This window comes from Paenibacillus sp. NPDC101420, assembly GCF_050277435.1.
Classification (GTDB): domain Bacteria; phylum Bacillota; class Bacilli; order Paenibacillales; family Paenibacillaceae; genus Paenibacillus_AQ.
The window spans coordinates 1-115,343 of sequence record NZ_JBNNSE010000002.1 but is presented as its reverse complement, the minus strand read 5'-3'; the positions used below and the strand labels follow the sequence as shown (position 1 = coordinate 115,343).

General features: G+C 44.7%; 104 protein-coding genes, 4 tRNA genes and 1 other annotated feature (1 of these 109 running past the window's edge). Of the genes, 21 read left to right on the top strand and 87 right to left on the bottom strand.

Annotation, left to right across the window (positions count from 1 at the left end):
* From ACQKMP_RS09335 to ACQKMP_RS09305, 7 genes are all read right to left on the bottom strand, one after another.
* Positions 1 to 1,256: the 5' portion of an alpha-galactosidase gene (locus tag ACQKMP_RS09335; RefSeq protein ID WP_427469269.1), read on the bottom strand. The gene continues 811 nt to the left of window position 1, outside the view; the window shows 1,256 of its 2,067 coding nt (coding positions 1-1,256); it begins with the start codon at positions 1,254 to 1,256; its stop codon lies off the left edge, out of view.
* A gap of 551 nt (positions 1,257 to 1,807) precedes the next feature.
* Positions 1,808 to 4,189 carry a glycoside hydrolase family 95 protein gene (locus tag ACQKMP_RS09330; RefSeq protein ID WP_427469268.1) on the bottom strand — a complete coding sequence of 794 codons (2,382 nt, stop codon included), beginning with the start codon at positions 4,187 to 4,189 and terminating at the stop codon, positions 1,808 to 1,810.
* Between the two features lie 146 nt (positions 4,190 to 4,335).
* Positions 4,336 to 6,039: an alpha-1,3-galactosidase-related protein gene (locus tag ACQKMP_RS09325; protein ID WP_427469267.1), complete on the bottom strand. Its 1,704-nt coding sequence runs from the start codon at positions 6,037 to 6,039 to the stop codon at positions 4,336 to 4,338.
* A gap of 64 nt (positions 6,040 to 6,103) precedes the next feature.
* Positions 6,104 to 7,237, bottom strand: coding sequence for an SGNH/GDSL hydrolase family protein (locus ACQKMP_RS09320; protein WP_427469266.1), 1,134 nt, complete (start codon positions 7,235 to 7,237; stop codon positions 6,104 to 6,106).
* A gap of 98 nt (positions 7,238 to 7,335) precedes the next feature.
* Complete coding sequence (locus ACQKMP_RS09315; protein ID WP_042194338.1) at positions 7,336 to 8,991, bottom strand: extracellular solute-binding protein; 1,656 nt, start codon at positions 8,989 to 8,991, stop codon at positions 7,336 to 7,338.
* Positions 8,992 to 9,098: 107 nt separating this feature from the next.
* Positions 9,099 to 9,995, bottom strand: coding sequence for a carbohydrate ABC transporter permease (locus ACQKMP_RS09310; protein ID WP_042190759.1), 897 nt, complete (start codon positions 9,993 to 9,995; stop codon positions 9,099 to 9,101).
* A gap of 15 nt (positions 9,996 to 10,010) precedes the next feature.
* Positions 10,011 to 10,895, bottom strand: coding sequence for an ABC transporter permease (locus ACQKMP_RS09305; RefSeq protein WP_143759569.1), 885 nt, complete (start codon positions 10,893 to 10,895; stop codon positions 10,011 to 10,013).
* A 407-nt stretch (positions 10,896 to 11,302) separates the two neighbouring features.
* On the opposite strand from ACQKMP_RS09305, the gene ACQKMP_RS09300 reads away from it, so the two are divergent.
* The gene (locus tag ACQKMP_RS09300; RefSeq protein ID WP_427469265.1) at positions 11,303 to 12,226 is read left to right on the top strand and encodes a helix-turn-helix transcriptional regulator; all 924 of its coding nucleotides are present in this window, start codon (positions 11,303 to 11,305) and stop codon (positions 12,224 to 12,226) included.
* 179 nt (positions 12,227 to 12,405) lie between these two features.
* Here the strand turns inward: ACQKMP_RS09300 and ACQKMP_RS09295 are convergent, their stop codons facing one another.
* The 3 genes from ACQKMP_RS09295 to ACQKMP_RS09285 all read right to left on the bottom strand — a co-directional run bounded on the left by ACQKMP_RS09295 (position 12,406) and on the right by ACQKMP_RS09285 (position 19,730).
* Entirely contained in the window at positions 12,406 to 14,616 is a 2,211-nt protein-coding gene (locus ACQKMP_RS09295) for a helix-turn-helix domain-containing protein (RefSeq protein ID WP_339243056.1), read from the bottom strand.
* A gap of 281 nt (positions 14,617 to 14,897) precedes the next feature.
* Positions 14,898 to 15,743 (bottom strand): NAD-dependent epimerase/dehydratase family protein, encoded by an 846-nt coding sequence (locus tag ACQKMP_RS09290; RefSeq protein WP_427469264.1) that lies wholly within the window; start codon positions 15,741 to 15,743, stop codon positions 14,898 to 14,900.
* Positions 15,744 to 15,827: 84 nt separating this feature from the next.
* A complete protein-coding gene (locus ACQKMP_RS09285) occupies positions 15,828 to 19,730 on the bottom strand; it encodes a X2-like carbohydrate binding domain-containing protein (protein ID WP_427469726.1) in 3,903 nt (1,300 codons plus the stop codon).
* A 566-nt stretch (positions 19,731 to 20,296) separates the two neighbouring features.
* On the opposite strand from ACQKMP_RS09285, the gene ACQKMP_RS09280 reads away from it, so the two are divergent.
* Together ACQKMP_RS09280 and ACQKMP_RS09275 are read left to right on the top strand one after the other, a co-directional pair.
* Positions 20,297 to 20,935 carry a hypothetical protein gene (locus ACQKMP_RS09280; RefSeq protein ID WP_427469263.1) on the top strand — a complete coding sequence of 213 codons (639 nt, stop codon included), beginning with the start codon at positions 20,297 to 20,299 and terminating at the stop codon, positions 20,933 to 20,935.
* A gap of 324 nt (positions 20,936 to 21,259) precedes the next feature.
* Positions 21,260 to 22,333: a Gfo/Idh/MocA family protein gene (locus ACQKMP_RS09275; protein ID WP_339797840.1), complete on the top strand. Its 1,074-nt coding sequence runs from the start codon at positions 21,260 to 21,262 to the stop codon at positions 22,331 to 22,333.
* 166 nt (positions 22,334 to 22,499) lie between these two features.
* On the opposite strand, the gene ACQKMP_RS09270 is transcribed toward ACQKMP_RS09275, so the two are convergent.
* The 5 genes from ACQKMP_RS09270 to ACQKMP_RS09250 form a co-directional block, all read right to left on the bottom strand.
* Entirely contained in the window at positions 22,500 to 22,811 is a 312-nt protein-coding gene (locus ACQKMP_RS09270; RefSeq protein ID WP_427469262.1) for a hypothetical protein, read from the bottom strand.
* Positions 22,804 to 24,396 (bottom strand): sensor domain-containing diguanylate cyclase, encoded by a 1,593-nt coding sequence (locus tag ACQKMP_RS09265; protein ID WP_427469261.1) that lies wholly within the window; start codon positions 24,394 to 24,396, stop codon positions 22,804 to 22,806. Before ACQKMP_RS09265 ends, ACQKMP_RS09270 begins: the two co-directional genes overlap by 8 nt.
* A gap of 322 nt (positions 24,397 to 24,718) precedes the next feature.
* A tRNA-Leu gene (locus ACQKMP_RS09260) sits at positions 24,719 to 24,804 on the bottom strand.
* A 161-nt stretch (positions 24,805 to 24,965) separates the two neighbouring features.
* Positions 24,966 to 25,436: a hypothetical protein gene (locus ACQKMP_RS09255; RefSeq protein WP_427469260.1), complete on the bottom strand. Its 471-nt coding sequence runs from the start codon at positions 25,434 to 25,436 to the stop codon at positions 24,966 to 24,968.
* 76 nt (positions 25,437 to 25,512) lie between these two features.
* Positions 25,513 to 26,199, bottom strand: a complete 687-nt coding sequence (locus ACQKMP_RS09250; RefSeq protein WP_427469259.1) for a M15 family metallopeptidase — start codon at positions 26,197 to 26,199, stop codon at positions 25,513 to 25,515.
* Between the two features lie 298 nt (positions 26,200 to 26,497).
* On the opposite strand from ACQKMP_RS09250, the gene ACQKMP_RS09245 reads away from it, so the two are divergent.
* Positions 26,498 to 26,662: a hypothetical protein gene (locus tag ACQKMP_RS09245; RefSeq protein WP_179085776.1), complete on the top strand. Its 165-nt coding sequence runs from the start codon at positions 26,498 to 26,500 to the stop codon at positions 26,660 to 26,662.
* On the opposite strand, the gene ACQKMP_RS09240 is transcribed toward ACQKMP_RS09245, so the two are convergent.
* Entirely contained in the window at positions 26,659 to 26,994 is a 336-nt protein-coding gene (locus ACQKMP_RS09240; protein ID WP_042130171.1) for a YolD-like family protein, read from the bottom strand. The two genes, ACQKMP_RS09245 and ACQKMP_RS09240, sit on opposite strands and share 4 nt — an antisense overlap.
* 382 nt (positions 26,995 to 27,376) lie before the next feature.
* Positions 27,377 to 27,937, bottom strand: a complete 561-nt coding sequence (locus tag ACQKMP_RS09235) for a hypothetical protein (protein WP_339243088.1) — start codon at positions 27,935 to 27,937, stop codon at positions 27,377 to 27,379.
* 117 nt (positions 27,938 to 28,054) lie between these two features.
* On the opposite strand from ACQKMP_RS09235, the gene ACQKMP_RS09230 reads away from it, so the two are divergent.
* A complete protein-coding gene (locus ACQKMP_RS09230) occupies positions 28,055 to 28,543 on the top strand; it encodes a PH domain-containing protein (protein ID WP_427469258.1) in 489 nt (162 codons plus the stop codon).
* An 81-nt stretch (positions 28,544 to 28,624) separates the two neighbouring features.
* On the opposite strand, the gene ACQKMP_RS09225 is transcribed toward ACQKMP_RS09230, so the two are convergent.
* The gene (locus ACQKMP_RS09225; protein ID WP_427469257.1) at positions 28,625 to 30,100 is read right to left on the bottom strand and encodes a glycosyl hydrolase; all 1,476 of its coding nucleotides are present in this window, start codon (positions 30,098 to 30,100) and stop codon (positions 28,625 to 28,627) included.
* Between the two features lie 174 nt (positions 30,101 to 30,274).
* The gene (locus ACQKMP_RS09220; RefSeq protein WP_042194350.1) at positions 30,275 to 30,691 is read right to left on the bottom strand and encodes a cytidine deaminase; all 417 of its coding nucleotides are present in this window, start codon (positions 30,689 to 30,691) and stop codon (positions 30,275 to 30,277) included.
* A 107-nt stretch (positions 30,692 to 30,798) separates the two neighbouring features.
* Between ACQKMP_RS09220 and ACQKMP_RS09215 the strand changes: the two genes are divergently transcribed.
* Positions 30,799 to 31,230 carry a NucA/NucB deoxyribonuclease domain-containing protein gene (locus tag ACQKMP_RS09215; protein WP_042194351.1) on the top strand — a complete coding sequence of 144 codons (432 nt, stop codon included), beginning with the start codon at positions 30,799 to 30,801 and terminating at the stop codon, positions 31,228 to 31,230.
* 78 nt (positions 31,231 to 31,308) lie between these two features.
* On the opposite strand, the gene ACQKMP_RS09210 is transcribed toward ACQKMP_RS09215, so the two are convergent.
* Positions 31,309 to 31,458, bottom strand: coding sequence for a hypothetical protein (locus tag ACQKMP_RS09210; RefSeq protein WP_179281775.1), 150 nt, complete (start codon positions 31,456 to 31,458; stop codon positions 31,309 to 31,311).
* A gap of 149 nt (positions 31,459 to 31,607) precedes the next feature.
* Between ACQKMP_RS09210 and ACQKMP_RS09205 the strand changes: the two genes are divergently transcribed.
* The 3 genes from ACQKMP_RS09205 to ACQKMP_RS09195 all read left to right on the top strand — a co-directional run bounded on the left by ACQKMP_RS09205 (position 31,608) and on the right by ACQKMP_RS09195 (position 32,705).
* Positions 31,608 to 31,784 carry a YjfB family protein gene (locus ACQKMP_RS09205; protein WP_283908573.1) on the top strand — a complete coding sequence of 59 codons (177 nt, stop codon included), beginning with the start codon at positions 31,608 to 31,610 and terminating at the stop codon, positions 31,782 to 31,784.
* Between the two features lie 149 nt (positions 31,785 to 31,933).
* Positions 31,934 to 32,467 (top strand): ImmA/IrrE family metallo-endopeptidase, encoded by a 534-nt coding sequence (locus ACQKMP_RS09200; RefSeq protein ID WP_379424604.1) that lies wholly within the window; start codon positions 31,934 to 31,936, stop codon positions 32,465 to 32,467.
* A 46-nt stretch (positions 32,468 to 32,513) separates the two neighbouring features.
* Positions 32,514 to 32,705, top strand: coding sequence for a hypothetical protein (locus ACQKMP_RS09195; protein WP_341114452.1), 192 nt, complete (start codon positions 32,514 to 32,516; stop codon positions 32,703 to 32,705).
* Positions 32,706 to 32,828: 123 nt separating this feature from the next.
* On the opposite strand, the gene ACQKMP_RS09190 is transcribed toward ACQKMP_RS09195, so the two are convergent.
* Positions 32,829 to 32,999 carry a hypothetical protein gene (locus ACQKMP_RS09190; protein ID WP_427469256.1) on the bottom strand — a complete coding sequence of 57 codons (171 nt, stop codon included), beginning with the start codon at positions 32,997 to 32,999 and terminating at the stop codon, positions 32,829 to 32,831.
* A gap of 108 nt (positions 33,000 to 33,107) precedes the next feature.
* Between ACQKMP_RS09190 and ACQKMP_RS09185 the strand changes: the two genes are divergently transcribed.
* The 3 genes from ACQKMP_RS09185 to ACQKMP_RS09175 all read left to right on the top strand — a co-directional run bounded on the left by ACQKMP_RS09185 (position 33,108) and on the right by ACQKMP_RS09175 (position 35,097).
* Positions 33,108 to 33,440: a DUF3139 domain-containing protein gene (locus ACQKMP_RS09185; RefSeq protein ID WP_427469255.1), complete on the top strand. Its 333-nt coding sequence runs from the start codon at positions 33,108 to 33,110 to the stop codon at positions 33,438 to 33,440.
* Between the two features lie 176 nt (positions 33,441 to 33,616).
* Positions 33,617 to 34,111: an RNA polymerase sigma factor gene (locus ACQKMP_RS09180; protein ID WP_042190786.1), complete on the top strand. Its 495-nt coding sequence runs from the start codon at positions 33,617 to 33,619 to the stop codon at positions 34,109 to 34,111.
* Positions 34,108 to 35,097, top strand: coding sequence for a hypothetical protein (locus ACQKMP_RS09175; RefSeq protein WP_427469253.1), 990 nt, complete (start codon positions 34,108 to 34,110; stop codon positions 35,095 to 35,097). The genes ACQKMP_RS09180 and ACQKMP_RS09175 overlap by 4 nt, the downstream gene beginning before the upstream one ends.
* 336 nt (positions 35,098 to 35,433) lie before the next feature.
* Here ACQKMP_RS09175 and ACQKMP_RS09170 read toward each other — a convergent pair whose 3' ends face one another.
* The 3 genes from ACQKMP_RS09170 to ACQKMP_RS09160 form a co-directional block, all read right to left on the bottom strand.
* Positions 35,434 to 35,937, bottom strand: a complete 504-nt coding sequence (locus tag ACQKMP_RS09170; protein ID WP_427469252.1) for a hypothetical protein — start codon at positions 35,935 to 35,937, stop codon at positions 35,434 to 35,436.
* A 336-nt stretch (positions 35,938 to 36,273) separates the two neighbouring features.
* Positions 36,274 to 36,344, bottom strand: a tRNA-Ser gene (locus ACQKMP_RS09165).
* A 151-nt stretch (positions 36,345 to 36,495) separates the two neighbouring features.
* Positions 36,496 to 36,771 (bottom strand): helix-turn-helix domain-containing protein, encoded by a 276-nt coding sequence (locus ACQKMP_RS09160; protein ID WP_427469251.1) that lies wholly within the window; start codon positions 36,769 to 36,771, stop codon positions 36,496 to 36,498.
* 424 nt (positions 36,772 to 37,195) lie between these two features.
* On the opposite strand from ACQKMP_RS09160, the gene ACQKMP_RS09155 reads away from it, so the two are divergent.
* Genes ACQKMP_RS09155 through ACQKMP_RS09145 form a run of 3 tightly spaced genes read left to right on the top strand, consistent with a single transcriptional unit; the run spans position 37,196 to position 39,550 of the window.
* Complete coding sequence (locus ACQKMP_RS09155) at positions 37,196 to 38,140, top strand: S8 family peptidase (RefSeq protein WP_427469250.1); 945 nt, start codon at positions 37,196 to 37,198, stop codon at positions 38,138 to 38,140.
* Between the two features lie 21 nt (positions 38,141 to 38,161).
* Positions 38,162 to 39,022 carry an SAR2788 family putative toxin gene (locus ACQKMP_RS09150; protein WP_427469249.1) on the top strand — a complete coding sequence of 287 codons (861 nt, stop codon included), beginning with the start codon at positions 38,162 to 38,164 and terminating at the stop codon, positions 39,020 to 39,022.
* Positions 39,023 to 39,031: 9 nt separating this feature from the next.
* On the top strand, positions 39,032 to 39,550 hold the full coding sequence (locus ACQKMP_RS09145) for a hypothetical protein (RefSeq protein WP_339797904.1): 519 nt from the start codon (positions 39,032 to 39,034) through the stop codon (positions 39,548 to 39,550).
* 317 nt (positions 39,551 to 39,867) lie between these two features.
* Here the strand turns inward: ACQKMP_RS09145 and ACQKMP_RS09140 are convergent, their stop codons facing one another.
* The 3 genes from ACQKMP_RS09140 to ACQKMP_RS09130 form a co-directional block, all read right to left on the bottom strand.
* The gene (locus ACQKMP_RS09140) at positions 39,868 to 40,113 is read right to left on the bottom strand and encodes a hypothetical protein (RefSeq protein ID WP_339797906.1); all 246 of its coding nucleotides are present in this window, start codon (positions 40,111 to 40,113) and stop codon (positions 39,868 to 39,870) included.
* Between the two features lie 207 nt (positions 40,114 to 40,320).
* Positions 40,321 to 40,923 (bottom strand): restriction endonuclease, encoded by a 603-nt coding sequence (locus ACQKMP_RS09135; RefSeq protein ID WP_427469723.1) that lies wholly within the window; start codon positions 40,921 to 40,923, stop codon positions 40,321 to 40,323.
* 217 nt (positions 40,924 to 41,140) lie between these two features.
* Positions 41,141 to 41,617 carry a GNAT family N-acetyltransferase gene (locus ACQKMP_RS09130; protein ID WP_427469248.1) on the bottom strand — a complete coding sequence of 159 codons (477 nt, stop codon included), beginning with the start codon at positions 41,615 to 41,617 and terminating at the stop codon, positions 41,141 to 41,143.
* Positions 41,618 to 41,847: 230 nt separating this feature from the next.
* Between ACQKMP_RS09130 and ACQKMP_RS09125 the strand changes: the two genes are divergently transcribed.
* Entirely contained in the window at positions 41,848 to 42,129 is a 282-nt protein-coding gene (locus tag ACQKMP_RS09125; RefSeq protein ID WP_427469247.1) for a site-specific integrase, read from the top strand.
* A gap of 291 nt (positions 42,130 to 42,420) precedes the next feature.
* On the opposite strand, the gene ACQKMP_RS09120 is transcribed toward ACQKMP_RS09125, so the two are convergent.
* The 14 genes from ACQKMP_RS09120 to lspA all read right to left on the bottom strand — a co-directional run bounded on the left by ACQKMP_RS09120 (position 42,421) and on the right by lspA (position 57,308).
* Positions 42,421 to 42,494: transfer RNA gene (locus tag ACQKMP_RS09120), tRNA-Ile, on the bottom strand.
* Between the two features lie 44 nt (positions 42,495 to 42,538).
* A tRNA-Met gene (locus ACQKMP_RS09115) sits at positions 42,539 to 42,615 on the bottom strand.
* An 81-nt stretch (positions 42,616 to 42,696) separates the two neighbouring features.
* A complete protein-coding gene (locus ACQKMP_RS09110) occupies positions 42,697 to 42,861 on the bottom strand; it encodes a hypothetical protein (protein WP_019909365.1) in 165 nt (54 codons plus the stop codon).
* A 112-nt stretch (positions 42,862 to 42,973) separates the two neighbouring features.
* Positions 42,974 to 44,461 (bottom strand): ABC transporter substrate-binding protein, encoded by a 1,488-nt coding sequence (locus ACQKMP_RS09105; RefSeq protein WP_339797913.1) that lies wholly within the window; start codon positions 44,459 to 44,461, stop codon positions 42,974 to 42,976.
* A 396-nt stretch (positions 44,462 to 44,857) separates the two neighbouring features.
* A complete protein-coding gene (gene pyrE / locus ACQKMP_RS09100) occupies positions 44,858 to 45,496 on the bottom strand; it encodes an orotate phosphoribosyltransferase (RefSeq protein WP_042190802.1) in 639 nt (212 codons plus the stop codon).
* Positions 45,493 to 46,239 (bottom strand): orotidine-5'-phosphate decarboxylase, encoded by a 747-nt coding sequence (gene pyrF / locus ACQKMP_RS09095; protein ID WP_427469245.1) that lies wholly within the window; start codon positions 46,237 to 46,239, stop codon positions 45,493 to 45,495. The genes pyrE and pyrF overlap by 4 nt, the downstream gene beginning before the upstream one ends.
* Positions 46,240 to 46,349: 110 nt before the next feature.
* The gene (carB, locus tag ACQKMP_RS09090) at positions 46,350 to 49,577 is read right to left on the bottom strand and encodes a carbamoyl-phosphate synthase large subunit (protein ID WP_339243103.1); all 3,228 of its coding nucleotides are present in this window, start codon (positions 49,575 to 49,577) and stop codon (positions 46,350 to 46,352) included.
* A 1-nt stretch (position 49,578) separates the two neighbouring features.
* Positions 49,579 to 50,757, bottom strand: a complete 1,179-nt coding sequence (gene carA / locus ACQKMP_RS09085) for a glutamine-hydrolyzing carbamoyl-phosphate synthase small subunit (RefSeq protein ID WP_042190808.1) — start codon at positions 50,755 to 50,757, stop codon at positions 49,579 to 49,581.
* 118 nt (positions 50,758 to 50,875) lie between these two features.
* Positions 50,876 to 52,159, bottom strand: coding sequence for a dihydroorotase (locus ACQKMP_RS09080; RefSeq protein WP_427469244.1), 1,284 nt, complete (start codon positions 52,157 to 52,159; stop codon positions 50,876 to 50,878).
* A gap of 110 nt (positions 52,160 to 52,269) precedes the next feature.
* On the bottom strand, positions 52,270 to 53,175 hold the full coding sequence (locus ACQKMP_RS09075; protein ID WP_427469243.1) for an aspartate carbamoyltransferase catalytic subunit: 906 nt from the start codon (positions 53,173 to 53,175) through the stop codon (positions 52,270 to 52,272).
* A 4-nt stretch (positions 53,176 to 53,179) separates the two neighbouring features.
* Positions 53,180 to 53,743: a bifunctional pyr operon transcriptional regulator/uracil phosphoribosyltransferase PyrR gene (pyrR, locus tag ACQKMP_RS09070; protein ID WP_149647673.1), complete on the bottom strand. Its 564-nt coding sequence runs from the start codon at positions 53,741 to 53,743 to the stop codon at positions 53,180 to 53,182.
* 627 nt (positions 53,744 to 54,370) lie between these two features.
* On the bottom strand, positions 54,371 to 55,624 hold the full coding sequence (locus ACQKMP_RS09065) for an LL-diaminopimelate aminotransferase (RefSeq protein WP_427469241.1): 1,254 nt from the start codon (positions 55,622 to 55,624) through the stop codon (positions 54,371 to 54,373).
* 207 nt (positions 55,625 to 55,831) lie between these two features.
* Positions 55,832 to 56,803, bottom strand: coding sequence for an RluA family pseudouridine synthase (locus ACQKMP_RS09060; RefSeq protein ID WP_042190820.1), 972 nt, complete (start codon positions 56,801 to 56,803; stop codon positions 55,832 to 55,834).
* Positions 56,796 to 57,308: a signal peptidase II gene (lspA, locus tag ACQKMP_RS09055; RefSeq protein ID WP_042190823.1), complete on the bottom strand. Its 513-nt coding sequence runs from the start codon at positions 57,306 to 57,308 to the stop codon at positions 56,796 to 56,798. Before lspA ends, ACQKMP_RS09060 begins: the two co-directional genes overlap by 8 nt.
* A 246-nt stretch (positions 57,309 to 57,554) precedes the next feature.
* Here lspA and ACQKMP_RS09050 point away from each other — a divergent pair, with 246 nt between their 5' ends.
* Positions 57,555 to 58,280 (top strand): TraR/DksA C4-type zinc finger protein, encoded by a 726-nt coding sequence (locus ACQKMP_RS09050; RefSeq protein ID WP_042190825.1) that lies wholly within the window; start codon positions 57,555 to 57,557, stop codon positions 58,278 to 58,280.
* Positions 58,281 to 58,709: 429 nt separating this feature from the next.
* Here the strand turns inward: ACQKMP_RS09050 and ACQKMP_RS09045 are convergent, their stop codons facing one another.
* From ACQKMP_RS09045 to ACQKMP_RS08865, 37 genes are all read right to left on the bottom strand, one after another.
* Positions 58,710 to 59,000: a DUF5665 domain-containing protein gene (locus tag ACQKMP_RS09045; protein WP_371915735.1), complete on the bottom strand. Its 291-nt coding sequence runs from the start codon at positions 58,998 to 59,000 to the stop codon at positions 58,710 to 58,712.
* Between the two features lie 335 nt (positions 59,001 to 59,335).
* Positions 59,336 to 62,428 carry an isoleucine--tRNA ligase gene (ileS, locus tag ACQKMP_RS09040; RefSeq protein ID WP_427469240.1) on the bottom strand — a complete coding sequence of 1,031 codons (3,093 nt, stop codon included), beginning with the start codon at positions 62,426 to 62,428 and terminating at the stop codon, positions 59,336 to 59,338.
* A gap of 372 nt (positions 62,429 to 62,800) precedes the next feature.
* Positions 62,801 to 63,075, bottom strand: a binding site (T-box leader).
* A gap of 240 nt (positions 63,076 to 63,315) precedes the next feature.
* Positions 63,316 to 63,828, bottom strand: a complete 513-nt coding sequence (locus ACQKMP_RS09035) for a DivIVA domain-containing protein (protein ID WP_042130215.1) — start codon at positions 63,826 to 63,828, stop codon at positions 63,316 to 63,318.
* A 227-nt stretch (positions 63,829 to 64,055) separates the two neighbouring features.
* Positions 64,056 to 64,838: an RNA-binding protein gene (locus ACQKMP_RS09030; RefSeq protein WP_042190831.1), complete on the bottom strand. Its 783-nt coding sequence runs from the start codon at positions 64,836 to 64,838 to the stop codon at positions 64,056 to 64,058.
* A gap of 9 nt (positions 64,839 to 64,847) precedes the next feature.
* Positions 64,848 to 65,087 carry a YggT family protein gene (locus ACQKMP_RS09025; protein ID WP_042194359.1) on the bottom strand — a complete coding sequence of 80 codons (240 nt, stop codon included), beginning with the start codon at positions 65,085 to 65,087 and terminating at the stop codon, positions 64,848 to 64,850.
* A gap of 34 nt (positions 65,088 to 65,121) precedes the next feature.
* Positions 65,122 to 65,562 (bottom strand): cell division protein SepF, encoded by a 441-nt coding sequence (locus ACQKMP_RS09020; protein WP_042190833.1) that lies wholly within the window; start codon positions 65,560 to 65,562, stop codon positions 65,122 to 65,124.
* A gap of 11 nt (positions 65,563 to 65,573) precedes the next feature.
* Complete coding sequence (locus tag ACQKMP_RS09015; protein ID WP_042190837.1) at positions 65,574 to 66,260, bottom strand: YggS family pyridoxal phosphate-dependent enzyme; 687 nt, start codon at positions 66,258 to 66,260, stop codon at positions 65,574 to 65,576.
* Positions 66,261 to 66,263: 3 nt separating this feature from the next.
* Complete coding sequence (gene pgeF / locus ACQKMP_RS09010) at positions 66,264 to 67,121, bottom strand: peptidoglycan editing factor PgeF (RefSeq protein WP_427469239.1); 858 nt, start codon at positions 67,119 to 67,121, stop codon at positions 66,264 to 66,266.
* Positions 67,122 to 67,254: 133 nt separating this feature from the next.
* Entirely contained in the window at positions 67,255 to 67,608 is a 354-nt protein-coding gene (locus tag ACQKMP_RS09005; RefSeq protein WP_427469238.1) for a YlmC/YmxH family sporulation protein, read from the bottom strand.
* 211 nt (positions 67,609 to 67,819) lie between these two features.
* Positions 67,820 to 68,602, bottom strand: coding sequence for an RNA polymerase sporulation sigma factor SigG (gene sigG, locus ACQKMP_RS09000; RefSeq protein ID WP_036683631.1), 783 nt, complete (start codon positions 68,600 to 68,602; stop codon positions 67,820 to 67,822).
* A gap of 78 nt (positions 68,603 to 68,680) precedes the next feature.
* Positions 68,681 to 69,403 carry an RNA polymerase sporulation sigma factor SigE gene (gene sigE, locus ACQKMP_RS08995; RefSeq protein ID WP_028530613.1) on the bottom strand — a complete coding sequence of 241 codons (723 nt, stop codon included), beginning with the start codon at positions 69,401 to 69,403 and terminating at the stop codon, positions 68,681 to 68,683.
* Between the two features lie 91 nt (positions 69,404 to 69,494).
* A complete protein-coding gene (gene spoIIGA, locus ACQKMP_RS08990; RefSeq protein ID WP_042194361.1) occupies positions 69,495 to 70,442 on the bottom strand; it encodes a sigma-E processing peptidase SpoIIGA in 948 nt (315 codons plus the stop codon).
* A gap of 640 nt (positions 70,443 to 71,082) precedes the next feature.
* Complete coding sequence (gene ftsZ / locus ACQKMP_RS08985) at positions 71,083 to 72,204, bottom strand: cell division protein FtsZ (RefSeq protein WP_042130228.1); 1,122 nt, start codon at positions 72,202 to 72,204, stop codon at positions 71,083 to 71,085.
* 61 nt (positions 72,205 to 72,265) lie between these two features.
* Positions 72,266 to 73,528, bottom strand: a complete 1,263-nt coding sequence (gene ftsA / locus ACQKMP_RS08980) for a cell division protein FtsA (protein WP_042190844.1) — start codon at positions 73,526 to 73,528, stop codon at positions 72,266 to 72,268.
* Positions 73,529 to 73,872: 344 nt separating this feature from the next.
* Entirely contained in the window at positions 73,873 to 74,643 is a 771-nt protein-coding gene (locus ACQKMP_RS08975) for a cell division protein FtsQ/DivIB (RefSeq protein ID WP_427469236.1), read from the bottom strand.
* 63 nt (positions 74,644 to 74,706) lie between these two features.
* A complete protein-coding gene (gene murA, locus ACQKMP_RS08970) occupies positions 74,707 to 75,990 on the bottom strand; it encodes a UDP-N-acetylglucosamine 1-carboxyvinyltransferase (protein ID WP_042190848.1) in 1,284 nt (427 codons plus the stop codon).
* A gap of 308 nt (positions 75,991 to 76,298) precedes the next feature.
* Positions 76,299 to 77,411 (bottom strand): undecaprenyldiphospho-muramoylpentapeptide beta-N-acetylglucosaminyltransferase, encoded by a 1,113-nt coding sequence (gene murG, locus ACQKMP_RS08965; RefSeq protein WP_042190850.1) that lies wholly within the window; start codon positions 77,409 to 77,411, stop codon positions 76,299 to 76,301.
* A gap of 5 nt (positions 77,412 to 77,416) precedes the next feature.
* Complete coding sequence (gene spoVE, locus ACQKMP_RS08960; RefSeq protein ID WP_042130238.1) at positions 77,417 to 78,514, bottom strand: stage V sporulation protein E; 1,098 nt, start codon at positions 78,512 to 78,514, stop codon at positions 77,417 to 77,419.
* Positions 78,515 to 78,568: 54 nt separating this feature from the next.
* Complete coding sequence (murD, locus tag ACQKMP_RS08955) at positions 78,569 to 79,990, bottom strand: UDP-N-acetylmuramoyl-L-alanine--D-glutamate ligase (protein WP_339243126.1); 1,422 nt, start codon at positions 79,988 to 79,990, stop codon at positions 78,569 to 78,571.
* A 3-nt stretch (positions 79,991 to 79,993) separates the two neighbouring features.
* Positions 79,994 to 80,959, bottom strand: a complete 966-nt coding sequence (mraY, locus tag ACQKMP_RS08950; protein WP_042190854.1) for a phospho-N-acetylmuramoyl-pentapeptide-transferase — start codon at positions 80,957 to 80,959, stop codon at positions 79,994 to 79,996.
* A 21-nt stretch (positions 80,960 to 80,980) separates the two neighbouring features.
* On the bottom strand, positions 80,981 to 82,387 hold the full coding sequence (locus ACQKMP_RS08945) for a UDP-N-acetylmuramoyl-tripeptide--D-alanyl-D-alanine ligase (RefSeq protein WP_427469235.1): 1,407 nt from the start codon (positions 82,385 to 82,387) through the stop codon (positions 80,981 to 80,983).
* On the bottom strand, positions 82,384 to 83,871 hold the full coding sequence (locus tag ACQKMP_RS08940; RefSeq protein WP_339243128.1) for a UDP-N-acetylmuramoyl-L-alanyl-D-glutamate--2,6-diaminopimelate ligase: 1,488 nt from the start codon (positions 83,869 to 83,871) through the stop codon (positions 82,384 to 82,386). Before ACQKMP_RS08940 ends, ACQKMP_RS08945 begins: the two co-directional genes overlap by 4 nt.
* 55 nt (positions 83,872 to 83,926) lie before the next feature.
* On the bottom strand, positions 83,927 to 85,852 hold the full coding sequence (locus ACQKMP_RS08935; protein ID WP_042190860.1) for a stage V sporulation protein D: 1,926 nt from the start codon (positions 85,850 to 85,852) through the stop codon (positions 83,927 to 83,929).
* An 80-nt stretch (positions 85,853 to 85,932) separates the two neighbouring features.
* A complete protein-coding gene (locus ACQKMP_RS08930; RefSeq protein ID WP_427469234.1) occupies positions 85,933 to 88,164 on the bottom strand; it encodes a penicillin-binding transpeptidase domain-containing protein in 2,232 nt (743 codons plus the stop codon).
* Between the two features lie 45 nt (positions 88,165 to 88,209).
* Positions 88,210 to 88,602, bottom strand: coding sequence for a septum formation initiator family protein (locus ACQKMP_RS08925; protein WP_076284765.1), 393 nt, complete (start codon positions 88,600 to 88,602; stop codon positions 88,210 to 88,212).
* A 23-nt stretch (positions 88,603 to 88,625) separates the two neighbouring features.
* A complete protein-coding gene (gene rsmH, locus ACQKMP_RS08920; RefSeq protein ID WP_042190866.1) occupies positions 88,626 to 89,579 on the bottom strand; it encodes a 16S rRNA (cytosine(1402)-N(4))-methyltransferase RsmH in 954 nt (317 codons plus the stop codon).
* Between the two features lie 36 nt (positions 89,580 to 89,615).
* Positions 89,616 to 90,053: a division/cell wall cluster transcriptional repressor MraZ gene (gene mraZ / locus ACQKMP_RS08915; RefSeq protein WP_036683674.1), complete on the bottom strand. Its 438-nt coding sequence runs from the start codon at positions 90,051 to 90,053 to the stop codon at positions 89,616 to 89,618.
* Positions 90,054 to 90,417: 364 nt separating this feature from the next.
* On the bottom strand, positions 90,418 to 91,689 hold the full coding sequence (locus tag ACQKMP_RS08910) for an adenosylhomocysteinase (protein WP_188114736.1): 1,272 nt from the start codon (positions 91,687 to 91,689) through the stop codon (positions 90,418 to 90,420).
* A gap of 99 nt (positions 91,690 to 91,788) precedes the next feature.
* The gene (gene bshC, locus ACQKMP_RS08905; protein WP_427469233.1) at positions 91,789 to 93,420 is read right to left on the bottom strand and encodes a bacillithiol biosynthesis cysteine-adding enzyme BshC; all 1,632 of its coding nucleotides are present in this window, start codon (positions 93,418 to 93,420) and stop codon (positions 91,789 to 91,791) included.
* 231 nt (positions 93,421 to 93,651) lie between these two features.
* The gene (locus ACQKMP_RS08900; protein ID WP_042190873.1) at positions 93,652 to 94,572 is read right to left on the bottom strand and encodes an ABC transporter ATP-binding protein; all 921 of its coding nucleotides are present in this window, start codon (positions 94,570 to 94,572) and stop codon (positions 93,652 to 93,654) included.
* Positions 94,569 to 95,564, bottom strand: coding sequence for an ABC transporter ATP-binding protein (locus ACQKMP_RS08895; protein WP_042190876.1), 996 nt, complete (start codon positions 95,562 to 95,564; stop codon positions 94,569 to 94,571). The genes ACQKMP_RS08900 and ACQKMP_RS08895 overlap by 4 nt, the downstream gene beginning before the upstream one ends.
* An 11-nt stretch (positions 95,565 to 95,575) precedes the next feature.
* Positions 95,576 to 96,490, bottom strand: a complete 915-nt coding sequence (locus ACQKMP_RS08890; protein ID WP_042194363.1) for an ABC transporter permease — start codon at positions 96,488 to 96,490, stop codon at positions 95,576 to 95,578.
* A gap of 33 nt (positions 96,491 to 96,523) precedes the next feature.
* A complete protein-coding gene (locus ACQKMP_RS08885; RefSeq protein WP_042190878.1) occupies positions 96,524 to 97,456 on the bottom strand; it encodes an ABC transporter permease in 933 nt (310 codons plus the stop codon).
* Positions 97,457 to 97,678: 222 nt separating this feature from the next.
* Positions 97,679 to 99,388 carry a peptide ABC transporter substrate-binding protein gene (locus ACQKMP_RS08880; RefSeq protein WP_042190881.1) on the bottom strand — a complete coding sequence of 570 codons (1,710 nt, stop codon included), beginning with the start codon at positions 99,386 to 99,388 and terminating at the stop codon, positions 97,679 to 97,681.
* Positions 99,389 to 99,539: 151 nt separating this feature from the next.
* Entirely contained in the window at positions 99,540 to 99,926 is a 387-nt protein-coding gene (locus ACQKMP_RS08875; protein ID WP_042190883.1) for a DUF3397 domain-containing protein, read from the bottom strand.
* A gap of 27 nt (positions 99,927 to 99,953) precedes the next feature.
* Positions 99,954 to 100,910, bottom strand: coding sequence for a ketopantoate reductase family protein (locus ACQKMP_RS08870; RefSeq protein ID WP_427469232.1), 957 nt, complete (start codon positions 100,908 to 100,910; stop codon positions 99,954 to 99,956).
* Positions 100,911 to 101,074: 164 nt separating this feature from the next.
* Positions 101,075 to 101,725 carry an RsfA family transcriptional regulator gene (locus ACQKMP_RS08865; protein WP_042130271.1) on the bottom strand — a complete coding sequence of 217 codons (651 nt, stop codon included), beginning with the start codon at positions 101,723 to 101,725 and terminating at the stop codon, positions 101,075 to 101,077.
* A 345-nt stretch (positions 101,726 to 102,070) separates the two neighbouring features.
* On the opposite strand from ACQKMP_RS08865, the gene ACQKMP_RS08860 reads away from it, so the two are divergent.
* Complete coding sequence (locus ACQKMP_RS08860; RefSeq protein WP_042130273.1) at positions 102,071 to 102,307, top strand: DUF2626 family protein; 237 nt, start codon at positions 102,071 to 102,073, stop codon at positions 102,305 to 102,307.
* Between the two features lie 327 nt (positions 102,308 to 102,634).
* Positions 102,635 to 103,762, top strand: coding sequence for a coiled-coil domain-containing protein (locus ACQKMP_RS08855; protein WP_427469231.1), 1,128 nt, complete (start codon positions 102,635 to 102,637; stop codon positions 103,760 to 103,762).
* On the opposite strand, the gene ACQKMP_RS08850 is transcribed toward ACQKMP_RS08855, so the two are convergent.
* Together ACQKMP_RS08850 and ACQKMP_RS08845 are read right to left on the bottom strand one after the other, a co-directional pair.
* Complete coding sequence (locus ACQKMP_RS08850; protein WP_427469230.1) at positions 103,754 to 104,980, bottom strand: extracellular solute-binding protein; 1,227 nt, start codon at positions 104,978 to 104,980, stop codon at positions 103,754 to 103,756. The two genes, ACQKMP_RS08855 and ACQKMP_RS08850, sit on opposite strands and share 9 nt — an antisense overlap.
* Positions 104,981 to 105,365: 385 nt before the next feature.
* Positions 105,366 to 106,697, bottom strand: coding sequence for a PhoH family protein (locus ACQKMP_RS08845; protein WP_042190890.1), 1,332 nt, complete (start codon positions 106,695 to 106,697; stop codon positions 105,366 to 105,368).
* Between the two features lie 105 nt (positions 106,698 to 106,802).
* On the opposite strand from ACQKMP_RS08845, the gene ACQKMP_RS08840 reads away from it, so the two are divergent.
* On the top strand, positions 106,803 to 107,378 hold the full coding sequence (locus ACQKMP_RS08840; RefSeq protein WP_042190892.1) for a YhcN/YlaJ family sporulation lipoprotein: 576 nt from the start codon (positions 106,803 to 106,805) through the stop codon (positions 107,376 to 107,378).
* 29 nt (positions 107,379 to 107,407) lie between these two features.
* Here ACQKMP_RS08840 and ACQKMP_RS08835 read toward each other — a convergent pair whose 3' ends face one another.
* The 6 genes from ACQKMP_RS08835 to ACQKMP_RS08810 all read right to left on the bottom strand — a co-directional run bounded on the left by ACQKMP_RS08835 (position 107,408) and on the right by ACQKMP_RS08810 (position 113,051).
* Positions 107,408 to 107,860: a pyridoxamine 5'-phosphate oxidase family protein gene (locus ACQKMP_RS08835; RefSeq protein WP_042190894.1), complete on the bottom strand. Its 453-nt coding sequence runs from the start codon at positions 107,858 to 107,860 to the stop codon at positions 107,408 to 107,410.
* Positions 107,861 to 107,961: 101 nt separating this feature from the next.
* Positions 107,962 to 109,059: an LCP family protein gene (locus ACQKMP_RS08830; RefSeq protein ID WP_042190896.1), complete on the bottom strand. Its 1,098-nt coding sequence runs from the start codon at positions 109,057 to 109,059 to the stop codon at positions 107,962 to 107,964.
* An 83-nt stretch (positions 109,060 to 109,142) separates the two neighbouring features.
* A complete protein-coding gene (locus ACQKMP_RS08825; RefSeq protein WP_042190898.1) occupies positions 109,143 to 109,439 on the bottom strand; it encodes a YlaH-like family protein in 297 nt (98 codons plus the stop codon).
* A 125-nt stretch (positions 109,440 to 109,564) separates the two neighbouring features.
* A complete protein-coding gene (gene typA / locus ACQKMP_RS08820; RefSeq protein WP_042190900.1) occupies positions 109,565 to 111,406 on the bottom strand; it encodes a translational GTPase TypA in 1,842 nt (613 codons plus the stop codon).
* Positions 111,407 to 111,612: 206 nt separating this feature from the next.
* Positions 111,613 to 112,122: a hypothetical protein gene (locus tag ACQKMP_RS08815; RefSeq protein WP_042190902.1), complete on the bottom strand. Its 510-nt coding sequence runs from the start codon at positions 112,120 to 112,122 to the stop codon at positions 111,613 to 111,615.
* Positions 112,123 to 112,391: 269 nt separating this feature from the next.
* Complete coding sequence (locus tag ACQKMP_RS08810; protein ID WP_427469228.1) at positions 112,392 to 113,051, bottom strand: TerC family protein; 660 nt, start codon at positions 113,049 to 113,051, stop codon at positions 112,392 to 112,394.
* 173 nt (positions 113,052 to 113,224) lie between these two features.
* On the opposite strand from ACQKMP_RS08810, the gene ACQKMP_RS08805 reads away from it, so the two are divergent.
* Positions 113,225 to 113,917 (top strand): TerC family protein, encoded by a 693-nt coding sequence (locus tag ACQKMP_RS08805; RefSeq protein WP_427469227.1) that lies wholly within the window; start codon positions 113,225 to 113,227, stop codon positions 113,915 to 113,917.
* 37 nt (positions 113,918 to 113,954) lie between these two features.
* Here the strand turns inward: ACQKMP_RS08805 and thiI are convergent, their stop codons facing one another.
* Positions 113,955 to 115,241, bottom strand: coding sequence for a tRNA uracil 4-sulfurtransferase ThiI (gene thiI, locus ACQKMP_RS08800; protein ID WP_231573334.1), 1,287 nt, complete (start codon positions 115,239 to 115,241; stop codon positions 113,955 to 113,957).
* Between the last annotated feature and the right edge of the window lie 102 nt (positions 115,242 to 115,343).

Sequence of the window (115,343 nt, the reverse complement as noted above, 5' to 3'; positions counted from 1 at the left end):
GTATACCAATCTATTCTTTGCAGGTTGCCTGGATGTGTCGGGTCAATGGCCAGCCCTCCATCAACATCCGGCAAAATTTCTCCTTCGCTGTCTCGCAGCAAGATATCACCATAAGTGTACTTGCCGTTTGTACCTTCCACGAGATCTCCAAACTGAGCCGGACTTCCCCAGAAGGCAAAAGGCGTCCAGTAAGTTCCCGGTCTATGACCGTTCTCCCGAACCAGGTCCAGTGCATTCTTCATTTCTTCTGGTGTGAAATTGTCCCAGAAAGCGTCAAAGTTGATGTACAGTGTGTCCTCATTCTGGAATCCTAGCGGCTGCACTTCATTTTTCAGAAAATTACTCGTGGATGTATACAGATCGTAATCAAGCTCAGCCATTGCCGCAGACCAGCTATTCCAGCCGATAGGAACGCCGCCATCCCATGACAGAGGAGCCTCTATCCAGGTATTAGCCTGACCGTACGCTTCAAGCCCTATTCTATAATCATCATAGAACCCTACGAAAACGAGCGGTGACTCTACTCTTGTTCCTTTCACATAACCATGTGGCTGGAAATCGCGGGTCATTTCACTTACAGCACCGCCGTAAAGATCCAGCTCCTCGATCCCTCCGCTCCGCTCGCTTTTGATACGAATCCCAGTCTTCCACACCTTGTGCGTAATGGAACCCATAATAATTCCCTGCCGGCTTTCCGGCGCGAACAATGCAGTTACTTCATAGCTTTCCATATCCATCGGCGGCTTCACTACTGTATATCTGACCCACTTGTCGTTGTCGTACGGCACACGCAGAATGCTTGGTTCTTCGGGTTGCCCTGACTCCCCGCCAAGTGACACCGATTTGGTCTGAAGGACTGCCATCCGGTTTGCCTTGATCTCTTCATCGCTTGCGCTTGCGATTACGATTTGCATCAATACAAATGATGAAGATTCATAAATATAGAAATGCTGCTCCAACTGTGGCAGCAGGGACGTTTCGTGCAAAATGACTACGTGAACACCTTTTCCAAAGCCCTCACGAACTACCACTTCCTGAGACTTGATTGTGTGGCTCTGATAATGTTCAGTGTTATATTCCCGGCCCTGCCAGCGGAATGCACTGCGAATCCCTTTTACATGAGAAGTGTTTCCGCGGGCAACGGATGCTTCACCCGTCCCGAGATCAATCTCTAGATTCACCTCATCATTGGTTACACGGATAAGAGATGCTGTGTCCGTATTCACTTTTACCGTTGTAGCACTATCAGTTAGCATGATTTGCCTCCTTGTTACTGCGTTTTGGACCTTGAAGGCGGCAGGCTCTGTACCTGTGTCCCCCAAGTATGCCCTCATTATAAAGATCAGATAAAGCGTTTTCTATACAACGATCTTCCGATCCATACCGCGATCTAACACATCTAGCACAAACCTTAATCCCCCTAATATTCATGTCGATGACAAGAAGAAGAGGCTGTACATAAAATATTGCTCATGCTCAACAATTTCGTATCCACACTCCGTTTTCACCTTCGGGCAGCTAGAAGAGATAGATTAGGGAAAACCTCCCTAAAAAAAGCCAGAAAACACTATATTTCAATGTAATGAGGGAATTCCTCCCTAAAAAACAGAGTGAATTCCAAATTCACCACCAGATCGGATGAATTTCAGGGAGAAATTCCCTGATTGTTAGTCTTGCGAGCAAAAATCTCCGAATTTCAGGGAGTTTTTCCCTAATTGTTGATCAGCATTATATTCGTACAAAAAAACAGCAGCAGGACCTGTAATTCAGGTCTCTGCTGCTGTCCATATTCGTATGAAACTGACTATTATTGCTTACCAACTATAAGCTTGTAGGTCTGACCTGCGGTCGTTGGAAAGCTCACCGTTCCATCTACGGAGCGGTCAAATTCCATCTCGTTGCCGCCATTACTCACCATGAGCGAAGCATCTGTGCGGATCACACATTCATTGCCTAGAAGGGAGGTAATCTGTGCTTCCACGAGATGGCCTCTATCCCACTGAATGCTAACTTCAAAGCCACCGCGGGCACGTAGCCCCGCCACGCTTCCCTCCTGCCATTCATCTGGCAGTGCAGGCAGCAGATCGAGATACCCGAGGTGAGATTGCAGTAGCATCTCAGCAATTCCGGCAGAAGCGGCGAAGTTACCATCAATTTGGAACGGCGGATGTGCGCCAAGCAGATTGGCATAAACCCCGCCGTGACTATACTGTTCGGACTCCCCATCCTTCACCAGCCGCAGCATGTTTGAGAGCAGGCGCAGTGAGCGGTTGCCATCCCGGAAGCGGCTCCAGAGCGCAACTCTCCAGCCCAGACTCCAGCCCGTGCTCTCGTCCCCACGCCGTTCAAGCGAAGTTTTGGCGGCAGCGAACAGCTCAGGGGTCTCTTCTTCTGACAACTGCCGGCCCGGATAGATACCGACCAAATGCGAGGTATGTCTGTGATACATATCTTCATCCTCAAAGTCTAAGGACCATTCCTGCAACTGTCCGTACTTACCAACCTGCAGTGGCAATAAACGTTCACGAGCACCTACCAATTCTGCACGCAAATCCTCATCCGTTCCAAGCGTTTCCGAAGCCTCGATACAATTCGTAAACAGCTCCCAGATGAGCGAAATATCCATAGTAGCACCTGCGCTGACTGCAGCCAAGCCCTCCGCTGTCTGGAATTTATGCTCTGGTGAAGTGGATGGGGAGGTCATAAGCCTTCCGTTACCATCGTCAATAAGCCAATCCAGTGCAAACAGAGCCGCCTCCTTCATCACAGGATAAGCGGAAGTCCGTAAATATTCCTCGTCCCCGCCAAAAGCATAATGCTCCCAGAGATGTTGTGTCAGCCAAACGCCACTCATCGTCCAGTAAGCCCAGCTTGGATCTCCGTCACCATAATCCCCCACCGGTGCTGTCTGTGCCCAAAGATCCGTATTATGATGAGCCACCCAGCCTCGGGCACCATAATTGACTTGAGCAGTCTCCGCACCCATCTTCGCCAAATTTCCGATCATATCCAGCAGCGGCTCATGACATTCCGCCAGATTACAAATTTCAGCTGGCCAATAATTCATCTCTGTATTGATGTTCAGTGTATAGTTGCTACTCCACGGCGGACGGGTAACCGCATTCCATATTCCCTGCAGATTAGTAGCCTGTGTTCCGGGGCGCGAGCTTGCGATCATCAAATAGCGCCCGTAATGAAACAGCAACTCGACAAGACCAGGGTCTTGTGCCGCGTATGTCGTAATCCGTTGCTCCGTGGACATCGACTCCGGGGCTAGCGTCTTACCTAATTGAAGATTCACTCGGTCAAAAAGTGATCGGTAATCCTCGACATGCGCTTGAAGCAAGCTGTCGTAAGACTTTCCATTCACATCTGCCAAGTAAGAAGCTGCAATAGCAGAAGCATCTTTCCCCTCAGCTCCCGGGATTTTGTCAAAGCCATTAAAGCCTGTAGCCGCGCTGAAATAGAAGGTTGCAGCCGTTCCTCCCAACAGATGAATACCACTACCGTCAACGGTAACTTTCCCATCCTCTGCCACTACGGAGAGTTGTCCTTCAAAGGCCATGCCCTTGCTCTTGCCAGCATCTCCGTATTGGATCGGATTGTCACTCCAAAAATAGCTTGGATCAACATGCTCCGGTGCAGTTCCCGAGAGTACAAAGTTATCACCCTGCGCGTGAAGGCTATGCCGAAGTGAACTATCTAGCGTAGCATGTACATTCAGCGCTCCCGGTGCACTTGCAGTCAGACGCAGCACGAGCAACTGATCAGGATGTGAAGCGAACATCTCACGGGTATAAGTAACATTACCAATCTTGTATTCAATGCGGTGAACCGCATGTTCAATATCTAATGTCCGCCGATAGGATTGATAAACACCACCATGCTCAAAACGAAGTAGTAAATCTCCAAAAGGCAGATACGATTGGGTGTACGGACCTAGCATCTCTCTAGTCAGGGTGTCCGCTTCTGTGTACCGGCCCTCCTGAATCAGCTTTCGAACCTTTGGCAAAGCTTCCTTAGCACCTGGATTGTTCCCATCCTTCGGGAATCCCGACCATAATGTATCCTCGTTTAGACTGACTTTCTCCTGTTCCACACCGCCGAAGATCATACCACCCAGACGGCCATTCCCAATCGGAAGCCCTTCGGTCCATACATTTGCTGGCTTGTCATATTGAAGTTTCATTGGTTCTCTCCCTCACGATCTGTCATGAATTAAATAATGTATTCCCCCAAGTCTGCCCTCATTATAAAGATCAGATAAAGCGTTTTCTATACATCGATCTACCGATCCATATCGCGATCTAACACAACCTGCCCTAGCTCATTGAATTAATTATCCTGAATATCGACCTCGCTACAGGCGGTTAAACGTATCGCATCCTCAACACTGGAAAGACAGTTCGTACTTTCCCCACCCATGACAACTTCGTTAGCACTGAAGACCAGTCCGCGGGTACTCTTGGCACTAAGGACTAACGTTTCACCAGTCTCGAACCTGTTGTTCTTAATAACTATACCCTCATGAACAGGAGTGCTCTCATCAACCTCTGTGTTCTCTGGCGAAATGAAAATAACCGGATGCTCGATGCCCCCGCATTCAATAAAATGATTCTCAGCGATGGTTACCTCCTCCACCTTGCCAGACTCATACCAAGACTCCGCATCCAGGGCAACCAGAATCGCACTCATTTGCATCCGATCAAAAACATTCCCCTTAATCTCTACTTTACGCCGGGTTGTCACAAGGATACCGCGGGTCGGTACCCGAGCGAGGTGATTATTTACGACTTCAACCTCCGGTGTCCAGGTTACATTTTCGATCACATCATGACTGCCAATCCCTTCAGGAATAGGCTGTGCTAAAGTCAGTACTAGCTCGCGTGGATTGAGACGCGTAACCTCTATCACTTCATTAGCAGCATAGGTAGTCAGAGAGCCAGAACGAACAAATTCAATTTCGTCTCCCGGATGGAAGGCCATAAAACCGTAAGTCTGCGGATGCATGAACCGAACCTTCAGCCTATTCGCAGACAGCTGCTCCATGATTCGTAGATAGGTACCATGGACATTGACGACATCATCATGAGAACCGGCAAAACGGCTGTCCACAACAGTTATTTTACCTCGGCAGCTGGACATGTGGATGAAATCCGCAAAGCCAGTAACCGTTCGGCCTGTCTCCAGGCGCGGCGAAATATCCATGCGTTGAAAGGTCAGATTGTCGCTGAACTGCCCTACAACACCAAGTCCGTGTAAAAAATGCAGACCCACATCGCTGAAGGTGATGTTAGCGCTCTCCACAATGAAGACACCTACCTGATCGCGAATACCATCACGGCTTTGCAGAACCTGCCCGGGGACAACCTCAGGCCCATGATCAAAATGCAAGCGGAGCTTCATCGGCTCCAGCTCTTCAACCGAATCAGCCAGCCCCGACCAGTTGTCCACCCGCCAAGTCGTATTGCTAAGTGGATCATAGGTCTGCATTGGTCCTTCCGAGAAGCTCCAGCCCTCACCGATCCAGACCAGCTTGCCATCCCTGATCTCATACCGTGAATCGGAGTGAACCTGGACATCGAAATAATGAGTACCGCTTTCAGTAATCGTCATCTCTGTCACAGTCGGCCGAGCATAGTCGGTATGTAAATTACGAATCTCTATATTTTTGCAGCCATCCAGCAAGAACATAGTCTGCTTGCCATGGAAGATAAATAGAGAGCCATTGCCCTCAAATGTTAAATTGTGCAGCCCCTTTAAGAGAATTCCTATAGTCTTGGTGACATCCGGATTCTCTTCTTCACTGGTAGTGTTGGAAATGTAGTAGGGTGCTCGGATGGCCGCTTCCGGATAGAAATGATAGCAGCCTTTTGGACAATCCAGCAGGACCGGCCCAGTTATTTCGGCGGCTGCCTCAATAGCTCTTGTCATGGCTGGCTGAGCATCCAAGCCGGAATCCGGCAGAACACCAAAATCAGTCAGGCGGATTACGATAGGAGAAGAATCGACGCTGTGTTCTGTAAAAGAAATGATCAACACCCACTTTCTTAGAATTGTAAACGCTTAATAAGAGGCAGTATAATCCTCTAGGTTAGAATAATCAATTGTACATTAGCTGCAAAATGCGCAGACTGGTGCCTTTACTCTGTTCATCCTTTTCCCCTGTAATTCGCACGGTTACTTGCAATTCCTGACGTTGTTCCTCGATTCCGAACATAGCAATAATAGGCCGAAACGCAAGCGGACACCATTCATCGAATAAGTTAACCGCATGAAAGGGACCGCCATTGAGCGAATATTCGAATATCCCACTGTCCGGGCCGTAGAGCAGCAGCAGACCCACACTCTGTCCGGTTACTGTGTAAGAAAAAGATGCCTCTTTGCTGTCTGTATATAAATGCTCCGTTCCAAATCGCCAGTTCATCAGTGGATCATCAGGGGTAAGCTCGCGTAGCTCGAACCCATCTGCATGATCAGCGCCTCTGAAATCCAGTAAATTACCGTATTCATAATTTCGCTCCTCCAAAGGAGCAATACTTAACGCGCTTCCGGTATTTGAATGTGTGTTGTCAGGAACAAGAGCTGCATCCAAATATTCCTGTAAAAAAGAAGCATACAGCGCATGTCCGTCATCATTGGGATGATATCCATCCGGAGCCAGCTCAGTCCATTCCATTTGTCCGGCCTGGGTCTGTGCATAAACTCTAGCTGCAAAATTAACAGATGGAAGATCGTAATGCTCAGCTACTTCTTCGTGGACGGCAATGTTAAAGGGATTGCTCCCTGACAGATTCTTCTCTGCTGCCGTATACAAGAAGCAAATGTCAGTGCCGGGCGACAACCGTCTGCACTGGCGCACAATTCCTTCCAGACCTCTAATGGATTCTTCCCGGTCGTTGCCGTCATTGACGCTAAATTCAACGAATAGTAGATCAATCTTGCCGTATTGCAGAACATGCGACTGTAATCGGTGAGCGCCCAGCGTGGAATTCGTTCCACCCACTCCTGCATTGATGAAGCGGAATTCATGATTCGCAAATCGCACCTGCAGATACTTACCAGTCAGCGCTCTCCAGCTAAATGTGTCCGCGTCGGAAGCACCTGCCCCCTCTGTAATGGAACCACCCAAAAAGGCGACAGTCATCGGCTCCTTTCCCGCAAGTCTTACGCTTGTATTCGGTAGTCCCCGTCTTGGAACTACAAATTGATGATTGCAATGTTTCTCTTCTGTCATGACTAATCCTCCGTAAATAAAAATGTATATTTTTCCTTGAAATCAAGAAATCAGGTGCTGGGGTATATCTTACAGCACCTGATTCTGATTTCAATATTTTATTTTTTAGAAGTTTCGTAAGCCTTTTGCAAGATTTCGAGATAACGATCTAGCTTCAAGTCTTTCAGACCTTTTATATATGCATCCCAATCTTTATTAAGATCCTTGTTGCCCGTGATGAATTGAAGCTGATTTTGCTCAATGTAATTCTTGATGTTGGTTTGCAGTAAACTCGCTTCATCGATTTCACTTGGATCAATCCAAATCGACCAGATCGGGAATAATTCTTTAGGCTCATGTCCTTCATACAGCAGAGTCGCATCATACAATCTGCGTTCATAACCGCTGGAAGCGTAGATGTCAGTAGCTTGAACGAAGGTATCACGGTACTCTTTTGGCATATAGAAGTGCCCCATACCGCTCCAGCCCGCATTGCGCGGCGCTTCGCCCTCCGCCATAGGAATGGTCTTGATCACTGGTTTAACATCTTTGTCCAGCGCTACATCGCCTTCTTCTGGATCAGTCCAATCAATGCCCTTCATACCGCTGCCACCATTGGTCTGTCCTTCAGAAGTAAACATGTAGTCTACCATTTTAATTAAAGCGATCTGTGCTTCCTCGCTAGCTTTGTTGGTGATGACAAATTTCGCTCCTGGGGATACGCCACCTGCATCATGAGTCGCATAGGAGATACCTTCCGGTCCGCTAATCGGTGGTACAGGATTGTAGTGTGCCGAGCTTCTATTGCCCGGATCAATATTGACGAAAATCGCAGGGTGCATGCCCGCACCAGCGCCCAGAATTTCCGCATCGGCATTTTCACCGATTTTCTTAAAGGCTTCCGCATTCTGTGTGAATGCCCCTGGATCAATCAAACCTGCATCAAACAGAGATTTGATATAAGTCAGGCCTTCCTTCCACTCCGGTGTGACAGCCGCCGATTGAACTTTTCCATCCATCATGTTCAGATAATTGCGGTCATCATCGTATACAAAGGCATTCATGAGGAATGGTACAATGCGTACACCAAACTCCTCAATGGAGCCACTCAGCGGCACTTCATCTGCTTTTCCATTCCCGTTCGGATCTTGTGTTTTGAAAGCTTCCAGCACTTTTTTGAATTCTTCGGTTGTCTTCGGCATTTCCAGATTCAGCTTCTTCAGCCACTCGGTATTGAGCCACATTTTGCTCGGATAGGAGCAGTGAAAGCATTCTGTGTAAGCGACAAGCCCGTAGATGTTACCATCAGGCGCTGTGTTAAGCGTTCTTAAATTATCGTTCTTTTCCATAGCCGCTTTAATATTCGGAGCATATTTATCAATTAGATCGTTCAGAGGAATCAGCACGCCCTGTTTGCCATACTTCAGAAGATCTGCCTGTGAGAACTGATCGATATAGTGAGTGAGCAGGTAAGCATCAGGGTAATCGCCACTAGCAAGTGAGATTTGGCGCTTTTCCTTGGCTCCGTCTGAAGGGTTGATTTCCCATTTGAATTTAATATTGAATTTGTCTTCCACAAATTTCGAAAATTTATTGGTAGGAACATCGATCCCGGATTCCTGAACCGAGAACACGCTGATTTCCACCGGTTTGCTTGCTGATTCCGAGTTACCTGAGTCAGCAGGTGCGGAGGATGTGTTATCTGTATTTTTATTAGCACATCCGCTTAACACCACCGTAAGAATTAATACCAGCACCAATGACAAGGTCATCATACTTTTCTTCAAATCCGATCACTCCCTTTTATAATTTAGCAGGTACGATATCTTTCTGTCATTTTACTGCGTGCCTCTCCCCCTCTCCAGATTTTGAAAGCTGTGAATTAGCCTTTAACTGAACCAACCAGCATTCCTTGGACAAAATAACGCTGAACAAACGGATAGATAACAAGTACAGGCAGAGTAGCGATAACTATAAGTGCATATTTGAGTAGCTCAGCAAGCTGCTGCCGCTCCACCATTTTCATCGCATCCATTGTACCTGCACTGTTGTTCTGGATGATGATGCTTCGTAAGACAAGCTGAAGCGGGAACAAATTCGCTGATTTCAAATAAATCAAAGCGTCAAAGTATGCATTCCACTGTCCTACCGCATACATAAGGACTAACACCGCGATAATGGGCTTCGATAACGGAATGACAACGCTCCAGACAAACCGCATATCACTGCAACCGTCGATTTCGCTGGCTTCCAGCAGCTCCTCCGGAATGGAGGATTGAAAGAATGACCGGGCAATAATGACCTGCCATACCCAAATCGCGTTTGGTATCAGCAGTGCCCAGCGGGTATCAATCAAATGGAGTTCCTTCACGACCATATAGGTCGGAATCAGCCCGCCGCTGAAAATCATCGTAAAGGTGATGATCATCATCAAAGTGTTGCGTCCGAAGAAACCTCTGCGTGATAAAGGGTACGCGATCATGATCGTAAGCACAACACTAATGAACGTCCCTGCGGCTGTATAAAAAATGGAGTTGCCGTAGCCTGTAATGATCTCGGGTGTATTTAGCAGAACCTTGAAACCTTTGAAGGAAATATCTACAGGCCATAACCAGACTCGACCGGAGGTAACGGCTGCTGGACTGCTAATCGAGCTGCTGATGATAAAAATTAGCGGATAAATCACCGCGATGACCACGAGGCTGAGTAGGATATAAATAGTGGTCAGAAATAGCTTATCGCCAGTTGATTCTTTAATTTTTTGTTGAACTGCTGCCATGTGGTTGCTCCTTTCCTACCAGATGCTGTTGTTTGTGATGCGTTTAGCCAAGCCATTCACCGTAAGCAACAAAATAAGGTTGATTACCGAGTTGAATAGACCAACCGCAGTTGCAAAGCTATAATTGGCGTTCAGCAAACCGACCCGGTAGACATAAGTGGCAATGATCTCGGAATTCGCCAGATTGAGCGGGTTCTGCAGAAGATAGACCTTCTCAAAGCCAATAGCCATGACATTCCCAACATTCAAAATCAGGATGATGACGATGGTAGGCACAATACCTGGCAAATCAATATAACGAATTTTTTGAAAGCGTGAAGCGCCATCGACTTTGGCTGCCTCATAAAGCGTAGGATCTATACCGGCAAGCGCTGCTAAATAGATAACGGCACTGTAGCCCGCAGTCTGCCAAATATCAGACCAGACATAAATCGAACGAAACATTCCCGGTTCTCCAAGGAAATTGATCGACTCCAAACCGAAGAAGTTGAGAGCGATGTTCGCAAATCCAAGACGAGGTGCCATAAATAGCATAATAATGGACACCATGACAACCGTCGAGATGAAATAAGGCGCAAAAGAGACCAGCTGGACGAACTTTTTGAACCTTCCCCCGCGCAATTCATTAATCATGAGCGCAAGGATAATCGGAATTGGAAATCCCGCCAGCAGCAGGTAACCACTAAGCATGATGGTGTTCTTGAGCAGGGTCCAAAACTGCGGATTATCAAAAAATAATCGAAAATTATGAAATCCAACCCATGGACTTCCCCATATTCCTTTAATCACGTTGTAGTCCTTGAAGGCTAGAACCGCGTTCAGCATTGGATAATACTTAAAAATGAGGAAGAATAACAGAGGTGGAATCACGAGCAAATGTAGCTGCCAGTGCTTTTTCATACTTCTACGAGCATTTTGTAAAAATACAGAGCCCTTACGCTTCGGTAACGACTTGTGGTGTAATACTATTTCTTTCTCCAGAACAATCCCCCCTAAGCAACCGCCAGTAGTTTATGATAGCGCTTTCTACGAGTTGATCATAATTGACTTTTATCCCCAAAGAAAAGGTACACTTGGGCATTTCAGCGTACAAATAACCCTATTCAGGGAGAACAAAATAGCTGTAGAACGGCCATTTTTCCGGAATCAGGCCCCACTCTGGAGATTTTCAATCTGGACAATTCTACCGGCAGTTGAATAAAGCGCATGAGACAATTCAACCAACGCTTGATAGGATTGCGTTTGCAGAAATGCTATGCTGTTTTTGACAGTGCGCACTGTACATTTTGTTTTATTGGAGGTATACAATGCTCGACTTGCGTAAAATTGGAGCTTATATTTCGAAGCTTCGCAAAGACCAGGATTTGACCCAATTGGAACTTGCCGATCAACTGAATGTAAGTCATCAAGCGGTATCGAAATGGGAACGGGGCGACTCGCTACCGGATATCGGAACGCTTCCGAAGTTTGCGAGATTATTCGGCAAAACGGTAGACGACATTTTAAATGCAGGAGACAATACAGAAATTCGGGAGCACCCGCACTTAGGAACGATCGTTGAGGAGATCGCAGAGAACAGGCCGGAACAAGTTGCAGAGATGGTCAATACCGGAGAGGCCGAGCTGGAGGAGCTTGTAGAAGTAGCGCCGTTTGTAAAAGCAAGCGCTCTGCATAAGGTTACAGAACGATTAGACAGCAGCGTCCTTAAGTTAGACGTGATCATGAAGCTGGCTCCGTTCCTTGGAACAGGTACATTGGATGAACTGGTTCGTCAGGCAGAAGAGGGCGAAATTGTGTGGAATACCATTACTGGACTCGCTCCGTTCGTCAGCAGCGACACATTAAGTCGACTGGTAGATAAATCGATTGACGGTTCCTTAGAAGTGCACAATCTTGTTGGGATTGCCCCATTTCTTGATAGAGAACATGTAGATCGCTTGGTACAACAAGCAGAAGAGAGCGGCTTGAGCTGGCATTCCGTTCAAGGGCTGGCACCCTTTATTAGCAGAGAAACATTAAACCGCTTGGTAGACCGGGTTGCAGACGGCACTATCGATGCGGACCAGATCATAAGCCTCGCACCTTTTCTGGACAGGGAAAATCTCGAGAAGTTGATTGGTGGAGTCGAAGCTGAACATCTTAGCCCAGATCTGCTGGCAAGTCTTGCTCCTTTCGTCGATCAAGGGACATTGAGTAGAATGGTGACAAACTTATTAAATAAAGTAAAGTAGACACGGATATCGGAGATCAGAGATCGGTAATCCATAGACCGTCGGCGATCCCCAAAGCTACCTGGAAACGTTAGTTGAACGACAACAGCGGCAGTCTAAGACTTTATTTATCAAGTCTTGGTCCGCCGCTGCTTCTTTTAATGGATCAGTCTAATACTTAATTTTCACCAAACAACTATTTATTCATCAATAGACTGTCTATAAGCGCTCGGTGAAACGCCGATTAACCGCTTGAAGGCCCGTCTGAAAGAATGTGAACTGTTATAGCCCACCCGCATGGCAATCTCATCGACCGTATACCGACTATCTTTGAGCAAAATCACAGCCTGATCCATTCTCACTTTTATCAGATGATCGGAGAAATTGACACCGGTAACCTCTTTAAACAATTGAGAAATGTATTTTTCAGGCCGTTCCACCTGTTCAGCTACCCGGTACAGACTCAGCTCTGTATCCGAATAATTCTCTACGGTATATTCCTTGATCTGCTTAATAATCTGAATATGAACATCCTTCTTTTTATTTGCAATAAGTCCGCACAGTTCTTCCATAATGACAAAAAATTCGGTCTGAATCATTTCGAGTCGTTCCGATGAACCAATGTCTATGACCCTCCGCTTCACACTCTCGATGTCCGGGTATTCTGTAAAAGCCTTTTGATCCAGAAGCTTAAGAAACGTCCCTTTTATTTCACCAACAAGCTGTTGCTTCATTTCCATGGATAATTCACGCTGTTCCATGTTCTGGGCAACAATCGCACGGACAATCCGTTTAGCCTCTTCTAGCTCTCCAGCCCGAATGGTACTGATCAGACGTTGCTCTGTATCCAGTGGATAATAGTAGGTCGTATTCTCATTTTGGGCTTCGCTACTCCATACAATTCCTTTTTTATTCATGTAGACGGCATATTCCAGAGCTTGTTTGGCTTGGTCAAAGGAAAGGCTAACCTCCGTTATTTCTGTAAAAAGATCACCGAAGCCCGCCTGAGTAGTAATACGGTATTCATTAAAAACGTACTGCGCCAAATTCTCCAGAATGTTAGTGATATTCTCTGCCTCATACGCTTTGTCGGTCTCTTCTTCCTTGGAGAAAAACAAAGTTACCACTTTGTCGGAGCCCATATCCGTCATTAGTACATCCACTCCGAGATCCGATAGGGACTGCTTCAGCAGCAAACGGGAAGCATTCAGCTCATTGAGGATTTCAACGCTGTCCATACCGGCATAGCCGTTAATCTGAACAATTCCAACATATCCAGTGTTCTGTTTCAAGTTAATCCCCACCTGCTCAGCGGCAGTGAGAATCTCATCATGCGTTTTGAATTCACCCGCTAATAACCGCTTCAGAAATGCATCCCTGACCAACGGCAGCTGACGATTAAGTTCGGTTTCCAGCAGCTTGTTCTTGGTGATCATATTGGCAATATTTCCGCTTAAAAAGTCAAATTCATTCTTGGCGGAGGCCTCTTCCTTGCCAAATTGCTCCTTCATGACGCTAAGCATATGGTTGATTGGAGCGCTGTTACGGTAAGCTAATATTAGTCCAACTATCAAGCCGATGAGTAATGTTCCTCCCGTAATTTGTATGGACATTTGCTTGATCTTGTTAGCATTCTCCATCAAAATATGCCGGGGAATTCCTGTCTGGTATACCCAGCCGTTCGAATCCGAACGAGTCGTGATCACTAGATCGTCTTCATAAAACTGACTAACCTTGTTTTTATCAAAATCCGAATCAGCGGTCATATGGGCCATTTTCTGCTCATCACTTCCCTGCAGGACAATCGTATTTCCTTCAGCATCGCTGATATGAACCCAGCCTCCGTAACGCTCAGTTAGACCAGATAACAGACTAGAAATGATTTTCTCGTCTATGATCACTACCGCGACAGCTGGTGAGGAATCGTTGAAACTATCCAGAGGGAGTGACTGCATATAGGTAATAACGGAGGTTTGCATGCCCCTGCTAACATAGTCACTGAGTGGCTTGATTTCACTGCGGTGGGTTTTCTCAAGCACTTCTTTGGTCCAATCCTGTAGTGAAAGATCCTTATAGTTGAAATTAGAGTAGTAATGTTCCGGTCGGTAAGAAGAACCTGGGGTTAGAATAAGATTATAATTGGCGAGGTAAATATAATAGTTTTGCAAAAAATCATTCGTCTGACCGAAAGTCAGGACATTCCGCATCGTTCTCCAAATGCCATACACGTTCGTCTCATTGTCTCTTTCATTCATCAGAACGTTTAGCTCCTGGTTGACTGCCAATTGCCTGGTAAACCCTTCTACTTCCGCCATGCGGCGCTCCAATATTTCCTGACTTTTCTGGAGCTGGGTGACCCCGTTCTCAATAGAGATAGACTCTGTCACAGAAATCGAAGTCAGATAGGACATATATCCGCCAATGCTGGGAATGACCAAAATGACTACATAGGAGATTAAGAATTTACGAAAGATATTGGAATATTTAAGCGTAGTGACCCCTCCCCTAATATCATTTCGATAGCGCTATCATTACCATAGATTAAAACATTTTACTTAATAGTCAAGTGTGCAAACCCAATTTTATAGGTGTTAAAACTTTCAGAACTGGATAAAAAGCAGCGATATACGCCGTTATCACTGCTTTTTATTCACCATCCGAATTTTTTTATCTTTCCAGTGTGTTACCCCTCCTAAGTTGTACCCATCGTATGGCGGGTAGAATGTGAAGGCACAAAACCGAATTCCTCCTTAAAACGATCCATAGCATACAAAGGCTTATATTCTTGACCGGAAAAATGATAATAATCCAAATTATAATCATTCCCCACCAACGGGGTAAGGAGCTCAGCCACTGGCAAATTGCTGCTAGCATCCGGCCCAACCAGATTGAGAGTTCTTACCCCCGGCTTAAGTGGAGATTCCAGTGCCGCAGTAATTCCCTCCACCACATCCTCAGCATGGACATGCCCCAGTGTGATGAACGGGAGCGTTGGCTTGGATCCTGTCTTCAAGACAGGAGGAATCCAGCCTGGGGAAGCTACAGCTCCAAAGCGAAGATTGATAAAGTCGGTATCTTTATGATTGCGATGAAAATACCGGGTCAACTCCTCGACCATAGCCTTGCTTAGCCCATAGGCATCCGCTGCCAAACAGGGATGATCATCTGGGATAGGCAGCTCAAGCGGAATAAAATCCTCAGTGAGTCCACCCACCACGGCAATGGAGCTCGCTGTGATGAACTTTTGGCAACCGTGGTCAAGCAGATATCGGTACAATCTCCTTGTTCCCAGCACATTAACAGCAAGGCTTTCCTCCTCAGTAGAGCCGCCAGTTACTGCGGCAAGATGAATCACCGCCTGAATATCATACGAGTCCAGCCTGCTCAAATCCTCCGCCGAATCAAAAGAACCCTGAACATACGTAAAAGCCCCTTCCGGAGCTTGGCGTGACAGACAAATCACTGTATGTTTATCTGCCAAATACTTGGCTAGAGCCGTTCCGATAAATCCACTTGCTCCGGTAATCAGAATATTCATGCTCATCTCCCCTTCTTTTTCTCATCTCATATCATTCAGAAAAAAGGGGCCAAAGAAGGCCCCTCCGTTCATTCATCGCTCAACTTATTCTGTCCACTGTTCTCCGCCTTGTGTACTAGGCTTCGAGATATGGTCGGTCGAAGCCTCCTCAATATCACCGAATGCCCAGTGGGAGACTGGAACATCGTTCCACCCTGGCTGCGAGACACCCATAAGCGGGCCCCTGCCCAAAACTCTGTTGATAGCTGTAACGGCTTCCGCACGAGTAAGCTTGGAATTCGGGCGGAAAGTTCCGTCACTGTAGCCATTCATTATGCCTATATCTTGGGCTTTCTTTATCGCTGCCTGTGCCCAGTGACCGGTGATGTCAGAGAAGCCGCGGCCCGATGTTGTAGAATTCGGGCTCAGCATGGCTGCTAAACTAGCCATTTCTGCACGCGTCAATGGTTGATTAGGCTTAAAAGTACCATCAGTATAACCGTTCATTAGTCCCATCTTAGCTACTTTGGCAATAGCATCTACCCCCCAATAGCTGGAGGGAACATCACTGAATGTTACGCCTGATCCAGTGGCCTCTTTCTCAGCAACCTTCGCTAGGATGGTTGCCATCTCAGCACGGGTAATGGGAGCATCGGGTTTAAAGAAGCCTCCCGGATATCCGTTGATATACGCCGAATGTCGCATCGTCTCGGCATCATCCTTCCCATCAGTTCCAGATGCCGGAGTTGGCGTTGGCGTCGGAGTCAGGGTAGGTGTGAATGAAGGCTGAGCTGGTATAGACGGACCCCCTGCATCAGTCGGTGTAGGTGTTGCCGTCGGCGTCGGCGTTGGTGTTGGAGGTTCTGTAGGGTTCGTTGTTCCGCCATCACTGGTTGGGACTGTGAATTTCAATCGATCTGTCAGCATGAGATTACCTGATTTCTTCACAGCTTTAAGTATGTGTAAGCCGCTTGCCAATCCAGAAATACTATAAATCTCCTGTTGTGTCAGTCGACTCTGACTATAAGCATTCACGGTCTGAATCCATTGTCCGTCCACATAAATATCTACTTCACCTTGATCTGGACCCGTAGGTGTGATCAATCGGATTCCAGTGCCCTTGAAGGTATATTCAAAGGAATCGCCGTCCACTGTCGTTGAATGCACATCATTAAGATAATCGCCACCAATAATAAAGCTGAGGTTCAGCTTTCCCACTGGTTGTGCTGCGAGATAAGATTTGTTCAGTGTAACACGGTCACCAGCTACCGTATAATCGGTCCCAGGAACCAGATGATATGATCCATTCGTAATGCCTATGAAGCTTTCCGGCTGTTGTAGAAGTGTAATCTCAATGTCCTGCTGAGCAGAAGGCAATTTATCAAAGCTCGCTGCGATCGGATTAATCATATTCGGAATCTCTACCTTGAGCATGTCAAGCAGCATGAATCTGCCTGATTTTTTCACAGCCTTGAGTGTGTGCTGTCCATCTGTAAGCCCAGAGATACTGTACAGAATCTGCTGTGACAATCGCCCGTTTCGATAAGCGCTTACCGTGCCCTTGAATTGATCGTCTACATAGATATCCATATCCCCTTGTGATTCGTCTACCTCAGTGAACAGTTGAATCCCTGTTCCTCTGAAGGTATATTCAAAAGAATCACCATTCTGCTCCGCATACTGCACATCGTCATTGTAGTCGCCCATTCCTCTTCCACTACTGCGGGACCAAGTACCGTTGTATTTGATTCCCGGATCGTCATTATTAACCATCACATAACGGATGCCTGTAGAATCGCTAATGTGTACCGCTAGCGTCTGTGGATCACCGGCGTTAAAGATGATGTTAAGACTTGTTATGCCAGCAGATTGCTGTGCAAGATATTCCTTCTTAATGGTCAATTTGTCATTAGTCACCGTATAATCTTCTTCGCGGAGTGCCACTCCATTATTCTCAATACCACTCAGCGTATTACCATGCAGATTAAGCGTGACTGTGACATCCTTCTGTTGTTCCGTTGCTTTATCAAACCCAGCGGAAGTCGGAGTAATAGAACTGTTCTGACCCCCAGCCGGACTTTCTGTTGTCACTCTCAGCGCGTCGAGCAGCATATAATTTCCCGATCCCTTGCTCACCTTAAGCGTGTGAGGGCCGTTAGAAAGTCCTGATACACTATAAAGAGATTGTTGTACCTCTCTCGGTCCACTTGTATACGCATTTACAGTCTGTGCAACCCCATCGTCTAATGTAACAATCATTTCTCCTTGCGATTCATGCTTTTCCGTCAGCAGCTCAATGCCTGTTCCCGTAAAGGTGTATTCGAAAGAATCACCGTCCTTCTCTGTATAATGCACATCGCCATTATAATCTCCATGTTCTCGGGCTGAGCTTACCTGCCATATGCCGTTGTATTTAATGCCGCTGTCATTATCATTAATGTAAACCACATCCGTAACAGTGGTATTGCTTGCCGAAGCTGAATCCGCAGCAGGGTCAGCCCCAGAGTTAAGAGCATCCTCTTGAGGAGTACTGGTAGCAGCAGCCGAGGAATCCTTAATTGTAATGCTCAGATCCTGCTTCCCCTCTAACAGCTCCTTGCCTCCATTTCGCTTCCAATCTCCGCTGTAGCGCATCCCTGTATCATCGTTATTGACAGCTGATGTGCCGCTTAGCGCGGTTACTTTAAGCATGCGAGAGGCATGGGGTTCAAGGATGCCACCGCTGAATTCCTTCTCAAAGGTTCCCAGCTCGGAATGGCTCCATAGGTCGCGCACTGAAGCCGGACCATCAAGGCCAAGATCACTCCATTTGACTTTAACCTCCGCACCCCGACTACCCAGATTGAACAAAGCAACGCTGTAAGTCCCATCTCCATTATTGGCGTACCAGACCTGCTGCTGGGTATCCATCGATACCGGATGGCCAGGACGTCCGGCTTGGTTTACGGCAATAACCTCATCATTGGTAAGCAGTTCTAGTCCATAACTATCCAGCCGTGTCATGTCATTCCCCGTATAGAGCGGTACGGAAGAAATGGACCAAAACGTCATCGCAGTCTTCCGCTCATCCTTGGTCAGACCATCCATGGAGCCGTTACCAACATTCAGGGAATCGAAGTCATTCCAGCCACCAGGGCCTGCATCCCGCCACCAAAGTGCCGCTTTGGGGAATAATCGGGAAATACTCGGCCATGCTGTCAACCCACTTCCGTCATAAGATTCAACATCCCAATCAATTCGCCAACCGTTAGCATATTTTTTCCAGAATTCTACGTAATTGTGATCGAGCGCCCAAGATAGCTCAAACCAGATGTTATTTCTATCCAAAGCCTTGGACCATGCTTCTACATCGCCGCGTGCATCCCGGCTCAAGTTGTCAATCCCCGACCCAGGGGTTACGCTGTCGAATTTGACGAAATCGATCCCCCACTCGCCAAGCATATCTGCAATAGAATCCACATACTTCTGGGCACAGGGATTCGTGAAATCAATTTTATAGGTGTAGGAATTCCAATAATCCATAATGGTAAGCGGCTTGGCCGTAATATCCTGAATACGACATTCGCCGCCTGTCCCATACACCTCAAGATTTCGGTTATATGCATCGATAGATACCCCCGGGATCAGATAGATCCCAATCTTTTGTCCATTATTATGAACATAGTCAATGACCTCCTGAAATCCGTTCGGATAAAGGACTTCACTAGGAATAGGTCTCCCGTATTCATCCATATCGCCATTCCAGCCCGCATCAATATTAATATATTCATATCCATGGGCTTGCAGCTTCTCATGCATCGCATCCGATTGCTTCTTAACGCTCTCCGCCGATGTCCAGTTTCCTGCCCCATCATACACTTGCATACTGTAACTGCTCCAGCCCATATACGGCTTTTGAGCCATACTCTTTTCCGCCGCTTGCGCAACATTGCCTTTCATTCCTGTAAAACCGAACTGTACTGCTGCAATAATGAATACTAGCAGACTCATACCCAATCTTTTTCCCATTCGCTTCAAATCATCCTTACCCCCTCATGAAATGTGGTCAAAATTACTTTGATAGCGCTTTCTTTCGGGAAGATCATAATTGAATATGGATTCCCAAGATAGGTACATTTCGGTATTTTACGTACAAATAACCCCAAAATAGAGGGGCAAATAAACAGCCTAACAGACATAATTCCCTCGATTCGAAGAACTTAGTAAAAACACTGTACCCTAGTTATATTGGGACAATCACAAAACAAACTCTTGTTTCCTCGTTCCAGTGATGAAAATCACTTACTTTATTGGTAAAATAAAGAATAGTCTAGAGATACAACCGACATAGCTATAACAGATGAATGATATACAGAAGAAAGGAAGATCGCATTGAAGTTGGATTTGGATGGATTAAATGCTGATTTCTTAACTAGTATGCTTAAGGCATCTTTTTCATTGGAAAATTGGGGTGCTATGATTGAAATTGCAGATAGATTGATTACCCAGATTGCATTCATATATGAGACAAGCAGTGACACATTGAGAGAACAAAACCTGAAGCGGAGTATTCCCTATTATTTTGGATTTAGCTTATGTTCAAAGGAATCGCACTGCAAAAGCTCGGTAAGTATCCTGAGGCTAGAATGTGTATTCAAAAATATGCTGAATTGGGCTGGATCAAAGGACTAGATGATGAGGGAATTAATGAAGTCAAATACTACTGTAATATTGCAAAAGCCAATACCTACGTGCTCGACCTTTTGGAAGGCCAGACAGGAGTCCTAAAGGAGTATGTTGAATTTATTAGAAACAGCGCTGAGGAAGAGTTACTGCCAGGACTAATTACCATCTTGGAATCCTCGATAAAATATAACTATTCCGTAGATTGGATTCTGAGTGATCTTAAAAACAACGTAAATGACATAGAAAAGTATGTGACTAATGTGGAAATAAGATATTACGAGGAATACATTTATTTGCTGGTGATGTATTACTACGAACAAGAGAATATGAACGAAGCAATCAACACTATTCTAGAAACTCTGATTTTTAGTATCAAAATTGAAAACGATACAAACCTCAAGAAATCAGTAGCACTCTTTGAGCTCCTAAGAGAACATGCTCATCAATCACAACTTCAAATGTATCACAACATAATGGAAAAAATAATAGTCAAAGAGTTTACTAATGAAAAAGAAAATGTTCTTGCTTACAGTCGTAGTCTTGATTAGTTCCAGCTTAATGATCGCCTCTGCAAGTGCTTCCGCTGTCAATTTGGGTTCCACAATTTACACCGTTAACAATCACGGAAGGTCATTGATTGAAATTTCAGAAGTGGATTATACAAAGGAGCGATCATCCGGCTATTGGATAATCGCTTCTTTGTATGTAAATGCAAAAGATAGCTTAGCTAAAGACAACAAAAAGTAATAGTTTCATATTATACATAATCCTATGTACTCTATCATTTTTTATATACAATAATAAGAGACAACTGATACCTGTGCTACGAAGGTGTTTACATACAAATCAACCATTAGAGGTGTATTTTAAAGATGAACAGACCAATTCGTTTTGGAATAATCGGAAGCGGCTGGCGGGCGGAAATGTATCTTAAGTTGGCTCACCTGCTTCCGCAGCAATTTCAGGTAACCGGTGTATTGATCCGCAACCCTGCCAAATACCAGCAACTGATCGACAAATGGAACCTGACCGTGTACAGCTCGATGGAACGTCTTGCGGCCGAGAGCGATTTTGTGGTTCTGGCGGTGTCCAAAACCTCTGCCGTCTCACTGCTGTTGGAGCTTGCAGCGCTGCAAGTACCTGTATTGGCCGAAACACCCACCGCCTCCACGCCGGCTGAATATGAACTGCTTCGATCCAGTGCCATTGATTTCCCTCTGATTCAAATAGCCGAGCAATATCCGCTGTTGCCTCATCATCAGGCAAGAACCGCCTATATTCAAACCGGACATTTGGGCGAGGTAGGTCATGTTCAAGTCTCTGTTGCGCATGGTTATCATGGAATCAGCCTGATCCGTAAATGGCTCTCGATCACTGGCACAGCATGTGAAATCACAGCTCGCCGGCTAGAGGTTCCAATCATGGACTTCTCTTATAGGGGGAGGGAGGCCGAAGATGACCTGAAGACAGAGCAGCAGGATATCGCAATTATGGTGTTTCCCTCCGGCAAAAGCGCTGTGCTTGACTTCACTCGCTCCCAATATTTCTCGCCCCTCCGTACCAACCGGGTACTCATCCGCGGATCACATGGAGAAATTCGCGATAATGAGATTATCCGTCGCCTGGGAACCGAAGAGACCGAGTATATGAACATTAGTCGGATTCAAGGCGGACAGGAAGGCAGTCTGGAAAGTCTCTCCTTGCATGAATTGCGTGCAGGACAGCTTAGTCTATTTCAGAACCCGTTTCATCCCTCTCCCCTTTCTGATGAAGAGATTGGGATAGGACAAGCCTTATTGAATATGTCCAGCTTCCTGCACACGGGAATTTCAGCATACTCATTAGCGGATGCCTTAACAGACATCAGACTGTCATTCGCGGTCGATGAAGCCATCACCCTTGGAAGTACTATAACTTTGCAAGATGAGATCAGGTCTGCCAAATAAAAACAGGCAGATGAGAAATCCCCTTGCTGATATACAAAATAAGCTGAACAGAGGGACTTGAGCGCTGAAGCAGCCATGATCGAAAACCGCGACTCTCCAGTAATGGAAGAATCGAAGAATCGCGGTTTTCCTATTTAATAATTCTTGTCAGTGAACAGCGATGTTCTCACTTTAACCAGTCAATAGATTCCCAATCCATTTTCTCTGTGCCGGCTTCGTTCAGTTTTGCAATACAATCATCGTAGATTTCATCTGAATCAGTTGTTTGGCGAGAATCACTTCCGGAGTCCGTTAGTGGAATATCGTGCATCCCCTGATAAATGACCGTAGTCTCCATCCTTAGAGACCGGCATGTGTACAGTGTGCCCCACTCTTTAATTGGAATCTTAAAACAAAAAAACCTTGATTTCTCAAGGTCTTCACTATGATCCAGAGGATAAAGCACATACCGCAAATTTCGAGCAATTGATTCAACCATCAGCGACCATCGTCTGGTTTCTTCCCCTGCTCTTGGCCAGGTATAACGCTTGATCGGCCTTCTCCAGCAGCCCCTCCCGCTCCAATGCATGAACAGGATAATGGGCGATTCCCTGGGAGATCGTAACCTGTGTCGGGATTGGACCCCTGCTTTGTTCCAATGCCCGCCGGACTCTTTCAGCTACGGTGAAGGCTTCCTCAGGTCTAGTGCGGGACAGTAAGATGACGAACTCTTCACCGCCGTATCGGTGGCAAACATCGTCTGGGCGAAACGAGGTAACTATAACTTTGGCTACATGTTTCAGCACTTCGTCGCCGATGAGATGGCCGTAGGTGTCGTTCACCGATTTAAATTTGTCTACATCCAGCACAATGAGCGAAAACGGTTGCTCTGAGGCAATCCACTGGCTCATCGTATATTCTAACGATCTCCGGTTCATTAAACCGGTCAGAGCATCCGTCGAAGCCTCTTGGGTCAGTTGATCCGTCTGCTTCTGAATATCCGTCACGGCAAGCAACACAGCCTTGGTCAGCAGATCTGCCTCTCGGCTCCATTGCGGCTTCGCTTCTGGCAATACAATCTTCTCCTTGCCCATCCTGCTCACCAGATTTGCCAGGTACACAAAAGGCCGGGCCAACTTGCGCGCTACGAGAATGACACCCATCAGGAGTATAATGAACGGAAATAACGAATACCAGAGAATTGTCCGAAGGTGGCCCATCAGTTGATGATGAATGACACTAATCGGCGAAACGACCACGATTCCCCAGCCATTGGCCGGTACGCTGGAGTATCCGGCAAGCATTTCAACGCTACGGGTGTTGCGCACTTGCTGTTCCCCGCTTTCCCCTTTCATAAGTTTCTGTACAACCTTGTTACTGCTGACATCCTCCCCAATGAGCTGCTTATCCGGGTGGTACAACAGATGCCCGCTTGAATCCACAATATAATAATAAGAGCCAGAATTGTCCACGTTGTTGTGGCCAAAAATCATAGACAAAATATTGTTCTCTTGCAGATAAAACGTGCCGCTCAAAATACCGCGATATATACCATTGTTGCTGAAAATCGGCTGACTCATAAACACAATTAGTCTCTTGGTGGTTTGGGTCATATAGGGGGAGGATATGTAAGGTTTTTTGAACGCCAGAGCTTCCAAACCGACTTTAGAAGTAATATGGTCGCCTGTTGTCCCCAAACTAGTCGGTACTACGTTGCGGACCAGCCCGTCGGCATCGACCACGGCGATAGAATTGAAGTAATTGCTACTATTGCGCATCAGTTCTAAATTATCATCTACTTGCTTCGGCGTTGAGCCATCGTCATCGGAGAGTGTGGCAGCGCTATATTCCAAACTGCTGCGCATGGACTGAAATAAGGAATCCATTGTCTTGGTCATTCGGTCAGCGTTGTAGTAATTCAAATGGAGCGTAGTCTCCATCAATGATTGTTTTTTGGACTCGTAAGAACCGATCAGAAGAATGCTTGAGGTTAGTAGAACCACCAGCGTAACCAAGCCCGTAAGCAGCGATGTGAGACTGAGCTTTTTACTTTGACGCGGCTCGGCTCTTCTCAGTGTAAGCAAACTATAACCCTCCTTGAATCTTGAAAACTAGCTTTATCAATAATACAACAAATTAAGATGTTATTCGACAATAATCAATGAACTCCAACCTCTCACACACTGTACGTAACGTTCGATATACGGTGCTTCATGAAATATTACATATTAAAAACTCCTCTCCAGAGCTTGTGAATTGACAAGCACTGAAAAGGAGTATTATCGTCAGGGTTCTGTGTGTTAGAAAGCAATTCCTAGACACACAGAACCTTTAGCTTTTGACGTAAGCATTGCTTGATGGCAATAATAGAAAAAAAACCTTGATTTCTCAAGGTTTTCACTGTGATGCCGAGGACGGGGGTCGAACCCGTACGGTACTCACGTACCGCAGGATTTTAAGTCCTGTGCGTCTGCCTGTTCCGCCACCCCGGCATATTATGTGTTGTTGCTTCATACGATGTTTACGTATAACGCGACAAGAAATATAATATCATGAATATCGATAACGCGCAATCCCTTTTTCAAAAAAAGTTTTATCACATTAAAAATAACCCGTCCCAGCATATGCCGACACGGGTTATTAGGCATGTCGATTATCTGCGTTCGTCACTTCTGCTTCTCATTCCGACAAGGCCCAAGAGTCCAAACAATCCGAGCCAGCCCCAGTTTGATCCTCTACTGGTAGTCCCAGTATTTGTAGTTGTACTGGTTGCCCGATATCTACCGTCCGTTGTAGTGTTGGATAGTGGAGTTACCGTATTTCTGTTGTAGTTATCCCGGGTGTAATTTTCATTGTAGTTATAAGTGTTAGGTCTGTAATTTTCCCCTGTGCGGATCTTATCTTTCATAATGCTCTCATGCTGATTCATCGTTCCCGTGGTGCCGTTCATTAGATTGCCTTCCGTATTCATCATCCGAGTGTTATTCACGGTACCATCCATGCCCGTATTCGCGTTCGGGATACCGCCTAAAGCGGCTGACCCGATTGGATTAGCGTAACTAGCTCCCATTATACTCATTGACAGTACAGTACCGCATGCAAGGCTTGTTATTAGCTTGTTCACAGTGTTATGCCTCCCTTTATGGTTAGTTATCACTGATAATTTCCCCTTGGGTGGCACTGTCTATACATGAATAGCTTTACTCTTTTACAACATTCACTGTCTTGCTTGCTGCGTCATACGTAACCTTTGCTCCAAGCGCCTCAGCCAGAGCACGCACGGGTACATACGTTACGCCGGTATCAAGAACACCATCCGTAAGTTTAGTGCCGTTTAAGGTTATCGTTACTTTAACGTCTTTGTTCACCTGGTCATCCTCCCCAGTAATTCTTTTTAAAGCTTCATTGACCTGATCCGTCGTAGGACGTTTACCTGCCCAAAGTTGAGTCGTAGTTAAGCCGAAGGCCATTTGCAGATGTGAATAATCTTTAAAAGACGTCCAGTCTCCTCCCCACTCAAGCCCTAGCTGTTTTCCCACCTGTACAACCTCTTGCCAGTCCGCTATTTTATCTTTATCACCATCACGATTCATATCCCAGGAAATACCATTTCCATCCGGCAGCAAAAGCGCAAAATCAAACGCAAGGCCATAATTGTGATAGCTGGTTCCACCCTTGGCGTTGGTAACTATAGGTCCAGGCTTACTTCTCCCCTGCGCATACAAGGCATTTTGTTCAGCAATCGACCGCAATCCCTGAGTAATAACGATGGGCACTCCTCTGGCATAGCTTTGCTGTATCAAAGCCTTCGCCCCTGCTGCCAAAACAGGATGAAGCCCAACAAGCCTCGCCGCCGATTTGTCCCTCACTTGATCTAAAGTCAGCATAGAATCACCCCTTGGTATAATCAATGATCCCGCTTCCCCATTCGCTTGTACTAATACCCCTGCTTGCCTTAGCATACAAGCATAAATGTCTTCGGCGTCCATATAAGGAAGGACGATAAGCGTTTAAGCGAGAAATATAAGACATAAAGGATAGGTGCATAACTTATACTTTCTTATATTTTAAAAAAAGACCCCGGTATCCCCGAGATCTCCCCTGAAAAGCACCTATTCATAGCTTCTTCACCTTGGATCATTTCTACAAAAAAGGGCAAAATATTAGCGAAAGGTGGGAACGTATATGGACATTCATAGTGATAGCTATAAAGTTGCTGCCCTGAGCGAGCAGGAAGAAGCACTCGAAATTATTCGAAATGCTGAAGCTTCCATTGCACATCTGACCGGCAACCCAACGGTGACCCTAATTGCTTATGAAAAAAGTGAAGTCAGCGGTTCTCAGCATTAGACGATGTAAACCTCCACTAGATCATCTACATTGATCCACTTCCATTCCTCCGCCCACTGCAGCTTAAACTCACGCGAGTGGGTGTGAATGGAAGTCACAAAACCACTAATTGTCGTATTCTCAAAAGGATCAAACAGCACAACAGTGACGCGCACATGACTCCGTAACGATAAGGCCAGTGTACATTCGATCTCCTCCAGCTTCTGCTCATCCAGAATAGGCTTAATGCGGCGCAGGGTCTCCCGTTCATCCCTAATAATTCTTACCTTATGCTCCGGCAGCATCATGCGACTACTTTCCCACAGTCCGTTTTTCTCCAGCTTTTTGCCCATGGTAACCCCTCCCTAATTTCTATACTTATTCCGTTACACACGAACGTATGTTTGTATTATATCCACACCTTCGCTGAATAATCAATAATCAGGAAAAAGATCCCACTTTAAAATCCTCCTCTTTTATCTAAAAGTTGTATAATATTGAATATCTAATTGAGAGGAGCTTTCCACTTGAAAAAAAACAATGCCCTGCTCATCCTAATTCCCGTATTATTCCTGTGTCTATACCCCCTCGTATATCGAAGCAGTACCCTCTCAGACCTCACAAAAGGAATCGTAGCCGGCTTATTTATAGGATTGGCAGTGTTACCTCTACTCAAGCTCAAAATCGCATCAAAAAGACGCTGACAGTTGAACTGTTCAGCGTCTAAATTTCGATCTATTCTTGAACTTTCTCTGATTCAGCGGTGGACTGACCATCAGCATCGATGAGCCCTGTTGCTTCTCTTGCTTCATTAAGCTTGGAAATGCCGTATAGCATCGCGACGTCAGCGTTCTGATTCAATTCCTCGAACTTCTCAGCAGTGACCTCTGCGGAATCAGCACCTTGAGAGGCCTGTTCTTTTAGAGAATAAGCACTTTGAAAAGCAATTTTGGACTCATCAAGCAGTTTACGAATGTCTTCGGGCAAGCTAGAGGAAATTTTCACTTTCTCAGCCTGATTGGATAAGTCTGTTGCGGTCTTTTGGAATTCGTTAATCTTCTTCTCCAACTGCCTGTCCGAAAGTTCTCCTGCTGAATAAGCAGCAATAGCTTCGTTGAACTCCGTTAAAGATGATTTTCCTAATTCATCAAGTTTAGACATTTCATTGTAGAAGTTTTGCACGGTTTCCTGCACTTCTTCTTCCGAGGCAGGAGCCGATGAAGTTGAATTATTATTGCTGCAGGCGCTAAGGATGACAGTCAGCATTAGCGTTCCTATTAGTAACACTTTTTTCATTATTTATCCCTCCACTTAACAGAATAATGTCGGTTTGTGTAAAGCGCAAATGAAATTTATGTAAAATGACTATTATGTTATAATTATTTCAATTGTAATCAGGGAAGGAGAGTATTTATGCCTTATTGCACAACCTGCGGATCAGAATATAAGCAGGGCGCTAAATTTTGTGGAGAATGCGGATCTAGCATTGACGGCACCGCTCCAGTGACCGCCCGCCGTCCATCAACAAATCAAAATGCTATTCAAGAAGTCGTTCTCTGGAAAGGCAAACCAGCCAGTATCTCTGATCGCCTCAAAGGAATCGTACGCCTAAACACGACTACGTACACCATTACAAGCCAGCGCATTATGGTAAAGACCGGACTTATCGGTAAAAATGTCGAAGAGATCGAATTACTGCGTGTACGCGATTTATCCGTAGCACAATCTATCATGGACCGGATGCTCGGCATCGGTACATTAACTGTATTTTCTGATGATGCCTCAGCGCCGCAGCTTCTTTTCCGAAAAATCCATGATGCCCAAACCGTCAAAGATGTTCTGCGCAAAGCTGTTCGTGACGAGAAGATCGCCAACAACATTAGCTACCGTGAACAAATCTAAGAACCTTTCACATTAAAAAAGCCCCGAAATCCGGGGCTTTTTCGCTAATATTCCTATGCTCGAATCAGTTCGGATATCGTCTTATGGAAGATAAAACGCTCCTGCTGGAATAATCCCTTTGGGTTGGCTAGGACTTTCCCACTGCAATACAATTCGCGCGTCCCCCTCATTCTCATAGTACTCCACTTTTATTTCATGTAGCTTGCCAGCTATCAGATTCACACTGCCTTTTCGTTCCTGTCCACTCTGATTCACCCAGCTATCAATGATCAGCCCTCCATCAATCCACACCCGTACCCCGTCATCAGAGGAGGAGTAAATGGTATAGGTTTCACTATAGGCTGCAGTCAGTTTTCCACTCCACCGTACAGAGAAAGCGTCGACACGAATGGCTGGATCAGGCGAACCCTGTTTCCACGAAAATTGGATGTTAGCATCGGTTCGCGTCAGCGCAGGTGCGCCGCTAAGAGTCATGTTATTGTAATATTGCCCCCATAGTCCACTCTGCAGCACACTGTCTCCCTTGGCGGCTACAATTGCCGCCTCAGCAGCATACTCTTCCCGCGTGAATACAAAGCTGTCATTCATAAAGGCTCTAATTACCGCATCGGTATTCTTCTCATAAAGAAGCTTGCCCCAGGTCATCTGATAAGACCATTTGGGCTGTGATTTAGATAGTAGTGCAGGCGACGGTAGCTCTCCATTTTCTCCAATCGCTATCACTTTTCCACGACCCAGATCCCATAGACTATCATAGTGACTCCCCTTAAAATCCCCATCATAGATATCTAGTGCCAGCACATCTACTTTGTCACCGCTTGGGTAGTATTCGGCAGGGTCATCACTCCACTGATTTTTGGCGTTTGGGCTCCAGACCCACAATAAATTATGCAGCTTATGATAGCTGGTGAAACGGTCAAACATAAGGTTCCACAGTCCCACGTAGTTGATCTTCTTCCCCCACCAGAACCATCCGCCATTCATTTCATGATACGGCCGCCAGAGCACAGGAACACCTGCATCATTTAGTTTTTTTAAAGAAAGGGCTATCTTATCCAGATCAGCGATCAGTGCGTTGTACTGAGAGGTACCCGGGGTTATATATTTGTCAAAATCAGCGTTGCTTATGCTCGTAGATACGTTATCCCAAGCTGGCGCAGTCCCTGGCAACTGTGCGTGATAGCTAATCGTTACGATTCCACCGGCTTTATACCAGCGAATAGCGCTGCTAACGACCCAATCCCGCTGATTGTCTATTAGTGCCGCCGTCTGATTATTGATTGCCCCCAGCTCATAGCCGTGAAGGGCGGCGAATTGCCCGCTAGTATTTTTCAGCTTACCATTGAACTCATCCGCGCTCTCCAAATAATCATGTTGTCCGCTAATCCATCCTTTTCCTTGCAGAAAATAAAGGGTATTCAACAATTTCTGAGCAGAAGGTACCGTTTCCGAATCCGCCGGAGCCATTTGCAATTTACGATACGCGATTTGCCACTGAACATCGCTCACAAACCTCGATGCCCAATCAACCATATTTCGAAGATTGCGCTGTTCCATCCACTCTCACATCCTTTTAACTTTTTTAAGTTATAGTATGGGGACAATAGTGACATGAACTCAGCGAATGGACATGAAGTTGTAATTTAATTTAGGACAGTGTAAGGAACTGCTGAATAAATTCACGGCTCAATAAAAAAAAGGAGCCCGGCGGCTCCTGACTATATCTCCAATTTACCTCGTATATCTCAGCGGTAGTAATTCAGAAATATCATATTTAGCTAACCGGCCGTCCTCGGATACAATAACTTTGCAATCCTTCCCGTAATCAGCAATTAACTCACGGCACATCCCGCAGGGAGAAACTACTTTAATTTCTCTTTCCTCGCTGTCCGGATCAGAATGCCTTACCGCAACAATCGTATCAAATTCCTTGTAGCCTTCGGATATCGCTTTTCCAATCACCATCGCTTCTGCACAGACTGTAATTCGTCCCATGCTAGCTTCTACATGTACCGCTGTAAAGATTTCCCCCGTCTTAGTACGGAGCGCCGCCCCTACATGGTGTCTTCCCCATTCATAGCGTCTAGTAATAATATCTTCAGCAGAGGCAATAAGCGTCTGATCTTCAATCGTAATCAAATACTCCATATCCAATTCCGTCCTCCTCTTATTTTTCCTAAGTATATTAAATCGCACTGCATTATGATATAAGATATACTATTTTAAGTTCCAAAAAAGGAGGAGCAGATTTGAAAATACAGAAATTACTCACCAGTCTCATCATTGTTGTGTTACTTGCTTTGGGCGGTTACTGGTATGAACAGAACGGAGATCCGGCAGCCCCATCGTCCACATCCGATTCAGAAGTTGTTCAGCTGATCTTCCCATCAGATCGTTATCCTGAGACCGCTAAGCACATTCAGGACGCAATTGCTAAAGGGGAGTCCGCGACGTGCACGATTAACCGTGAGCAGGCTGAAGACAACCGCAAAGAATCCTTAAAAGGGATCCCCACCAAAAAAGGCTACGACCGCGATGAATGGCCCATGGCCATGTGTAATGAAGGCGGCAAAGGAGCCGACATTGAATACATAACCCCAAAAGATAACCGCGGCGCAGGAAGCTGGGTTGGCAATCAGTTAGAAGATTATGCGGATGGAACCCGCGTAGAATTTATGTTCAAATAATAAGCTAACGTAAACATTGCTTCAAAAGAATAGCCCCATCCGGTATTCCGGATGGGGCTACAATGTGCATCATCTAACTTAGAATAAGCAAGCTTTAGTGATGATAACCAGCAAGATGAAGAGTACCAGAATAGCTCCTGTTGAAGTCCAAGGGCTACACACCGGACCTACTGCTGCTGGGCTTACTACCGGACCTACGTTACATCCACAACCATGTTCAAATCCCATGTTCAATTCCTCCTAATGATTAATGACTACAGCACAAGATATGTAAAAAGGAGATAAGCCGTTTGGGCGAATTGGCAAACAAATGCTATTCACCTAATGAATTAGGTAGGCACAGTCGATAAACAGGATATACACAAAGGAGGTGCAATATGGATATAGCCGCGTTATCAATAGCAATGAGCCAAGCATCCTTAGCTCAAAATGTAGGAATACAAGTCATGAATATTGCCAAAAATCAGGCTGAAACCCAGAGTCAAACGATGGTGGAAATGCTGGGCAAAAGCGTTGCTCCCAATTTAGGAAAAACACTTGATATTAGTGTTTAATTGCTTTATGCTAAGGACACACAAGAACACTCGTTCTTATGTGTCCTTATATTTTTACCCTACACAGCCCCTCGGGCTTTTCTTTTGTCTTATTATACGAACATACGATCCTATAATTGATTCTGAATGAGGTGAATGATGTGAATAACATGAAATCCTATTATCAAATGACTGCGCTGGAGAAGTGGACAGAAGATTTATACAAGCGTCTGAACCTTACTCAGCCTTCGCAAATTTCGATTGCTTATATTGCAGAACGGCTTAATATTTGGGTTCATTATTTGGATGTAAGAAGCAAGAGCATCGAAGCGTCAGCGGGGATGTATACCATGTTTATTGACAACCGGCTTCCAGTCAGTCTGCAGCGGCTAGAGTTTCTCCATGAGCTCTGTCACCTGCTCCGCCATGGTACTGATCAAATATTAATGCCAGAACATTTTACGCGGGCACAGGAGGATGAATCTGAGCGATTTATTCTTTATGCAGCTATGCCCTACTCCATGATCTCCCGCATGACATTGCCTGAGCAACGGGAAGATGCAATCAGCTATCTTGCAGCAGAATTTCAAGTGCCAAGCGAGCTGGCTTTACAGCGGATTGATCAAATTCAAAGACGTGTTTTTCAGGGGCAATTATTGGCCGTGATGGGAAGAAACGAAGAACGATTAACACATATTCAATAATGACTGCGGAGATAATAAGAGTAGTCGCAATGAAGGACCATTAATTATGGTGGAATTTCTCGCAAGGGGGATCGATATGGAAGCCATTAAAGTAATTGAATTATTGATGACTCATCCAGATTATAACGTAGATGCAGTACACCCCGAAATTCCGGATTTTGTTGGGATCGAGTCGATTGAAGTGGATCATGAAACGGGGACCTTCTCCATTTTATTGCAAGAACCCAAAGACGACTGAAGATGATTTGTGTAAGTTCATAATAAAAAGGCAGCAAGTATAGTATACCCAGGCAATTCTTTACCTACGCGGGTTTAACTATCGGCGTGAAATTTGCTGCCTTATTTGTAATTATAAGCTCTGTTATGCGACAAATTGAGTCAAACCAATAAGAATTAGAATGAGGAACATACCCACAACTCCCCAAATAATAAACCATAAGATTCTGAGACCTGGTAGCCTGGGACTAGTATGATTCTCCAATACCTTAATTCGCCGCTCCAGCTCCTGTATTTTTTCTTCTTGTTGCATCATGTTCTTCCTCCCTTCTAATGTGTATTTTACAAGATACAATAGATATGACATACCAGTCACAATATATTATCTTATAATATATACATTTTAGCTAAATGGAGGGAATTAATGAAGAAAAGAACAAAAATAATTCTTATTACCTTCGCTATTGTATATGGAGTCGCTTCTTTAGCGCTTCAGGCCTTCCGAAATCATATGGACAATGAAGTGATTCATTATTTGGTAGCTACGAGAGATTATAAGAATGAAGATCTTTATAAAGTCTATACCCAGATTAGTAAGGCTCCCGTCGTAAGTACAACGGTGATTTTTGCAGATGAACCTAACGCAAGATACTTTTATCGAAAAGAGAAGGATCGGATATATCAATATAGCATGGCTCCTGTAACAGTTACTGATCCAAACTATACATATAAACATATTGAGGAGACCCTCCCGTAAAGGGGAACTTCTATTATAAAGGCGCGATTGTCTCAGCAGTCATGATATGGCTGCTGGGGCAATCGCGCCTTTTTTAGATTCTAACCCTTGATCTAGACGCTAACAAATTTTCTCAGGAACATAATGTGACCAAATGCCGTCCTAAATGGTGTTATAGGTAAAGGGGGCATAGAATCATGCAACGATCCATGACCCGGCCGGGAAATCATGTGATAAAGAGTTACGAAATCTACGCAGATATGCTGTTCCGGATTGCTTTGGTCCATTTAGGCAGCCGGCAAGATGCCGAAGAAGCCACTCAGGATACCTTCATCAAACTGATAGAAAAAGCACCAAAGTTCAAAGACGCTGAACATCAGAAAGCATGGCTGATCCGGGTAATCACCAATCATTGTAAAACATTACTGGGCAGAGGCTGGCGCAAGCGCGAGGTTAAACTGGAAAATGCTGAGCCGATTGCGGTAGACACACCCGAGGATTTAGCTCTACTGCAGTTAGTTATGGCGATGCCTATGAAGTATAAAACCGTAATCCATCTTTATTATTACGAGGACTATCCCATCCAGGAAATCAGCAAGATTCTGCAGATTAGTCAGTCTGCCGTGAAGATGAGACTTCAGCGGGGACGGCAACTGTTAAAACTGGAGCTGGAAGGAGTGGAATCACAATGAAAGAAGATCAGTTTCGAACATTATACAAGAAAGCGGTGGATTCTATGAAACCAGGTGAAGAGATGAAAAAAGAATTGATCGACAAACTGGAGCAACAGCGGGAGCGGAAACGTCCACGCAAGACGGTTTATATCGCGGCAAGTATCGTCCTCGCCGCCGGGATCGGCTTAGCTGCACCTAATATATGGCAGCAGTTAAATGGCCAGAGTACTCAAGGGCAAATCGCTCAGGTAACTCCAGGTCCAAACCAACCAGACAATTCTGGCATAAATGCGTCCGGAAGCATTGTTATCCCCAAGTTGGAACTGCCGGATACCAAATCTGGCGTTATGGCAGATATGATCGCTCTAGTCGTATATAAAGATAACATTTATACACAGTCTGCGACTCGAATCAACGCAGCCGATGCTGCCGCTCTGCGTGGTGACAAGCTGGGACGTACTACAGGTGGCATCGATGAATGGAGCGGTAAAGACAAATATATTGAGTTGGCTTCTAACATTGGCGAAACGGATATCTATTCCGTGAAGGGATATGATTCCAATTTCCTGATTATGTCCTATTCGGAAATCAACGGCGAGGTATTCGCCGAACTGTATGAGCATACAAACGGGATCACCGTAAACAGCGGCGCTGATCTATTTGGCAAGCTAAATCTTGAAGGTCGAATTACTTCCGCACAGTGGGAAAGCTTCGACAGCTGGAACAACGGACAGCAGCAGTACACACCGCTCGCTGACGACGAGGCCCTTAATGGCTTCGTGAAGGCGCTCCAAGCGGCCAAACCTCTGGCAGCAGAGCCTCTTACCGCGCAAGGCATCTACGACAGCGAAGACCGCAAGGTTCTCTATCTCCAGCTGGAAGACAACGCCAGGGTAGAGCTGACGCTGTTTGGTCAAGGGCTAGTACATTACGGTCAGGCACCTGTATTCTTCGAGGTCGAGTCCGGGGCATTCCAGCAGCTATGGGATAGTATGAAACCATAAGAATGATGGTCGAAAACCGAGAGTACAGCGATTGGAACAACGATTGGGACAACTTTTCGGGCACCATCCCTATCAGAAAAGTCTAACTGGATACAAAAAAAGGCGCTGCTTCAAAACCATTTCATGGCTTTGCGACAGCGCCCTTTTTGTGTTGACTGCATGGTTTGCATTGCGTCATGTCAGAATATCAGATTCTAAGTATAAAAGAGCCGTTGTAGGTTAATCCTATGATGGCTCTTTTACATGTTCAATACTGCTATGATAACGGGACTCAAAAAAAGAACGCCCACCATGGACGTCCCTGAGATTCTTATTCGTATACAACGTTCCATCTAGTTACGCATTTACACTTTCTGTTTTACGATCCTGTCTTGTGTGTAATGTTTTCATCGCAAATCTTGCTATCGGCTGAGCAACCAACAGTTCAATCCAAAATGCTATACCAAAGTTTCTTGGCCAGATATGAAGGAAGTTTTTAAGTGGCTCTAGACTTATTTGTTTCGTCCCAACCCATGTGCCGATAATCGATAGTAAAATAGATAACACTGTAACATTCAATAAAGTATTCAACAGCACCCTAGCATTAAATCCATCGGTTTGTTCCATGAATTTCGGCATCACTTTCCCAACAATCGGCCCAGCAACTAATTTTACGGAAAAAACTACGATCATCCACATAAACGGAATAACCTTTAGTGTATCTATATACACTTCCTTACTGAAGCCACGTTCCAACCCCACAATAATAGGGGCAATAGTGTTTACTGAAATGATTGAAATAATGAGTAAAAATAATATACCTTCTTTTCCGTTTCTGGGCAGTCTTGTGTCTCCATGCATGTTTGTCATCTCCGTGAATCATATTTCAGATGGCAGACGTATCATGAGACATATATTTTTGGCCCAATAAAAAGACCAATATCTCTACACACTGATTTAATAATTATAGCACTTTTTTCAAATGAATGTCAGACCTCTATTTAAGATTTATTAAATCCCTCTGCTCTTTAGTGCATTCAAAAGATTTAAACTATCCCTGCAAGCGCATGGCGATAAATCTGGTATCAGTGCATCCGTTAGCAAGCTCAAAATTCCAGCCTTCCTAATTCCCTGCCTTTTGAATTTATGTACCTATAGCCAGCAAAAAAACCTTACAAAGTAAGGGTTTTTGATAAGCGGGCCCTGAGGGACTCAAACCCCCGACCAATCGGTTATGAGCCGACCTAGCTCTTGATCAATCAATTCCCATTCCTGCGCGTCAAGCACCGGCTTTCATCTTAATCCCCGCTCCCGCTCATCACTAATGATCGAATATTATGCTCCGATAGCATCGTTCAACTGCAATCCCAAATACTTTTCAATTTCTTCGCCATGATGTCTGCCCTCCTAGTAATCTGTCTAGTAATCTATATGACCACCGTCTAAGCCCCATGAAACTGATGTTGGTCGATCCTCAGTTCGCTCCCATCCCTCAACGACAACCGCACTCTCTGGCGATTTCCCGAACTCCCACAGAATGTAGTTATTCTCTGTCAATTCCTGCAGCCCAGCACGAATCTTTTCTGATGTCCGCCCACTCTTTCTCTCAAATACCTCAAGAGTAGGCATGTACCCGTGATGCACCGAGCAATGCCGCATGATCATCAGCAGCTTGCGGGCCGTATCACTAAGCATAGCGTTTCTCTGAAATCGTTTGCCAAGCGAGGATATTTGCTACCAAGAATACGCGCGGTGCTCCAGTGGATAAGCATGTTGCTCGGATATGATCTCCACGAATCCCCATCACTTCAATTTTACGTTGAGATATCTTCTCTGATTTATCTTGTTACACTATTTTAACGATCCGCTCTATACATCTTTTTTAAAAATAAAATCACTTTCAATCAGATTGCTAGAAACCAATATTAGTAATGGATGTGAAATAGAAATATATCAAATATGTATAAATTATGATATTTTTATATTATTTTTTATTTATTTTCCAAATATGTATTTACTAAACCATTTTTGCATAATACAATAAATTGGAAATCTAAAGAAATTTACCTAAATTTAAAAGGAGAGGATTATATTAGTAAATAAATATAAAATTTCAATTGTGGTATTAATAATCTTTACAGTTTTCTTCTGTTTAGCATTTTCTTCTTTCAAACATTCTAGTAATATCCATTATCAAATAGTTAGCCCTAAAGAAGCCAGTGTCATCAATTTTGATAAGAAACAGCAAGTGCCTTGGGGAGTTCTCTATCAAAATCAAAAGATTTCGTACACTTCGACTAACAAAATCTCTAAAGTGATTAAAGTAGCTATTATGGATAGTGGGATTGATGAGCAACATGAAGATTTAAAGAACACGTCCATAATTCAATACAATGCTGTTGACTTGGAAGAGCCAGTTTTTGATAAATTAGGTCATGGAACTGCAATAGCAGGTATCATTGCTGCAAACGACAATGAATTCGGATTAGTAGGGGTTTCCCCTCATGTTGAGATTTTATCTATTAAAGTCTTAAACGATGAAGGTAAAGGTGAAATTGAGAGTTTTGTGAGAGGTATTGAATGGGCTATCGATCACGATGCGGATATTATTAATATGAGTTTTGGAATTATGAGAGATGATCCACAATTAAAGACAGCCGTTGAGAAAGCACTCAAACATGGAGTTATTGTTGTTGCTGCGGTGGGTAATAAGATGGGTTCTGAGGTTGAGTTTCCAGCAGCATATAAGAAGGTTATTTCCGTTACAGGGATAGACAGCACAGAAAATATTTTTAGCCTAGCGTCTAGAGGAAAAGTTGACTTTAGTGCACCTGGCAAAGATATTCTTAGCTTGGCTCCAAATGACCAATATGCTGTTTATAACGGGACTTCTTTTGCTACTGCTCATATCACTGGAACTATTGCAAATCTACTCCTGATTAACGACTATTCTAAGAACGAAAATATTAATACTTTTATTAAAAATGATTTAACGAGCCATTCAAAGGATCTGGGCAACAAAGGCTACGACAATGTTTATGGAAACGGTTCCTTATCTAACTAACTAAATGAAAGAGGGATAAAATTGAATAAAAAAAGATCTATTATTAAGCCTATTATTTCAACCCTACTCACCTTTGCTATTATGTTTTGTTTCGTAATTCAGCCACAAGCATATGCTAAGAGTGAACGGTCAGACGAAATATCTCCTAGTTTTCATGTTATAACTAAAGATGAAAATAAAGTGGAAGTTGAAGCAAGATATTCTAATGGCAATTCCGATATGTTCCGCAGTTTTGGAAAAACTGAACAAAATGACTCAGATATAGTCGGTGTTATGACTGTAGATAAAAAAGAAGCAGAGATGACACTAGTAACAAACGAAAAATCAGAAGATGGATCCTCAAACGAAACAGTCTATGAAGTATTGATACATAGTATTAATGACGATGGAGAAATGAATGCTACATTTACAAATTTAGAAACTAATGAGAGTTTTTTGATTGAACAGGATAAATTACAAGCTTCCTTTGTAATACCGATTGGTGTTATTATTGGAGAAGCTTTGCTTGGGTATTTGCTTAGTATAGGAGCAGCCTTAGTTGTAGCGTACGAAACTATTAGTGTGATTAACGAAGTAAGAGATATCTTAAAGAAAGATCAAAGATACCATCACTATACAGCTCGAATTTTAAGTGGAAATCTTTATGTGGGTAACGCAATAGACTTGTCAGAAGCAGCTGCAAGGATAGTAAATCCTATATTTACCGTAAATACCAAAAATGTCTGGTCTACAAGCGCACCATTAGCAGATGCGGTTGCAAGATTGGCGGGTGGTGGGAATACACCTTTAGGTCCAGAGTTAACTTGTGATCAGCTTCCAGGTAATTTTTACTACATCCATTATCATACGCATAATAGAGTTGGAGGACATTCTTTCTTTTAAGGAGATATAATGCTAAAACAATTAGATGAAAATTTCAAAGCATCTGGTCTACCATCAAATTACACTTTAGACCAAGCAGGACAGTTACTTCAAAAAAATTACAATGCAATTGAACTAAGTAAAGATGATTTTAAAAATCTACAAAATGATCCAGACGCAAAGTACGACCACATTGCAAAATGCTATAAAATAGTGGACACAAAGTTACTTTATTCAATTTACACTCAGGAAGAGAAACAGGATTTATCTGAAATGATCTTATATCTTAATAGTTTGGATAATAGAGGATCGTCAGACAAATCTGAAAGTGAACTTATATGGAAAGATATACAAGAAGGGAGACGAATCAATATTGTACTAGAAAGTGTAGATAACAACTCTATATCTTCATTTACTATGCAAGGTTTGTCTCAAAAAATTCTGAATGATCTAATTATACTAAAGGGTATTCCAAATGAATATTGCGTACTGGGCAATCCTCATTATGAATATTACCTGAATGTACTGCATAATGCAGGAAAAATATAATGAACATTTCACTGAACTTAATTTCATTACTAAATTAATTAAATAAAAAAAATCCCCCGTTAAGGTTGACGGGGGATTTTTTATACATGCTTATGCCAATATCATTCTAAATTCAAATTCATTTCTCATGTAATAAGCGTCTGCGACCTTAACGCTGACTGGGCTCCATTTTTGTACTGGACCTTCACAATCAAATATACAGCTAGCTAGATCACCACGACGTTCAAGTATATCCATTTGAGACTGTGAAAAAGCAGTCGTTAGAAATTCAGTGTCTGTCTTTAGGACTTTGTATATATTACTCAACATGATCACTTCTAAAAAGATAAGGTACAAAGCGCTAATCCTAATACAATAACTCCTACGATCATCACAACAACACCTTTTCTGTTTTTCAAATAGTTATATCCACCAATAAATATGAGGGCTCCACACATCATTACAACCATCAAAGATTGTTGTTCCTCATTCGCAACATCATAATTATTGAACAATAAAGAAATACCTAGAAGAATAGTTGCCGCACAAAAATGGACACCAAATTCTTTGAATATTTTCTTCATAACAGTACTCCTATGTATTAAAATACCTGGTCTCATTTTCTCTGCTTTATGTATTTCTTAATCAAATAAAACAATACAAATCCTAACAACACAAAGCCAAGTATGGTGATCCATAGAATCGTTGGATTCCCTACGAAAAAGTATGTATTTCTGTATTGAAAATCTTCATTGTTCATCAGTATAAAAGCTCCTTGTTCTAAGAACTATCTACTTCTTCGCAACCCATCGTTTTTCAACTTTGAAGTCCTTCTTAATTACTTTATCATCCCATGACTCCAGTATAATCCTGGGCTCTGACTCAAGGATATCCTTTGCCTTATCAATCTGCCCTGACTTGAAAAAGTTTATAATTTCTATAAGGTCACTTCTACTATGTAATCTTACGGCGTTATAACTAGCAAGTTCTTCACACGCTGAGGTATATTGATTTGAGGATATTACCATGGACTTTTTTGCCCTGTAATATCTCATGGAACTATAGATCTCTTGAACAGCTTCTAACCTTACTGGATAAGAATAACACTTTGCCTGAACAACATTTCGAACCCCCTCCCCGTCTGTAAACACTAAGTCAGATCCAAAATCTCTGCCTCCTCTCGTTTTATACGCATCACTATAACCCATGGCCAAAAATAAACGATACAGATATTCTACAAAGCCAGTTCCGTCTTCCATTCGGTCTATGTCCTGGATCGTAATCTTAAGTGGATCAATTACTATACTTTGGGGAGGGTAACTCTTCTTTCTAGATAAAACTTTGAATACAAAAACAGCAGTAATGATAGCAAGAATAACCAACAAAATTATCATTTTTGTCAACCAGCAACCCCCATTAATATAAGAACCTCGCCAATGCCGGCGAGGTTCTTCCAAATTGCAATGCCATTACTTCCAAACCCTAGAACCTTAATATAAATTATTTGGAACATTATGTATATATGACTGGTAAGAAAAAGTCCTAGAACTACTGTTGGTTTTTGGACTCACGTTTCCCGTTAGCGTAAGCCCTTGCTAGTCCTGAATATCATTAACTAATGAATACTTGTGTTCTTCTTCCTACTTCAATTCGTTCGTTAAATTTTCCTCCTGTATATTCTTCTATTGCCTTTTTCCAAAAGAGTTGAGCGGGCTTGTTGTTATCTATTTGGTAAACTTCCCATTTTCCCTGGTGCATATCAAATATATCTTTAGCAACCAATCTCCCTAATCCCAGCCTACGATACTTCTTCGCAATAAAAAATTCAGCAATAGAAAAATATGCGTCATCTTCTTCCCGATTTTTTAATTTGACTAAGACAAATCCAACAATTTTCCCATTGAGACTGATTAAATATGGATAATTGGGGTCTTTAGACCAATATTCATCAATTGGATAATTAGCATACTTACCGTTTGCCTCAAACTGCAACTCCATAAATTCTGAGAAATCATAAATATAGAATTGTAACAGGTTGCTGAGTAGTTCTTTATGTTCCAAGGTTGCTATTTTGATTTCATAGTCCATGTTTGATACCATCCCTCTGTAGATTCAACTATCGTTTCGCTCTGGACACTCTATTATAGATTTAATAGCTTGCATTAAGTCACTCCTTCATAAATACGGTTCTTGATGAGTATCACCTTCAAAAAAAGGTGCTTTCAGAGTACACCTTAAGTTAACTGCGGGAAACGGAAAGTTTATTTTAAGTTAAACTTTACTGCCTGTTAGCTTGATGAGGCGCCCGCCAGTCTATTGTGTTTTCATTGGCAATTTATACTGGAATGAGACGTGGTGAGATCCTTGGACTTCGCTGGGGTGATATCGACTTCGAAAAGAAAGAACTCAAGGTGATTCAGACGGCCAACTGGACACGTGATGATTTAGTCATTCAACACCCGAAAACGAATGATTCCATACGACGGGTAAAACTTTTTCAGAATATTATTGATGACCTTAAGGAACGCTACAAGCAAATCGAGGCTTATAAAAAAGAATATGGAGACTCATATGAGGATAATGACTTAGTATGTTGCTAGCTGGTGGAGGCTATATAGATCCAAGGTAGCTGAACCACTGGGTATGACTCCAGCGATGTTCAACAAACGATACTCACACCTACTCCCAATCAAACTGGAAGAGGCCGTTGACAAAATTGAAGCAGAACTGAATAAATACGCTGAAAAACAGCTCGAAACTGCAGAAAAATAATTCACGTTAGCAAATCCGTTAGCAAACTTATAATCCCGGCCTTTCCCCATCCTATTTTCTTTATATCATTAACCCTATGGACAGCAAAAAACCCTTACAAAGTAAGGGTTTTTGATAAGTGGGCCCTGAGGGACTCGAACCCCCGACCAATCGGTTATGAGCCGACCGCTCTAACCAACTGAGCTAAGGGCCCGGATCTAAAAATATCCGAATGTAGAATTGCTGTTGTAAATAAATTGGTTGCGGGGGCAGGATTTGAACCTGCGGCCTTCGGGTTATGAGCCCGACGAGCTACCGGGCTGCTCCACCCCGCGTCAGAAAAATATTCAAACAGCGACAATAAATAATATACAGTACAAATCGGGTCTACGTCAAGGAAGAATTTATAAAAGTTCTCAAGGCAGAAATCTAACCCCGTACCTTCCCTTACGGGATCGATAAATTTCTACAAAACGTGGGTCATGATAACCGTAAATCCAGCCATCTTGCTCCAATCTTTTAGCCAAACAACCTGCTTGAAATCTGGTCCTGAACAGTTTCGCGAAGTATATCCAATTCATGATGCCCTCTTCTCCTTTTCGCAAATTTATGATACACCGCTCTGAACTTATCATGCCCAAGTTCCACAAAATAAGCCACCAGAAAACTGGTGGCTTAGGGCATATTCCAGAGTCATTCACCGATCGAGTCAAAATAGACCGTGGGATCTTTTTCAAGTGTATCCAGCATGGTATTCCCTTGCTTCTCCCAAGCTTTGAGTGCATTCTCGACGGTTTTCTTCCCCTGATAAACATCAATAAATAATTGACGTCCAACATCACTAATCCGGCTAATCCCAGGCTTCTGCATCTGTAAACTGATCAATAAAGGATCCGTTGCAGGTAAAGGCTTAAGCGTATAAAAAGCTTCCAAATTTACAGAAGGGGTCTGAGCGGTAATATAATCCTTACGGGAAGTCAGTTCACTCTTGTTATGGGCTTTAATTTTCGCAACCTCATTACTATTGACGAACTTAATCAAATCCCAGGCATCTTCCTTATTAGTAGCCGTAGAACTAATTGCCATCATATTACCAAGCCATGTTCCAATGGCAACATCCGGTTTTTCCTGAAAGGTAGGTACAGTAACCACACCCCATTTGATGGGACTGTAATTTTTGATCTTAGCAGCATTACGGGCCACTCCCGCCAGTTCATTGAGATAACCATATTCTCCAACGACCATTGCTGCTTTTCCTGTGAGGAACAGATCGCCTTGGATTGGACTGTAGGCATTCCCTTCTGTTCCTGCAAAATCCAACCCATTTAGCTCAGGTACAATTTGTTTCTTAACCAACTGGCTGTAAGTAGTCCAAGCCTGATTCCACTGTGTGGTATTTACAGTCATGTGCTGACCCTTATTATCGTACATCGTAAGTTCTAGCGGTGCGACATAACTCTGCATATCCCAGAATGGATCACTTAAGTAACGGTTCATCGAGAACCCGTATATCCGAGTTTCTTTATTAGATGACTTCTTCGTCACCTTATCTGCCAGCGTAAACAGTTCATTCCAAGTCATCTTGTCCGTTGGATAGCCCACACCAGCAGCATCAAAGATTCCCTTGTTATAAAAAAGCGCACTAGACGAGAAGATTGGCGCCAACGCAAAAAGACTTCCTCTACCCAGTTCACGAACTCCATTCAGCATCGTAGGCGCCATATTGCTTAAATCATACTGATCACGCGCTATAAGCGGCTCCAGCGATTGGACAAGATTATGATCCACCAAACTCTTCACTAATGCGCTATCACCGACGATCACATCAACAGGCTTATCTCCTCCCATAATCGCCCGGATATTTTCCAAATTGTCAGAGCTTGCGTCTGAGGAGGTGTTATTGTACCGAAGGTCATTCGTATCTATAGCGGGAATAATCTCCAATTTGATTTCTGGATGCTGCAACTCATACATATCCGTAAACTGCTGACGAAAAAACGAATCGTCCTCCCCAGACCATAGACTCCCAATACGCAATACACGTTGCTCCACTGAAGCCTTAGAAGGCTCAGCCCAAGCCGTATTCCACCCATCAGAGATTAGTGGTAGTATCAGCGCAGCGCATACCCCAAGGCTTAACCAGCGGCGCCACAGCCGTTTATTGTTGTTTATATGATTCATTATTATATCCTCCCATAAAATACTTGATTCTTCTACATCTTATGGATAAATAATCCATAATCCTAGTAACAGTATAAAGCTTTAATCAAGAAGGGAAGTTACAGGACGTTTAAAGTTATACTACGATTTCTTCATATTATTCTCATAAAAATGTTACTAGGAGCTTTTGCAGATACACGATCTCCACTACTAGAAGGTTTCGGCAGATACTAGGCTGATTATAATTGCACAAAGTGCAACTACAGTGCCAATTCCTCTAAGAAAAGTTAGTTTAAGTGTACAAAATACAACTATTCGTGTCTTGGATGACAGTTGAGTATGTTGTGTCTGTTAAAAAATAAAAGCCCCTCACTGAAAAGTGAGAGGCTCGCCTAAACTATACTCATTTATTTAAGCTTAAACACCAAATGATGAAGGATCTTTTCTCCAAGACTTCAGTACTTCTACGTCCGTCGATTCAATTTTACCTTGTGCAAGAGCCACATCAATCAATGTGCTGTAGTTGGACAAGCTTTGTAATGGCATTTCAGCTGCAGCAAAAGCATCCACTGCACGGTCCAGCTCATAGCTGAAGATTGCGAGTACAGCCAGCACTTCTGCGCCAGCTTCTTGCACGGCCTGAGCCGCTTTGATGGAGCTTCCACCTGTGGAGATCAGATCTTCAATAACAACAACCTTTTGTCCCGGTTTAATCAGACCTTCGATCTGATTCTGCTTGCCGTGGCCTTTAGCTTTATCACGGATATAAGCCATTGGCAGGTTCAGTTTATCTGCTACCCAAGCCGCGTGTGGAATACCCGCGGTTGCTGTACCTGCGATCACTTCAGCGTCCGGATACTCGCTCTTGATAAGCTGCGCGAAGGCATCTGCAATATAGTTACGAACTTCTGGGTAAGCCATAGTCAGACGATTGTCGCAATAGATCGGCGATTTGATACCAGATGTCCATGTAAAAGGCTCCTGGGGACGCAGTGCTACTGCTCCAATCTCCAACAGATAACTTGCTACTTGTTCACTTCTATTTAATGAGCTCATGCTAGGGTCATCTCCTCAATAATGTTTAGTGCTGCTTGACGTGGATCTGGTGAAGCTGTAATCGGCCGTCCTACAACAAGGTAGTGACTACCCTGACGAATGGCTTTTCCAGGTGTCATAACCCGGGACTGATCGTCCAAGGAAGCACCTGCTGGCCGGATACCCGGTGTAACCGTGCAAAATGCTGGGCCGCAAGCTTCTGCGATAGCTGCGGACTCTTGTGGCGATGCTACTACACCATCTAGACCCGCATCGGCAGCCAGCTTGGCGTATCTTACCACAGTATCCGCTACCTCTCCAGCGATCCCAATTTCGTTATTCATCACTTCTTGACTCGTACTGGTTAGCTGGGTAACTGCAATAATCAAAGGCATCTTAAGGGCAGCATTAGCACTAACTGCTGAAGCCGCTCCTTCGCGTGCTGCAGCCATCATGGCTGAGCCCCCTGCCGCGTGTACGTTAAACATATCAGCGCCAAGATTCGTAAGACTTTGAGCGCCACCTTTTACCGTGTTAGGGATATCATGCATTTTCACGTCAACGAACACAGAATAGCCACGAGATTTCAGCTCTTGAATAAATTCTGGTCCTGCCGCATAGAACAGCTGCATGCCTACCTTCATATAGCAAGGAATTCCTTCCAGCTTATCGATCAAGGCTCTTGCTCCAGTCTCATCAGGATAATCCAGAGCGATCATCAGACGATTCGCCATTGCTTTCCACTCTACTTCTCCTACTCCCATAACCATGCTCCTATCCAGTGCAGACTACATCCACACCCTTTATTTATTAGACCCTAGGCATAGCGGAACGGTCTGCGTAAACGCAAACCGCCCTATGCATCTTTATGAGATTAGTTCAATTGTCCGACAAAAGCAGGCATGGACTGTGACGAGAAGTTAATCGTCTGCAGCATTCTGAGAAGTGCCGTCACTGTATCCAGTGAAGTCATACATACGACGCCATTCTCAACCGCTTCACGGCGGATACGGAACCCGTCACGTTCTGGCGTTTTGCCTTTAGTCAGTGTATTAAAGACGAAGTTAGCTTGCCCACCACGAATCAAGTCGAGAATGTTTGGTGCACCTTCATCCAGCTTGTTTACATTCATTACGTTGAGGCCCGCTTCTTCAAGCGCTTGTGCCGTGCCTCCAGTTGCAATGATTTTGTAACCCATGGAGTGGAAGCCCTTCATAAGTTCCACAGCTTCTGCTTTATCTTTATCTGCCACCGTAACGATGATAGCGCCTGTCGCTGGAATTTTCATCCCTGCTCCGATCAGACCTTTGTATAAAGCTTTTGCGTACAATTTATCACGGCCCATAACTTCACCGGTTGATTTCATTTCAGGTCCGAGTGTAGGTTCTACTCTGCGCAGTTTGGCAAAAGAGAACACTGGCACTTTAACCGATACATAATCGCTTTCCGGCCACAAACCTTCTGTATAACCGTCATCCTTCAGCTTGCTGCCGAGAATGATTTTGGTTGCCAAATGCGCCATTGGAATTCCTGTCACCTTACTCAGGAAAGGAACCGTACGCGAGGAGCGTGGATTTACTTCGATTACGTATACTTCGTTCTGATAGATAACAAACTGGATGTTGACCAGTCCAATCGTCTTCAGTTCCTTAGCGATTTTAATTGTGATCTCAGCGATTTTCTCTTTTAGACCTTCATCCAGATATTGCGGAGGATATACGGCGATAGAGTCACCGGAGTGAACACCTGCCCGTTCGACATGTTCCATGATGCCCGGAATAACTACTGTCTCACCATCACAAATCGCGTCTACCTCAACCTCTTTACCTAGCATGTAACGGTCAATCAATACCGGATGCTCCGGATTCACTTTCACCGCTTCTACCATGTAGCTAAGCAGTTCAGTATCGTTATATACGATTTCCATTGCACGTCCGCCTAGTACGTAGGAAGGACGTACCAGCACCGGATACCCAAGGGATTGTGCAGTTTCTACAGCTTGATCCACGTCGGTAACCGTCTTACCTTTCGGTTGAGCGATATCAAGGCGTGCCAGCAAAGCTTCGAATTTCTTACGGTTCTCAGCTTCATCAATGCTATCAAGGCTAGTTCCAAGAATCTTCACACCAGCAGCACTTAGAGGTGCCGCAAGGTTAATCGCTGTTTGACCTCCGAATTGAACAATAACTCCAATCGGATTCTCTTGCGCAATTACGTTCATGACATCTTCGAAGAATAATGGTTCAAAGTACAACCGGTCCGAAGTATTAAAGTCTGTAGATACAGTCTCAGGGTTATTATTGATGATAACCGCTTCATATCCAGCCTTTTGAATGGCCCATACCGCATGGACTGTGGAGTAATCGAACTCAATCCCTTGACCGATCCGGATTGGACCAGATCCCAGCACGATAACCTTTTGCTTATCAGAATGAATGACCTCGTTCTCAGTCTCATAAGTCGAGTAGTAATAAGGTGTAGAAGCTTCGAACTCAGCCGCACAAGTATCTACCATTTTGAACACAGGTGTTAAACCTTGCTCCAAACGTAGCGCGCGCACATCAGCTTCTTTGGTGAATTTCCCGTTCGCTTGTCCTTCTGCACGAATCTCAGCAATCGCACGGTCTGTAAAGCCTTTACGTTTCGCTTGGTATAGAGTTTCCGCAGACAAAGTTTCTTCGCCGCGAATAACCTCTTCAAAGTTAATCAAACCTTCAATTTTGGAGAGGAACCACCAGTCCACGTTCGTAATATCCTGGATTTCTTGCAAACCGTAACCACGGCGGAAAGCTTCAGCAATCAGGAACAGACGCTCATCGTCAGGCTTCGCAAGACGTTCACGCAGCACGCTCTCTTCCAGTGTCTCTGCACCTGGCAGACGGAACCGGTGAACACCAATTTCCAAGGAACGGATCGCTTTATGAATCGACTCTTCAAAAGTACGGCCGATCGCCATTACTTCGCCTGTCGCTTTCATTTGCGTACCCAGCTTACGGTTCGCATGAATGAACTTGTCGAACGGCCAGCGTGGAATTTTACTTACAATATAGTCAAGTGTTGGCTCGAAGCATGCATAAGTCTGTCCGGTTACCGGATTGACGATTTCATCCAACGTGTAACCCATCGCGATTTTGGCAGCCATTTTGGCAATTGGATATCCTGTTGCTTTGGACGCCAAAGCCGAGGAACGGCTGACACGCGGGTTTACTTCGATTACATAATATTGATAACTTTGCGGATCAAGTGCGAATTGTACGTTACACCCACCCTCAATATTCAGGGCGCGGATGATTTTGAGCGAAGCTGTGCGCAGCATTTGGTATTCACGATCCGATAACGTCTGGCTAGGTGCCACAACGATACTGTCACCTGTATGTACGCCTACAGGATCAAAGTTCTCCATGTTGCAGACAACGATACAGTTGTCATTAGCATCACGCATAACCTCGTATTCAACTTCCTTCATGCCGGCAATACTCTTCTCAACCAGACATTGTCCGATCGGGCTGTAACGAATTCCTGCTTTGACAGTTTCACGCAGCTCTTCTTCGTTATCGCAGATCCCGCCGCCTGTGCCGCCAAGCGTATAAGCTGGACGTACAATCAGAGGGAATCCAATTTCCTCAGCGAATTTCATTGCTTCATCTACAGTAGTGATAATGGTGCTGTCCGGTACAGGTTGATCCAATTCACGCATTAGATCACGGAACAAATCGCGATCTTCTGCTTTCTCAATGGAATCAAGCTGTGTACCGAGAAGCTTAACATTCTCTTGCTCAAGCACACCTGCACGAGCCAATTCTACAGCCATATTTAGGCCAGTTTGACCGCCCAGCGTTGGAAGCAATCCATCTGGACGCTCTTGGCGAATAATTGCAGTTACGAATTCAAGCGTAATAGGCTCGATGTACACTTTATCTGCAATATTTGTATCTGTCATAATCGTTGCTGGATTGCTGTTAATCAGTACGACTTCCACGCCTTCTTCTTTAAGGGCTTGGCAAGCCTGAGTTCCTGCGTAGTCAAACTCCGCTGCTTGGCCGATGACGATCGGTCCGGAACCGATCACTAGTATTTTTTTAAGTTTATCGTTCTTTGGCATGTTATAGAGCTCCTTTCACGGCTTCAAGCTGTAAGTTAGTTTTTGGCGCCGTGATTCTGGCGTTTGCCGCAAGTTGTGCCTGACGTGAAACAACAGGTGTCTTTGCTTTATGATCGGCAATCAATTGAAGGAAGCGATCGAACAAGTAGCTGCTGTCATGTGGTCCTGGCGCCGCTTCTGGATGATATTGCACCGAAAATGCTGGGTAACGTGTATGTTTAATACCTTCAACAGTCTTATCATTATTATTAATGTGAGTAACTTCTAGTTCAGTGTTCTTCACAGATTCCTCATTCACGGTATAACCATGGTTCTGGGAAGTGATGAAGCAGCGTCCGCTTTCCAGTTCCTTCACAGGGTGATTCCCACCGCGGTGACCGAATTTCAGCTTCTCTGTATCCGCTCCACAAGCAAGTGCAAACAACTGATGACCAAGGCAGATGCCGAAGATCGGATATTCACCAAGCAATTCGGAAATCGTCTTGACAGCGTGAGGCACATCTTTCGGGTCCCCAGGGCCGTTGGACAGTAGGATACCATCTGGGTTCAGACGGCGAACTTCTTCCGCTTTTACATCATGTGGCACTACAACAACATCACAACCACGTTCGTTAAGCTCACGTAGGATACCAGCCTTCGCACCGTAATCCACAAGTACAATTCTTTCTTTGTTGCCTGGGCTGCTGTACGAACTTGCAGTTGATGTACGAGCTACCTGATTGCGCAATTCCTCAATCGTAGTATTTCCCATCATTTCCATCAGTTCCTCTACACGTTTGTTAGAGGTGGTCAGGATCGCTTTCATTGTTCCGTAGTGGCGAATAATCCGAGTCAACATCCGAGTATCAATCTCGCTGATCCCTGGAATATCGTATTCTTTCAACAAGTCGTCCACACTATATTCAGCACGCCAGTTACTAGGTACTTCTTCATGACGGCGCACTACAAAGCCGTGTACGAAAGGTCGAACAGATTCAAAGTCATCCCGAGTAATCCCGTAGTTCCCGATCAATGGGTAAGTCATAGTAACGATTTGTCCGCAATATGAAGGGTCAGACAGCACCTCTTGATATCCTGTAATTCCTGTATTAAAAACAACCTCGCCTGTCTTTTCGCCCTCAGCGCCAAATGCGGTACCTGTAAATAAAGTTCCGTCTTGCAGCAGCAATCTCGCCTGCATTCCATTCCACTCCTTCTTGTTTCTGTAGTCTAATGCTTATGCCTTACAAGCCTTCCGGAGTGAACGTGTACACAATCGCTGCATCTGTAAAGATCAGCAACTCCGCCCCACCAGTCCGCTAGTTTTTCTCAGTCCATACGGCTTTGCCGTCTACCCATGTCATTACTGGCCAGCCCTTAAGCTTCCAGCCACCGAAAGGAGTATTCCGTCCTTTACTTGCGAAAGATCCTGGGTCTACTTCTTTCTCCTGCTCCAAATCAATCAGTGTCAAATCTGCAGGAGCTCCGATATCCATCACACCGGTGTTCAGTCTGAATACCCGTGCAGGATCAGCAGTCATTCTTTGTACTAGTAAGGATAAATCCCATTTCCCTGTTGCTACAAACGCTGTGTATAGTAGTGGGAAAGCTGTTTCGAATCCAACGATACCAAAAGGTGCAAGTTGCATGCCTTTAGCCTTCTCTTCCTCACTATGCGGCGCATGATCCGTAACAATCATATCTAGTGTGCCGTCAAGCAAACCTTCGATACATGCTTCAACATCGCGGCGGGAGCGAAGCGGCGGGTTCATTTTCCAATTGGCATCAAGGCCTGGAATATCTTCTTCAGAGAGCAGCAAGTGATGCGGGCACACTTCAGCAGTTACTTTAATGCCGATTTCTTTCGCTTGGCGAATCAGTCGCACCGATTGTTCAGTACTTACATGGCACACATGGTAATGAACGCCTGTCGCTTCAGCCAGCAAAATATCGCGTCCAACATGGATCGCTTCTGACTCATTTGGAATTCCTTTCAGGCCATGCTTTCTTGCGAACTCACCTTCGGCTACACAGCAGCCTTCAACCAGTGAATTATCCTCGCAGTGAGCAATGACTGGCATATCCAGTGCTGCGGCGATGTTCATAGCATCTTTCATCATTTGAGCACTTTGCACGCCCACGCCGTCGTCGGTATAACCAATAGCTCCAGCTTCTTTAAGCGCTGCAAAATCAGTCAGCTCACGTCCGAGCTCATTTTTCGTAATGGCTGCATATGGAAGTACTTTAACAAGTCCTGCTTCACGTGCTTTGTCTTTGACAAATTGTACAATTTCCGGGGTATCTGTTACTGGACGGGTATTAGGCATACAAGCGATGGTTGTAAATCCGCCTTTGGCAGCCGAACGACTTCCGGTTTCCACTGTTTCCTTGTGTTCAAATCCCGGTTCGCGTAAGTGCACATGCATATCAATGAGTCCTGGAATGAGCAGCTTGCCTTCAGCATCAATGATCTCTCCAGCTTCTGGAGCAGCTTCATTTCCAGCGATTAAGGCCGAGATAACACCTTCTTCAAGTACAATATGTTTCCGCTCTAACAAGCCTTCCTTATTCAATACGCTGGCGTTTCTAATAATCACTGTCATGATTCTACCTTTACCCACAGATCCCGGCTGCGGGCCCTCTCGTTATTATATAATAAAAATTCATGTTTGTGTATATTTATTAGTCCTTATTCATCATCATTCTTTAAACTTTATAATAAAGCTCTTTCGAGAACTGCCATCCGAACCGGAACCCCATTAGACATTTGCAGGAAAATCCTTGATTGACTGCTCTCTACAACTGCATCATCAATCTCGACATTCCGGTTAACCGGAGCTGGGTGCATAATGATTGTATCTTTTGCGAGCTTAGCTGCGCGTTCTTCCGTTAAACCATAATGTCTGCGGTAATCTTCCGCGGAAAGTACGATGCCAGAAGAATGACGTTCCAGCTGCACACGAAGCATCATGACTACATCTGCTTTAAGAGCTTCTTCTATCGTTACATAAGGTGCGTATTCCATAAGCTCAGGAGCCTTCATATTCTCCGGTGCACAGAATTGCACTTTAGCCCCTAGCTTTGTAAGTCCCCAAAGATTGGAGCGTGCTACCCGGCTATGCATGATGTCCCCAATAATAGAAACCGTGAGACCCTTTAAATCTCCAAACGTTTTGGTCATGGTGTAAAGATCAAGCAGCGCTTGTGTTGGATGTTCATTGTTGCCGTCACCCGCATTAATAAGCGGTATGGACACCTTCTCAGCTAACTGCTGCAGCACACCTGCAGGCTTCAAACGCACAACTCCGGCATCGATCCCCATCGATTCCAGTGTGCGTACTGTATCGTAGATCGACTCCCCTTTTTCTACACTAGAAGCTGCAGCCGTAAAATTCAGTACTTGTGCACCCAGTCGTTTCTCTGCCATTTCAAAGGAGAAACGAGTGCGTGTGCTGTTCTCAAAGAACATGTTAGAAATAAAATGCGAGTTCAAAATGGGAGTTAACTTCTCACTTTGATTGTCCCAGTATGCTGTTCTGTCCAGCAGCCCAGTGATTTCCGACCGGTCAAGCTCTTTTATTCCCAGCAGACTACGTTCCTTTACCTTGGTAAGTGTCATGATGTTATCGTTCCTCCCGGTTTGAAATAATGTAGACCTCGTCTTTGCCGTCGTATTCCTTCAGCGCCACTTCAATCTGCTCATGCTTTGAGGTAGGTACATTCTTACCGATGTAGTCTGGTCGGATCGGCAGCTCGCGGTGTCCACGGTCAGCCAGTACTGCCAGTTGAATCATTCGTGGGCGTCCGCAATCCATCAAAGCGTCCATCGCCGCGCGGATGGTGCGTCCGGTGTAAAGCACATCGTCGAACAAAATGACCTTCTTATCATGGATGCCATCATTGCCTGAAGTAATAATGACGTTACTCTTCACTACTGCTTCACTGCCTCCTACTTCACGGTCATCCCGATAATGCGTGATGTCGAGTTCGCCGTAAGGAATCTCGACGCCTTCAATTTCCTTGATCCGCTCAGCGATACGCTGTGCTAGGTATACGCCTCGTGTCCGGATACCGACCAGCAGACAATTCTCAATCCCTTTGTTCTTCTCCAAAATCTCATGAGCAATACGCGATAATGCCCGGCGGATCGCCGTTTCGTCCATAATTACATTTTTCTCAGTAACCATAATCTTGTCACCCTCCACTTGTTTCGCCTGTTCAAGTTCCTGGAAATCAAAAAACTCCTTGCCTATTAACAGGCAAGGAGTGAAATCCGCAGATGAAGAAGATGATGGCCGCGCGCATAAAAAGACAGTCCGGTGTATACACTCGGATACCTTTCTAAGAGTCGCGAACCTCGATTCACGTTACCTTGCCAGCCTCACAGGACTGAATTAAAGGCGCTATTCATTTAATGAGAATTATGACAGAACAAACCCTGCATGTCAACATTATCTGCCTAAACTACAACACTTTCCAAGCCTGCTTCTATTAACAACAAAAGGAAGGCGGTATTATAGGGAAAACCGGAAAACCTCCCTATAATTAGGCCACAATAATCATTATGATCAGGTTATTCGGAATTCCTCCCTATAAATTAAAGGATTTCCTTGAATACAACCAAATATGCTGAAATAGAGGGAGAAATTCCCTATATTCTAGCGGATTGAAGCTAAAACACAAAATTAGAGGGAAGAATTCCCTATCTTACAGTAGCTCTATTCTACAGTAGTCTAATCCACAGTAGACTTGCCACTACATAAAGAAAAGCCACCCAAGGTTTCCCTTAGGCGGCTTCAATGTCTAACTAATGTTTAAAATTCAAACTCCACATCGCTTAAGCGTCTTTGGATTTCAGAGATGACACGTCTTTCTTCCTCTTCCCCTTTAGCAATAAAGGTAACAGAGAAACGTACAAACGGACCTGCATCATCCCAAGGCACGGTGGAGATTAGCTTCTCACGGATCAGGAATTGCGAGAAATCCTCACCGGATTCGAAACGGCGACCACCTTTGACACCCTTAGGTGCTGCAACATAAAGGAAGAAGGAGCCCTTTGGTTTCTCAGCATGGAAGCCCAGGCTGTTCAGTGCATCTACCAACAGGTTGTGACGACGAGAATACTTGGCAGCAATCGCTTCAGTAATCTCTGGATGAGCAAGACCGTAAGCCGCAGCTTTTTGAATCGCGATAAATTGACCGGAATCATTATTATCTTTCACATCACTGAAGGCTTTAACTACTAGCGGATTACCGGCCACAAAACCGATTCTCCAGCCTGTCATATTGTAGGACTTGGACAAGGAATGCAGCTCCACGCCAACATCCTTAGCACCTGGCACAGAGAGGAAGCTAAGCGGCTTCAAACCGTCATAGGTCAAGGCAGCATATGGTGCATCGTGGATAACGACTACATCATATTTTTTAGCCCATGCAACTACCTCAGCAAAAAACTCAGGAGTCGCACTAGCGCCCGTCGGGTTGTTTGGATAGTTCAAGTAAAGAAGCTTGGCTTTATGTGCAACTTCTTCTGGAATTTCGTTCAGATCTGGAAGGAAGTTATTCTCCTTCTTCAGCTCTACTGTAAACACTTGTCCACCCAAGTATTTAGTGTGTGTACCCAGCACCGGATAACCCGGCACCGTCATGATCGTAATATCTCCTGGGTTAATGAAGCAAGAAGGCAACATCGCCAATGCAGGCTTAGAACCGATAGAGTGAACTACCTCCGTAACGGGATCAATACCTTCAACACGGAATACTTCCCGCAAATATTCAGCAGCAGCTGTCTTAAACTCAGCAATTCCATTGTCCGCATAACCACGGTTCTCTTCCTTAGCTGCTTCTTCAGCAAGCTTAGCCACGATACCTGCATCAGCCATCTCATCTGGCTCGCCTACACCCATATCGATCAATTCAATATCAGGAAAATCCTGTTTTGCGGATGCTTTAGCACGTTTGATTTTCTCGAATTTATAAATCGAAGTGTCCTTGCCGTAGTTCGCACCGCCTATGCGGTCTGCAAAATTAGTCTGAATGAAGCTGTCTTGATATTGTTCAATACTCATACTTTCATCTCATCTCCTGGCTATCTATTCTAATTTTAGAAGAAACGGCTTCGCCGTCCCTTGGATGGCTTATGTTTCTAGAGATCCGTTTCTGTGATAAAAAATAAGGATAAAGAATAAGGCATAACCTTCTCTTTATCCTTATGTTATTAAATATGATGGAAAGCAGAGTTCAATACCATAGACTAATTATCACTTCATTTGTACTTATCTGCTGCGCAATGTGAACAGAACATCTTCCATGTCTTCCGGAATAGGTCTGCTGAATTCTTTATATTCACCTGTCGTAGGATGAATAAATCCAAGCACCGCCGCATGTAACGCCTGTCCATTCATAGCTGTTCCTTTACTGCGTCCATAAATCGGATCCCCCACAAGCGGATGACCAATGAATTTCATATGCACTCTGATCTGATGCGTGCGGCCAGTCTCCAGCTGCAGCTCCAGTAGTGTACAGTCACCGAAACGTTCCATCACTGTAAAATGGGTCACAGATTTCTTGCTGTTCTTTTCCGTCACAGTGTATAGCTTGCGATCATGTGGATCTCTACCGATCGGAGCGTCAACCGTTCCTTTGTCATGCGACAAATTGCCGTGTACAACTGCTATATAGCGGCGTGTTACACTGTGCTCTTTAAGCTGTGCTGCGAGCGACGCGTGACTGGCATCATTTTTAGCCACCATAATAAGACCAGAGGTATCCTTATCAATACGATGTACAATACCTGGACGAATCTCACCATTAATACCGGACAGATCCTTGCAGTGATACATCAGTGCATTTACCAAGGTGCCTGACGGGTGCCCGGCAGCCGGATGTACAACCATACCACGCGGCTTATTTATAACAATGACATCGCTGTCTTCGTATACAACTTCAAGTGGAATATTCTCCGGGATCAAGTCTGTAACTTCCGCTTCTGGTACGACAATGGAAACTTTATCGCCTTCTGAGAGCTTATAGTTAGCTTTAACCGGTGCCCCATTAACCGTAACATGGCCACCACTGATCCACAGCTGCACCTGAGAACGAGAAATATCCTCTTCCCAAGATTCCGTTATATATTTATCGATTCGCTCCCGCGCGTTCTCTGCTGAAACGGTCCACTCCGTGACGTCCCTCTCTTCTTCGCTCGTAGATGCCGCTTGGTGATTGACGTCTTTACTCAAATCATTCATTCCCTTCTTTTACTTCCTTTGCTTCTTTTACTTCTTTGATTTCCGTGATTTCTTCACCATTCTTAAGATCGCGGAAGGAGTCCAAAAGAATCAACCCAACCCCAATGACGATACATGAATCCGCAACGTTAAAAATCGGGAAGCTATAGCTTCCAAAATTAAATAGAAGGAAATCGACAACCTCACCACTGATCATCCGGTCTAGGAAGTTACCTATCGCTCCACCCAGAACAAGTCCAAGGGCGACCGATAGCATTTTCCGCGAATGTCTAGTTTTGTTCAAGTACCAAACGATACCTGCAACCACTACAACCGTAACTAAAAAGAAGAACCATTGCTGACCTTGTAGAATCCCAAAAGCAGCCCCGCGATTACGATGTGAGGTAATTAGGAAGAAATTCCCGATCACCGGAATCTGTTCCCCAAGCTCCAGACGTGTGGCAATGAGATACTTCGTTCCCTGATCCACCAAAAATACAATAAGAGCAATCAAATAGTACACCACAGAAGTTGTCACTCCGTTCTTATTTTTCCCGCCAAATGCGGTACGAATACTGTTATAAGACTTGTATATTGTAGCACAGCCCTTAGAAGATCGTCTATTGCGTGACACCTCTCGGGCGCTTAATCTTGGGGACTATTTTCCATCGCTAAAATAACGCCTCTCAGGTCAACCTAACAAAGAACCATCCGGTGCAAATCGGTTTGTCGGAAGGATTCTTAAAAAAGTACAGAAAGGAGCTTACTCATCATGACGCACCTGACAGTACAGCAGCTCTCAGAGCTACGCGCCCGATTAGAAAAAGACCGTGATACTATTCAGCACAGACTTCAGAATAATGAAAATTACGGCTTACAGGAATCCATGCGGGATGGCACCGGAGAACTTTCCGAGAATGACAACCATCCAGGCGATGCAGCCACCGATTTGTATAATCGCTCCATGGATATTTCACTGCTAGAGCGGGACGAGCATGAGCTGGATGATATTGAAGCTGCTCTCAACGCTATGGATGAAGGCACCTATGGGATATGTAAGGCTAGCGGTAAACCGATCCCTTTTGAGCGTCTATCCGCTATTCCCTCCACGCTTTATTGTAAAGAGCACGCCCCACGTCAAAATGCACCTTTTACTCGGCCCATTGAAGAAGAATTTTTGTCTCCTCCATTTGGGCGTACGAGTCTCGATGAACGAGAGGATCAAAACGGCTTTGACGGTGAGGATGCCTGGCAGATTGTAGAAAGCTATGGCAACTCCGATTCCCCCGCCATGGCGGAGGGCAGCAACATTGACTCCTATAATGATATGGAGATTGAAGCCGATGAGCTTGAAGGCTGCGTAGAGCCTTGGGAGAACTTTATCGCCACCGATATTACAGGCAACAATGTAGTTGTAGTACCGGGACGTAGCTACGAGCGTTACAAGGATAGTGGCGAGGGAAGTTACATGCTTGATCCGCTCGAAGGCGAGGAATAAAAGCATTGTCCCCCACAAGAAAAATGAACAGCGTGCGGTTCCAGTTTCATTGTGGAATGGCCCGCTGTTTTTTTTATATTTTCTGCGCTATGTCATTTTGTTAAGAAAATGTTCAGATTCAGCTGGTAAACTGATCTAACGGATTCTGAAATCGACATACAAGGAGTGTAACGTTAGTGAATCACGACTATTTTAAAAATGTGCAGCAACTCAGTCATGAAGATGACCGACGATATTTATTATTAATGAGAGGCTTACGCATCATACACGAGGAAAAAAAGCAGCGCAACCCTCTCCAAAGATTAAAAAAGGAAAGGTACGGACTGGGGAGAAACATAGAAGCCCAAGGCTGGATAAATCCACCAAAGAAGATTGACCGAACCCTAATCCCTTCAACAAACCAAATAAAGACGGCTTCGCCTTAACAAGCTATTTGAATTCCAGCTGACGTTGAACAATTCGTACAATATCCGCAATATAATCTCCGATGATCGGTAGATTCAATGCTCCAAGTACCTGAAGAACATAGATGATCGTTGCCGCAAAAAAAGTAAAGCCTAGCGCAATCCCTACTCCACGAGCCGCTCCATATAAAATATTTTTCCAAATTAGAGTCCAAGGTGAATATAACAGCTCCGTATACTGATAAATTCGTGATTTCTCTAAGATATGGGCCCATTCAAAGGTTAATCGATACATTGTATTCATTTTTTCTTCCAGTGGAATGTCTTCTGGATTGCGATGATCTGCTGTTAAACGCTCAGGGTTTTCCTCAGGAATAACCTTTTTCTCCGCTCCCTTATCTGGGCTGTTCTTGTTGCCGGATGTCTTGACGGAGATTCTGTTCTTCTGATCCTCCACAGCCACAGCTCCTCTCATACGTCTATATTCGCCACAAAGTAAACGAGCCCGGTCAAAGAGAATACATCTCCTTGAGCACGAGGCTCGTTATTTTCGCGGGCGAAATATAAAGACTATATTTCCCGCATAAACAGAAGTTCTCTGTTTACACTTGTGCCGCTAGTATATGCTGTTTTGGGACAGGTAATGCAGATTTACACTTCAATATGGATACCGATGGATTTACCACCGACATCTACCGTTTCAAAAGCATGTTCTCCGCCAAAATCAACCGTAGTCACAAGTACATTGTCTCGCAATACATTCTCAAAGGCTGTAACTGCTGCTTTAAGCTCATCGTCTACACTCAGCGTGAGTGCGATCCGTTTCTCGATCGGCAGATCCAAACGTTTACGGTAATCTTGAACCGCACGAATGATCTCACGAACCCAGCCTTCTTGTTCAAGCTCAGGTGTGATTTCGGTATTGAGCGCAACCGTAATTCCATATCCGGAAGCTGCGGCGAAACCTGCTTTAGCTTCTTTTTCAACGAGTAGCTCTTCAGAAGTGATCACCAGCTTTTCTCCCTCTGGCGTCGCAATCGCGATTGAGCCATCTTGCACCGCTTTGCGGGTAGAGTCACTGTCCAGAGCTTTCAAAAAGCCTTGCAGGAAGCCGACGTTTTTACCGTATTTTTTACCGGCAACTTTAAGATTCAGCTTGAGTGTGAAGTCAACAAATCCACTATCGCTAGTCTCTAGCACGATGTTCTTGATGTTGATCTCGTCTTTGATGATCTCTTCATACTCAGCCAAATGGAAGTCACGGTTCATCGAAACGATCAGCTCAGACAGCGGTTGACGATTCTTAATGCCTGTTTCGTTACGCACGTTACGCGCCAGCTCAACGATTTGTCTCGCACTTTCCATATCCTCTTCCAGCTCTTTATCGATCAAGCTCTCATCAGCAACCGGATAATCTGCTAAATGCACACTCTCTCCGCCGCCAAGGTTCGTGAAGATATCTTCAGACAACATCGGTGTAAATGGAGCCATCAAAGACGCTGTCTTCAAAAGCACATGGGTCAGTGTACGGTAAGCATCCAGCTTATCTTCACCTAGACCACTACCCCAGAAACGGTCACGGGAACGACGGATATACCAGTTGCTCAGCTCATCTATAAAGTTCTCAATACCTTTGGATGTATTCACGAAGTCATTTACTGCAAGTCCTTTGTCTACCAAAAGAATCAAGCTGTTCAGACGGGACAAAATCCAGCGGTCCAGCTTATGTTCCGATACTGTAAAAGGATGATCAGCAGGATCATAACCATCGATGCCGGCATAAAGCGTCAAGAACGCATGCGTATTCACCAGTGTATCTACAACTTTCGATTTGGTTTCCCCTACAAGACCACGAGAGAAACGTTTGTTATTCCACGGTGCACTATCGGATAGAATCGCCCAACGGAAAGCATCCGTGCCGTAATCGTTCATGATATCCCAAGGATCAATAACATTGCCTTTTGATTTTGACATTTTCTGACCATTCTCATCAAGGATATGACCGTGAGCAATAACAGCTTTATATGGAGCTTTACCTTTAAACAAGGTAGATACAGCTAGTAAGCTGTAGAACCATCCACGTGTCTGGTCGATCCCTTCACAGATCATATCCGCTGGATATTGATCATTCAGCTTATCCTCGTTCTCAAATGGATAATGACTTTGCGCAAATGGCATCGAACCACTATCGAACCAAACATCGATAACTTCTGGTGTGCGAACCATCTCTGCGCCTTCGCTGAAAGGGCTGCGTAGCTTGATCTTATCTACAAAAGGCTTATGCAGCTCGATATCCTCAGGTACATCGCCAATCGCCATCGCTCTCAGTTCTTCAATGCTGTGTGGAGCGAACTCTTTGCCCGTTTCTTGACATACCCAAACATTAAGCGGTGTGCCCCAGTAACGATTACGGCTGATATTCCAGTCCACCAGTTCATCCAGGAACTTCCCGAAACGGCCTTCACGTACATGATCAGGATACCAATCTACACTGTTGTTGTTAGCAATCAGCTGATCTTTGATCGCTGTAGTGTTGATGAACCAGCTGTCTGTTGCGTAGTACAAGAGTGGTGTATCACAACGCCAGCAGAACGGATAGCTGTGCTCGTATTTTTCTTTACCGTAAAGCAGTCCTTTTTCAGACAAAGCTTTAACGATATCCAAATCGCAATCTTTCACGAAGCGTCCAGCAAAATCGGATACTACATCCGTATACTTACCGGAATTATCAACCACGTTCACGAAGCTGATGCCGTTCTCGCGGCAAGTCTTGTAGTCATCTTCACCATGCGCTGGTGCCATGTGTACGATCCCTGTACCACTGGAATCTGTAACGAAGGAAGCACCTACGATGACATTGCTTTTCTCTGCCTTGATGTATCCGAATGGAGGAGCGTAAGTTTTACCGATAAAATCGGAACCTTTATGTGTAGAAAGGACTGTGTGCTCGCCTTTCATTACTTCCTCCACCAAATTTTTGGCAACAATGTAGATACCGTCTTCTTGTTGTACACGTACATAATCCATGTCAGGGTTCATGGCTAACGCCATATGTGCTGGCAGCGTCCAAGGTGTAGTCGTCCAAGCTAGTACGTAGTCTCCACTGTCATCCAGTTTGAACTTTGCAGTCGCACTGAGATCCTTGACAGTCTTGTAGCCTTGGGCTACTTCATGGGAGCTTAGGGTAGTCTGACAGCTTGGGCAGTAAGGACTAACGCGGTGTCCGCGGTAGAGCAACCCTTTGTCATGCACAGTAGCCAAGATGTTCCACACGCTCTCGATGTATGTGTTATTCAAAGTTACGTAAGGATTATCTAGATCCGTCCAGTATCCGATACCCTCTGTAAACTCGCGCCATTGCTTCTCATAACCGAAGACGCTGTCTTTACATTCCTGAATGAATTTTTCTACGCCATATTCCTCGATCTCTTGTTTGCCGGAGATGCCAAGCTTCTTTTGTACGCCTAGTTCTACTGGCAAACCGTGTGTATCCCAGCCCGCTTTACGTACCACGCGGTAACCTTTCATCGTTTGGTAACGACCGATGAAATCCTTGATTACACGGCCCAGCACGTGCCCGATATGCGGTGCACCGTTCGCTGTTGGAGGACCTTCGTAAAATACATAGTTCGGACGTCCTTCACGATTCTCCATCGATTTACGGAACGTATTTTCGTCGCTCCATTTCTTGAGTATGCGGACATCTCTTGCCCGCGCTTTTTCTTTGACATCTACTTTTTGCATGTGATGGTCAATCCTTTCATGGTTTAGTCTTTAAAGCTCTTTTCGATCCTTGGGCAGTCTGGTTCAGCTCTTGCCTTCGGTACCCGAGCCGCGATCCCGTAGGGCAGCACTGGCTCTGGGTGCCACATGGAGCGGCGAGTGAAACGCCGGTCTGCTCTAGCAGTGAGGCCCCGCAGGCGAACCCGCCAGGGGAGCCTAAGAAGGGTCGCTCCTTCAGCAACCTGAGTCCGTTCGCTTCCACCACCGTACCCGTTTGCACGAGGCTTTACATTACGGGTGTCCAGAGGGCGGCAGCCCTTTGGGGTCCCCTTAGAAAGGGGGATTTAGGGGGATGGCCACCCCGGAACAACAAAATAAGCGTCATCCCACCCCCAAAGGGGCGAGACAACGCTCGCGATACCACCCTAATTCTGCGCATGAGCACATCCTTAAGGGGAGTGTATTCAGCACAATCTCAGTCCTGCGCGTAAATCTCATGCACAGGTCCGGTGTAACGTCCGGCGGACGGCTAAGCTTACGCACGATCAACGCTTCAGCTTAACTTCTAGGGGAAGATCTTCCGGCAGGGTTCGAACAATCGGCTCTCAGCAATCGCCGACTCTCTGGAGAACGTTACCTTGTCGTACTTGTCCCGTCATCGAATACATATAAACATTATACAGATATGTTCTATTTATAGACTTTTTAAGTCTAAATGTCAACAACCGCTAGCGAAATCCACATTAGGAGTATACCTGTGCAGGCGGATTACTTTATTATGATCGATTTTAGCTGAAAATAAAAATAGAGGGAATAACTCCCTCTATTTAGCCGATTATAGCGTGAAATTATAAATTAGAGGGAATTCCCCCCTATAAATTCAAGCAGCATTCATTCATCATAATGCATTAGATACGATGTAGAACATCATCCTTAAAGGTTACGTTCTCGCTTGCCTCACGACTCTCCAAGGCATTCCAGTCATCCTGTGACAACAGCTCGAGCTGTGCTTCCACCAATGTGCGGAAACGAGTGCGATAGATCGAAGCTTGCTTACGCAATTCTTCAGTCTCAATAGCAACCTTACGGGATTTGGATAACGCTTCGTTAATAATCCGATCCGCGTTCTTTTCCGCTTCCTTGATAATGAGCTGCGATTCCTTCTTGGAGTTGTTCTTCACATCATCGGCCGCTTCCTGAGCGACTAAGATCGTTTTCGATAAACTTTCTTCAATATTCACAAAATGATCTAAACGCTCTTGAATGGACAAAAGCTGATTCTGCAGCTCTTTGTTCTCACGGATGACACTTTCGTAATCCTTAATTACTTGATCCAGAAATTCGTTGACCTCGTCCTCATCATAACCGCGAAGTCTCCGAGAGAACTCCTTGTTATGTATATCGAGCGGTGTTAATGGCATGCTGTGCACCTCCTAGAAATTTCGGACCTTCTAAGTCTCTGAACCATACCTGCGCAGCAGACAAAGAAGAAAGACTGTACTTCAAGTAAAGGCAGAGGATGTATCGACGTTCCAACTGCCATTCATGGTTCGCCTCTTTTATAAAATATCGGCGTCCTGCTTTAAAAATGTTTGATTCCCTCGAAATAATCAATTTCGACAAGTAAAGCCGGATTCCTGCAAGGGATTCACACAAATTTACCAACCTGAACACGGTATCGGCCCTTTTTCGTCAAACTACCAACCTCTAGAACCTTAAATCGACCAAATCCTTGAATAGATACCATGTCACCATCTTTAAGTCCGCAGGAAGGGTCTTCTTCCACTTTCCAATTTACCCGAACGCGCCCAGCCTTGATGGGAGCAAGAATTTTGCTTCGGCTAAGCCGTGTTACATCTGCGGCTATGCCATCCAATCGTAGGGACGCTACAGTCAAATCCATCATTTCCAGCTTCACCTCACTATTACGCAAGGCAGAAAGTGGCAATACCTCCGTGCTCACCTGTATTCGGTGTACTCCAGTTAAATTCATGTCTAAATAATCTGCAATATCTGCAGCTACTACCACATGACAACCATCGTCCAGAACATGAATATCACCGATTTTTCCACGTTTTACTCCAAGACCCAGAATAGAGCCCATGTAGTCCCCATGCTCTAACGCCAGAAACTTTTGCTCACCAGAGGTTATCGCAAGAACGCTCAGCTCCATGTCCTCATGATCCAGATCACGATAATCAGGTGCAATGAGTGCTCGCTTCCGCTCTGCCTCAGGGTGGCCGCCTTCCCATCTAACGATAACATCTGGATGTCGATTGACGAGACTTTGCAGAATAAATCCTTGGCGCGGATCTAGAAATTCGGTCAGTTTCGTCTCATGATATTCTCCAGCATGGGTAACCCATTCCCAAGCCTTGTCCACAAATTGTCTTTCATCGGGATGAAAATGCCCGTAAACTTCTGTCTTCATCACTTCTGCCTAAAAAATTAAGTGCAAAATGGACTTGAGTCCACCCGCCGCAAATTCCAAGACGAATAGTGCAATGATCGGGGAAATATCAAGCGTACCAAAGAGTGGCGGAATAAACCGACGAAATGGTGTCAAATACGGCTCAACAAGCTTGCTCAGCAGTTCTCCGATAAAGTTCTCACGAACGTTTGGTAACCAAGACATCAGTACGTAGAAAATAATCATGTAAAAATAAATATTAAACAGCATATCAATAATGTAATCAATTTGGGGCAAAGCTCATTCACCTCATTCTGTTATAGTCTGGATCGTCACCTAGGATTTCCGTAATGGCACCTTGAATTTCAACGGTATCTGGCGTGCACATAAATATATTGCCCCCAATTTTAGAGATTCCTCCCCCAAGGGCATAAACAGTTCCACTTAAAAAATCAATAATTCTCATTGCCTGATCATTACGGACACGCTGAAGATTGATCACTACCGTCCGGTGAGAACGGAGATGGTCCGCAATTTCCTGAGCCTCATCGTACGAACGTGGCTCATAAAGTACAACTTTTACATTCTTCTGCGAATGGATACTGACAACGTTGCCCCTTTGATTTTTGCGGGTTTCGACAGGGGCTGGCTCATACTCATCCTCTTCGTGGATTTGCTCCCGCTCCACAACTTCTTCTTCCTCCTGCAAGCCCAAAAAACTCATAAATCGGTTCATAACGCTCATCACGATCCCTCCTAATGGCCTACTAACACCGTACCTAGGCGTACCCAGGTGGCTCCTTCCTGTATCGCCACTTCAAAATCATTCGACATTCCCATTGATAGCTCCGTAATCGGTTCAGGTGTCAAAGCAAGTTGATTGAGCTCATCGCGCAGCTCACGAAGTCCGCGAAATACAGGGCGGGTAAGCTCCGGATCACCTTCTAAAGGTGCCATCGTCATTAGTCCAATTACTTTTACACGGTCTAGACTAGCAATTTCACGCAAAAATCCAGGTACCGCCTCAGGCGACAGACCAAATTTCGTATCTTCTCCAGAGATGTTTACTTGAAGAAAGACATTCACTTCTTGATCTGCGGCAATCGCCTTTTTGTGTAATTCTTGCGCCAGGGATATCCGGTCCAAAGAGTGTATATATTGAAACTTGCCAATAACGTCTTTAACCTTATTGGTCTGCAAATGCCCGATAAAATGCCATGTCCCTTGGTCCCCTAAAACCTTCCATTTGTGCTCAGCATCCTGCCAGCGACTCTCGGCAATATGCTCCAGGCCTGCCTCCAATACGGAGGACACCATTTCCAGAGAAACATATTTCGTCACTGCAATTACCTTGACGTCATTTCGATCCCGGCCGCTTGCCGCGCAGGCACGTGCTACACGTTCCTCTACCTCAGCAATTCTCTCCTGCAGTGTTAAAGCCAACTTTCAACTCTCCTTTATTCCGATCCAGCTCGTCATCCTGCCTGTAACCCCATCTTCTTTACGATAAGAAAAGAACAAATCTTGATTACAGCTTGTACACCAAGATGTACATTCGATATGAGTCGGCAATATTCCTGCTTTAATCATAATGCGTCGATTCATTTCTTTCAAGTTTAGCATGTATTTGTTCTCATCTGTGTCAGATGTTCTGTACAGCTCCACAGTACTGGCTGTTTCTGTTGGTTTAGTCAGATCACCTTCCAGTCGATGAACATGCTCCATCACATAATCGTCCACCTCATAACAGCAGTCACCAATGGATGGTCCGATCGCAGCAATAATGTCCTGCGCATGGCTTCCGTAAATGGTCTCCATTTTACTCACCATAGCGGCTGCAATCTGGGCCACAGTTCCCTTCCAGCCAGCATGGGCAAGACCGACGACTTGGTGCACAGGATCATAAAAATAAAGGGGTACACAATCCGCATAAAAAGAAGTCAGCAAAACTCCCGGTACATCTGTAAGCAAACCATCGGTTGCCTGAAATGCCGAGGTTCTATCCTTTTGACCCCGCCCACGATCGGCTTCCCTTACCACTGCTATTTCTGCTCCATGGGTTTGTTCTCCACAGGTCCAAGCTTCCGGCTTGAAATCAAGAGCTTCCGCAAGCGCCCTACGATTCGTTAAGACATCTTCCGGAGCATCCCCAACATGAAATGCACAATTCAGGCTGTCATAAGGCTTTTTGCTAGCCCCTCCCTGTCTACCCGTAAAACCTGTTGTAATTTCTTTATGCTTCGCACGCCAAGGCTCCAGATGGAGCAGCATAAGTGTTTCCTTCCCCTGCACAAACGGTTCCATATCCTCACCTCCGCCTTAGTGTACCACATGTAAATACCCCTACAAAATGCCGCTTAAGCTAGAACATCAAATTTACTAACTTTTAAGTCATGCCATTTCGAATCATTTTATAAAAAACAAAAAACGCACCTAACTAATAAGTGCGTCGTTCGCCTCTGTCCCCTCGGTCCCCTCGTTCCAAATACATCGTTTCTCGCTCGTCCTGCCCTTGAGGCATTCTTGATTCTTCAATCTTCACAAGCACTACATCAGACCCGATTTTGACAATATTTCGCCATGGAATAATCAGATCGGTTCCGCCTCCGAACAATCCCATAAACCGAGTGTATCCGGGAATTACGATAGCATCAATGACACCTCGGCGTAAATCAAGCTCTAAGTCACTGATTTGGCCCAGCCGCTTGCCGTCCACAATGTTAATAACATCCTTAGTCTGAAAATCAGAGATTTTCATTTTTTTGGCTGATCCTAAATAATCCTCGTTCATCTCACCACCCCTGTACAATCAGACCTATAGTCCAATATATGTTATGAAAGCTTGGCCACATGCATGAAATATCCCCACAAAGTGAGGCTATGCTTAGATGCTTACCAAGGTACTTTGCGGGGGCTCAATATATACTTCCTGAAACAGTAAAAAGAGGAGATCACCCAAAATCCTTATCACGGATTCTGGATATCTCCTCATTTCAGACGATTTAAGACTTCACATGCTTTTGCATTTGCTGAATCGCAGATTTCTCTAGACGTGAGACCTGTGCCTGTGAGATACCAATCTCATCTGCGACCTCCATCTGTGTTTTCCCTTCGAAAAACCGCATGGATAAAATTCGTTTCTCCCTTTGACCTAACTTACGCATCGCTTCACGTAAGGCGATTTCTTCGATCCACGACACATCCTTATTCTTATCATCGCTAATCTGGTCCATTACATAAATAGGATCGCCACCGTCATGATAGATCGGTTCGAATAAGGACACTGGATCCTGAATAGCATCAAGGGCAAAGACTACATCTTCCTTCGGTACGCCAAGTGCTTCAGAGATTTCGAATATCGTCGGTTCCCGCGAATTCTGATTGGTTAGACTATCGCGTACCTGCAGCGCCTTATAAGCAATGTCTCTGAGTGAACGCGATACTCGAATCGGATTGTTATCACGCAAGTAACGGCGGATCTCACCAATAATCATCGGAACCGCATATGTGGAGAACTTAACGTTTTGTGATAAATCGAAATTATCGATGGCTTTCATCAGACCGATGCAGCCCACCTGGAACAAATCGTCAACAAATTCTCCCCTATTATTGAACCTCTGGATAACACTTAGAACGAGCCTAAGATTACCATTTACCAATTTCTCTCTGGCGGATCGCTCGCCCTGCTGCTGCAGCGAAGTGAACAGTTGCCGCATTTCCACATTCGTTAGAACAGGCAGCTTAGCAGTATCCACACCGCAAATCTCGACTTTATTTCGGGTCATGATGATTTACCTCCCAAGGAGAAACATTACTGTACATTATCTCCCGGGTTGGCCATTTTATTCCTTGCTAATTTCACCTTACACCATCTTGTTAAACTCCTTACGCAGCCGCTTAATAATTCGTTTCTCCAGACGAGAAATGTAGGATTGGGAAATGCCGAGCAGATCCGCCACATCTTTTTGCGTCTTTTCTTCGCCCCCACGCAGTCCGAAACGCAGCTCCATAATGAGTCTTTCCCGTTCGCTCAGCTTTTCCAGCGCCTTTTGCAGCAGCTTACGATCGACCTGTTCTTCAATGTTCCGATAGATGGTATCATTTTCCGTCCCTAAAACATCTGAGAGCAGCAACTCATTACCATCCCAATCGATATTAAGAGGCTCATCAAAAGAAACCTCACTCCGTGTCTTGCTATTACGCCGCAAATACATCAAAATTTCATTCTCTATGCAACGTGATGCATATGTTGCTAGTTTTATTTTTTTCTCGGGATCAAAAGTGTTAACCGCCTTAATTAATCCGATAGCCCCTATCGAAACCAGGTCTTCAATATTGATTCCGGTATTCTCAAATTTACGAGCGATATACACTACGAGGCGCAGGTTACGCTCAATCAGCATCGCACGAACAGCAGCATCGCCGCTAGATAGCCGCTGAAGCAGATACTCTTCTTCTTCCCGTGTCAGCGGTGGAGGTAGAGCCTCGCTCCCGCCGATATAATAGATTTCCTGACTCTTCAGCCCCAGTAGAAACAGCATGCGGTAATATTGCAGCTGCAGAGCAATTTTCCATTTGACCATTATTGTTCCTCCTCCAAGAAGTACACGGTTAGCGTATGAAGCTTTTAATTCCCGCTTTCAGCCATCAGAAGTTTGGTTCAGCTAGCTTTAAAGATTAGGAAGGTAGTGCTGCATCAGTGGCGCTCTCTTTTTGAGTTAAATCCGGATGTATGACCGCCCGATAGGCTCCATCTCCTGAGAGCGTCCCGCCATCCAGCCCAATTAAGACTCTTTTACTATAAAAGATATCTTCACCGAGCTTTATCGTCACAAGGTCTGGCTTCAGTGCGAGCATAAATGATGCCCCTCGGTTAATCCCCCTGTAAGGTACTAGTCGCATCCTATCCTGCCAAGCAAACGACTGCCCGTCCGTTTCTAGCAAAAGTCTGTCCGCACCATCCTGAGTGAGTCTCCCTTTCCATGCAGCAGGCAGATGCCCCTCCCAGAGCGTCGATTCCATCACCATCACCGGTATGCGGGTCAAAGGATCACAGAGACGATTACCTGTGTCTAGCAGGCCAGGACAGGAAACACTTACACCATCAATTTCAACAACCACCTCACCGATATAGGTTTCAAGCTGCTCCCTTCTGATTCGTGAAGAATGCACTGCCTTGAAGCAGATTAACACCAGGGGGAATACTGCAATGACAAACCAAAAGCCGATCTTTAAGCCGTAGGCATGCCCTCCTGAAGCAGTGAACATAATACCGTTCCAAATGTCGCTGGAGCTCTGCAGCAAATAGTGAATACCAACAATTCCACCTGCGGCTGCAAAATTGATAATATAGAAAGCTCCCATAGTGCGAAGGTAGCTTTGCAGACTCCCAAAACCAAAGGCAATCCATAACATAACCACCGACAATCCAAACTTGATAAGGAAGGTATACATGAAAGACAGCTCCGGTACAAACATCATCACTACATACAGTGCGCCAACGAGAGCTGAGAGGATTAAACGCCACCATGAGATTCTCAGCTTAACCATCCAGCCTGTCAGCCACAAAAGAATTCCGTCGATCACTAGATTGGCGGCGAATATCAAGTCAATATAAACAACCAGTGCATTCACCTGCTTAATGGCGGAATCTATCCTCTAGCCAAATTGGATCAGGCTCTGTTTTTGGACGATATGATTAGTATAGAAAGTCTCGCATTCAAAGTCTGTCTAAACTTGGGGGGCATTCTTGCGGTTTTTTTGTCGAGTTATAGCGCGTGAGGATTTATTCCTTCTTTATGGAATTTCTTATATCTTTTATTCACTGCGTCATTCGCTCCATCATTCGCTGGATCATTCAATGGAATAGAGGAATCCTGCAAATATACAACTTTTTGTGCAAAACTCCGCTTCATGAAGTCCAAAAACTGCAAATATACAGGATATCCTCACTTTTGGCTAGAAATCTTTATTTGGCGCAGGAATTACTGCAGATTCGCAGGAATCAACGCTTTAACCATCTGCTTATTATTAAACACTGTATTTTTGCATAATTATCCGATGGTTAGTGGTTGCCGCTTACCACTCTCCGACTACCAGTTACCACATACTGTAACTACTTAGTCAACCATCACCCCCTTGGAGCTACACAGTGCCGTTCATAGTCTTGCTTGATCCTTATTACATTTACGCAAAAAAACACCGTACCGCTATAGCTAATCAGCTAAGCGATACGGTGTTCTCGTATAATCTTGATTCTATTTAATTAGTCATTGTTGCCCCGAGTACGATTACGCAGGAACGTCGGAATATCGAGCTGGTCAGAAGAACTCTGATTGCCGAAAGGACGTAAATTAGCTGAACTCTTATCCGGTGCTGCCGCAGGCTCGTTATTCGTCGAGACCGGACGACGCCCTGGAGTTTCAGGCGATGGTTTATGTTCAAAGCCAGTAGCAATTACTGTTACTTTGATATCATCCTTCAGGCCTTCATCAATAATCGCACCAAAGATCATATTCACTTCAGGATCAGAGGCGGATGTAACGATCTCAGCCGCTTCATTAACTTCATATAGAGAGAGGTTGGATCCTCCCGTAATGTTCATGATTACGCCGCGGGCGCCTTCAATAGACGTTTCCAAGAGTGGGCTCATGATGGCTTTACGTGCTGCTTCAGACGCACGGTTCTCACCATTTGCAATACCAATACCCATAAGCGCTGAACCGCGCTCTGTCATGATCGTCTTTACATCCGCAAAGTCAAGGTTAATCAGACCAGGAACCTTAATTAGGTCAGAGATACCTTGAACAGCCTGCCGGAGAACATTATCTGCTTCACGGAAAGCTTCCAACATCGGTGTTTTCTTATCAACGATCTCAAGCAAACGGTCATTTGGAATGACGATTAGCGTGTCGACTTTTTCTTTCAAAGCTTCGATTCCAAGCATTGCCTGGTTATAACGTTTTCTTCCTTCAAAAGTGAACGGGCGAGTAACTACCCCCACAGTCAAGGCTCCACACTCTCTAGCAATCTCAGCTATAACTGGTGCTGCACCTGTTCCTGTACCGCCACCCATCCCTGCAGTAACAAACACCATATCTGCGCCCTTAAGGGTATTAGAGATCAAGTCACGGGATTCTTCCGCTGCTTTCTTACCGACTTCAGGATTAGCTCCTGCACCCAACCCGCGGGTCAGCTTGTCCCCGATTTGCAGCTTGTGCTCCGATTTGGCCATATGCAACGCTTGGGCGTCTGTATTAACCGTAATAAATTCTACACCCTGAACGCCATTTTCAATCATCCGGTTGACAGCATTACTACCTCCGCCGCCCACGCCGATGACTTTTATTTGCGCCAAGCTCTCCATTTCAAAATCAAATTCTAACATATTGTTCCATCTCCCCCTCAATGTGCTTGGATGGCCGGTCCAAGTATATCTGGACTTACACTTATATAAACTCGCTGAACATGTTCTTTAGACGCTCGACAAACCCGGTCTTCTGAACCGTTTCCTGATTTGGAGTGGCGTTCTGCTTACTCCGGTTGACCGTCTTTTTGTTGCTGCTTCCACCACTGCTTCTTCCACGGAAGCTACGGACAACATTATGCAGGATACCAACACCTCCGGTAAACCCAGGGTCCCGTACACCGATATAATCCGGTACAGCGATGCGTACAGATGCAGCCAGTTCAGTCTGAGCCGCCTTTAATACGCCAGGCATCGAAACAGTTCCACCCGTTAATATATAACCTCCAGGTAGTTCACTGTAACCAAGCCGTTTCACTTCCTGTTTAATCAGATGGAAGATTTCTTGCACCCGTGGTTCGATAATTGCCGCTAAATCCTCTTGGTTAAATTCCTTCTCTACATTACTGCCAATGCGCAGCACCTTGAAGACAACGTCAGAGGCTGCATCGTCAATCCATGCGCAACCATACTTTAGCTTTACTTTCTCCGCTTGATCAGTAAGTGTACGTAGTCCGTATGCAATGTCATTAGTTACAAATTCTCCGCCGATCGGAATCGTAGAGGTTGCACAAAGGGAACTTTCTTCGTATATGGCTATCGTTGTCGACCCGGCCCCGATATCAACCAGAACAGATCCCATCGATTTCTCGTCTTTGGACAGCGCCAATCCACCAGCACCAAGAGACATCAGCACAAGATCCTTCACTTTCAGCCCTGATTTCTCAACACATCGTAGTAGATTATGTATTGGCGTCTTAGCACCCGTAATGATGGTTGCGTCCACTTCTAGACGAACACCAATCATCCCGCGCGGGTCCTGAATACCTTCGAGACCATCGACGATAAATTGTTTAGGAACAACATCAATCACTTCTCGCTCCGGAGGCATAGCGATGACTTCCGCAGCTTTAATAACGCGATCGATATCATCCTCACCGATTTCACGATCCTCATTCTGAACGGCCACGACACCGTGGCTGGATTGCAGGCCAATATGATTACCGGAAATGCCTACATAAACTTCTGATATTTGAATACCCACCATTTGCTCTGCATGATCTATAGCACTTTTGATCGATTGCACAGTTTGGTCGATATCTACAATCGCGCCTTTACGTATTCCTTCCGAATCAGCAGATCCAACGCCAATAATATTAAAGGTTCCATTGGTAACTTCCCCAATTATTGCCCGAACTTTGGATGTACCGATGTCCAAACTAACAATGATGTCATTGTTGCTCAAGTCCTATGGCACCTCCTGTTATAATCGAAATAATTTGCATAATCTTATCCCGGTCCCGGGAAACTTCTCTGTACATATTCAACATACCTAACCCTTTCCCTCTTTTTTCTACAAATTTTTTGAACGGAATAATATTCCAACATCCCTAAATGTGATTAGTTACTCATAATTTTTTATAAGAATGATAATTATCACAAGAAATATATACCTATTTGGTTATTACTAACCATATAAAAGATTATATTTCAAAAAAATCGAAGAAAAAAGAGGGATATAGCTTCTTGCCCGTAACTCCGATTGTAGCATTTTTTGAACTCTATTAGTAGGGACTATTTACCTCTACTCTACTCTTGCACATCTTTTTGCTCATCGCCCTTTTGCTCCTCACTTTCGACCTGAAAAGGAACATACGAGTCGGCTTCAAGCATCGTGATAAGTCCAGGCTCCTTTGTCTCTATTACCTGATTCAAGTATGACACTTTGCTCTTCAATAAAGAGATGGAAGTGATCACCTCGAAACGGGATCTAGTATAGAGCTTGATACGATCCGGAAATGACAAGGTTGGCGAGGGAACAATCTCAGAGATATCACTTGTCAATTCATTAGAAATGCTTCCAAGCGTTTGACATAGGATAGCCTTATTAGGATCAGCTGGATCCCAGTTGGTTAATATAGGTTTCTCTACAGCAATACCAGTCTCATTAACAGTCACCGCTGCTCCACTCGACAGAATCGCCTTCAAGATGCCGCCCTGTTCCAGTTCATAGGCCACCGCAGGGAACTCTTCAATCTTCACTGTGATTACCCCGGGGAAATCCTTCTTTACGGCCACACCCTTAACCGTCTTAAGCTCCAGCAGAGATTGTTCCACAGACTTCGTAGAAACGGCAAAGAATTGTCCACCTATATGAATTCCACTTTGCGAGAGTAATTCCTCACTAGTAGAATACTTGCTTCCCTGAAAATCTATCACTGTAATGTGACTAATAGACGATCTGAAAAAAATCACAGCAAGAAGCGCAGTGAACAGTAGCAGCAGGATCGCCGTAATCTTACGGCTCATTTTTTTCTTAGGCTTGTCCTCTTTAAGAAGAGGTAATCGGGTTGTTGTCATTCTCATATCTCCGTAATAAGGCCCTGTCTCCTTCCTTGGTAGAACTGAAGGAGACAGGGAGCTTTAATTGGCCAAATCAAGTGGATCCGGTACGGGTACCTTGCGGCTTATACGCGCGCCAAGCTTCTGAAACAGCTTCTCTATTCCATCATACCCGCGGTCAATATGGTGTGCTTGCTCAACGACTGTAGTCCCTTGTGCAGCAAGCCCAGCAATGACCAGAGCCGCACCTGCACGCAAGTCAGTAGCTTCCACAGTAGCACCATACAATCTCTGAACGCCGCGAATAAACGCACGATTCAAATCAATAGAAATATCAGCGCCCATCCGCGCCATTTCTTCAACATGCTTGAATCGTCCCTCAAACACCGTCTCCTTGATTACACTGAAGCCATCAGCGAGAGACAACAGCACCATGACCTGAGATTGCAGATCGGTTGGGAAAGAAGGATAAGGAGAAGTCACAATTCTCTCAACAGCACGTGGGCGCCCCATACAACTGATATTAATTATATCATTGCACACTGTGATTTGAACACCAGCCCGCTTGAGCACATGAATAAGCGAAGTCAGATGCCCCGCATTGGCATGTGTCAAAGTCACATTTCCTCGTGTAGCTGCCGCAGCAATCATTACGGTTCCAGCCACAATCCGGTCAGGTATCACCTCGTACGTACAGGGATATAGGTTTTTCACCCCTTGAATTGTGATGGTGTCCGTACCTGCACCGATAATCTGAGCACCCATGCTATTTAGAAATTGCTGTAGGTCCTGTATCTCCGGCTCTCTCGCTGCCCCCGATATTGTTGTTGTTCCCTCTGCCTTTGCGGCAGCCATCATAATATTCTCCGTTGCTCCTACACTTGGATAGTCGAGATGAATATCACTCCCTATAAGCTTAGAACCCCGACAGAATATTCTTCCGTTGCTCTCCTCGATCTCCGCCCCTAACGCCTTAAGTCCCTGTAGATGAAGATCGATTTTACGCTCTCCGATCGCACAGCCCCCAGGCTGATAGATCGTTACCTCTCCAAATCTGGATAACAGCGGTCCCATTAGAAAAATGGAAGATCTCATCTGCCGCATTAAATCCTCAGGGATATGAGATGTCCCGACGGCAGACGTATCTATCGTCACCGTATCCTCTTGATGCACGCACCTGCAGCCCAGCCGATCTAGGATGTCTAGCATAGTCTCGATGTCCAGCAGCTTCGGCACATTATGCAGTGAGTGAACTCCTTCGGCCAGCAGGCTTGCCGCTAGAATCGGCAGCGCCGCATTTTTTGCTCCATGGATACGAATGGTGCCTGACAGGGGACTTCCACCCTCAATCACCAATTTGTCCAATGTATCACCTCCGAGATTACCGCTCACCCACCACAAACACTTCCGTTACAAGCTCATATGAAATGTACAAGTATAAACGTCTTCGGCGTCCTTTATAAGGACGATAGGCGTTTAAGCGAGAAATATAAGGATAATGTATAACGTGAAACTTATACTTTCTTATATTTCAAGAATATCCTGCACTACATCTCAGGTTTGGAAGTGTCCTGGGTGATTGTCACGATTATAGGATTATCCTATGTTCGTTCCTCCAAGTGTGTGACAGAGAGCTGCCAATAAGGAAAACCCGTATGGAAAACGATGATATCTTAAGACTTCTTACCCGCAAGTCTTCGGAGCTCGCTTGTGATTACTGCCGCAGAATCTCTTTTGCCGAGTCGTTTGGAGGCCACGGACATCTGCTCACGCACGGCTTCAGTTCCGATGATTTTTTGAACCGCCTCATATAGTGCCGTGCCGTTTAAATCTTTCTCAAGCAGCACCACAGCAGCACCTTCACGTTCCAACTGTCTTGCATTCGCCTCCTGATGGTTATTCGTCACATTAGGAGATGGAATGAGTACAGAGGGAATACCCAGCGCTGTAATCTCAGCGAGAAAAGAGGCTCCCGCCCGATTAACGATCAAGGAGGTACAAGCCAACACCTCTGGCATATTATGAACGTAAGGAAGGACATGCAACCAGTTTGGTATGCTACCCAGCTTTTGACGCAATTCCGCCCGAGTCTCTTCGAAATAAGGTTCACCTGTAACATACACATAATGAACACCATTACCCTTACCCACTTTTGGGGCCATTTCAATCATGGCTCTATTAATAGCCTTAGCTCCCTGACTGCCACCAACCACCAAAACAACAGTACTGCCATCCGAAATCCCCAGCGATGCGAATCCTCGTTGCGGACTTGCTGTAGTAACTGTTGTGGCACGTGGATTACCAGTATAGATCACATTTTTGCTGCCCGGAAAAGAGGACTCTGTTCCTTCAAAGCTTACGGCAACTGTACTCGCATACCGACTCAGAAAGCGATTGGTTAGACCTGGTATGGCATTTTGTTCATGGATCAATGTAGGGATGCCCAACCGGGATGCAGCATAAACGACTGGACCACACACATAACCGCCTGTTCCAATCACAACATCTGGTTTAAATTCTCTTAACATCTCTTTGGAAGCCTTGACACCCTTCAAGAAACGCATCACGGTCTTGACATTGTCTATGGATAGCTTGCGCCGAAAACCAGTGATGTCAATAGATTTGAAAGGGATATTCTCTTGAGGGACAAGCTTGCTCTCTAAGCCACGCGTTCCACCAATATACAGGAAGGTAGATTTGCTATCTTCCAACTCCATTTGCCTAGCAACAGCGACCGCAGGGTAGATATGTCCACCCGTGCCTCCGCCGCTTAATACGATACGCATCTCTTTCACCTCGCAAAACGGGATAAGTTCAATAGAATGCCAAGGGATGTTAGCATCAGTGTAAGTGAAGATCCGCCATAGCTAATCAGAGGAAGCGTGATGCCCGTTACAGGCATTAGACCAATAACAACACCAATATTAATAATGACTTGCACAGCCACCATACAGACGATGCCAACGGCCAGATAGCTTCCAAAACGGTCAGGTAGACTCATCGCCACCTTCATCCCGCGCCAGATTAGAATAAGAAATAGGATCAACACAGCCAAACCACCGATAAAACCCAGCTCCTCGGCCAATATAGAAAAAATAAAATCTGTTTGTGGCTCAGGTACATAGCTGTACTTCTGCCGACTCATTCCTAATCCAAGGCCACCGAGCCCACCAGGACCAATCGCATATAACGACTGAATGATCTGGTAGCCTGCACCAAGGGGGTCGGACCAAGGATCAAGAAAAGCGGTAATCCGCTGCAACCGGTAAGGCGCTGCTGCAATCAAAGCAACAAACCCTGCCGCACCAGCTACTCCAAGTGAAAGTAAATGCTTCATTCTAGCCCCTGCTGTGAAGACCATCATCAAGGCTGCACCAAACATGACGGTACCTGTACCCAAATCCGGCTGGAGCATGATCAGCGCGAAGGCTGACCCAATGAGCGCAAGTGGTGGGAGCAAGCCGCGTGTGAAGGAAGTGATGTCGTATTCCTCTTTTCCTAGCCAATTGGCTAAGAATAGAATCATCCCCATCTTCATGAATTCGGAAGGCTGGATCCCGAAGGAGCTAATTCCTAGCCAGCTGCGCGCTCCCCCGCGTACTACACCAATACCAGGGATAAGCACAATAACAAGTAAGAAAAAGCAGATCAGAAGTGCCGGCTTAGCCAGCTTTTTCAGCACCCTGTAATCGGTATTCGCCGTAACGAACATTGCGACTAGTCCTAGTCCTGCAAACAAAAGCTGTCTTTTTACAAAGTAAAACGAATCTCCATAATTGCGGAAGCCCAGAACGGACCCGGCGCTGTATACCATCACCATGCCGATCACCAGCAAAGATAGAATAGGAATCAGCAACCAAATATCGGGAGCATGACGAGTTTTGTTCATCAGGAGCACACCTCTTGCATCCGTAGTAGGGATGGGGCTTATCCACCCCCCTACTTAAAGGTTATGCACCGCCTCTTTAAAAATACGCCCGCGCTCTTCATAGGATGTAAACATATCCCAACTTGCACAGGCAGGAGACAAAAGAACGATATCTCCTTCTTCCGCCAGAGCGGAAGCTTCCTGCACAGCTTGCTCAAGCACGGCAGCGGCACTCTCCCCATTATCGACGGAGATAATCTGCTTTAATCCTGCCAGCTGCGCTACATTCGTTAGCTTGTCCTTAGTTTCCCCTAACGCCACTAACGCTTTAACACGACCGCTCAGGACAGGCAGCAGCTCCAAATAATCGGAACCACGGTCTAATCCACCAGCGATCAGTACTACAGGGCGCTCAAAGGACGTTAATGCCATAATCGTCGCTTTGGAGTTTGTTGCTTTGGAGTTATTATAATAAGTGGCTCCAGCCTTATCAGCCACATACTCCAGCCGGTGCTCCACACCGCGAAATGAAGCAAGCACTTCACCCAATAAAGAGGGGTCAGCTCCAGCAGCAATGGCAATTCCACATGCAGCCAGTGCATTTCCCACGTTGAAACGTCCCGGAATACTAATGGAATCTACATCAGCAATGATTGTTTCTTGGTCTGCAGATTCGCGATAGATGATGCGGCGCTTCAGATCGTCATCTTGACCCGTAATATAGGATGGGCTAACAAACACACCATGAGTGAGCTCCTCGGACATAGAGAACGGAAGAATAGTAGCTTTCATATACGGCACAAGTTCTCGGCAAAAAGGATCGTCCCAGTTCAGCACAGCCGTATCCGTATCTACTTGATTGGCGAACAGCTTTGCTTTGGAATCGACATAATCCTTCATGCTCCCATGATAATCCAGGTGGGTCTCCGCAATATTCAACAAACAACCTATTTTGGGGCGGAAAGTCTCCGTACCTTTGAGCTGGAAGCTGCTGAGTTCGACCACCATCCAGTTATCCTCTGTAGCTTCTTGCGCAGCCTCACAGAGAGGCGTGCCAATGTTACCTGCAACAATCGGATTCATACCTGCAGCTTCCAGCATTTGACCTACCCAGGTCGTCGTTGTCGTCTTGCCATTGGATCCCGTGATGCCAATCATCGGCGCTGCACAAAGACGGTAAGCAACCTCCACCTCTGTAACTACTTCAATGCCAAGCTCAAGAGCCTTTTGCACAGGAGGCGCAGAATAAGGAATGCCTGGATTCTTAATGACCAGACTTACACCTTCATGAATCAGTCCATCCGGATGCCCACCGCTTATAACACAAATTCCCAAAGATTCCAATTCGGAAGCTTCGGGACTTTGATCTCTTTCCTTTTTATCGTTCACCGTAACTACAGCGCCTCGATCATGCAGCACTTTAGCAACCTGGACACCGCTTTTTGCGAGCCCAAGAACCACAACTTCTTCACCACGATACATATCTGGATGTTTCATTCGCTACAACCCCTTGCTAATAAATAGTCCAACAGCGGCTAATATCAAGCTTACCGCCCAGAACGAAATTACCACACGCCATTCCGACCAGCCACCAAGTTCAAAATGATGGTGAATCGGGCTCATTCTGAATACACGCTTGCCACGGGTTTTGAAAGAAACCACCTGTATCACGACAGATAACATTTCCACCACAAACACACCGCCAATAATTAAAAACAGCAGTTCGCTCTTTGTGACAATCGCAATCGCACCTATCGCGCCGCCAATACCAAATGAACCGGTATCTCCCATGAACACCTTAGCTGGATGGGCATTAAAGACCAGAAATCCAAGAACGGCCCCGATCATTGCCGCTGCACACACGCCAGCTGCAATTGACGTAGCCTGCATTGCTACAACAGCATAAGCTGCCAAAGCAATAGCACTTACACCAGACAGCAAACCATCTACTCCATCGGTAAAGTTAACAGCATTCGTTACTGCCATCATCATAATAATAATGAATGGATAGTAGAAAAAGCCGCCCCAGTCAAAGCTGAAATCAGTACCCGGAACGCTGATACTTGTGCTATGTCCTGCAGAAATCAGCAGACCGCACATCACAGCACCTACCAACAGCTGCCCGAACAATTTTTGACGCGCCGTAAGGCCCAAAGAACGCTTGAATACGATTTTGATATAATCATCCAAAAATCCGATCAGTCCAAAACCAAGCGTAGCCACTAGTAGTACGTAGAAATCGTTATTCACCACGGAAAATTTCAGATAAGCCAATGTAAAAGCCACGATGATTACGATACCGCCCATCGTCGGCGTTCCCGCTTTCTTTAAATGGGATTGCGGTCCGTCATCTCGCACCTGCTGTCCGAATTTCATCCTGCGCAGTAGCGGAATGAAGAGCGGAGCGGCAATGACCGCAAGGATAAAGGAAACAGCAATAGTCAATAACAATAGTTGATAATCCATGGGTGCACCCCCTCCATTTTTTTAGGTCTCTTTAATCTCTTTATTAAGGCTCTGAAGTACTTCCTCAAGCCTCATCCCTCTAGATCCTTTGAATAGTACAATATCCTTGGAGCTGCTTTTCTCGATAAGGACGGCTGTTAATTCTGACTTATCCGTAAAAGCCAGCACACGCTCGTTTCCGAATCTTTCCTTTGCAGCTTCTGCAATATGGACTGACAATGGACCATAGGTATATACAAAATCAGTCACTGCGGGGTCTAGGTAGTAGCCAATTTCTTTATGAAACTGTATTTCATCCGGCCCAAGTTCCAGCATGTCCCCCAGTACTGCGATTTTTTTGCCACTGCATTTCATAGTTTGAAGCACATCAATGGCCGCCTTCATAGAAGTCGGACTGGCATTATAAGCATCATTCAAAAGTGTAAGCCCGGAAGAAGTCCGAATCACTTCAATCCGCATACCCGTCAACTTAAGCTTACTTAACCCATTCTCTACATTTTGTTCTGTAATTCCAAAATGGCGAGCAACCGCTAGTGCAGCCAACGCGTTAACAACGTTATGCTGGCCTGGCAGCGGTAATGTAAAAGCATGTTCCTTATGAAGGCTTGACGTAAACGTCATACCACCACTATGGGACATCATCCCAGTCGGATAATCATCATTATCTCCGTTCAGGCCGAAACGGAAGGACACCATCCCCTCCGGAGCCTCAAAAGTGGACTCTTGCATTACCTCAGTCAGCAGCGGTTCATCACCGTTATAAATTAGCAGTCCACCTGGCTTTAGCCCTTCGACTATTTCCAGCTTGGCACGGGCGATTTCTTTGCGGGATCCCAGTTGCAGCAGATGTGACTCACCTACATTAGTAATGACTGCAACATCTGGTGCAGCCAAAGAAGCCAGCAGAGCAATTTCTCCCCGCGAGCTCATACCCATTTCAAGCACTGCAATCTCTGTATCCTCAGCCATGGATAGAATCGTGAGCGGAAGACCAATATGATTATTGAAGTTTCCTTCTGTCTTGTGCACCTTGTACTGCGTTTCGAGCAAGGCCATAATGATATCTTTTGTCGTTGTTTTGCCATTGCTGCCCGTAACTGCGACAACCTTCGGAGCGACCTCATTTAAATACGCAGCGGACAGCTTCTGAAGCGCCTCTAGCGTATCTTCAACAATTATGACTCCGCCACCCTCAGGCGCAGGACCTTTATCACGCTGCCATAAGGTCCCTGCAGCACCAGCAGCCATAGCTGTAGCTGCATAATGATGACCGTCAAATTTGTCTCCCGTTAGAGGAACAAACAGGCAACCTGTAGTTATCTTACGGGAGTCAGTAACGACGCCCGTAAGTGGTATATTCATAGCTTCGGCAGCAGGAAGTTCCCCTGCGCACATCACAGCAATTTGTCCCAGTGTTCTTGTAATCAATAGCTTCGACCCCTTATAACTTCTTTAGCGACGATGCGGTCATCGAAATCGTGAACCACTCCGCCAATCAGTTGATAGGTCTCATGACCTTTCCCCGCAATCAATACTACATCGCCAGAGCTTGCCATTTCAATAGCCTTCCCAATTGCTTCTCGGCGATCAACAATCATATGATACCGGTCAGAGGTGACTCCATCCTCTACTAGTCCTGCTTCTATATCCTTCAGAATTAGCCCAGGGTCCTCCGTCCGAGGGTTGTCAGAGGTTACGAATATCATGTCGCTATATTTTGCAGCTATCTTACCCATTAAAGGACGTTTCGTGCGGTCTCTGTCTCCTCCGCAGCCAAACACAGTAAGCACTTTACCTGTAGCAAACTCGCAGACCGTTCTTAATACATTTTCCAGCCCGTCTGGTGTATGTGCATAGTCAACGATAACGGCATATTCTTGCCCCTCATCTACTGACTCTACCCGTCCAGCTACCCCATCAATCGCCTCAAGACTAGTCTTGATATCTGACAGTGACACATCTTCCAACAACGCTGCCGTAATCGCCGCAAGTGCATTATAGACATTGAACTTACCAACCATACGAAGCGAAATGTCCGTCTCACCCTTAAACGTATCTACATGGAAAAAAGTTCCTTTTGCAGTGATCGAGATTTGCGAAGCTCGGACATTAGCGTTGTTATCAATGCCATATGTAATCACTTCCGCTGCAGTTTGGGTTGCAAAATAGTGGCTCGCCTCATCATCAGCATTCAGCACCGCATATTTGCGTTCTTCTTTCCAAGGAGAGATCACATTTCCTAGTCTAGAGAAGAATAGACCTTTAACCGCCCGATACTCCTCCATTGTATGATGATAATCCAGATGATCCTGGGTTAAGTTCGTAAATATTGCTGTACGGAAGTCCGCACCCTTCACACGTCCTTGCTGAAGCGCATGGGAGGAGACTTCCATTACGCAACATTCCACACCTTTGGAGGCCATATCATGAAGCGAGCGCTGCAGATCTAGCGATTCTGGAGTGGTCCCTGACATAGGGTAGCTTTTGCCGTCATAGCGCATTTGAATGGTCCCAATCAGACCCGTCTTCATATTCTGGTCTTGCATAATTCGCTCAATAAGATAAGTCGTAGTTGTCTTCCCGTTTGTACCCGTAACCCCGATCATTCTCATTCGGCTGCTAGGTGAGCCAAAGAATGCATTCGACATGACAGACATCGCAAAACGGCAGTCATCCACAACGATCTGTGGGATATCAAGCTCTAGCTTATGCTCACATACGATAGCAGATGCTCCAGAGGCTACGGCTTGCGGCGCAAATTTATGTCCGTCTACGGTGTGACCCGGTAAACAGATAAACAGATCACCCGGACTTACACGGCGGGAATCCGTCTGAAGATCAGTAATCTCCACCTCCCCGTCCCCATATAGACGCGAAGTAGCAAGACAAGCAGATAATTCATTAACTTTCATAGTAATCCCTCACTCTACATTTTCGGATACAAACTGAACCCTTATACCTTTATCATTATTCACTAGAAGCTCCCATATAAATCCTGATGGTTGAGCCCTGTTCTACTCTTGCCCCAGCTTTCGGAGCCTGATTGATGACCGTATTGCCAGAGCCTGAACGCGCCAGATTAAAATTCATATTTAAATCCTCATAGATATCTTGTACGGTTGCACCTGTAAGGTCAGGCACGGTCACAATCGGAGTTTCACCATACTTATAAGTTTTTGGAAGCTGATCACTGCGCTCAGGAACCTTCATATAGTGCAGCGAGTCTTCCAAAATATTTTGCACGATTGGAGCTGCAACTACACCCCCAAATTGAATCCCTTTCGGATTATCCACTGCAGTGTAGACAACGATCTGCGGATCATCCGCCGGCGCAAAGCCAATAAAAGAAACAATGTGCTCTGTCGGAGAATAACGTCCATTTATAACCTTCTGTGCAGTACCCGTCTTGCCACCCACACGATAGCCGTCTATAAAAGCCGGCCGTCCCGTGCCTTTGGCAACCACGCTCTCAAGTGCTGCCCGCACCTTCTTGGATGTCTCCTCCGAAATGACCTGCCGCACAAGCTCAGGCTTCACCTCTGATACAGTCTCTCCCGTTTCCGGATTAACCCATGATTTTGTTACATGTGGTTTATAGAGATTGCCACCATTGATAGCCGCGGATACCGCAGCAATCTGCTGAATAGGTGTAACCGAGACCCCTTGGCCGAAGGCCGTAGTCGAAAGCTCCACCGGACCTACTTGACTAAGCTTGAACAGAATCCCATTAGATTCTCCGTTTAGATCAATTCCTGTTTTGCTGCCGAAACCAAAATCACGAATATATTTGAAGAGGGTTTCTTTGCCCAGCCGTTGCCCAAGAGCAACAAAACCAGGGTTACAGGAGTTCTCAACCACCTGAAGGAAGGTTTGGCTGCCATGGCCGCCTTTTTTCCAACAGCGCAGCTTCGCACCCGCCACTTCGATAAACCCAGGATCATAGAAATGATCATTTTGCAGGTCTACCTTACCTTCTTGCAGTGCTGCAGCAAGTGTGATGATTTTGAACGTCGAACCAGGCTCGTAAGTCATCCAAATGGGCAAATTCCGATTATAGATCTGCGGATCATATTCCTTATATAAACCCGGTTCATAACCCGGTCTACTAGCCATGGCCAGAATTTCACCATTCTTCGGATTCATCGCTATAGCCCAAGCACCCTGCGCCTGATATTTTACCATAGCTTGATCCAGCTCACGTTCCATAATGGATTGAATCTGTTTATCAATCGTCAATTGCAGATTAAGTCCATCCTGAGGGGCAGAATACTTCTCCGATGATCCAGGCATGAGTCTTCCACCTGCGTCAGACAAATACGAAATATTACCTGCTATTCCTTTAAGTAAATTATCGTATATATTCTCGACCCCGGTAATCCCTTGGTTATCAATACCTGTAAAGCCTAGTATATGCGCGGCAAGATCGCCGTACGGATAATATCTTTTGCTATCCTCAGCGACAACGATGCCCGGCAACTGCAAATCACGGATGCTCGCGGCAAGTTCCATCGTAATTTTGCGGCCGCCGGGCTGTAGTTTCACCGACATTGATTTTTTAGTCAGCAAGCTCATCAGCTTCTCCTCGGTCATCCCAAGCAGAGGCGCCAATTGCTGCGCTGTCTTTTGCTTCTCCTTCACCTGCACAGGCACCGCATAAACCGTAGGCGTACTGATATTATAGGCCAGCGGTATACCTTCACGATCCAAAATTTCACCACGCTTGGCTGTAAAAGGAATATTGCGGCGCAAGGAATCTTCTACCTTGTCACTTAATTTCTCGCCTTGGGATAATTGCACATAAGCAAGACGCACGACCAGCGAACCGAATAACACTGCCAGTCCCAGCAGCGTCCACAACATTCTCCGCCGTGTTACGACCTTCGAAACCTTCATTCCGTTCTCCCCCGCTTTCACCTATAGACATGAGCTCTTATCTTCATGACTATTCGGGACAAACAGGGGTTAGAACAAGCCTATGGCCCACTCTCCGATTCCGTACCCTCATCAGCAGTCGAAGCTGCAGGATCCTCTTCACTCTTATCATTTAATGGTTTCAGCTTCAAAGTAACCAATGTTTTGCCGTTCTTTGTTCCTTCAATCTGTTCCGAGACATATCCTTCGCCTTCTACCGCAATCTCCACTTTTAGAAGTGTTAGAATCTCAAGCGCATCACGCAGCGACTCTCCTTTTAAATTTGGAATGGTAGGCTTGTCCCCTTGCTTGCTTAATAGGTATATACGCTGTCCTTGAGTAAGCTTCGTTCCAGCCTCTGGATATTGGGTTTCCACAGATGCTTCTGCACCGACCACTTCAAAATCGAATCCTTGATCCAGAAGCGTCTCTCTTGCTTCCTTCATCGTTTTGCCCATCAGATCAGGTGTGGTCCGGAGCACAGGCGCTTCAGATTCAACTGTTTTTTTACTATCCTTATCGCTAGTTTCAGTCGCTAACTTTGGAACTCCCATGTATTGCAGAGACTGAGATACGATTTCTTTAAATACAGGAGCTGCAGCTTTACCGCCGCCAACCTCAACGTTCGGTTCATCAATAATAACAATAACAGCGATCTTTGGATCATTCACAGGCGCATAACCAATAAAGGAGACCAGTACTTTGGACTTCACGTAGTCCTTACCTTCAACCTTGATAGCCGTTCCTGTCTTACCTGCGACACGGTAACCTTCTATGTGAGCGTTGCGTCCTGTACCTTTGACTTGGTCGGCAACTACCTGCTCCAAGTATTCACCGGTTTTCTTGGCGCTTGCCTCATCAATCACCTGACGCACTACACTAGGCTGAGTAACCTTAGTGTCGCCGGTGTTTGGGTCAGTAACCTCTTTTACCACATATGGAGTCATCAGTTTCCCACCATTGGCGATAGCAGATACAGCAACCAATTGTTGAAGCGGGGTAACTAGCACTTTACCATGCCCATATGCAAGTGTAGCAATTTCGATAGGACGTCCAAGGTTAGGGTTAACGACCCCACTGGCTTCCCCTGGCAAATCGATTCCTGTCTTCCCATTAAAGCCAAAATCATCAATATACTGTAAAAGTCTATCTTGTCCGAGCATTTCATAAAGTTTTACAAAAAGAACGTTACTAGACCGCTTCACACCTTCCAGGAAACTGATTTGCCCCCAGCCGGAACGATTAATATCATGTAATGCCTTACTGTATCCCTTAATTCTGATAGATCCTGACAGAAATGTAGCTACGGGATCAAAAAGCTTCTCTTCTACAGCTGCAGCAAGTGTTACAATTTTGAAGGTCGAACCGGGCTCATAAGTTGATTTGATAGCATGATTGTAGAAACCCGCTGCATCAGCACCCGTATCCATATATTTATTAGGATCAAAGGTAGGCATATTCGCCATCCCCAAAATCTCCATCGTATTCGGATCAGCAGCAATGACACTCATACTTTTCGGCTTATATTGCGCATATGCCTTTTCCATGGCCGCTTGTATATATTGCTGGATTGTACTGTCGATTGTAAGCTTGAAATCACTTCCATTTACTACAGGTTTATAGGTATCTTTTGAATCCGGCAGCTTAACCCCTTGACCGTCACTTTGATAAAGCAGCTTGCCATCGGCACCCTTAAGCTGTTCATCCAGGGATTTTTCCAGACCCATAATCGCCTTGCCATCTCGATCTGTATAGCCTAATATATGCGCAGCAAGCGAACCCTTAGGGTAATATCGTTTCTGCTCTCTAACAAGACCAATCCCAGTCTCTTGAATTTTATGCTCTTTACCTAGGGCTACATAAAATTCTTTCACCTTATCAGCAAGTTCCTGATCAATCTTCCAGCCTTCGTTACGAACCTCACGATTCTTGAGGTATTTACCGTTCTCGTCTTTCGCTTCAACCAGTTTCCGCAGCTCATCTTCTGGCTTGCCGAGTAGCTCATGCAATCCCTTGACGACCTCATCACCAATTCCCTTTTCAGCAATGACTGCCGGGTTTACAACCACAGTATAAGCAGGGACATCACTTGCGAGCACACTCCCATTACGGTCAGAAATCGTTCCTCGCTCTGCTTTGATAGTCGAAGTGTGCGCCCAAAGTGTAGCAGCCTTTTCTTGCCATTCTGAGCCCTCCATAACTTGAATCCAGAACACTCTAGCTATCAAAACAAGAAAAAAGAGGGTAATACACCCTCCTATAAACAGCGTGCGAAGTTTTATTCTCTTTACCATAAGCGAACCTCACAATTTTTTTATTGCGATCTTGCCAATCGCTCACTAATTATCGCCTTCTGTCGATATCGGATTCGCCGGAATAAAGATTGTAGCATTTTCATCCGGTGCTACGTATCCAAGATCCTTTGCCTTTTGGGCAACCTTCTGCTCCAAGTTCTGCTTCTCCATCTCAAACGTGGAAATTTGCTTCTTAGCAGTCGCTATATCCTTATCTAATTTCTGGGCCTGCAAGTTCAAATCATAAATATGAACGTAACGTGAAATCAGGGTGATAGCCACCAAAACGCATACTCCTAGCGTCAGCATATACAAAAGTTTCTCTTGCAGCGGAAGTACTCTTCGTTTGGTAACTACTTTTGTCTTCTCGCGGTAAAGGGGGTTTACCTCTTCTTTTCTTTTGGGCTGAACTGCTAAATTGCCGCGGGTATAGGCCATCTCTGACTCTCCTTTATCGTCAATTACAATTTTTCTGCAATGCGCAGCTTAGCTGAACGGGCTCGAGTATTAAGCTCAAGCTCTTCTTCAGAAGGCACAAGCGGTTTGCGGTTGATTAACTTAAGCGTGCCTTTCGCGCCACATACACAAAACGGAAAGTCAGGCGGGCATGTACATCTGCTTAAATAGCTGCTTAGTATTTGCTTGCAAATTCGGTCCTCGAGTGAATGAAAAGTGATAACGGATACTCTACCTTCTGGTGCAAGGCAACGTACTGCGCTATGTAATCCTTCTTCAAAAGCACCCAACTCGTCGTTTACAGCAATCCGTAAACCTTGAAAGCTACGTTTAGCGGGGTGTCCTCCCGTTCTTCGTGCAGCCGCCGGAATACCTTCCTTGATAAGCTCAGCTAATTCTCCTGTGGTCTCCACAGGACTTTCTTCTCTTCTGTCTACAATTTTCTTAGCAATTCTCCGCGAGAACTTCTCTTCTCCATATTGGAAAAGCACACGGGCAATCTCCTGCTCAGACCACGTATTCACAATATCAGCAGCCGTTAATAGCGCCGTCTGATCCATTCGCATGTCCAGCGGAGCATCATGATTGTAACTAAATCCGCGTTCTCCCTCATCAAACTGGGGAGAGGATACGCCAAGATCAAAGAGGACCCCATCCACTTGGGGAATGCCATCTTTTTGTGGTACAAAGGGCACATCCTTAAGTACACTCTCCAGATCACGGAAATTGGTCTTAATGAGTACAACCTTGTCTCCGTATTCAGCAAGTCTTTCTTTTGCGTTCTCCAGAGCCCAATCATCTTGATCCAAACAGATTAATCGGCCTTCGCCGCTAAGTTTGGAAGCAATTAGTGCGCTGTGGCCTGCTCCACCGAGAGTGCAATCTACATAGATTCCGTCTTTTTTGATGTGCAGCCCTTCTGTCGCTTCTTCTTTAAGCACCGTGATGTGGTGAAACAAGCTGCATCCCTCCAGGACAGTATTCGATATTGTGTTTTATAGATCAAAATTGAAATCCACCAATTTTTCGGCAATTTCGTTGAACGATTCCTCGGACTGTTCGAAGTACTGCTCCCATAGCTCTTTGTTCCAGATTTCCACCCGGTTCGAAACGCCCAGAATAACACAGTCTTTGTCCAGTTTGGCATACTGCCTTAAATTGGCCGGCAGATTTACCCTTCCCTGCTTATCCCATACACATTCTGTTGCGCCTGAGAAAAAAAAGCGACTGAATGCACGGGCATCTGATTTCATCAGTGAAAGGCTTTTTAGCTTTTGTTCCATGATTGCCCATTCTTCCATGGGATAAACAAATAGACACGAGTCTAGACCACGGGTCGTCACAAAGGAGGTTCCAAGCAATTCACGGAGTTTAGCCGGAATAATAATTCGGCCTTTGTCGTCAATGCTGTGTTGATACTCTCCCATGAACATCCTTTTTCCCACCCCTAATCCCCGAATCCCCACTTTACCCCACTTTTCACCACTTAAGCATAATAGATTCGCCATTAAAAATCAAAAACCTTTTTCTGGTGAAAGGAATTTTTTGCTAAATCAGATGGATCGTTGCCCAAAAAACAATTCGCCACAGAAAAAAGCCATACAATCGGAATCTTGTCCGCTGCATGGCTTTTCAAGCCTAAACGCCTTCGGCGTCCTTTTAAGGACGCCGAAGCGTTTAAGCGAGAAATATAAGGATAATGTATAGCGTAAAACTTATACTCTCTTATATTTTACAAAAGTTGCTTCAGTTCAAGGTACACTTGGTTAATATACTTTATTGTTGTGCGTTCCGTAATTAATCGTTCAGATTCCAGCTGTCCAAATAATCCACTTGTGCTGGAGTCAGACTATCAATGTTAATGCCCAGACTTTGCAGCTTGTAGCGTGCTACCTGCTCATCCAGCTCATAAGGAACATTCTCAACTTTTACGCCAATGCTCTTATAATTATCATTTACATATTTCAACGACAGCGCTTGTAGCGCAAAGGTCGTATCCATAATTTCGGCAGGGTGTCCATCCGCAGCACCCAGATTTACAAGTCTGCCTTCTGCAAGCAGATATAGTTTACGTCCGTCGCGAAGCTGGTACTCTTCGATATTTTTGCGAACAGTACGCTGAGATACGGATCTTTCAGACAATTCAGGCTTATTCACTTCAACGTCGAAATGGCCTGCATTGCACATGATTGCTCCATCCTTCATCACATCATAATGTTCACCGCGAATGACATAACGATTACCAGTTACTGTAACGAAGAAATCACCAACCTTAGCAGCTTCCAGCATAGGCATAACTTCGAAACCGTCCATATGTGCTTCAACGGCTTTAATAGCATCCACTTCTGTGACAACCACTTTTGCGCCCAAACCTTTGGCACGCATAGCAACACCCTTACCGCACCAGCCGTATCCTACAACAACTACGGTTTTGCCCGCAACGATCAGGTTGGTTGTTCGAATAATTCCATCCCATGCGGATTGGCCTGTGCCATAGCGGTTATCAAACAAATATTTGCAATAAGCATCATTTACTGCGACCATTGGGAACTTCAACACACCTTGCTTTTGAAGAGCTTTTAGACGAATGATGCCGGTTGTTGTTTCTTCAGCACCCCCACGAATATTCTCCATTAGATCAGGACGCTCCGAATGCAGCAATGTAGCAAAATCCCCACCATCATCAATAATCAAATCCGGTTTGCTTTCCAGCGCCTTGATATTAAGAGCTTTGAACTCCTCAGGTGACGGGTTGTATTTAGCAAATACGGTAATTCCGTCCTCTACAAGCGCCGCACATACATCATCCTGTGTAGACAGTGGATTCGATCCAGTAATAGTTACTTCTGCACCGCCTGCTTTGACTACCTTCGCCAGATAAGCGGTTTTAGCTTCCAAATGAAGCGTAATAGATACTTTTAGTCCTTTGAATGGCTGCTCAGCTTCGAACTGCTCACGGATACGGTTCAATACCGGCATATGTTGACGAACCCAGTCGATTTTCAAATGACCTTCGGGTGCGAGTGACATATCAGCCACGATACTATTTTGTTTTGATGAACTCATAATGAAACCTCCTAAAAGTTTTATGGAGCGATACTTCTATGTTTTACTTCGCAGTAAAACTCGCTTCGTAAGCATAATCCAAGTTTTGTGAGCGTTACTTCTCTACATATAAATGATTCGATGCGTCCCACTATAATCCGGTTCAATAGCCATCAGCTCATCTAACCATGGAAGTCCGTAGCGGTTCAAGTAATACATGATATTGTACACTCTTTCTTGCAGTTTACCCAGTGGCATTAACGACAGCTCGATTCGCTCCCATTGACGGATTGCAGCTTCATTCTGTTTTGCCATTGCATCTTGGGCTTTCGCTTGTAAAAAAGTGATCTGATCTAAAATCTTATCTTTATTGTTATTCCCTAGTTTTAGCAGACCTGCCTGAATGGTTCCAAGCTGCTCAATCAGTGGTTCGTACATGGCGGAGAAAGTAGCTTTAGTTTCTTCGAAACGTTGTTCAATCCCCAGCTCATCCTGTGCAGCCAACCACTCATGTCTTTTACGATCTAGTCCCTGTCTTACATCCTCAAAGCTTAGTTGATATTTATCCATATGCTTATGAAGCGTACCTTCCACCACTGTGAAAGACATTCGCGGGATGATCAGGGGCATTTGTCCCCCAATGGTCTCAAACGCACGATGCGGAATGGCCCAATAAGCAATCTCACCTTGACCTAGCACCGTTGCTAGAACCGGCAACACATAATCCTGCATAAGCGGACGTGTCAGCACGTTGTTACTGAATAGTTCCGGATGTACCTTCACTTCCTCCAGTAGTTCATCCCGGGTGAACGATACCTGGCCCTTGCGATCGGCAAAAACGCCATCTTTCTTATGAAGCAATAATCGTACACCTTCATGTATATAAAAGAGGTTGGCATTGCCTGCCGTAACGTCAGCTTGAAGCTCATACCCAGCGTTCACGATATCAGAAGCAGAATTCATGTACGCTGTTTCCAGTGCATCATTCTGCATAATTAGCGAAGTAAAGAAAGGCTCTTCTAACTTACGAAGGTTAGGATCAGCAGAATCGAGCAGGATCAGACCAAATTTACCAAATAAAGAACCCATCAGCTTGGCAAAAGCATCCGTCATACTATCTGCTCTAAACGAAGAAGATCGAATAAATTCCATAATTTGCGGTTTAAAGTCACTATCTTGAAGTAGCGCATCCAGCTGTTCCACTACTTGCTGCCAGCTTTCATCTTCTACACGAATATTACTCACCGAGGAGCGTTTCTCCTCTGATTTCTCTATCTTAATCTTTGTAATCTCTTGTGTACGATTTAATACATACGTATGATTCACTTCATCCCAGTCATGATCCTCTCCTGCAATCCAGAATAATGGGATTACAGGTCGACCGAGCTGTTCTGCTGCTTCTTTTGCCGCCATAATGGTTGTCATTGCTTTATATACTACAAGTAGTGGTCCTGTAAATAATCCGCTTTGCTGTCCGCCAGTAACCACTAACGTTCCCGGCTGTTCTAAAAGTGCCAGGGAAGACATCACCGCATCATGTGAATTATGCTTTTCATTATATTGCCGTAGACATGCAGCAACTTGTGTCCGGTCTGCACGGAGACCCTCACTACGATCCAGCCATTCTGCCCGAATGCTTCTACTCTCTTTGCTTCGGAAATCCCCACCATACAAATGACTAACTTTTTCAAAATTTTCTATATAGTCGCGCGCGAGTGCAGATCCACCCGAGAGCGGTTCCTTAACAATATTCATTTGCTAGTGCCTCCAGTTCTACTGAGCAGTTATATGTAAATCCAAGTTCGTAAACTCTATATGATTGTATCCAAAGTCAGGGGCCGCGTCAAAAGAATTACATACCTGCAAAAAAGCAATGCAAGAGCAGCCGTTTTATTTTCTTATCCATTAAAATGATTATTAAATATCCCCACTACATACAAGAGGCGAGAGCATAACGCTCCCGCCTGTCTAATACTCGCTATAGATTTAAGCAAATTTTTTGCTTACCCAGTGTCCTTTGGATACTTCTACTAATTCAAAGTCACTATCATTGCTCTTTTCGTTAGCAGAATAAATAGGACTACCAAGCTCATCATGCAAGTGAATACGTTTCTTGTTCACTTCAATTTCCGGATCCGGAATTGGAATAGCTGACAAGAGAGATTTGGTATAAGGGTGGATAGGATTTGCATAAAGCTCTTCACTTTCCGCCAATTCTACCATTTTACCCAAATACATAACTGCTACGCGATCACTGATATGTTTAACCATGGACAGATCATGCGCGATGAAAAGATAAGTCAATCCCAGACGATCTTGCAATTCTTTAAGCAAGTTTACGACCTGAGCCTGAATGGATACGTCAAGCGCGGAAATCGGCTCATCACAAACGATGAACTTAGGATTTACCGCTAACGAACGGGCAATCCCAATACGTTGGCGTTGTCCACCAGAGAATTCATGTGGATAACGAGTAGCGTGATCATGGTTAAGACCAACCATATCGAGCAGCTCTTCGATCCGTTTTTTACGTTCTGCACGACTGCCAGCCATCCCGTGAATGTCCAGTGCCTCGCCGATGATATCAGAAACCGTAAAACGCGGGTTAAGTGATGCGTACGGATCTTGGAAAATCATCTGCATGTCACGGCGCATTGCTTTCATTTTGTTAGAAGGCAATTTATAAATGTCTGTACCATTATATTTCACACTTCCGGCAGTTGGCTCATACAATCGAAGAATTGTACGTCCAGCAGTAGTCTTACCACAACCGGATTCCCCTACCATTCCAAGCGTCTCGCCCTCACGGATGGAGAAGTTAATATTATCAACAGCCTTAAGAACCTTGCCTTGACCTACATTAAAATATTTCTTAAGACCTTCTACTTCTATTAGGTTCTTACTCAAGAGTACTGCACCTCCTTGGCCATCGAATGCAGATTCCAGCAACGCGCCATATGCGTTTCGCTGAATTCTGTGGCGCCGGGATCGATTTGTTCGCAAACATGCATTGCTTCATTGCAACGCGCGGTGAACGGACAGCCGATCGGCGGCTTGATCAGATCTGGCGGTGTGCCGATGATCGGAATGAGCGGCTCGCCCTTCTTTTGGTCCAGACGCGGCATCGAGCGCAGCAGACCTTTGGTATATGGATGCTGTGGATTCTTAAAGATTTCCCATCTTGTTCCAGTCTCCACAACTTCACCGGCATACATTACAATTACCCGATCACACATACCGGCAACGACGCCAAGATCATGGGTAATCAAAATGATGGAGGTACCTAGTTTTTGCTGCATCTCTCTCATAACTTCCATGATCTGCGCCTGAATGGTTACGTCAAGAGCCGTTGTAGGCTCGTCCGCTATGAGTAAAGCCGGACGGCAGGCTAGCGCGATTGCAATCATTACACGCTGGCGCATACCGCCTGAAAACTCGTGGGGATATTGGTTAAAGCGAGCCTCAGCATTTGTGATGCCAACTAATTTGAGCATCTCAATACCTTGCTTTTTCGCTTCGGCCGCTGACATTTTCTGATGTTTAATCAAAACTTCAGTGATCTGTTTGCCCACTTTGATGGTTGGGTTCAAAGAAGTCATCGGGTCTTGAAAAATCATGCCAATATCTTTACCGCGAATGGATTCCATTTCTTTCATGCTTTTGTCTAGCAAATTTTGTCCTTGGAAAATAATTTCTCCCTTTTTCACTTTAGAGGGTGGGGAAGGGATCAACCGCATAATCGATTGTGCAGTTACACTCTTACCGCTGCCGGACTCGCCGACGATGGCAACCGTTTCACCTTTGCCAATTTCAAAATTCATACCACGGACAGCTTGCACTTCTCCGCCTTTAACAAAAAACGAAACATGCAAATCTTTGACTTGTAAAATAGGTTCCATCCATACCCCTCCTATTTTTTCAGCTTAGGATCAAGCGCGTCACGAAGACCATCACCGAAAATGTTGAAAGAAAGCATGGTTAAACTGATCAGAATGGCAGGGAACAGGAAGCGCCATGGATAGTACAACCAACCGGTGAGTGAATCGTTAATCATAGATCCAAGTGAAGCGATCGGAGCTTGTACACCAAGACCCAAGAAGCTTAGGAAAGCCTCTGCAAAAATTGCATTTGGTACAGAAAGTGTAATCGTTACAATAATCGGACCCACTGCGTTCGGCAGAAGGTGTTTGAACAACAGTCTCGCAGAACCTGCACCCATGGAACGGGAAGCCAATACGAACTCGCGATTCTTGAGCTGCATAATTTCACCGCGTACAATCCACGACATCGTAATCCAACCCGTAATGGTTAAGGCCAGGATGATGGTACCAAGACTTGGTTCAAGCACAACCAAAAGCAAAATTACAACAAGCAGATAAGGAATGGAGTACAAAATTTCAGAGAATTTGTTCATGATATTATCTACACGGCCGCCGAAGAAGCCCATAATACCTCCATAGATAACACCGATAAACAAGTCGATGGCTGCCGCAGCTAGACCAACGATCAAGGAGATCCGTGCGCCGTACCAAGTACGAACGAAAATATCACGTCCAAGATCATCCGTTCCAAACCAGTGATCGGAGGAAGGGGGCTTATTGGTATTCATCAAGTCATTGGAGTAATAGTTATATTTCGAGAATAAGGGAGCGATAATCGCTGCAAGCACGATCAAGCCTAGAATCCCAAGCGCGGTCATCGCCATTTTGTTTTGACGCAACCGTTGCCAAGAATCTTTCCAGGCAGAGAGACTCTCCCGCTGAATAACCTCGGCTTCTTTTTCATCTACACCGACTTTTTGAAAATCTTCCGGTTTTAGATTCATGTTCTTTAACAAGTTATTATCAGATGCCACTCTTTAGCCCTCCTTTCCTCCACTTAATTTCATACGTGGGTCAATCAATACATAAGCAATATCAGTAATGAAACGGGCCACCATAAGTAGTACACCATAGAAAATGGTTATCCCCATAATAACGGTATAGTCACGGACACCAATCGCTTCCACGAACTGTTTACCAATACCCCCAACACCAAAGATCTGCTCGATAACAACCGAACCAGTTACGATGTTAGCTGTCATAGGTCCCATGTAAGTAACAACCGGCAGGATACCATTACGAAGTACGTGACGGCTTAGAATAGCCATCCAGCTTAATCCCTTAGCCTTAGCCGTTTTGATATAATCCGCATTCAAAACTTCAAGCATACTTGAACGTGTCAAGCGCGCTATAAATGCTATTGGCTGTGCCGAGAGCGCTGCTACAGGAAGGAAATAATAGATTGGTCCTTTAAAACCTGAAACCGGTACCCAACCCAATTTGAAAGCGAACACATACTGTAATAATGACGCGACTACAAAGCTCGGAACCGCAATCCCCAGAACTGCCAACACCATCGCGGCGCTGTCAAGAAACTTTCTGTGATAGAGTGCCGCTAACATGCCGAGAAGAACCCCAACAATAACCGCCACAACAATTGCGACGAGTCCCAGCTTCAGCGACGCTGAAAAGGTTTGACCGATCAAATGTGATACATCTTGATTCAGGCGTTTCATGGATACACCCAGATCACCTTGGATAATATCACCTAAATACTTAAAATACTGATGAGAGAGCGGCTTGTCCAGACCATATTGCTCCATCAAACGCGCTTTAATTTCTGGCGGTACTTTTTTCTCAGAAGTAAACGGATCCCCTGGAATAGCTTTCATCAAGAAAAAAGTTGCTGAAATCAGTACAAATAATGAAACCAACATATAGAAGAATTTATTTGCGACATAACGAACCATCCCCATCACACCTCCTCCGACAAATTTTTTGAGAGCATTATATTGATTTTATGAAAAAAACGGATTTTTGTCCATTTTCTAAATATGTTATAAATAACAATAAATAACAAATAGACGGAAATACAAAAAAAAGGGATATATATGGAGTTCCACATATATATCCCGAAGTATTGTGTTACTTCAGTCAACTAACTATTCTGTTTAAATTACATGAGCTAAATCTTAGTGCTCAAGCAAGTATCCACGAGTCAAGTCAATTGCACCACTGAAGTCAAGAGTAACACCTTTGAGGTACTCTTTAGTCAGGGAGTTGTTAGTGTAGTAGTACAAAGGAATCAATACTTGATCTTGCTCGATGAGCAATTTCTCAGCTGCTGCAAACTTGTCTTGACGTACTTTCAAGTCAGTACTTGCTTTAGCTTCGCTGATCAATTTGTCATACTCAGGGTTAGCGTAACCAGTATCATTGTTACCGCCACCTGTTACCCACATATCAAGGAAAGTCATTGGATCATTGTAATCCGCAGTCCAACCAGCACGTGCAACTTGGTAGTTCAGGTTTTGACGGTTTTCAATAAATACAGCCCACTCTTGGTTAACGGTTTGTACGTCGATACCAAGATTGTTTTTCCACATATCAGCAATCGCCAAAGCGATTTTCTTGTGACCTTCACTTGTGTTGTAAGTCAAAGAGAATGTAGGCAGTTTATCCATACCTTCTTCTTTCAGACCTTCAGCAAGCAAAGTTTTAGCTTGTTCTAGATCTTCAGTGAAGTAGCTATCTTTAACTGCTGTACGGTACTCACCATCAGCACCAGCGATACCCGGAGGTACATAACCGAATGCTGGGAATTGTCCACCTTGTACTACATTGTCAATCAAAGCTTGACGGTTAATCGACATTGCAAGAGCTTTACGGATTTTAGCGTTTGTGAAAGGTTTTTCAGTGATATTGAATTCGTAGTAGTATACGGAAGCAATACCTTTACGGCTGAATTCTTTAGGAAGTTCTTTTTGCACGATTGGAATTTGTTCTGATGGAATTTCACCAGTTGGTCCACCGGCACGATCGTATTCACCGTTCTTGTAGCTGAGCAGTTCAGTTGCACCGCTGTTTACAAGGGAGAAGTCGATTTTGTTAAGTTTAATGGAATCTTTATCCCAGTATTTATCGTTTTTAGTTACAACAAGTGTTTGACCTGTAGTCCACTCAGTAAGAGTGAAAGCACCGTTAACGATCATAGTATCTTTGCTTGTTGCCCATTTTGGATTACTCTCAATGGATTTGTGTACAGGGTAATAAGTGTAGAAGGAAAGCAATCCAAGGAAGTAAGGAGTTGGGGCTTCAAGAGTAACTTCGAGAGTTTTCTCATCAACCGCTTTGACACCTACTTGACTGAAATCGGTAATTTCCTTGTTGTAGAACTTTTGAGCATTTTTGATGTAGTACAATTGATAAGCGTAAGGTGCAGCGGATGCAGCAGCAGGATCGAGCACGCGTTTCCAAGCGCGAACGAAGTCTTCTGTTGTTACAGGATCGCCATTACTCCATTGTGAATCACGGAGTTTGAAAGTATATACCAGACCGTCAGCGGAAACATCCCAGCTTTCAGCAACACCTGGTTCAGCTTGACCAGATTCAGCATTCATGCGAGTCAGACCTTCGTACATTGTTGTCAGGACAGTGTGAGCTTGGCTATCTTGAGCCAATCCTGGGTCAAATGTTGGAGGCTCAGAGCTTAGGTTGATTCTCAGTGTTTGGTCCGCAGCCAATTTCTCTTCTGTAGCCGCATTACCAGTTCCCGTGTTACCAGTGTTACCAGCATTACCTTTATTGCCGCTGTTCGCGTTGTTTCCGCCGCAGCCAGCAAGCACTGTGCCGATAACAAGTACTAATGCAAGCATTAGCAATAGACTTTTACTCTTCTTCATCTAGCAGTTCCCCCTAAATAGAATGTGGTATATGGTTTATGATTATACAACCAGTGGTCAAAAAAATCTAGTGGTATGTTTTCAGAAAATTCTTTTTTTATTAAAACTTTAAACTTTTGTGACGTTGCCGCTTCACCGGAGCAGTGGAACATTACATCGCTTGTGATATGTACTTAATTAGCCCTACAAACATAAATAATAAATATCCGACGCTCATAAAAAAGAAGGAAAGTCTCCAAACTGCCCGAAATAACCGCTTCCCATCTACTTTTCCTTTCAGTCGATTCTGAGCGCCGCCAATCAATCCAGTGGATATTAATACAATAAGTAGTATAAGATAAAACCCAAAACCGTTATTAAACAAGTTGTTAAATAATGCGGAGACCGATAATAATAAAAAAAATGTAGTCACGTCCATAGCGAGCATAAAAGTTTTCTTTTTATCTTTTTTTAACCCTCTTCCAATGAAATAAACAATTAAAAACGGTATTATTGGAATCAAACTTAAAGTACCGACCGAATTCATCAGCAATCCCATAGCTTCACCTCTCCTCCGAGATCATACCTATATTCCCTCAACTAATTGGCAGATCAAGCGATGTAAAGGAACCAATGTTCCAGTGCGTTCTGCCATTTCTACAAGACTTCCATTGATCCAATGAATTTCTGTGCTTCTTGAAGCTAGAACATCTGCCAGCATGGACGAAGTATTGCCAGCCGTTGTCCTGCACACTTTAAGAATGTTATCCCACGCATCATGATCATAAGTAATTCCGAAGGCATCATATACCATAGTAGCTTCTCTAAAAAGTTCTTTCATTAACTGCAGGCGCTCTTCTGAAGCAAGCAGTTCACCATTTGGAATACGCCAAATCGCTGTGAGCGGATTAATAACGGCATTGATTAGGAGCTTCCGGTAAATCATGGTATCCACTTCATTCGACAAAAAGGCTGAGAATCCTGCCATAATGAGAACTTCTATTAAATAATTCACTTGTAAATCAGTATGTATACTATGGGCTTGTCCATCCTTTAAGCTCCATTTCCCTATCCATACCTCCCCCGCACCTGCATGAATGACCTCAGTTAAAGACTTTCGCTTCGCAGCTTCTGTTGTTACGGCAGCATATAAATTAGCTTTCGGCAGCAAGTTACTGAGCATCTCCATATGTCCAATGCCATTTTGAAAACAAATGATGTGTACCTGTTGTTCCCTAAGAGGGGATAGAAATTCAGGTAAAACATTATGTAGTATGTCCTGTTTAACCGTTACTATGATCCAATCACTGGGCTCACGAAGATAGGCATCTGCAAATCCCTCTATTGGTGCGGACACAAATCGATCCCCCGAAATCGAAATCGGATCGCGCCCATCCTCATAGCTCACAGTTAAGCCCTCATCTTTTAATTTCCGGCACTGCTCTACCCCTCGACACCACAATCTCACTTCATTCCCGGACTGGGCCAGCCTCCCTGCCAAAAGCAGCCCAAGTGAACCCGCACCGATTATATCGATTTTCATCTGATCCTCCTGTTGATCTCAAGCGCAATTTTTCTAAGTATAGCCTTAATATACCAAGAAGAACCGCCGTTGTCGTCCTCCATAAATGACAATACAAAACCAAAACGCCCGCAAATGGCGCTAATAAAGCGAACCACTTACGGGTGTTTTAATTTGCCTATCTTTTATTCAATACGTTCTAAATTCCCATTCCCATCCATTTTAAAACGAGTCTTCATTTCTTCTTCTTCTTCGTTTAAGAAAGCTAGCCTACGCGCACGATCCATAATCTGAATTAAAGCTTTGTAATCATCATTGACTACCCGGTAGTCACTTTGAGCAAGATTAACCTCTTTTGACAACCGCTCATTCTCAGATCTTAATTCTGTTAATTCATCTTCCTTCTCGCGCAAATCTCTCTCCAGCATTTTCAGCTGGCGTCCTGCCTCCTGGATCGTACCTTTCCATTGTCTCAGGAAACGTATAACCGCATCAATGGATAATGTGTTTTCACTTAATCCTTCGCCTCGTCCGAATTCCTCATCGGTATCCCCGAGAATCAGACCCGCTACCTGCGCTCCTCTTACCGACGGTTGCTTTTTCAGGTAACTTCTCTTTTGACGTTGGCCTTTAGCGATTCCAATTGCACCTTCATAGCTTTTTCGAACACAGCTGTTCCAGCGGAATCCGCAAGCAGCCGACGTTCTGCCGATTTTCTCACCCACTTCTTCAAAAGCAGCAAGTTGTGTACTGCCCTCCCGAATGTGGCGCAAGGTTACTTCTGCCAGTATTAGATCATCTTCTGCACTCCAAGCATCCTGTCTAACGGCTGTCATCCAACCAAACCTCCTAACAACATCTTGAAATAACCATCTCCATAACCGACAGCTCTGCCGGGTAGTGAATAGGGATAAAAGCTGCTTACTCCATTTCTATGCTTCTCATAGAGTTCATAGAATCTATTTGATACTAAATTGTATTTCCATTATCTGCCCACATCATACGCTTTAAGTAATAAATTCTCTTTTTTCAAGCACTAATCACTTCAGTCAATTATAAAAATCACATTTTTTCAAGATTAGTGTATTTTTTTCAATGAATTCGTTTACACATTTTTACTGAACGGGTATAATAAGTCGAAGGAATATTCGTGAGATACATACTGGAAGGGGGACTCTCTCTTGGACCGCATGTTTCGGGTATTAGGTTTTTTTACATTGGCTATTGGATTGATGGCTTTCGCCGGAGGTCTGACAGAAATGGCCTTGCTTTTCTTTTTGCAAACCGCTTTTTTCGTAATTCTCGGTTATTTGAAGTTTACTGAAAAAACTTATGTCCTACTTTTCTGGGCATACATGATTTTGACTTTCACCGGTTTCAGCTATTGGACGATCTTTCAAATGGGTCTTCCACTATAAATTGCAGTACTCTCTTGAAGCGGATGAGGTCCTTATCTAATAAGGATCACTTCCGTTTTTTTGTTTATCAGTTAATATATTATATATGAGGTCCCCCAAATACCTGTGTACGCATTGAAGGATAGCCTCACTTTGTGGGGATTTTTTGTATGTATGCTATTTTAGAAGGGTTAAACATATTATTAGTACATACATATATCCATTCAGGAAGAACCGGTTTTGCCGTCTTTTACAGACAGTTTCCGTTTCTACGAGAAATAGAAGGATGATTTATGGAGTGAAACAGATAATTTCTTATCTTAAATTCAAAAAAAAGGTGGTGGTGTGGTGCGCTCCCGCAATGCCCAAAGCCGCATGATGGCAACCATACTAATTCTCTTCTGCTGTACATTATTTCCGTTACAATCTACGATGTACCTGTCTGCCGATCCTAGCGGTTCTTTTTTCAATTCCTCTATACCAGATAATGAAGAAACGCGTAAACTTCTGGAGCAGACTTTATCTTCCACAGAAATCGAACGGGAGATCATCAAGATTACAGCCGAACAAAAAGCGCTTGAAGAAAAGGTAGATTACCTAGAAGAGCAAGCTATCCAGAAAAAATCTGCCATCGCAAACCAACAAGAGCGTGCAGGTGCGGTCCTTCGTTCTTATTATATGGGGGATAGAGACGGTCTCTTGGCCGCATTTCTATCCGCGAAGAGCATTAGCAGATTTCTGGCACTATTTGATTATTATGAAATTATTATCGGAAATGACCGCAACATTCTCACACAATACGAGGACCAATATAAGGATCTAAAGAAGACCCTCCAGACTGCACAGCGCAGCTCGAAGGATCTTGCACAGCTGCGAACCGCTCTGGAGGAACAGAAAATTCGGGTAGCCGCGCTCAATAAAGAAATTGAAGGCGGGATTAAAGACAGTAGTGATCCTGATAATATGAGCGCTCTACTTCAAGAATTCACATTATATTGGGAGAATATTGGTTTGCGCGAGGTAAAGACCTACTTCAAAGCATTGTCTTCCGCAATGAATAAATTACCGCAGTTTGTCCAGAATCGAGAGGGAGTTCTTACTCGTAAGGGGATGACTTATGTTCTGAATCTGAAGGAAGAGGATTTAAACGAATTCCTTCAGTCCCAGAATAAGCTATTTAACGATTTCGCATTTCATTTTAATGACGGAACGATTACTGCCACAGGAAAAAGTGGTGCTTTAGCCCTTTCATTAACCGGTCACTACATCATACAGGAAGAACCCATCAATGGACTTATATTCCAAGTAGATCATGTTGTATTTAATGGTCTCGAATTACCTGACACCACTAGAAGAACACTTGAGGAGGAATTTGATTTAGGCTTTTACCCTGGAAAAATCGTTTCTTTCCTCCGCGCCACAGAAGTAGATAGTAAAGAAGGCGTCCTCCAAGTTAAACTTTCTATCTCATTCTAAGCCTTCCTTGATGAAATCTTTGTACCCGGCCGCATCCATTTTTCCTGTAAGCAGTAAGGATACTGCTTCAACAATCTTACTCCAGCCGCCTTGGAATTCGACCTCCGGGGCGGTTTCTTCTGTCAGTAATAATTCGACTCCAAAAGGAAGCCTATATTTGAAATCATGTTCTGAACGATATAGGACATCCAGCGCAGGCAGGCTTCCCGTGTTCTCCAGCCAATCCATTTGAGAATCCTCAGAAGTGATAAACGTCAGCCAATTCACGGCTTCCTTTGGATTTGGGGATTGAGCTGGAAGTGCAAAGGAACGGCTGTAATAAGATTCAATTCCTCTCCCGTTACTTGCGGTCAGTGGTGCTTCAGCAACTAAAGACGAATTCCCATGTTTTTTCCACTCAGATAGCGGTAGAGCAGCAACAGCAACGCTTCCGCTCTGAATCATATCCCAAACATCTTTGTTATATCGACTGGTAAGGTAAAAATAACTCCGAGCATTCTGAGTCCAATTTATCACTTCTTGGTTATCCGATAGCAAGCTGCTGTTCATACTCTCCATAACAGCGGACAATCCATATGGATTACGTGTATCCATTGCGAGCAAATATTTTCCTTGCTCTTTAAGCACATTCTGAAGCAACGTGTTCCACTGTTCCAGACTTCTTGGTAAGGTAGTGAATCCCAGTTCCGCAAGACGCTGTGGTGAATAAACAAGTACATAAGGGTCAATATCCAGCGGCACTCCCCAATTATATCCGTTCCATTGCATCCATGGGATTAACTGAGTTAACGGTGCAGTTCCCGGAATGCTCTGATACACATCCACCGGCAATAAATATCCACGTGTTGCCCAGTCGAGAATACTTCGTCCATCCGCCATAACGATATCCGTGCTATCCCCGATGGTTAGATCATGCTTCAAAACTTCGTCTGCATCCTCGCTATCAATATTTCTTAATATTACCTTTACTCCACTTTCTAAAGTATAACGATTGCTTAAAAGCTCCAGTTCATTGAATTCCTCACTATTTAACGATACTGTTATGCGCAGGCTATCTATAGTTCCCTCTTCCCCTGAAGAGGGGTACGTCGACTGACTTTGTGGTTTTTTCATAGGATGTGGGTCGTTATTGGTACTCAATTCCATACTGGGTGACAAGCTTGTCAGCGATAGTAGTAAAATTGCAAAAAGCAGCCAATAATTTTTGCGTTTCAGCACAATTCCCCACCTTCCACATGATTCGTCACCCCTATTTTACCAAACCAGCCGCTGCTTGTCTTTAGAATGTGAAAACGTTCTCTTTCTATTATATAGGGGAAACGACGAAGACAATTAAAAGACTGGGTGATCTTAGCGCTAAGGGCACTCCGTGTGCGGATTATTCTTCCGATCGCTGTTGTCTCCAGATTTATGGATTATATTCCTAAACGGTATAAATCCGGAGACAAAGGCGAGCGCTAACGCTTCTACAGAACAATTCCTCCCCCTCCGCTGACCGCGCTCAATCTAAAGCACCACAACCGTTAATTCCCTCCGCCGTTTTTGGGCGGGCAGGAAAAAGCCGGGAGCTTATGCTTCTCCCGGCTGAAAAGAGGATTGAAGGTTAGAGAAGATCCGCTGCCAATTGGGCTAGGCGGGAACGCTCGCCTTTTTCCAAAGTAATATGTCCGCTAATCCCTTGCTGCTTAAACTTCTCAACAATATAACTAAGTCCGTTACTCGCAGCATCCAGATACGGATGATCGATTTGCTCCGGATCACCCATAAGAATCACTTTGCTTCCTTCACCCGCTCTGGAGACGATTGTCTTCACCTCATGACGGGAAAGGTTCTGAGCTTCATCAATAATAATGAACTGCGCAGGGATTGAACGGCCACGAATATAAGTTAAGGCTTCTACCTGTATGCTGCCTAAGCCCATTAAGATTTTATCTATATCGCCAGCTTTTTTGGTGTCGAACAGAAACTCCAGATTATCATAAATAGGCTGCATCCAGGGTCTGAGCTTCTCATCCTTCTCTCCGGGTAAATAACCAATGTCTTTACCCATAGGAACTACTGGACGAGCAATAAGCAGTTTTTTGTATTTATGCTCATCCTCAACTTTGAATAGTCCGGCAGCAAGCGCCAGTAATGTCTTCCCTGTACCAGCCTTACCCGTAATGGTTACAAGCGGGATTTCATCATTGAGAAGCAGCTCCAATGCCATTCGTTGCTGAGCATTTCGGGCGCTGATCCCCCAAACTGAATCATTGCCCAGGTAAAGCGGCTCCAGACGGGTCGCATCACTATTCACTTTGAGAAGAGCTGATTTGCCCGTGCCTATCTCATCCTTGAGGATCACAAATTCATGAGGGTACAAGGGATATGACAACCCGAGCTGTTTAACCGTTAAAGAGCGGTGACTGTAATATTCATCAATCAATGCCGGATGTACCTGCAGAGATTGGTAACCAGTGTAAAGTTCATTTAAATCTCCAGTACGATCTGACAAGTAATCCTCTGGTGTAATTCCTAGCACATCCGCTTTAATACGGACCAGCACATCCTTACTCACAAGCACTACGGGACGCGGATCAGGCTTCTCTTTCTCTTCGATTAAATAGTTGAGAGCTACAGCCAAAATCCGATTGTCGTTAGATACCTCACCAAACATTTCCTGTACCTTCACAAAACTGCGATGGTTAAGTTCTACCTTCAGCTTGCCTCCATGCTCCAGCTCCACACCACTATGCAAATGACCTAGCTCACGAAGTCCATCGAGCAATCGGGAAACCGTGCGGGCATTTCGACCGATTTCGTCAGCGTTGCGCTTTTTGGAGTCGATTTCTTCCAGCACAACCGCCGGAATAACCACCTCATGCTCCTTGAAAGAGAAAATCGAATTGGGGTCGTGCAAAAGCACGTTGGTATCTAGCACAAATATCTTGTTCATATTATCCCCTCCACAGCGCCTGGTTTGATTGATCATACATAACTCTTTCCGCCAAGGGAAAAGATAAGGTACAGAAACGATCTTGGCTGAAAGGAGTAATCACATATGAGAAAATCAATGTGTCTGTTGCTGGTACTGCTGCTATTGACAAGCTGCGGTATCGCTAATAAAAAGACATCACCCTCTCCTCAGAATAAACAATCTGCGAATGCTGTAAAGGGTACGGGAAACCATGAGGTTCGGCAATTGGCCAACGATGGTGCAACTAATCCTAAGGCCACCTCAAAAGCTGGTCACACCGTCAGTGTTAAGGGCGAAAGTGAAATTGCACTTAAGGACCATTTTGAACAGTTGGCCAAAAGAGTTCCTGGTGTGAATGGTGCACACTGTGTAGTCATGAACAAGGTAGCCATTGTAGGTCTTGACGTAGAAGGTTCTCTAGACCGATCACGTGTTGGAAGCATTAAATATTCTGTAGCGGAAGCTATCCGCAAAGACCCTAGAAGCGTACGTGCACTTGTCACTGCCGATATGGATCTCTCCAGCCGCTTAGCGGACATGAGCCGTCACATCTCTCAAGGACATCCAATTTCCGGATTCTCATCCGAACTGGCTGATATCATCGGTCGAATCATGCCGCAGCTGCCAGAGGATACTAAGCCGATTAAAAATGCACAGTAGAGGACAAAAAAAGCCCAGTGATATTCTCACTAGGCTTTTTTCATGGCAGCAAATACTTGTCCGTCCAGCTTCTCAGCGGCACGTCCATCATAAACCTTTGCATATCTTGGGGCGGATTCAAGCTGCGCTCCATAAAAAAGCGCGTTACGCACCGCCATAATTTCAACATCAAAGCAGCACATCTTGAAAGGTACATCCTGAAGTGGATCCTGCTTTACAACGGCATTGCCGTTAATAGCATAGACAGTGCCCTCACCGAACACAGTGACGGTTACTAACGGGTTGACCTTCATGTTGTTCACGAGTCTGGAACGATGATCTACAGCCAGACGCACAGTACTAGGACTAACTGCATAAATCCACGAAATGGCCGTGGACGTTGGACCTCCTGATTCCGCATCAACTGTGTTGAGAAGAACAAAAGTTTCCGATTGCAGCATCGATAACAAGGTTTCGTTCAGCTGAGCAACGGCTTCGGACATAAGTACTGGCCCCCTATGCGGCGTAAATTCATTCAATTTATTATATTATAGCACAGGCTGAAACTTGCATTCAATTTTAGGGCGAAGTGTTATTAAGGATTTTAAGGTGCCTCAGTGGATTCTGAAGTGGAATTAGCAGAAACTCCTGCTAATCGATCCTGCAAGCTTTTCTTGGCAGCCTCAAGCTCCTCATCATTAATATATACATACGGACTTCGCCACGTTCCAGTCACGGGCTTGAATTCGATATCATCTTTGGAAATCTTCCAATAAGTCGCAATCATATCTTTAATCTGCGAATTTTCGATATCAGTCTTCATATTACTATCCACTGCGTCAAGTACCTTGCCTATTTTTAATACTCCACCAAGCGATTGCATCTGATCCACCAGTGAATGAAGGACCTCATTCTGACGTTTGTTCCGATCAAAATCGTCTGAACCCTTAGTCTTAGGCTTGCAATTAGATTTACGGTATCGCACATAATCTAGCGCTTTATCTCCATCAAGCTCCGCCGGACCTTTTTTCAAATTGATATTCGTACCGTCGACGCTGTCTGTATAACACATATTATCGCTAATGTTGACTTTGACTCCACCAAGCTCGTCCACCACATCGCGGAAGCCTTGAAAATCCAGAATCGTTGTATAATCTACGTCAATATCTAGATATTTCCCCATCATTGTCTTCATCTCATCTTCTGCCAAAATACCAGAAGAATCTTCTTTCCCCTTAAAGCGAGCATAGAATTCGTTAATCTTCGTTTGCTTGTATCCATTGAGCTCAACTAAGGTATCGCGTGGAAGAGAGACAATGGTTGCTGATTTTGTCTTAGGATTAAGCGCTGCAACCATAATAACATCTGTCAATCTAGATTGATGTTTTGGTCTATTATCCGTACCCAGGATAAGCATCGTCAGTGGTTTTTCTGTAGCCGAATGTCCTGGGGCAACCGTTCCTTTACTACCTGCATTAAAGACCCCATTTTCAAGCTTCCAATACAGATAGCCCCCGTAGCCCAATACGCCAAGAATCGCAATAATGAGTAAGGTTAACAGGATTCTAACTAATCTGCCAAAAAAGCCTCTCTTTTGCGGTTTCTTCTTTTTTTTCTTAGGAGCACCCTTCACAGGCTGTTTTCTATTATTCGGTTGTTGACCACTTGCTCGTGGAGGTAAACTGCTGTTTCGTGTACTCATAGTAGAATAAAGTCCTCTTCATTTCATTTGGAATTAAAATTGCTACACTTAAATAGACGTTGCATAAGCAGTAAAAGTTTCGATTACTGTCTTTTTGCTGCAGCTGCAGCCTTTCTCTTCTGTCGAGCTTCTACGATATAACGTATCCGTACCATCAGCATTAATCCGACGGCGACCAGCAGACACTGAATGATCGGTAGCTTATCATGTTGAAAAATGAGGAGCATGCCGGAGCCGATTGCCATCATTATGTACAGCATAATCTCTTTGCCAATCGATAACTTTTGATTCACACGAAATACCTGATTATACACAAATGTAAGCAATATAAAAATAACAATATAAGCGACGATTGGATGCTCAGCAAACCAGACTTGCATAGATACCGCACTCCTCCCAAATTTAAGATACGTTTACATTATATCATCAGTAAGGGAAGTTTTTGTTATAAAAAAAACCGCCGAAAGTTAAACCTCCGACGGCTCTTTACTATAATAAGCTGATCTTACGCGTTTGCTTGTGCCATTTTACGTTGCTTCTCTACACGTTCGCGTTCGCCTTTGTTCAGAATCTTTTTGCGCAAGCGAATGGATTTAGGTGTGATTTCACAATATTCATCATCATTCAAATATTCAAGTGCGCCTTCCAAAGAGAAGGTACGTGGTGTCTTCATTTTTACAGTATCGTCCTTACCTGAGGTACGCATGTTGGTAAGTGCTTTTTCTCTACAGATGTTAACGATAATATCGTTATCACGGGTATGCTCGCCTACGATCATACCTTCATAAATTTCTGTACCTGCATCCAAGAAGAGAATACCACGATCCTCAACGCCCACTATTCCATATTGTGTTGTTGATCCAGTCTCACTGGCTACAAGCACACCTTGATGACGTCCGCCAACTTGACCAGCAACCAGTGGAGCGTAGCTGTCAAAAGCATGGTTCATAACGCCGTAACCACGTGTCAAAGTCAAGAAGTAAGTGTTGTAACCAATCAAACCACGTGCAGGAATCAGGAACTCCAGACGTACTTGACCCGTACCGTTGTTAATCATGTTGACCATTTCGGCTTTGCGAGTGCCCAGACTTTCCATAACAGAGCCCATGCTTTCTTCAGGAATGTCAATCATAAGACGCTCAAGTGGCTCCGATTTAACACCATCGATTTCTTTAATGATTACTTGTGGTTTAGAAACTTGCATTTCATAACCTTCACGACGCATATTCTCGATCAGAATACCAAGGTGAAGCTCACCGCGTCCAGAAACGATAAATGCATCAGGACTATCCGTTTCATCCACACGCAAACTCACATCTGTCTCAAGTTCTTTAAAGAGACGCTCACGCAGTTTACGGGAAGTTACCCATTTACCTTCTTTACCAGCAAAAGGACTGTTATTCACAAGGAAAGTCATTTGCATCGTAGGCTCGTCGATCTTAAGAACAGGCAGTGCTTCTGGATTCGCTGGATCAGCAATGGTCTCACCAATGTTAATGTCCTTGATCCCTGCGATAGCAACGATATCCCCTGCGCCCGCTTCTTCTGTTTCAATACGTTTTAAACCTTGGAACCCGAACAATTTCTCAATACGTGCGGTTTTACTCTTACCGTCACGCATAATTACAGTTACAGATTGACCTTGTTTGATCACACCGCGGTTTACACGGCCAATAGCAATACGACCCAAGTATTCGTTATAATCCATCAACGTTACGAGGAATTGAAGCGGGTCTTCTACACTTTCAGTTGGAGCTGGGATATGCTCAACGATTGTTTCGTAAAGTGAAAGCATTGTCTCATCTTGCTTCTCAGGAACCATGCTTGATGTACCATTAAGAGCAGATGCATAGACAACCGGGAATTCCAATTGTTCGTCATTTGCTTCAAGTTCGATGAACAAATCGAGCACTTCATCAATAACTTCCTTAGGACGAGCAGCTGGACGGTCAATCTTGTTCACGACAACGATCGGTGTAAGTTTTTGTTCCAATGCTTTACGCAGAACGAATTTCGTTTGCGGCATGCAGCCTTCATAAGCATCAACAACCAGCAATACACCGTCAACCATTTTCATAATCCGTTCTACTTCGCCACCGAAGTCAGCGTGTCCAGGTGTATCCACAATATTGATCAAAAACTCTTTATAAGTAATTGCTGTATTTTTAGCTAGGATTGTAATTCCGCGTTCCCGCTCGATATCGTTAGAGTCCATAGCGCGTTCTTGTACGTGTTCGTGTGCGCTGAAGATCCCCGATTGCTGAAGAAGCTGATCGACGAGTGTTGTTTTGCCATGGTCAACGTGGGCAATGATCGCAATGTTGCGAATATCTTTTCTTGAATGCATGATTTGTATCCAAATCCTCTCATTTATCAAATTAAAACTGTTAAAATTCTTAGCATGTCACGGCAGTCTCACAAAAGAAGCGCCAGGCAGAAAGCCGACGCTTCAACATAACATTAATATTATAGTGAAAGCACTATGAAAAGCAAGTCTTTTTATGAAAAAAACAGTTGGCAAATTCCGTTTTTTTTCACAAGATCCAACATTAATTAACTTCGATACCATCTATTTCGGCCACGAGTTCTACCCCGACCTGTAATCAGCCAAATTCCTGCCACGATGAATACAATACCAATTAGATAGATCACACCCGTACCCATAAGACTGAAAATACAAAGCGCTATGCTTAGAACGCCTAATATTACAGCAATTGCAGATAGTCCCCCTGACCGTCTTGGAGAATTTATGGAATATTCATACAGACCTACGGCAATGCCGAGCAGAAGCACAGGCCATAAATATTTCATAAGCCCCCATCCCCATATATTGCAAAGACCAAACAATAAACCATATACCGTTAATATTCCCGCGGGAATCAATACTGTTGCCGAAGCGCGGCGGCTAAAAAATAACATATGTAGAACCAATCCTGGAAGTAAAATCACTAGCGGCCAAAGGGCTCGTCCCAAAAATCCGAAGACCCCCAGCTTACCGAATAAAATCAAGACGCCCGCAGCTACAATGAATATACCTAGTCTCATGTCATTCTTGGAAGACATCCTTCACCCATCCCTTCAAATTCACGTCTACCTCATTACCTTGCCGTCTCATACCCAGAAAACGACAGGATTCTTATTCATATATTATCTGAAACATACACAAAATGCCATCACTGACCATGCAAAATATCCCCACAAAGTGGCGCTTTGCTTCGATGCGTACTCAGGTACTTTGCGGGGGCCCCAAATATATACTTTCTGATACGCAAAAAAAGGACGGTTCCAATTTATGGAGATGTCCTTGTAGTATTGCCTTTTATTGCAATTTATTAACCTACTGATGTTGTTCTTCGTTTAACTGCTCCTGTAACAACTACTAATATTCCTAAAGCGATCGGCAGTATGGAATGCGTGGATGGGAGCAAAAAGGAGAGCATTGTCCCTAATTTTGCATCCTGAAGCATCATATCACCTGCTGTAAAGGCTAAAATATAAGCGCCGATAAATACGAGTATCGGAAATCTATGCAGCCACCCCACAATGAGGCCACTTCCCCATACTACAATCGGAATGCTGAGCGCAATCCCGATGACAATTAAAGCCAAATCCCCTTTGGCTAGACCGGCAATTGCCAGGACATTATCAAGACTCATAATAAAATCAGCCACGAGAATCGTTCGGATGGATTTCCATACGGAGGATGTTTCCGCGACTCTAAGGTCCTCCTCTTCTTCCAGCAGCAGCTTGAACGCAATCCATAGCAGCAGAATTCCTCCTCCAGCCTGGATATAAGGGATTTTCAACAGTAATACCGCAACAAAAGTTAGCAAGCAGCGCAGGATAACAGCTCCCGCAGCTCCCCACCATACCGCAATCTTCCGGTGCTTCTCCGGAAGGTCCTTACTGGCCATCGCGATGACCATAGCATTATCTCCACTCAGCACAAGATTGATCATCAATATTTCACCAAGGAGCAATAATGATTCCATTCGCTTTTACCTCCCCGAATCACATGTAACTACATGTATGTTCGGAAGTGACAAGCTATGCTTCCTGTCCAACTTTTTTTTGAGGATGAAAGCATGTATGCCCCTTTTTTTGCGTATACAAAACTAAGCATATCTTCGTGCTCATCTTAACTAACTTTAGGGGTGACTATGCCTTGAATACATCCATATGGGAGTTTGTATTATCACTGCTCAATATTATTTTTCTAGATCTCATTCTGGCGGGAGACAATGCCATAGTCATCGGACTTGCAGCGCGTAATTTGCCGAACAGCACTCAAAAAAAAGCAATTGTGCTTGGAACAGCAGGTGCCGTCGTATTACGGATTTTCGCAACGGTTCTGGTTGTATGGTTATTAAAAATCCCTTGGTTACTGCTGGCAGGCGGGATTTTACTTATTCTAATTGCCTATAAGCTGTTAACAGATGAGAACAATTCAACGAATATCAAGGCTGGTCAAAGCTTAGGGGCCGCTGTGGGTACAATCATTCTAGCCGATGCTGCGATGGGGCTGGATAATGTCATCGCCATTGCGGGAGTCGCTAAGCACAATATCTCTCTAGTTGTCATAGGACTCTTAATCAGCGTTCCAATTGTGGTCTGGGGAAGCACTCTCTTTATTAAATTAATCAACAAATATCCATGGATTATTTATATTGGCTCAGCAGTCCTAGGGTTTACAGCCTCAAGCATGATTACAGATGAGCAGCAGCTATCCCCATTTTTTGAGAAGCATCCACTATTGAGAGCTCTGTTTATATTTGTGATCATTGTTGGCATCTTAATTGGAGGACACTGGAGACGCCAATCAAGCCATAATAATTCAAAAAAGCTGCCTCAACCGTAGATGTTGCTACGAATGAGACAGCCTTTTGTTTATAATATTAGAACCATTCTTCCTGTAATCCAGCTTGAGCACTTACTACATCTTTAGGCTTCTCATCTCCATACGGAGTGATCAGCACAGTCTCCGTAGCTTCAATCGCTGCGTCCAGCAATGCAGAATATCCAGGTAGCGTAGCTTCAATCTTATCTACAATCCGTAAATTCGGATTCGTTGTAGGTGATTTAGGTACAAATAATGTACAGCAATCCTCATAAGGAAGAATTGACAGGTCATAGGTGCCGATATTCTTAGACAGCTCTACAATATCACTTTTGTCCATCATTACCAGCGGACGTAAAAGAGGAAGTTCTGTCGCACGACCGATCACATTCATACTTGGTAACGTCTGGCTAGCAACCTGTCCAAGACTTTCACCGGTTACAATTGCGAGGGCACCCTCACGTTCAGCAAGCTGTGTAGTAATTCTCAGCATAGCTCGACGCATCAACGTAATAATCAGATTATCCTGACCTATTCCGGTAAAAGATGTCTGCACCTCTGTAAAAGGTACTAAGTGTAGCTTGATGACTCCCGCATAACGTGACAATACCCGCGTAAGATCAACCACCTTTTGCCGGGCAAGCTCACTCGTATAAGGATAACTATAGAAATGTACGCACTCCACTTCGAGTCCACGACGCATGGATGACCAACCGGCTACAGGACTATCAATGCCTCCGGACAGCAATAACATCGCTTTTCCATTCGTACCAAGCGGAAATCCACCAACACCAGCAATATTTTCACAAAATATAAAAGTATGACCTTGACGAATTTCGACTTTCAGCTCCAATTGAGGTGACTTTACATCCACAGTAAGTCCGGAATAGCCTTGCAGCAGTGGTGTCGAGACTAGCTTATTCATCTCCATGGAGCCATAAGGGAACTCTTTCCATACCCGGCGTGCATTAACTTTAAATGTAGTTCCCGGTGCAGGAGCGATGATCTCCAAAAAATGACGGCTGACAGCCACAATATCCTCGAGATCTGACTTGGCCACCTTTACCGGACTGACAGAAGCGATTCCGAATACATTCTTCAATGCTTCTACCAATGGGGCAGCAGTTTCTCCATTCAGTTCCACGTAAATTCTTCCAAATTCTTTGGTTAGAACCACCTTTGGATATGGCTTAATCATTTCTTTCACATGACGTAGTACCGTTTTCTCAAATCTGGCACGGTTTTTGCCCTTTAATGTAAACTCCCCGAAACGCAAAAGCAGCATATCGGCATAATCAATACTATTGGCACTGCCTTTAGCAGATTCTTGATTCATCACACTCATTAGTTACTTCATACCTCCTTCAGCAATCTTTAAAGCTCGTACCGCAGTAATTAGTGCTTTCTCAAGCGCCGCGACATCATCTTCAGTGTGACTATCACCGAA

Excerpts from the sequence above, each read along its gene's own strand:
- ACQKMP_RS09330 (WP_427469268.1), bottom strand. The coding sequence starts at position 4,189 with ATGAAACTTCAATATGACAAGCCAGCAAATGTATGGACCGAAGGGCTT.
- ACQKMP_RS09320 (WP_427469266.1), bottom strand. The coding sequence starts at position 7,237 with ATGACAGAAGAGAAACATTGCAATCATCAATTTGTAGTTCCAAGACGG.
- ACQKMP_RS09315 (WP_042194338.1), bottom strand. The coding sequence starts at position 8,991 with ATGATGACCTTGTCATTGGTGCTGGTATTAATTCTTACGGTGGTGTTA.
- ACQKMP_RS09310 (WP_042190759.1), bottom strand. The coding sequence starts at position 9,995 with ATGGCAGCAGTTCAACAAAAAATTAAAGAATCAACTGGCGATAAGCTA.
- ACQKMP_RS09305 (WP_143759569.1), bottom strand. The coding sequence starts at position 10,895 with ATGAAAAAGCACTGGCAGCTACATTTGCTCGTGATTCCACCTCTGTTA.
- ACQKMP_RS09300 (WP_427469265.1), top strand. The coding sequence starts at position 11,303 with ATGCTCGACTTGCGTAAAATTGGAGCTTATATTTCGAAGCTTCGCAAA.
- ACQKMP_RS09295 (WP_339243056.1), bottom strand. The coding sequence starts at position 14,616 with ATGTCCTATCTGACTTCGATTTCTGTGACAGAGTCTATCTCTATTGAG.
- ACQKMP_RS09290 (WP_427469264.1), bottom strand. The coding sequence starts at position 15,743 with ATGAATATTCTGATTACCGGAGCAAGTGGATTTATCGGAACGGCTCTA.
- ACQKMP_RS09285 (WP_427469726.1), bottom strand. The coding sequence starts at position 19,730 with ATGGGAAAAAGATTGGGTATGAGTCTGCTAGTATTCATTATTGCAGCA.
- ACQKMP_RS09280 (WP_427469263.1), top strand. The coding sequence starts at position 20,297 with ATGTTCAAAGGAATCGCACTGCAAAAGCTCGGTAAGTATCCTGAGGCT.
- ACQKMP_RS09275 (WP_339797840.1), top strand. The coding sequence starts at position 21,260 with ATGAACAGACCAATTCGTTTTGGAATAATCGGAAGCGGCTGGCGGGCG.
- ACQKMP_RS09270 (WP_427469262.1), bottom strand. The coding sequence starts at position 22,811 with ATGGTTGAATCAATTGCTCGAAATTTGCGGTATGTGCTTTATCCTCTG.
- ACQKMP_RS09250 (WP_427469259.1), bottom strand. The coding sequence starts at position 26,199 with ATGCTGACTTTAGATCAAGTGAGGGACAAATCGGCGGCGAGGCTTGTT.
- ACQKMP_RS09245 (WP_179085776.1), top strand. The coding sequence starts at position 26,498 with ATGGACATTCATAGTGATAGCTATAAAGTTGCTGCCCTGAGCGAGCAG.
- ACQKMP_RS09240 (WP_042130171.1), bottom strand. The coding sequence starts at position 26,994 with ATGGGCAAAAAGCTGGAGAAAAACGGACTGTGGGAAAGTAGTCGCATG.
- ACQKMP_RS09235 (WP_339243088.1), bottom strand. The coding sequence starts at position 27,937 with ATGAAAAAAGTGTTACTAATAGGAACGCTAATGCTGACTGTCATCCTT.
- ACQKMP_RS09230 (WP_427469258.1), top strand. The coding sequence starts at position 28,055 with ATGCCTTATTGCACAACCTGCGGATCAGAATATAAGCAGGGCGCTAAA.
- ACQKMP_RS09225 (WP_427469257.1), bottom strand. The coding sequence starts at position 30,100 with ATGGAACAGCGCAATCTTCGAAATATGGTTGATTGGGCATCGAGGTTT.
- ACQKMP_RS09220 (WP_042194350.1), bottom strand. The coding sequence starts at position 30,691 with ATGGAGTATTTGATTACGATTGAAGATCAGACGCTTATTGCCTCTGCT.
- ACQKMP_RS09210 (WP_179281775.1), bottom strand. The coding sequence starts at position 31,458 with ATGGGATTTGAACATGGTTGTGGATGTAACGTAGGTCCGGTAGTAAGC.
- ACQKMP_RS09205 (WP_283908573.1), top strand. The coding sequence starts at position 31,608 with ATGGATATAGCCGCGTTATCAATAGCAATGAGCCAAGCATCCTTAGCT.
- ACQKMP_RS09200 (WP_379424604.1), top strand. The coding sequence starts at position 31,934 with ATGAAATCCTATTATCAAATGACTGCGCTGGAGAAGTGGACAGAAGAT.
- ACQKMP_RS09195 (WP_341114452.1), top strand. The coding sequence starts at position 32,514 with ATGGTGGAATTTCTCGCAAGGGGGATCGATATGGAAGCCATTAAAGTA.
- ACQKMP_RS09190 (WP_427469256.1), bottom strand. The coding sequence starts at position 32,999 with ATGATGCAACAAGAAGAAAAAATACAGGAGCTGGAGCGGCGAATTAAG.
- ACQKMP_RS09185 (WP_427469255.1), top strand. The coding sequence starts at position 33,108 with ATGAAGAAAAGAACAAAAATAATTCTTATTACCTTCGCTATTGTATAT.
- ACQKMP_RS09180 (WP_042190786.1), top strand. The coding sequence starts at position 33,617 with ATGCAACGATCCATGACCCGGCCGGGAAATCATGTGATAAAGAGTTAC.
- ACQKMP_RS09175 (WP_427469253.1), top strand. The coding sequence starts at position 34,108 with ATGAAAGAAGATCAGTTTCGAACATTATACAAGAAAGCGGTGGATTCT.
- ACQKMP_RS09170 (WP_427469252.1), bottom strand. The coding sequence starts at position 35,937 with ATGCATGGAGACACAAGACTGCCCAGAAACGGAAAAGAAGGTATATTA.
- ACQKMP_RS09160 (WP_427469251.1), bottom strand. The coding sequence starts at position 36,771 with ATGCTTAGTGATACGGCCCGCAAGCTGCTGATGATCATGCGGCATTGC.
- ACQKMP_RS09145 (WP_339797904.1), top strand. The coding sequence starts at position 39,032 with ATGCTAAAACAATTAGATGAAAATTTCAAAGCATCTGGTCTACCATCA.
- ACQKMP_RS09140 (WP_339797906.1), bottom strand. The coding sequence starts at position 40,113 with ATGAAGAAAATATTCAAAGAATTTGGTGTCCATTTTTGTGCGGCAACT.
- ACQKMP_RS09135 (WP_427469723.1), bottom strand. The coding sequence starts at position 40,923 with ATGATAATTTTGTTGGTTATTCTTGCTATCATTACTGCTGTTTTTGTA.
- ACQKMP_RS09130 (WP_427469248.1), bottom strand. The coding sequence starts at position 41,617 with ATGGACTATGAAATCAAAATAGCAACCTTGGAACATAAAGAACTACTC.
- ACQKMP_RS09110 (WP_019909365.1), bottom strand. The coding sequence starts at position 42,861 with ATGAATTGGATATACTTCGCGAAACTGTTCAGGACCAGATTTCAAGCA.
- ACQKMP_RS09105 (WP_339797913.1), bottom strand. The coding sequence starts at position 44,461 with ATGAATCATATAAACAACAATAAACGGCTGTGGCGCCGCTGGTTAAGC.
- pyrE (WP_042190802.1), bottom strand. The coding sequence starts at position 45,496 with ATGAGCTCATTAAATAGAAGTGAACAAGTAGCAAGTTATCTGTTGGAG.
- pyrF (WP_427469245.1), bottom strand. The coding sequence starts at position 46,239 with ATGGGAGTAGGAGAAGTAGAGTGGAAAGCAATGGCGAATCGTCTGATG.
- carB (WP_339243103.1), bottom strand. The coding sequence starts at position 49,577 with ATGCCAAAGAACGATAAACTTAAAAAAATACTAGTGATCGGTTCCGGA.
- carA (WP_042190808.1), bottom strand. The coding sequence starts at position 50,757 with ATGCAGGCGAGATTGCTGCTGCAAGACGGAACTTTATTTACAGGTACC.
- ACQKMP_RS09080 (WP_427469244.1), bottom strand. The coding sequence starts at position 52,159 with ATGACAGTGATTATTAGAAACGCCAGCGTATTGAATAAGGAAGGCTTG.
- ACQKMP_RS09075 (WP_427469243.1), bottom strand. The coding sequence starts at position 53,175 with ATGACACTTACCAAGGTAAAGGAACGTAGTCTGCTGGGAATAAAAGAG.
- pyrR (WP_149647673.1), bottom strand. The coding sequence starts at position 53,743 with ATGGTTACTGAGAAAAATGTAATTATGGACGAAACGGCGATCCGCCGG.
- ACQKMP_RS09065 (WP_427469241.1), bottom strand. The coding sequence starts at position 55,624 with ATGAGTATTGAACAATATCAAGACAGCTTCATTCAGACTAATTTTGCA.
- ACQKMP_RS09060 (WP_042190820.1), bottom strand. The coding sequence starts at position 56,803 with ATGAATGATTTGAGTAAAGACGTCAATCACCAAGCGGCATCTACGAGC.
- ACQKMP_RS09050 (WP_042190825.1), top strand. The coding sequence starts at position 57,555 with ATGACGCACCTGACAGTACAGCAGCTCTCAGAGCTACGCGCCCGATTA.
- ileS (WP_427469240.1), bottom strand. The coding sequence starts at position 62,428 with ATGCAAAAAGTAGATGTCAAAGAAAAAGCGCGGGCAAGAGATGTCCGC.
- ACQKMP_RS09035 (WP_042130215.1), bottom strand. The coding sequence starts at position 63,828 with ATGCCATTAACACCGCTCGATATACATAACAAGGAGTTCTCTCGGAGA.
- ACQKMP_RS09030 (WP_042190831.1), bottom strand. The coding sequence starts at position 64,838 with ATGAAGACAGAAGTTTACGGGCATTTTCATCCCGATGAAAGACAATTT.
- ACQKMP_RS09025 (WP_042194359.1), bottom strand. The coding sequence starts at position 65,087 with ATGCTGTTTAATATTTATTTTTACATGATTATTTTCTACGTACTGATG.
- ACQKMP_RS09020 (WP_042190833.1), bottom strand. The coding sequence starts at position 65,562 with ATGAGCGTTATGAACCGATTTATGAGTTTTTTGGGCTTGCAGGAGGAA.
- pgeF (WP_427469239.1), bottom strand. The coding sequence starts at position 67,121 with ATGGAACCGTTTGTGCAGGGGAAGGAAACACTTATGCTGCTCCATCTG.
- ACQKMP_RS09005 (WP_427469238.1), bottom strand. The coding sequence starts at position 67,608 with ATGAACGAGGATTATTTAGGATCAGCCAAAAAAATGAAAATCTCTGAT.
- sigG (WP_036683631.1), bottom strand. The coding sequence starts at position 68,602 with ATGACCCGAAATAAAGTCGAGATTTGCGGTGTGGATACTGCTAAGCTG.
- ftsZ (WP_042130228.1), bottom strand. The coding sequence starts at position 72,204 with ATGTTAGAATTTGATTTTGAAATGGAGAGCTTGGCGCAAATAAAAGTC.
- ACQKMP_RS08975 (WP_427469236.1), bottom strand. The coding sequence starts at position 74,643 with ATGACAACAACCCGATTACCTCTTCTTAAAGAGGACAAGCCTAAGAAA.
- murG (WP_042190850.1), bottom strand. The coding sequence starts at position 77,411 with ATGCGTATCGTATTAAGCGGCGGAGGCACGGGTGGACATATCTACCCT.
- spoVE (WP_042130238.1), bottom strand. The coding sequence starts at position 78,514 with ATGAACAAAACTCGTCATGCTCCCGATATTTGGTTGCTGATTCCTATT.
- murD (WP_339243126.1), bottom strand. The coding sequence starts at position 79,990 with ATGAAACATCCAGATATGTATCGTGGTGAAGAAGTTGTGGTTCTTGGG.
- mraY (WP_042190854.1), bottom strand. The coding sequence starts at position 80,959 with ATGGATTATCAACTATTGTTATTGACTATTGCTGTTTCCTTTATCCTT.
- ACQKMP_RS08940 (WP_339243128.1), bottom strand. The coding sequence starts at position 83,871 with ATGAAAGTTAATGAATTATCTGCTTGTCTTGCTACTTCGCGTCTATAT.
- ACQKMP_RS08935 (WP_042190860.1), bottom strand. The coding sequence starts at position 85,852 with ATGAAGGTTTCGAAGGTCGTAACACGGCGGAGAATGTTGTGGACGCTG.
- ACQKMP_RS08930 (WP_427469234.1), bottom strand. The coding sequence starts at position 88,164 with ATGGTAAAGAGAATAAAACTTCGCACGCTGTTTATAGGAGGGTGTATT.
- ACQKMP_RS08925 (WP_076284765.1), bottom strand. The coding sequence starts at position 88,602 with ATGGCCTATACCCGCGGCAATTTAGCAGTTCAGCCCAAAAGAAAAGAA.
- mraZ (WP_036683674.1), bottom strand. The coding sequence starts at position 90,053 with ATGTTCATGGGAGAGTATCAACACAGCATTGACGACAAAGGCCGAATT.
- bshC (WP_427469233.1), bottom strand. The coding sequence starts at position 93,420 with ATGAATATTGTTAAGGAACCGCTCTCGGGTGGATCTGCACTCGCGCGC.
- ACQKMP_RS08895 (WP_042190876.1), bottom strand. The coding sequence starts at position 95,564 with ATGGAACCTATTTTACAAGTCAAAGATTTGCATGTTTCGTTTTTTGTT.
- ACQKMP_RS08890 (WP_042194363.1), bottom strand. The coding sequence starts at position 96,490 with ATGAATCTAAAACCGGAAGATTTTCAAAAAGTCGGTGTAGATGAAAAA.
- ACQKMP_RS08885 (WP_042190878.1), bottom strand. The coding sequence starts at position 97,456 with ATGGTTCGTTATGTCGCAAATAAATTCTTCTATATGTTGGTTTCATTA.
- ACQKMP_RS08880 (WP_042190881.1), bottom strand. The coding sequence starts at position 99,388 with ATGAAGAAGAGTAAAAGTCTATTGCTAATGCTTGCATTAGTACTTGTT.
- ACQKMP_RS08875 (WP_042190883.1), bottom strand. The coding sequence starts at position 99,926 with ATGGGATTGCTGATGAATTCGGTCGGTACTTTAAGTTTGATTCCAATA.
- ACQKMP_RS08870 (WP_427469232.1), bottom strand. The coding sequence starts at position 100,910 with ATGAAAATCGATATAATCGGTGCGGGTTCACTTGGGCTGCTTTTGGCA.
- ACQKMP_RS08865 (WP_042130271.1), bottom strand. The coding sequence starts at position 101,725 with ATGACAGCCGTTAGACAGGATGCTTGGAGTGCAGAAGATGATCTAATA.
- ACQKMP_RS08845 (WP_042190890.1), bottom strand. The coding sequence starts at position 106,697 with ATGAACAAGATATTTGTGCTAGATACCAACGTGCTTTTGCACGACCCC.
- ACQKMP_RS08840 (WP_042190892.1), top strand. The coding sequence starts at position 106,803 with ATGAGAAAATCAATGTGTCTGTTGCTGGTACTGCTGCTATTGACAAGC.
- ACQKMP_RS08835 (WP_042190894.1), bottom strand. The coding sequence starts at position 107,860 with ATGTCCGAAGCCGTTGCTCAGCTGAACGAAACCTTGTTATCGATGCTG.
- ACQKMP_RS08830 (WP_042190896.1), bottom strand. The coding sequence starts at position 109,059 with ATGAGTACACGAAACAGCAGTTTACCTCCACGAGCAAGTGGTCAACAA.
- ACQKMP_RS08825 (WP_042190898.1), bottom strand. The coding sequence starts at position 109,439 with ATGCAAGTCTGGTTTGCTGAGCATCCAATCGTCGCTTATATTGTTATT.
- typA (WP_042190900.1), bottom strand. The coding sequence starts at position 111,406 with ATGCATTCAAGAAAAGATATTCGCAACATTGCGATCATTGCCCACGTT.
- ACQKMP_RS08815 (WP_042190902.1), bottom strand. The coding sequence starts at position 112,122 with ATGTCTTCCAAGAATGACATGAGACTAGGTATATTCATTGTAGCTGCG.
- ACQKMP_RS08810 (WP_427469228.1), bottom strand. The coding sequence starts at position 113,051 with ATGGAATCATTATTGCTCCTTGGTGAAATATTGATGATCAATCTTGTG.
- thiI (WP_231573334.1), bottom strand. The coding sequence starts at position 115,241 with ATGAGTGTGATGAATCAAGAATCTGCTAAAGGCAGTGCCAATAGTATT.